At 71.5% G+C, this 114,112-nt stretch carries 101 protein-coding genes and 1 riboswitch (1 of these 102 cut by a window edge); of the genes, 42 read left to right on the top strand and 59 right to left on the bottom strand.

Going from position 1 to position 114,112, the window contains the following annotated elements; all coding sequences use genetic code 11:
- The first annotated feature begins 53 nt into the window (after positions 1-53).
- A complete protein-coding gene (locus OG867_RS23785) occupies positions 54-404 on the top strand; it encodes a 5-carboxymethyl-2-hydroxymuconate Delta-isomerase (protein WP_328899875.1) in 351 nt (116 codons plus the stop codon).
- 75 nt (positions 405-479) lie between these two features.
- Positions 480-1,712 carry a hypothetical protein gene (locus tag OG867_RS23790; RefSeq protein ID WP_406288261.1) on the top strand — a complete coding sequence of 411 codons (1,233 nt, stop codon included), beginning with the start codon at positions 480-482 and terminating at the stop codon, positions 1,710-1,712.
- A gap of 26 nt (positions 1,713-1,738) precedes the next feature.
- Here the strand turns inward: OG867_RS23790 and OG867_RS23795 are convergent, their stop codons facing one another.
- The 5 genes from OG867_RS23795 to OG867_RS23815 all read right to left on the bottom strand — a co-directional run bounded on the left by OG867_RS23795 (position 1,739) and on the right by OG867_RS23815 (position 7,113).
- Positions 1,739-2,461, bottom strand: coding sequence for a TetR/AcrR family transcriptional regulator (locus OG867_RS23795; RefSeq protein WP_406288263.1), 723 nt, complete (start codon positions 2,459-2,461; stop codon positions 1,739-1,741).
- A gap of 36 nt (positions 2,462-2,497) precedes the next feature.
- Positions 2,498-3,589, bottom strand: coding sequence for a PDR/VanB family oxidoreductase (locus tag OG867_RS23800; protein ID WP_406288265.1), 1,092 nt, complete (start codon positions 3,587-3,589; stop codon positions 2,498-2,500).
- 2 nt (positions 3,590-3,591) lie between these two features.
- On the bottom strand, positions 3,592-4,497 hold the full coding sequence (locus OG867_RS23805; RefSeq protein WP_328899871.1) for a metal-dependent hydrolase: 906 nt from the start codon (positions 4,495-4,497) through the stop codon (positions 3,592-3,594).
- A gap of 81 nt (positions 4,498-4,578) precedes the next feature.
- Positions 4,579-6,501, bottom strand: coding sequence for a hypothetical protein (locus OG867_RS23810; RefSeq protein WP_406288267.1), 1,923 nt, complete (start codon positions 6,499-6,501; stop codon positions 4,579-4,581).
- 66 nt (positions 6,502-6,567) lie between these two features.
- Positions 6,568-7,113 (bottom strand): carboxymuconolactone decarboxylase family protein, encoded by a 546-nt coding sequence (locus OG867_RS23815; RefSeq protein WP_406288269.1) that lies wholly within the window; start codon positions 7,111-7,113, stop codon positions 6,568-6,570.
- Positions 7,114-7,185: 72 nt separating this feature from the next.
- Here OG867_RS23815 and OG867_RS23820 point away from each other — a divergent pair, with 72 nt between their 5' ends.
- On the top strand, positions 7,186-7,689 hold the full coding sequence (locus OG867_RS23820; protein WP_406288271.1) for a MarR family winged helix-turn-helix transcriptional regulator: 504 nt from the start codon (positions 7,186-7,188) through the stop codon (positions 7,687-7,689).
- 146 nt (positions 7,690-7,835) lie between these two features.
- The gene (locus OG867_RS23825; RefSeq protein ID WP_406288274.1) at positions 7,836-9,494 is read left to right on the top strand and encodes an alpha-L-fucosidase; all 1,659 of its coding nucleotides are present in this window, start codon (positions 7,836-7,838) and stop codon (positions 9,492-9,494) included.
- Here the strand turns inward: OG867_RS23825 and OG867_RS23830 are convergent.
- Positions 9,491-10,138, bottom strand: a complete 648-nt coding sequence (locus OG867_RS23830; protein WP_132902110.1) for a response regulator transcription factor — start codon at positions 10,136-10,138, stop codon at positions 9,491-9,493. The genes OG867_RS23825 and OG867_RS23830 overlap by 4 nt on opposite strands.
- Positions 10,123-11,394: a sensor histidine kinase gene (locus OG867_RS23835; RefSeq protein WP_406288277.1), complete on the bottom strand. Its 1,272-nt coding sequence runs from the start codon at positions 11,392-11,394 to the stop codon at positions 10,123-10,125. Before OG867_RS23835 ends, OG867_RS23830 begins: the two co-directional genes overlap by 16 nt.
- Positions 11,395-11,633: 239 nt before the next feature.
- Here OG867_RS23835 and OG867_RS23840 point away from each other — a divergent pair, with 239 nt between their 5' ends.
- Positions 11,634-13,766, top strand: a complete 2,133-nt coding sequence (locus tag OG867_RS23840; protein WP_406288279.1) for an MMPL family transporter — start codon at positions 11,634-11,636, stop codon at positions 13,764-13,766.
- Positions 13,767-13,839: 73 nt separating this feature from the next.
- Here OG867_RS23840 and OG867_RS23845 read toward each other — a convergent pair whose 3' ends face one another.
- From OG867_RS23845 to OG867_RS23860, 4 genes are all read right to left on the bottom strand, one after another.
- On the bottom strand, positions 13,840-14,430 hold the full coding sequence (locus OG867_RS23845) for a winged helix-turn-helix domain-containing protein (RefSeq protein WP_406288281.1): 591 nt from the start codon (positions 14,428-14,430) through the stop codon (positions 13,840-13,842).
- Between the two features lie 311 nt (positions 14,431-14,741).
- Complete coding sequence (locus OG867_RS23850) at positions 14,742-15,653, bottom strand: DUF6891 domain-containing protein (protein WP_406288283.1); 912 nt, start codon at positions 15,651-15,653, stop codon at positions 14,742-14,744.
- Positions 15,654-15,735: 82 nt separating this feature from the next.
- Positions 15,736-16,770 (bottom strand): glutamine synthetase, encoded by a 1,035-nt coding sequence (glnII, locus tag OG867_RS23855; protein WP_406288285.1) that lies wholly within the window; start codon positions 16,768-16,770, stop codon positions 15,736-15,738.
- A 126-nt stretch (positions 16,771-16,896) separates the two neighbouring features.
- A complete protein-coding gene (locus OG867_RS23860) occupies positions 16,897-17,319 on the bottom strand; it encodes a hypothetical protein (RefSeq protein WP_406288287.1) in 423 nt (140 codons plus the stop codon).
- Positions 17,320-17,439: 120 nt separating this feature from the next.
- Between OG867_RS23860 and OG867_RS23865 the strand changes: the two genes are divergently transcribed.
- Together OG867_RS23865 and OG867_RS23870 are read left to right on the top strand one after the other, a co-directional pair.
- Complete coding sequence (locus OG867_RS23865; RefSeq protein WP_406288289.1) at positions 17,440-18,318, top strand: helix-turn-helix domain-containing protein; 879 nt, start codon at positions 17,440-17,442, stop codon at positions 18,316-18,318.
- A complete protein-coding gene (locus OG867_RS23870) occupies positions 18,315-19,226 on the top strand; it encodes a Gfo/Idh/MocA family protein (protein WP_406288291.1) in 912 nt (303 codons plus the stop codon). The genes OG867_RS23865 and OG867_RS23870 overlap by 4 nt, the downstream gene beginning before the upstream one ends.
- Before the next feature lie 30 nt (positions 19,227-19,256).
- On the opposite strand, the gene OG867_RS23875 is transcribed toward OG867_RS23870, so the two are convergent.
- On the bottom strand, positions 19,257-19,628 hold the full coding sequence (locus tag OG867_RS23875; RefSeq protein ID WP_406288294.1) for an arsenate reductase family protein: 372 nt from the start codon (positions 19,626-19,628) through the stop codon (positions 19,257-19,259).
- 142 nt (positions 19,629-19,770) lie between these two features.
- On the opposite strand from OG867_RS23875, the gene OG867_RS23880 reads away from it, so the two are divergent.
- Positions 19,771-20,052, top strand: coding sequence for a hypothetical protein (locus OG867_RS23880; protein ID WP_405936455.1), 282 nt, complete (start codon positions 19,771-19,773; stop codon positions 20,050-20,052).
- A 43-nt stretch (positions 20,053-20,095) separates the two neighbouring features.
- Here the strand turns inward: OG867_RS23880 and OG867_RS23885 are convergent, their stop codons facing one another.
- Both OG867_RS23885 and OG867_RS23890 read right to left on the bottom strand, forming a co-directional pair.
- Entirely contained in the window at positions 20,096-20,533 is a 438-nt protein-coding gene (locus tag OG867_RS23885) for a hypothetical protein (RefSeq protein ID WP_406288297.1), read from the bottom strand.
- Between the two features lie 53 nt (positions 20,534-20,586).
- Positions 20,587-20,961, bottom strand: coding sequence for a VOC family protein (locus tag OG867_RS23890; protein WP_406288300.1), 375 nt, complete (start codon positions 20,959-20,961; stop codon positions 20,587-20,589).
- 311 nt (positions 20,962-21,272) lie between these two features.
- On the opposite strand from OG867_RS23890, the gene OG867_RS23895 reads away from it, so the two are divergent.
- Positions 21,273-22,790 carry a SulP family inorganic anion transporter gene (locus tag OG867_RS23895; protein WP_406288302.1) on the top strand — a complete coding sequence of 506 codons (1,518 nt, stop codon included), beginning with the start codon at positions 21,273-21,275 and terminating at the stop codon, positions 22,788-22,790.
- A 1-nt stretch (position 22,791) separates the two neighbouring features.
- Here OG867_RS23895 and OG867_RS23900 read toward each other — a convergent pair whose 3' ends face one another.
- From OG867_RS23900 to OG867_RS23925, 6 genes are all read right to left on the bottom strand, one after another.
- The gene (locus tag OG867_RS23900) at positions 22,792-24,060 is read right to left on the bottom strand and encodes an MFS transporter (protein ID WP_406288305.1); all 1,269 of its coding nucleotides are present in this window, start codon (positions 24,058-24,060) and stop codon (positions 22,792-22,794) included.
- A 118-nt stretch (positions 24,061-24,178) separates the two neighbouring features.
- Entirely contained in the window at positions 24,179-24,751 is a 573-nt protein-coding gene (locus OG867_RS23905) for a GNAT family N-acetyltransferase (protein ID WP_406288307.1), read from the bottom strand.
- Positions 24,748-25,302 carry a lasso peptide biosynthesis B2 protein gene (locus OG867_RS23910; protein WP_406288310.1) on the bottom strand — a complete coding sequence of 185 codons (555 nt, stop codon included), beginning with the start codon at positions 25,300-25,302 and terminating at the stop codon, positions 24,748-24,750. The genes OG867_RS23905 and OG867_RS23910 overlap by 4 nt, the downstream gene beginning before the upstream one ends.
- Positions 25,302-27,161 (bottom strand): albusnodin/ikarugamycin family macrolactam cyclase, encoded by a 1,860-nt coding sequence (locus OG867_RS23915; protein ID WP_406288312.1) that lies wholly within the window; start codon positions 27,159-27,161, stop codon positions 25,302-25,304. Before OG867_RS23915 ends, OG867_RS23910 begins: the two co-directional genes overlap by 1 nt.
- 14 nt (positions 27,162-27,175) lie before the next feature.
- Positions 27,176-27,316, bottom strand: coding sequence for an albusnodin family lasso peptide (locus tag OG867_RS23920; RefSeq protein WP_406288315.1), 141 nt, complete (start codon positions 27,314-27,316; stop codon positions 27,176-27,178).
- A gap of 373 nt (positions 27,317-27,689) precedes the next feature.
- Positions 27,690-27,833 (bottom strand): hypothetical protein, encoded by a 144-nt coding sequence (locus OG867_RS23925; RefSeq protein WP_406288318.1) that lies wholly within the window; start codon positions 27,831-27,833, stop codon positions 27,690-27,692.
- Between the two features lie 241 nt (positions 27,834-28,074).
- Between OG867_RS23925 and OG867_RS23930 the strand changes: the two genes are divergently transcribed.
- Positions 28,075-29,316 carry a helix-turn-helix domain-containing protein gene (locus tag OG867_RS23930; protein WP_406288321.1) on the top strand — a complete coding sequence of 414 codons (1,242 nt, stop codon included), beginning with the start codon at positions 28,075-28,077 and terminating at the stop codon, positions 29,314-29,316.
- Positions 29,307-29,819: a GNAT family N-acetyltransferase gene (locus OG867_RS23935; protein ID WP_406288324.1), complete on the top strand. Its 513-nt coding sequence runs from the start codon at positions 29,307-29,309 to the stop codon at positions 29,817-29,819. Before OG867_RS23930 ends, OG867_RS23935 begins: the two co-directional genes overlap by 10 nt.
- Before the next feature lie 304 nt (positions 29,820-30,123).
- Here the strand turns inward: OG867_RS23935 and OG867_RS23940 are convergent.
- The 3 genes from OG867_RS23940 to OG867_RS23950 all read right to left on the bottom strand — a co-directional run bounded on the left by OG867_RS23940 (position 30,124) and on the right by OG867_RS23950 (position 33,083).
- A protein-coding gene (locus tag OG867_RS23940) for an IS3 family transposase (RefSeq protein WP_406288327.1) occupies positions 30,124-31,286 on the bottom strand; the annotation gives its coding sequence in 2 pieces (ribosomal slippage) (positions 30,124-30,999 and positions 31,002-31,286; 1,161 coding nt in all).
- Between the two features lie 277 nt (positions 31,287-31,563).
- Positions 31,564-32,715: a caspase domain-containing protein gene (locus tag OG867_RS23945; protein WP_406291150.1), complete on the bottom strand. Its 1,152-nt coding sequence runs from the start codon at positions 32,713-32,715 to the stop codon at positions 31,564-31,566.
- A gap of 2 nt (positions 32,716-32,717) precedes the next feature.
- The gene (locus OG867_RS23950) at positions 32,718-33,083 is read right to left on the bottom strand and encodes a hypothetical protein (protein ID WP_406288330.1); all 366 of its coding nucleotides are present in this window, start codon (positions 33,081-33,083) and stop codon (positions 32,718-32,720) included.
- Positions 33,084-33,408: 325 nt separating this feature from the next.
- On the opposite strand from OG867_RS23950, the gene OG867_RS23955 reads away from it, so the two are divergent.
- Both OG867_RS23955 and OG867_RS23960 read left to right on the top strand, forming a co-directional pair.
- Positions 33,409-34,014 (top strand): ArsR/SmtB family transcription factor, encoded by a 606-nt coding sequence (locus OG867_RS23955; protein ID WP_406288332.1) that lies wholly within the window; start codon positions 33,409-33,411, stop codon positions 34,012-34,014.
- Positions 34,011-35,297 carry an MFS transporter gene (locus tag OG867_RS23960; protein WP_406288335.1) on the top strand — a complete coding sequence of 429 codons (1,287 nt, stop codon included), beginning with the start codon at positions 34,011-34,013 and terminating at the stop codon, positions 35,295-35,297. Before OG867_RS23955 ends, OG867_RS23960 begins: the two co-directional genes overlap by 4 nt.
- Positions 35,298-35,371: 74 nt before the next feature.
- Here OG867_RS23960 and glnA read toward each other — a convergent pair whose 3' ends face one another.
- Positions 35,372-36,781, bottom strand: coding sequence for a type I glutamate--ammonia ligase (gene glnA, locus OG867_RS23965; protein ID WP_328899850.1), 1,410 nt, complete (start codon positions 36,779-36,781; stop codon positions 35,372-35,374).
- Between the two features lie 297 nt (positions 36,782-37,078).
- On the opposite strand from glnA, the gene OG867_RS23970 reads away from it, so the two are divergent.
- Entirely contained in the window at positions 37,079-37,546 is a 468-nt protein-coding gene (locus tag OG867_RS23970) for an RDD family protein (RefSeq protein WP_406288339.1), read from the top strand.
- Positions 37,547-37,632: 86 nt separating this feature from the next.
- Here OG867_RS23970 and OG867_RS23975 read toward each other — a convergent pair whose 3' ends face one another.
- From OG867_RS23975 to lipB, 6 genes are all read right to left on the bottom strand, one after another.
- Positions 37,633-38,865, bottom strand: a complete 1,233-nt coding sequence (locus OG867_RS23975) for an MFS transporter (protein WP_406288342.1) — start codon at positions 38,863-38,865, stop codon at positions 37,633-37,635.
- 289 nt (positions 38,866-39,154) lie between these two features.
- A complete protein-coding gene (locus OG867_RS23980) occupies positions 39,155-40,108 on the bottom strand; it encodes an IS481 family transposase (protein WP_328900760.1) in 954 nt (317 codons plus the stop codon).
- 117 nt (positions 40,109-40,225) lie between these two features.
- Entirely contained in the window at positions 40,226-40,936 is a 711-nt protein-coding gene (locus OG867_RS23985; protein ID WP_328899848.1) for a DUF4191 domain-containing protein, read from the bottom strand.
- A gap of 10 nt (positions 40,937-40,946) precedes the next feature.
- Positions 40,947-41,162 carry a hypothetical protein gene (locus OG867_RS23990; protein WP_265544713.1) on the bottom strand — a complete coding sequence of 72 codons (216 nt, stop codon included), beginning with the start codon at positions 41,160-41,162 and terminating at the stop codon, positions 40,947-40,949.
- A gap of 258 nt (positions 41,163-41,420) precedes the next feature.
- Complete coding sequence (lipA, locus tag OG867_RS23995; protein WP_328904299.1) at positions 41,421-42,356, bottom strand: lipoyl synthase; 936 nt, start codon at positions 42,354-42,356, stop codon at positions 41,421-41,423.
- A gap of 159 nt (positions 42,357-42,515) precedes the next feature.
- A complete protein-coding gene (gene lipB / locus OG867_RS24000) occupies positions 42,516-43,328 on the bottom strand; it encodes a lipoyl(octanoyl) transferase LipB (protein WP_328899847.1) in 813 nt (270 codons plus the stop codon).
- 259 nt (positions 43,329-43,587) lie between these two features.
- Between lipB and OG867_RS24005 the strand changes: the two genes are divergently transcribed.
- Positions 43,588-45,159, top strand: a complete 1,572-nt coding sequence (locus OG867_RS24005) for a regulator (RefSeq protein WP_406288345.1) — start codon at positions 43,588-43,590, stop codon at positions 45,157-45,159.
- A gap of 11 nt (positions 45,160-45,170) precedes the next feature.
- Here the strand turns inward: OG867_RS24005 and OG867_RS24010 are convergent, their stop codons facing one another.
- Positions 45,171-46,514: an NAD(P)/FAD-dependent oxidoreductase gene (locus OG867_RS24010; RefSeq protein ID WP_406288347.1), complete on the bottom strand. Its 1,344-nt coding sequence runs from the start codon at positions 46,512-46,514 to the stop codon at positions 45,171-45,173.
- Positions 46,515-46,696: 182 nt separating this feature from the next.
- Positions 46,697-47,596, bottom strand: coding sequence for a TIGR01777 family oxidoreductase (locus OG867_RS24015; protein WP_406288350.1), 900 nt, complete (start codon positions 47,594-47,596; stop codon positions 46,697-46,699).
- 56 nt (positions 47,597-47,652) lie between these two features.
- Here OG867_RS24015 and OG867_RS24020 point away from each other — a divergent pair, with 56 nt between their 5' ends.
- Positions 47,653-48,180: a GNAT family N-acetyltransferase gene (locus OG867_RS24020; protein ID WP_406288353.1), complete on the top strand. Its 528-nt coding sequence runs from the start codon at positions 47,653-47,655 to the stop codon at positions 48,178-48,180.
- A 9-nt stretch (positions 48,181-48,189) separates the two neighbouring features.
- Here OG867_RS24020 and OG867_RS24025 read toward each other — a convergent pair whose 3' ends face one another.
- The 7 genes from OG867_RS24025 to OG867_RS24055 form a co-directional block, all read right to left on the bottom strand.
- Positions 48,190-48,708, bottom strand: coding sequence for a DUF4240 domain-containing protein (locus OG867_RS24025; RefSeq protein WP_406291152.1), 519 nt, complete (start codon positions 48,706-48,708; stop codon positions 48,190-48,192).
- Positions 48,709-48,769: 61 nt separating this feature from the next.
- Positions 48,770-49,750 (bottom strand): WYL domain-containing protein, encoded by a 981-nt coding sequence (locus tag OG867_RS24030; protein WP_328899841.1) that lies wholly within the window; start codon positions 49,748-49,750, stop codon positions 48,770-48,772.
- A gap of 76 nt (positions 49,751-49,826) precedes the next feature.
- Positions 49,827-52,496 (bottom strand): pyruvate dehydrogenase (acetyl-transferring), homodimeric type, encoded by a 2,670-nt coding sequence (gene aceE, locus OG867_RS24035; protein ID WP_406288357.1) that lies wholly within the window; start codon positions 52,494-52,496, stop codon positions 49,827-49,829.
- Between the two features lie 256 nt (positions 52,497-52,752).
- Entirely contained in the window at positions 52,753-53,376 is a 624-nt protein-coding gene (locus OG867_RS24040; RefSeq protein ID WP_406288360.1) for a GntR family transcriptional regulator, read from the bottom strand.
- A 131-nt stretch (positions 53,377-53,507) separates the two neighbouring features.
- On the bottom strand, positions 53,508-55,277 hold the full coding sequence (sucB, locus tag OG867_RS24045) for a 2-oxoglutarate dehydrogenase, E2 component, dihydrolipoamide succinyltransferase (protein WP_406288362.1): 1,770 nt from the start codon (positions 55,275-55,277) through the stop codon (positions 53,508-53,510).
- A gap of 61 nt (positions 55,278-55,338) precedes the next feature.
- The gene (gene lpdA / locus OG867_RS24050) at positions 55,339-56,727 is read right to left on the bottom strand and encodes a dihydrolipoyl dehydrogenase (RefSeq protein ID WP_406288365.1); all 1,389 of its coding nucleotides are present in this window, start codon (positions 56,725-56,727) and stop codon (positions 55,339-55,341) included.
- Positions 56,728-56,983: 256 nt separating this feature from the next.
- The gene (locus tag OG867_RS24055; protein ID WP_406288368.1) at positions 56,984-58,537 is read right to left on the bottom strand and encodes a leucyl aminopeptidase; all 1,554 of its coding nucleotides are present in this window, start codon (positions 58,535-58,537) and stop codon (positions 56,984-56,986) included.
- 220 nt (positions 58,538-58,757) lie between these two features.
- Between OG867_RS24055 and OG867_RS24060 the strand changes: the two genes are divergently transcribed.
- Positions 58,758-59,615 (top strand): endo alpha-1,4 polygalactosaminidase, encoded by an 858-nt coding sequence (locus OG867_RS24060; protein ID WP_406288370.1) that lies wholly within the window; start codon positions 58,758-58,760, stop codon positions 59,613-59,615.
- Between the two features lie 8 nt (positions 59,616-59,623).
- Here the strand turns inward: OG867_RS24060 and OG867_RS24065 are convergent, their stop codons facing one another.
- Entirely contained in the window at positions 59,624-60,403 is a 780-nt protein-coding gene (locus OG867_RS24065; RefSeq protein WP_406288372.1) for an adenosylcobinamide-GDP ribazoletransferase, read from the bottom strand.
- Between the two features lie 87 nt (positions 60,404-60,490).
- Here OG867_RS24065 and OG867_RS24070 point away from each other — a divergent pair, with 87 nt between their 5' ends.
- Positions 60,491-61,252 carry a hypothetical protein gene (locus OG867_RS24070; protein WP_406288374.1) on the top strand — a complete coding sequence of 254 codons (762 nt, stop codon included), beginning with the start codon at positions 60,491-60,493 and terminating at the stop codon, positions 61,250-61,252.
- On the opposite strand, the gene OG867_RS24075 is transcribed toward OG867_RS24070, so the two are convergent.
- The 4 genes from OG867_RS24075 to OG867_RS24090 all read right to left on the bottom strand — a co-directional run bounded on the left by OG867_RS24075 (position 61,153) and on the right by OG867_RS24090 (position 66,257).
- Entirely contained in the window at positions 61,153-61,920 is a 768-nt protein-coding gene (locus OG867_RS24075) for a hypothetical protein (protein WP_406288376.1), read from the bottom strand. The two genes, OG867_RS24070 and OG867_RS24075, sit on opposite strands and share 100 nt — an antisense overlap.
- Positions 61,917-63,728 (bottom strand): phosphatidylglycerol lysyltransferase domain-containing protein, encoded by a 1,812-nt coding sequence (locus tag OG867_RS24080; RefSeq protein ID WP_406291154.1) that lies wholly within the window; start codon positions 63,726-63,728, stop codon positions 61,917-61,919. Before OG867_RS24080 ends, OG867_RS24075 begins: the two co-directional genes overlap by 4 nt.
- 97 nt (positions 63,729-63,825) lie before the next feature.
- A complete protein-coding gene (gene cobT / locus OG867_RS24085) occupies positions 63,826-64,914 on the bottom strand; it encodes a nicotinate-nucleotide--dimethylbenzimidazole phosphoribosyltransferase (protein WP_406288378.1) in 1,089 nt (362 codons plus the stop codon).
- Between the two features lie 137 nt (positions 64,915-65,051).
- A complete protein-coding gene (locus tag OG867_RS24090) occupies positions 65,052-66,257 on the bottom strand; it encodes a bifunctional adenosylcobinamide kinase/adenosylcobinamide-phosphate guanylyltransferase (RefSeq protein ID WP_328899830.1) in 1,206 nt (401 codons plus the stop codon).
- A 167-nt stretch (positions 66,258-66,424) separates the two neighbouring features.
- On the opposite strand from OG867_RS24090, the gene OG867_RS24095 reads away from it, so the two are divergent.
- On the top strand, positions 66,425-66,637 hold the full coding sequence (locus tag OG867_RS24095; RefSeq protein WP_073863269.1) for a hypothetical protein: 213 nt from the start codon (positions 66,425-66,427) through the stop codon (positions 66,635-66,637).
- Between the two features lie 64 nt (positions 66,638-66,701).
- On the opposite strand, the gene OG867_RS24100 is transcribed toward OG867_RS24095, so the two are convergent.
- From OG867_RS24100 to OG867_RS24110, 3 genes are all read right to left on the bottom strand, one after another.
- A complete protein-coding gene (locus OG867_RS24100; RefSeq protein ID WP_406288380.1) occupies positions 66,702-67,793 on the bottom strand; it encodes a S1C family serine protease in 1,092 nt (363 codons plus the stop codon).
- Positions 67,794-67,935: 142 nt separating this feature from the next.
- On the bottom strand, positions 67,936-68,670 hold the full coding sequence (locus OG867_RS24105) for a methyltransferase domain-containing protein (protein ID WP_328904297.1): 735 nt from the start codon (positions 68,668-68,670) through the stop codon (positions 67,936-67,938).
- Between the two features lie 107 nt (positions 68,671-68,777).
- Positions 68,778-69,377, bottom strand: coding sequence for a DUF3043 domain-containing protein (locus OG867_RS24110; RefSeq protein ID WP_328899828.1), 600 nt, complete (start codon positions 69,375-69,377; stop codon positions 68,778-68,780).
- Between the two features lie 273 nt (positions 69,378-69,650).
- Here OG867_RS24110 and OG867_RS24115 point away from each other — a divergent pair, with 273 nt between their 5' ends.
- From OG867_RS24115 to OG867_RS24135, 5 genes are all read left to right on the top strand, one after another.
- Positions 69,651-70,427, top strand: a complete 777-nt coding sequence (locus tag OG867_RS24115) for a PspA/IM30 family protein (protein WP_328899827.1) — start codon at positions 69,651-69,653, stop codon at positions 70,425-70,427.
- A gap of 9 nt (positions 70,428-70,436) precedes the next feature.
- Positions 70,437-70,715 (top strand): PspA-associated protein PspAA, encoded by a 279-nt coding sequence (locus OG867_RS24120; protein ID WP_328899826.1) that lies wholly within the window; start codon positions 70,437-70,439, stop codon positions 70,713-70,715.
- A 131-nt stretch (positions 70,716-70,846) separates the two neighbouring features.
- Positions 70,847-72,115, top strand: a complete 1,269-nt coding sequence (locus tag OG867_RS24125) for a sensor histidine kinase (protein ID WP_406288384.1) — start codon at positions 70,847-70,849, stop codon at positions 72,113-72,115.
- Complete coding sequence (locus tag OG867_RS24130) at positions 72,112-72,807, top strand: response regulator transcription factor (RefSeq protein ID WP_328899824.1); 696 nt, start codon at positions 72,112-72,114, stop codon at positions 72,805-72,807. Before OG867_RS24125 ends, OG867_RS24130 begins: the two co-directional genes overlap by 4 nt.
- A 174-nt stretch (positions 72,808-72,981) precedes the next feature.
- The gene (locus OG867_RS24135; RefSeq protein ID WP_406288387.1) at positions 72,982-76,131 is read left to right on the top strand and encodes an efflux RND transporter permease subunit; all 3,150 of its coding nucleotides are present in this window, start codon (positions 72,982-72,984) and stop codon (positions 76,129-76,131) included.
- Between the two features lie 76 nt (positions 76,132-76,207).
- Here OG867_RS24135 and OG867_RS24140 read toward each other — a convergent pair whose 3' ends face one another.
- The 3 genes from OG867_RS24140 to OG867_RS24150 all read right to left on the bottom strand — a co-directional run bounded on the left by OG867_RS24140 (position 76,208) and on the right by OG867_RS24150 (position 82,423).
- Positions 76,208-81,238, bottom strand: coding sequence for a tetratricopeptide repeat protein (locus OG867_RS24140; protein ID WP_406288389.1), 5,031 nt, complete (start codon positions 81,236-81,238; stop codon positions 76,208-76,210).
- 166 nt (positions 81,239-81,404) lie between these two features.
- Positions 81,405-81,599 (bottom strand): DUF397 domain-containing protein, encoded by a 195-nt coding sequence (locus OG867_RS24145; RefSeq protein ID WP_406288391.1) that lies wholly within the window; start codon positions 81,597-81,599, stop codon positions 81,405-81,407.
- Complete coding sequence (locus tag OG867_RS24150) at positions 81,596-82,423, bottom strand: helix-turn-helix domain-containing protein (protein ID WP_406288393.1); 828 nt, start codon at positions 82,421-82,423, stop codon at positions 81,596-81,598. Before OG867_RS24150 ends, OG867_RS24145 begins: the two co-directional genes overlap by 4 nt.
- Before the next feature lie 150 nt (positions 82,424-82,573).
- Here OG867_RS24150 and OG867_RS24155 point away from each other — a divergent pair, with 150 nt between their 5' ends.
- Positions 82,574-82,897, top strand: a complete 324-nt coding sequence (locus tag OG867_RS24155) for a hypothetical protein (protein WP_406288396.1) — start codon at positions 82,574-82,576, stop codon at positions 82,895-82,897.
- On the opposite strand, the gene OG867_RS24160 is transcribed toward OG867_RS24155, so the two are convergent.
- From OG867_RS24160 to nadA, 3 genes are all read right to left on the bottom strand, one after another.
- A complete protein-coding gene (locus OG867_RS24160; RefSeq protein ID WP_406288399.1) occupies positions 82,869-87,890 on the bottom strand; it encodes a tetratricopeptide repeat protein in 5,022 nt (1,673 codons plus the stop codon). The genes OG867_RS24155 and OG867_RS24160 overlap by 29 nt on opposite strands.
- 2 nt (positions 87,891-87,892) lie before the next feature.
- A complete protein-coding gene (locus tag OG867_RS24165) occupies positions 87,893-89,296 on the bottom strand; it encodes a lipase/acyltransferase domain-containing protein (RefSeq protein WP_406288402.1) in 1,404 nt (467 codons plus the stop codon).
- A gap of 118 nt (positions 89,297-89,414) precedes the next feature.
- A complete protein-coding gene (gene nadA / locus OG867_RS24170; protein ID WP_328899817.1) occupies positions 89,415-90,611 on the bottom strand; it encodes a quinolinate synthase NadA in 1,197 nt (398 codons plus the stop codon).
- 234 nt (positions 90,612-90,845) lie between these two features.
- Here nadA and OG867_RS24175 point away from each other — a divergent pair, with 234 nt between their 5' ends.
- Entirely contained in the window at positions 90,846-91,202 is a 357-nt protein-coding gene (locus tag OG867_RS24175; protein ID WP_018555456.1) for an iron-sulfur cluster assembly accessory protein, read from the top strand.
- A gap of 72 nt (positions 91,203-91,274) precedes the next feature.
- On the opposite strand, the gene OG867_RS24180 is transcribed toward OG867_RS24175, so the two are convergent.
- Together OG867_RS24180 and OG867_RS24185 are read right to left on the bottom strand one after the other, a co-directional pair.
- Positions 91,275-92,693, bottom strand: a complete 1,419-nt coding sequence (locus tag OG867_RS24180) for a hypothetical protein (RefSeq protein WP_406288406.1) — start codon at positions 92,691-92,693, stop codon at positions 91,275-91,277.
- Between the two features lie 104 nt (positions 92,694-92,797).
- On the bottom strand, positions 92,798-92,992 hold the full coding sequence (locus tag OG867_RS24185; RefSeq protein WP_328899815.1) for a hypothetical protein: 195 nt from the start codon (positions 92,990-92,992) through the stop codon (positions 92,798-92,800).
- Positions 92,993-93,148: 156 nt separating this feature from the next.
- Here OG867_RS24185 and OG867_RS24190 point away from each other — a divergent pair, with 156 nt between their 5' ends.
- Positions 93,149-94,123 (top strand): carbohydrate kinase family protein, encoded by a 975-nt coding sequence (locus OG867_RS24190; protein WP_406288408.1) that lies wholly within the window; start codon positions 93,149-93,151, stop codon positions 94,121-94,123.
- A gap of 8 nt (positions 94,124-94,131) precedes the next feature.
- Here the strand turns inward: OG867_RS24190 and OG867_RS24195 are convergent, their stop codons facing one another.
- Complete coding sequence (locus OG867_RS24195) at positions 94,132-95,514, bottom strand: cysteine desulfurase/sulfurtransferase TusA family protein (RefSeq protein ID WP_406288410.1); 1,383 nt, start codon at positions 95,512-95,514, stop codon at positions 94,132-94,134.
- Between the two features lie 443 nt (positions 95,515-95,957).
- On the opposite strand from OG867_RS24195, the gene coxB reads away from it, so the two are divergent.
- From coxB to OG867_RS24215, 4 genes are all read left to right on the top strand, one after another.
- A complete protein-coding gene (gene coxB / locus OG867_RS24200) occupies positions 95,958-96,920 on the top strand; it encodes a cytochrome c oxidase subunit II (RefSeq protein ID WP_406288413.1) in 963 nt (320 codons plus the stop codon).
- On the top strand, positions 96,917-98,653 hold the full coding sequence (ctaD, locus tag OG867_RS24205; protein ID WP_328899811.1) for a cytochrome c oxidase subunit I: 1,737 nt from the start codon (positions 96,917-96,919) through the stop codon (positions 98,651-98,653). Before coxB ends, ctaD begins: the two co-directional genes overlap by 4 nt.
- Complete coding sequence (locus tag OG867_RS24210; protein WP_328899810.1) at positions 98,650-99,048, top strand: cytochrome c oxidase subunit 4; 399 nt, start codon at positions 98,650-98,652, stop codon at positions 99,046-99,048. The genes ctaD and OG867_RS24210 overlap by 4 nt, the downstream gene beginning before the upstream one ends.
- A gap of 124 nt (positions 99,049-99,172) precedes the next feature.
- Positions 99,173-100,429: an Ig-like domain-containing protein gene (locus tag OG867_RS24215; protein WP_406288416.1), complete on the top strand. Its 1,257-nt coding sequence runs from the start codon at positions 99,173-99,175 to the stop codon at positions 100,427-100,429.
- Positions 100,430-100,452: 23 nt separating this feature from the next.
- Here the strand turns inward: OG867_RS24215 and OG867_RS24220 are convergent, their stop codons facing one another.
- Positions 100,453-100,854, bottom strand: a complete 402-nt coding sequence (locus tag OG867_RS24220; RefSeq protein ID WP_018104389.1) for a hypothetical protein — start codon at positions 100,852-100,854, stop codon at positions 100,453-100,455.
- A gap of 202 nt (positions 100,855-101,056) precedes the next feature.
- On the opposite strand from OG867_RS24220, the gene OG867_RS24225 reads away from it, so the two are divergent.
- The 6 genes from OG867_RS24225 (at position 101,057) to OG867_RS24250 (ending at position 108,181) form a co-directional block, all read left to right on the top strand.
- The gene (locus OG867_RS24225) at positions 101,057-101,677 is read left to right on the top strand and encodes a heme-copper oxidase subunit III (protein WP_026171689.1); all 621 of its coding nucleotides are present in this window, start codon (positions 101,057-101,059) and stop codon (positions 101,675-101,677) included.
- Between the two features lie 62 nt (positions 101,678-101,739).
- Positions 101,740-102,549: a c-type cytochrome gene (locus OG867_RS24230; RefSeq protein WP_026171690.1), complete on the top strand. Its 810-nt coding sequence runs from the start codon at positions 101,740-101,742 to the stop codon at positions 102,547-102,549.
- Entirely contained in the window at positions 102,546-103,601 is a 1,056-nt protein-coding gene (locus OG867_RS24235) for a Rieske 2Fe-2S domain-containing protein (protein WP_328899808.1), read from the top strand. Before OG867_RS24230 ends, OG867_RS24235 begins: the two co-directional genes overlap by 4 nt.
- Complete coding sequence (locus OG867_RS24240) at positions 103,598-105,244, top strand: ubiquinol-cytochrome c reductase cytochrome b subunit (protein ID WP_328899807.1); 1,647 nt, start codon at positions 103,598-103,600, stop codon at positions 105,242-105,244. Before OG867_RS24235 ends, OG867_RS24240 begins: the two co-directional genes overlap by 4 nt.
- 122 nt (positions 105,245-105,366) lie before the next feature.
- Entirely contained in the window at positions 105,367-106,431 is a 1,065-nt protein-coding gene (gene trpD / locus OG867_RS24245; RefSeq protein ID WP_328899806.1) for an anthranilate phosphoribosyltransferase, read from the top strand.
- A gap of 82 nt (positions 106,432-106,513) precedes the next feature.
- A riboswitch (SAM riboswitch) is annotated at positions 106,514-106,631 on the top strand.
- A 173-nt stretch (positions 106,632-106,804) separates the two neighbouring features.
- Positions 106,805-108,181, top strand: a complete 1,377-nt coding sequence (locus tag OG867_RS24250; RefSeq protein WP_406288420.1) for an aminotransferase class V-fold PLP-dependent enzyme — start codon at positions 106,805-106,807, stop codon at positions 108,179-108,181.
- 21 nt (positions 108,182-108,202) lie between these two features.
- Here the strand turns inward: OG867_RS24250 and OG867_RS24255 are convergent, their stop codons facing one another.
- Positions 108,203-108,484 (bottom strand): Lrp/AsnC family transcriptional regulator, encoded by a 282-nt coding sequence (locus tag OG867_RS24255; protein ID WP_143622607.1) that lies wholly within the window; start codon positions 108,482-108,484, stop codon positions 108,203-108,205.
- The gene (locus tag OG867_RS24260; RefSeq protein ID WP_406288423.1) at positions 108,481-109,227 is read right to left on the bottom strand and encodes a rhomboid family intramembrane serine protease; all 747 of its coding nucleotides are present in this window, start codon (positions 109,225-109,227) and stop codon (positions 108,481-108,483) included. Before OG867_RS24260 ends, OG867_RS24255 begins: the two co-directional genes overlap by 4 nt.
- Before the next feature lie 159 nt (positions 109,228-109,386).
- Between OG867_RS24260 and OG867_RS24265 the strand changes: the two genes are divergently transcribed.
- The 5 genes from OG867_RS24265 to OG867_RS24285 form a co-directional block, all read left to right on the top strand.
- Complete coding sequence (locus OG867_RS24265) at positions 109,387-109,629, top strand: hypothetical protein (RefSeq protein WP_018104398.1); 243 nt, start codon at positions 109,387-109,389, stop codon at positions 109,627-109,629.
- Between the two features lie 38 nt (positions 109,630-109,667).
- On the top strand, positions 109,668-111,029 hold the full coding sequence (locus OG867_RS24270; protein ID WP_406291157.1) for an NYN domain-containing protein: 1,362 nt from the start codon (positions 109,668-109,670) through the stop codon (positions 111,027-111,029).
- Between the two features lie 285 nt (positions 111,030-111,314).
- Positions 111,315-112,340 (top strand): NlpC/P60 family protein, encoded by a 1,026-nt coding sequence (locus OG867_RS24275; protein ID WP_406288425.1) that lies wholly within the window; start codon positions 111,315-111,317, stop codon positions 112,338-112,340.
- 237 nt (positions 112,341-112,577) lie between these two features.
- Positions 112,578-113,609: an NlpC/P60 family protein gene (locus OG867_RS24280; protein ID WP_328899802.1), complete on the top strand. Its 1,032-nt coding sequence runs from the start codon at positions 112,578-112,580 to the stop codon at positions 113,607-113,609.
- A gap of 28 nt (positions 113,610-113,637) precedes the next feature.
- Positions 113,638-114,112: the beginning of a hypothetical protein gene (locus OG867_RS24285; RefSeq protein ID WP_406288428.1), read on the top strand. It continues 767 nt past the right edge of the window; only the first 475 of its 1,242 coding nucleotides appear in the window; it begins with the start codon at positions 113,638-113,640; the stop codon falls past the right edge of the window.

Raw genomic sequence — 114,112 nt, forward strand, 5'->3', positions numbered from 1 at the left:
TACGGGAAGGCTGGGCGGCGTCCGTCCACGCCCCGACCGCCCCGGAGACCGCCATGCCGCAGATCACCGTCGACTACTCCGCCGAGCTCGGCGACGCCTTCGACCGCCCCGCGTTCGCACTCGCCCTGCACCCGGTCGTCGCCGAGACCGTCGACACCAGGATCGCCGCCTGCAAGACCCGCTTCCGGCGGGCCGAGGAGACCGTGGTCGCGGACGCGCCGGACGGCGACGCGCTCGTCCACGTGGACATCTCGCTGCTGCCCGGCCGCACCCCGGAGACCAAGGCCCGGCTCACCGAGGCCGTCCTGGAGCTGCTGCGCGCGCACCTCGGCACGGGCACCGGCCCGGCGCTGCACCTCTCGGTGGAGGCCCGGGACCTCGACCCGTCGTACCGGAAGGTCTGACCGGGCCCGGGTGCAACCCGGCGGGCGGTCCAAGGCACTTACCGGGTGAGACCGTCTCCGGAAGGAACCACCCCTGTGCTGAAGTACAGCCGCCGCTCACTGCTCCACGTTGCCGTGGCCACGGCCGCCCTGACCGTCGCCCTGTCCGCACCCGTGCCCGCCTCCGCGCTGGACGGGGCCGGGCGCACCTGGGCGGCCGAGGCCGCACCGTACGGCGACGCCACACTCCTCGACGTCGCGGATGTGGGGCGGGGGAGGACCTGGGCGGCCGGGTTCACCATCCACAACGAGGGCCAGGTGACGCGCTTCCGGCCCGTCGTCGCCGAACGCGCCGAGCCCGGCGCGGCGTGGACACCCGTGTCCTCGGCGACCGCGGCCGCCGGTGAGGTCAGCAGCAGGGTCAACGCCATGGACGCGAACGGCGGCCGTGACGTGTGGCTCGTCGGCGACGACTCCGCCGCCCTGGACGGAAAGGTGTACACCCAGCACTTCGACGGCAAGCGCTGGCAGGTCGTGCCGATGGACCTGCCGGAGAAGGCGGAGTACGGCTCCCTGCTGGACGTGGACGCGCGTCCGGGAGGCGCCTGGGCCGCCGGTATCGCGCAGATCGAGGTCTCCCGCACCTGGAACGAGGCGAAGGGGACCTGGAGCATCCAGTACCGGAGCGCCGGGATCGTCCGCCACTTCGACGGAACGACCTGGCGTGACGTGCCGATCCCCGAACTCCCGGGCGATTACTGGTACTTGAATGGTGTGCAGGCGGTCGCCGACGACGAGGTCTGGGCGACCGGTTACGACGGGGACAGCGGCAGCCCGCTGCTGATGCACTACGACGGCGCCTCCTGGCAGCGGGTGGACGCCCCCGGCGTCACGGACATCCCCGGCCAGGCCCAGAAGCTCGCCGTGTCCGGGGACGGCACGGTGTGGCTGGTCGGCGAGGACTGGTCGCCCGAGGACGGATCGACGCGCGCCCTGGTCGCCCGCCACGACGCCACCGGCTGGCACAAGCTCGCCGTGCCGGACGTACCCGCACGGCTCTTCGGCGTCACCGCACGCCCCGGAGGCGGCATCGCCGTCGTGGGCCAGAGCCTCGGCGAGCGGCGGGACGCGCTGGCGTGGGTCTGGGCGCCCGGGAGCCGGGGCCACTGGAAGGACCTCGGGCTTCCGCGGCCCGCTGCCACGGACCCCTCGGTTCCGGCGGAGAACGCCGCGAACGCGGTGACCGGTGGCCCGGCGGGGCTCACGGTGGTCGGCACCTCGACCGCCGGGGGCGCGGAGCCCCAGCCGTTCGTGTCCGTACGACGCTGACCTCCGGGGCGGCGTCCGCGCCGCCCCTACGGCAGCCGCTGCGTGGGCACCGTCGGAACGGCCGGAGCCAGCGCGGAGAGCCGGGTCAGCAGGTCCCCGAACGGCCCGTCCGCCGGCTCCTGCGCCAGCACCCGCAGCACGACCCCCGCCATCTCCTCGTCGTACGCCGCGCTCACGGCGGCCAGCGCGGCGAAGTCGTGCACGAGCTGCAACTCCAGCTCCGCCCGGGGCACCCGCCGCCCGTCCAGCCAGAGCAGCGCCGTCGACTCGGCGAGCGACACCCAGGACCGTACGACCAACTCCAGCCGGGCCGGGGGCTCCCCGACGTCCAGATGGGCCAGGATCTGTGCGCAGGCGGCCTGGCGCACCCCGTCGATCATGGCGTTCGCCGTGGACGAGCCCACCGCCGGACCGCCCCGCATCAGCGCGGCGAACCCGGGCCCGTGCCCGTCCACGAAGTCGAAGAACCGGCCCATCACCCGCAGCAGCCGGGCGCCGAGCGGCCCTTCACGCGGCTCCATGAACCGGGCCGCCAACTCGTCGGCCGCCCGGCGCAACGCCGCCTCGTACAGGCTCTGTTTGCCCGGGAAGTAGTGGTAGACCAGGGGCCGCGAAATCCCGGCCGCCGACGCGATCTCATCGATCGACACCTCGTCCGGCGTCCGGTGGCTGAACAACTCCAGCGCGACGCCGATCAGCTGCTGCCTGCGCTCCTCGACGCCCATCCTGCGCCGCACCCCGGTCGTCATGCCCTCCAGCGTACCGACCGGTGGGTCCGGGCCGGATCAGAGGTCCAGCACCAGCCGCTCCCCGCCCCGGCACCGGGATACGCAGATCAGCATGGAGTCCGCGCGCTCCGCGTCCGTGAGCAGGTCGTCGTGGTGCTCCACCTCGCCTGCCAGGACGCGCTGTTGGCACGTACCGCAGAAGCCCTGCTCGCAGGAGTACGCGACATGCGGCAGTTCGGCGCGCACGGCGGCCAGCACCGACTGGTCCGCCGCGACCGGGACCGTACGCCCCGAGCGGCGCAGCTCCACCTCGAACGGGGCCGCGCCGGCCGGGTCCGGGCCCGCCGCCGTGAAACGTTCCAGGTGCAGGGTGCGGCCGGGCGGCAGAGCGGCGGCGACCGCGTCCATCAGGGGCTCCGGGCCGCAGCAGTGGACCGCCGTGCCCTCGGCCGTGTCCGCGAGGGTGGCGGCGAGATCCGGGTGGCCCGCCTCGTCCTGCGGCACGACCGTGACCCGGCCCCCGTCGGCGCCCAGCTTCTCGACCTCCTCCAGGAACGGCATCGTGTCCCGGCTCCGGCCCCCGTACAGCAGCCGCCAGTCGGCGCCCTCGGAGGCCAGTCGGCGCACCATCGGCAGGACCGGGGTGATGCCGATGCCGCCGGCGATCAGGAGATGGGCGGGGGCGTCGGCGAGCGGGAAGCGGTTGCGCGGGCCGCGCACCTCGACCTCGGCGCCCTCGTGGAGCACGGTGTGCAGCTCGCGGGAGCCGCCGCGCCCGTCCTCGACGAACCGCGCGGCCACGGTGTACGAGCCGGTGTCGGCGGGGTCCCCGCACAGCGAGTACTGCCGGACCAGGCCGGAGGGCAGCACCAGGTCCAGGTGGGCGCCGGGCTCCCAGGCGGGCAGATCCGGCCCTTCCAGGCGGAGTTGGACGACGCCCTCGGCTGGGCTGGTCCGCCCGGTGACCAGCAGCCGCCGTCCGGTGGTCGAACGGCGCGTGTTCCGGCCGGATAGGGGTTCGTCCAGCGCGGGCATCGGCCACAGCGGGGACTTCTGTATGCGCCGGCGCACCGCCCGCCGGGCGAGCAGCACGGCTCCGGCCACCACAGCGACCGTGAGCGGGCGGGGGAGTGGCAGGGAACGCGGCATGGTCAGCGGGCTTCCGTCGTACGGGCCTCGGCCGCGACGGCGGCGGGCGAGCGGGTGAGGTAGTCGACGGCCTGGGCCGTGCTGCCCTCCTGCGAAGGATGGTACGTACGGCTCAGATAGCGCGGGATCGACCGCAGCATGGACGGGGTGCTGGGCAGGGTGCCGTGCCGGCCGCTGCGGTAGAACTGCCCGAAGGACGCCTTGCCGTCCAGCAGGCTCGGGTCGTTCTCCATGAAGAACCGGGTGCCGCGCTGCCAGAGGAAGAGCAGCGCGGAGAAGGCCGTCGCCCAGGTCCGCACCCGCCGCCGGTACCCGCCGTCGACATGCATGAACACGTCGAAGGCGACCGAGCGGTGCTCGACCTCCTCGGCGCCGTGCCAGCGCAGCAGATCCAGCATGGTCGGGTCGGCCCCGCGCCGGTCCAGCTCATCGGCGTTGAGTATCCAGTCGCCGAGGAAGGCGGTGTAGTGCTCGATCGCCGCGATCGTCGCCACCCGCTCCTTCAGCCACCAGGCGCGCGCCCGGCCCGGCGGCAGCGTGCGGTCGCCGAGCAGCCTCTCGAAGAGCCAGTCGACCTGCGCGGTGTACGGCGTCGGGTCGAGCCCCAGCTCCTTGAGGTGCGGGAGGACGTCGTCGTGGGCCTGGGAGTGCATCGCCTCCTGGCCGATGAAGCCGATGACGTCCTGGCGCAGCTCCTCGTCGTGGATGTACGGGAGCACCTGGCGGTACACGTGGATGAACCAGCGCTCCCCGGCGGGCAGCAGGAGGTGGAGCACGTTGATGGTGTGTGTGGTGAACGGGTCGCCCGGCACCCAGTGCAAGGGGGTCCGGTCCCAGGCGAAGCTGACCCGGCGGGCCTTGAGGGCGGTCCGCTCCGCCGCGACCGCCGCTGGCTGCGTGTGAGACATGGTGTCAACATACTGAGGGGTAAGCCCAGGGGACAGGGGCGTGCGCCGAATTCCCGGGCCCACCCGCGCCGGTCCGGCCGCTCAGTGCAGCGCGCCCACCCGGCTCCCGTCCCTCAGCCGTCCGCCGAGCCGGGGCCGGACCCCCTCGGAGGCGGGCACCGCGAGCAGCCGCCCCGGGGCGCTCCCCGTCACCCCGCCCGACGTGGACAGCGACGCGAACTGCTCGCTGCCCGCCGCCAGGACGTACCACCGCCCGCCCGGCGACTGCCACAGCACGCCCGCCAGCACCCTGGGCGTCCGCGCCCCGCACTCCGGCGCGTCCTCGCCCCGCGCCGCGACCGCGCCGGGCGTCGCCGGACGGGCGGAGGGGGCCTGGAACTGCGCGATGACCCTGCTCCCCGCCCCGCGCCAGGTCTCCGCCCGGGTGCACAGCCAGCGCGCCGTGCCCCCGTCCTCGGGCAGCGGTTGCCGGGCGTACGCCCAGGAGTTGACCGACCGCACCCCGTGCGAGCGGACCGCCCGCAGCAGACACGCGGTGCGCGCCCAGCTCTCCCGCTCGGCCCGCCCCGTGACGTCGTGCGGGCGGCCCGGGACGCCCGAGGTCAGCCGGGCCGGGGCGAGCTCGCCCAGGTCCGTTACCAGCCGCACCGAGGAGCCCCCGGTCAGCTCGACGGCCTCCCAGGACCGGCAGCCGGACCCCGCCGCCGGATCGGCCAGCGGGCCGGTCACCCCGTCCGGGGAGCGGTCCAGCGGGCGGGGCGCCCGGTCCGGCGCGAGCAGGTTCCGCACCCGGGCCTCCCGCACCCAGGGCGCCGTCAGATACCGCACCCCGTGCCCGGTCCTGGCCACCACCAGCGCGCCCGACGACCCCTCGTCCGCCCCGTCCACCCGGGCGAAGTCGAGGGCGGCGCCCAGTGCGGGGTCGGCGTTGCGCGGCTCTGCGTACCGCACGACGCGCAGCCCGTCGTGGAACAGCACCACCGCGGAGTCCCCCACCTCACCCGCGTACAGCAGCTGCGGAGCCCCCATCGGCGGGCCCGTGGGCGTGCCGGGTGTCGCCGACGTCCGGACCCCGGCGCCGGGCCGGGCCCACACCTCAAGGGCGCGCCGCAGCAGCCGGGTGTCCTGGGTGCGGTCGCCGCGGGTGGGCCAGGAGGTGAAGTCCGTACGCGCCGAGTGGAGCCAGTACGTCGCGGGCACCCGGCGCAACGCCCCCGGGTCCAGGGCCGCTTCGGACGCCGGATTGCGCGCGTACGGCGGGGCGGTCAGCCCGCCGTGCCCCCAGCCGCCGCCGGGCAGCCCGAGCAGCGCCCCGCACACCAGGAGCGCGGCGACGGCCGCGAGTGCGGTGCGGACGCGTCTGCGGCGGCCCGGCAGATCGGGCGGCCGGGCCTGGAGCGAGCAGGGGTCGAACTCCGGGGAGCCCAGGAGCGCGGGGCTCGCCCGCACCCCGTCCGCCTCGGTCAGGGCCGCGTGCGGATCGGTGACCCCGGCGGCGGCCAGCTCCCGCCGGACCTCCCCGTCCGCGAGCCCTTCCAGGCCGCGCAGGACGAACGCGGCCCGGGCGGGGGCGGTGAGCGCCGCCAGCTCGCGTTCCAGGGCGAGTTCACCGGCGCCGCCCGGGTGCGGGAGCAGTCGCAGGCCCCACGCCGACGGCAGGACGGGCGGCAACGCGGCGGGGCGCGGCCGCCACCGGAGGCGCCGGGCGCGCCCCGCCGCCAGCGCCCGGCGCAGCACCTGGCGCCGCACGTAGCTGTACGCGGGGTCGGCGTCGCCGGTGCGGCGGGGGAGCGGGACCGCGGCGGGTCCGGCGCGGTGGGCGGCCTGCAGGGAGCGCTGGGCGAGGGCGTGGGCGGCGAACACCCGCCGGGCGCGGCCCGGCGAGGGCGGCAGCAGGAGGTAGCCGATCCGCACCAGCCGCGGGTAGTGCTCGACCAGCGCGGCCTCGGCCTGTTCCGCGTCGGCCGGGGCGACGGCCTGCGGTAGCTCTGACGGTGGGCGCACATTCAGCTGAACGAGCGAATGGTGCGATGGTCACTCCGGAGCCCGTCCGCCGGGGCCCCGGCGGGGTCAGGCGAACCGGGCGAGCGGGCCGTCGACCGGTGCGCCGGTCATCCGGTTGGCGAAGGTGGACAGGGTGTAGGTGGCGATGCCGAGGGTCACCTCCAACGCGTTGCGCGCGGTGTAGCCGTGGGCCGTGAACGCCTCGATCGCCGCGTCGTCCACGGCCCCGTTGGCGGCGAGGACGGCCAGGATGAACCGCCGCATGGCTTCGAGGCGTTCGTCGGGGAGCGGGGTGCCCTCGCGGAGGGCGGCGAGGAGGGCGGGCTCCGCCTCCAGGGCGGTGAGGATCCCGGTGTGCATCGCCACGCAGACGTGACAGCCGTTCCGGGTGGCCATGGTCATGCTCAGGACCTCGCGCGAGAGCCGGTCCAGGGTGGTGGCCTCGAAGAGCGCGTTCATCCGGAGGAAGCCGGTCAGCACCTCGGGGGAGGTCGCCATGCGGGCGGCGGCGGACGGCAGGAAGCCCTGCTTCTGCGCGATGGCGGTCAGACCGGACCGGGCGTCGGCGGGGGCGGATTCGAGGGTGTGGTCGGGGAAGGCGGTCGCGGGCATGGTGGGACCTCTCGACTAAACTCGACAACGTGATTGACGGTAAAAACGTAAACCAAGTTGTCGAGTTTCGCAATGGCTGAGCGTGCGGGCGGGCGCGGAGAAGCGCGCCCCGAAGAGGTCGGCCGGGGCTTCGAGCTGCCCCTTCTGCTGTTCGCCGGCTTCCGTACGGTCATCGACGCACTCCACCGTGAGCTGGCCGAGCAGGGGCACCCGGACATGCGGCCCGCGTACGGCTACGCCCTCCAGGCCGTGGGCATCGAGGGGGCGACGGCCAGCGAGATCGGCCGCCGCCTCGGCGTCTCCAAGCAGGCCGCGGGCAAGACCGTCGACCGGCTGGAGAGCCTCGGTTACGTGGAGCGCGCCGACGATCCGGCCGACGGGCGCCGCAAGCTGGTCCTGCTGACCGCACGGGGCGTCGACGTGCTCCGGCGGTCCGCCGAGGGCTTCGACCGGCTGCGCGCCGAGTGGGTCCGGGTCCTCGGCGCCGAACGTGTCCGCGCCCTGGAGGACGACCTGCGCACCATGGCCCCGGACGGCGCCTTCCGGCTCGATGTGGCGGCCTGGTTCAACGGCTGAGCGCAGTCCCGGAGACTTGGACTTCTCTCACCAGACATAGGACGTATGGAGTCCGCACCCTTTCCGTGGGCCTCTCTCTACGGCAGCATGCACGTGTCGGCACCCGAGAGATCCGACCACTCGCTGGTCGTGAAGGAGAGGGAACCATGGCACGACGCACCCATGTGCTCAGCGCGCTCGCGCTGGCGGCGGCCGCCGCGCTCATCCCCGTAACCGCCACCGCGCAGCAGGCCGCGCCCGGGCCGTCCGCCGCGGCGGGTGCGTGCCGGGGGCCCGTCAAACCGGCCTCGCAGATGACGGTGGAGGGCTGCGACAGCCCCGAGCGGATCATCGAGAAGGCGGCGAACGTCGTCCCCACCGCCGGGCAACTCGCCTGGCAGCAAAGGGAGGTCACCGCCTTCACGCACTTCGGCATGAACACCTTCACCGGCCGCGAGTGGGGCTCGGGCACCGAGGACGAGAAACTCTTCGCGCCGGCCGCCATCGACGCCGACCAGTGGATGCGCGCCTACCAGGCCGCCGGCGCCGAACAGGTCATGCTCACCGTCAAGCACCACGACGGCTTCGTCCTCTACCCCAGCCGCTACACCGACCACTCGGTCGCCCTCAGCCCCGGCAGCCCCGATGTCGTCGCCGCCTATGTGAAGGCCGCCCGCAAGGCCGGGCTGAAGGTCGGCTTCTACCTCTCGCCATCCGACGGCGCCGAACTCCCGCACGCCTGGCACGCCGACTGGGTCGAGCAGATCCGCGCCAAGGAGGCCGCCGGACAGTCGCTCTCCCTGCCCGAGCGGATGGCGCTGGAGGACGGCGACCGCGCCCCGGCCGGCCAGGGCCGCTTCGGCAACGGCAGCCCCGTCACCGCGCGCACCATCCCCACCCTCGTCCCCGGCGACGACCGCGCCTCCCGGGTGAAGAGCGGCAAGCTGCCCAGCTTCCAGGTGCGGGCCGACGACTACGACGCGTACTACCTCAACCAGCTGTACGAGATCTTCACCCAGTACGGCCCCGTCGAGGAGCTGTGGCTCGACGGCGCCAACCCCTGGTCCGGCTCCGGCATCACCCAGAAGTACGACGTCAAGCAGTGGTTCGACATGGTCAAGGCGCTCTCGCCGGACACCGTCGTCTTCCAGGGCCCCCAGGGGGTGCGCTGGGTCGGCAACGAGAACGGCACCGCCCGCGAAACGGAGTGGAGCGTCACTCCGCACACCACCGACCCGTGGACCGGGCTCGGCTCGCTGCCCAACGACTCCACCGACCCCGACATCGGCTCCCGCGCCCGGCTCCTCGAACCGGAGATCAACTACCTCCAGTGGTACCCGGCCGAGGCGGACGTCTCCAACCGGCCCGGCTGGTTCTACCACGAGGACGAACAGCCCAAGACAGCGGCGCAGTTGATGGACCTGTACGAGAAGAGCGTCGGCCGCAACGCCTCGCTCCTGCTCAACGTCCCGCCCGCCCCCGACGGCCGCATCGCCGCCGAGGACGTCACCCGGCTGACCGCCTTCGGTGCCGACGTGCGCCGGGTCTACGGCACCGACGTACGCAAGCGGCACCCGGGCCCGTACACCTTCGACCGCGTCGCCGTCCGTGAGGACATCCGGCGCGGGCAGCGGGTGGAGAAGTTCGCCGTCGAGGCCAGGGTGAACGGCGCCTGGCAGCGGATCGCCGAGGGCACCACCATCGGCCACGAACGCATCCTGCCGCTGCCCGAGGCCGTCACCGCCACGGCGGTCCGCGTCAAGGTGCTGGAATCCCGCGCGAAGCCGCACCTGGGCGCCACCACCCTGCACCTCAGCAGCCGCTAACCCCGGTCCAGATACGCCAGTACGGCCAGAACGCGGCGGTTGTCGTCGTCGGACGGCGGCAGGCTCAGCTTCCCGAAGATGTTCGAGGTGTGCTTGGCCACCGCCCGCTCCGTGATCACCATCTGCGAGGCGATCGCCGCGTTCGACCGGCCCTGGGCCATCAGTTCCATGACCTCCCGCTCGCGCGGCGTGAGGCCGCCCATCGGCTTGTCCTGCGAACGCCGCGTCAGCAGCTGCGAGATGACCTGCGGGTCCATCGCCGTGCCGCCCGCCGCGACCCGGCGCACCGCGTCGATGAACTGGTCCGCGTCGAACACCCGGTCCTTCAGCAGATAGCCGATCCCGCCGTTGCCGTCCGCCAGCAGCTCGCGCGCGTACAACTGCTCCACGTGCTGGGAGAGTACGAGGACGGGCAGCCCCGGCCGGGCCCGCCGGGCCGCCAGCGCGCACTGAAGGCCCTCGTCCGTGTGGGACGGCGGGAGCCGGACGTCGACCACGGCGACGTCCGGCTCCAACTCGGCGAGAGCCTTGGTGAGTTCGGGCCCGGTCTCGACGGCGGCCGCGATCTCGAAGTCGTACGCCTCCAGCATCCGCACCAGGCCGTCGCGCAGCAGGAAGAGATCTTCGGCTAGGACAACTCGCAAGGAATCTCCATGGTCACCATGGTGGGACCGCCCGCGGGGCTGCTGACGGCCATGATGCCATCGAATGTACCGAGCCGGCGTTCGATACCGCTCAGGCCCGAGCCCGCCCCGACCGAGGCGCCGCCCCTTCCGTTGTCCGTGACCGAGAACCGGAGCGCCCCGTCGCTGTGGCGCAGGTCCACCCAGATCCGGTCGGCCCCCGAGTGCTTCGCCGCGTTCGTCAGCGCCTCGCTGACCGCGAAGTACGCCGCCGACTCCACCGGCGCCTCCGCCCGGCCGTCGCCCAGCTCCACGTCCACGTCGCAGGGGATCGGCAGCCGCAGCGCCAGCGCCTTCACCGCGTCCCCGAGCCCCCGCTCGGCCAGCACCGGCGGGTGGATGCCGCGGACCAGGTCGCGCAGCTCCGTCAGCGCCTCGGCGGAGGACTCCCGGGCCATCGCCAGGAGCCGCTTCGCCTGCGCCGGGTCCTTCTCGATCAGCGCCTCCACGGTGCCGAGGTTCATCCCCATCGCGACCAGCCGGGCCTGCGCCCCGTCGTGCAGATCCCGCTCGATGCGGCGCAGCTCGGAGGCGGCCGTGTCCACCGCCTCGTGCCGGGTCTCGGTCAACCGCTCGATGCGCAGAGCGAGTTCCTGCTCCTGGGTGGGGGCGAGCACCGACCGGGCGAGCACGAAGTGCGCGCGCAGCAGCCGCTCGCTCACCAGCACCCCGAAGGCGAGGAGCACCACACCGAGCGCCGCGGCCAGCAGCCCCGTCGCCTGGCTGTCGACCGGGACGAACGCGTACCAGTACCGGTCGTCCGTGAAGACCCGCCACAGGCCCGCCGCCAGCACGAACCCCTCCACCGGGTACACCATCAGCGCCGCCGCCAGGATCGCCACCGTGTAGCCGGCCGTCATATCGACCACCAGCCACCGCATGTCCCGCCAGGTCGCCGGGTCCTTCAGCATCAGCGTGGTGCGCTCCACCTGCCCGGTGAACCCGCTCCGCACATCCTTCGGGAACGGCCGGTACGGGACGGGGATGCGCACGTCCGACCAGGTGATCGCGAGCAGCCGGCGCTGGTTGGCGTGCTTGCGGACCACCTCCAGGATGTACGGCGTGGTCACCAGGCCGATACCCAGCGGGATCATGGCGAGGGAGACCAGCGCCAGTACGAACAGCGTGCACGACCCCGCGAGGGCGGCGAACGACACCACCAGCCCGCGCCACGCGGCCAGCAGCGCCGCCCCGATCCGTCCCCGCTTCGCGTCCATCCCGGTCCCTCGTTCCCTCGCCGGGCCCTCTGCCGGCCCCGTGTCGCACCCAGTCTGACCCGGCGCACCCCGTACACGTCAGCCGGTTCCCCACCCGGTGGGGGTGTACCCAGCACCACCCCCGCCACCTCGCCCTATGTGCCGCGCGACCGGGTGTTTCACCGGCTGGGGCGACCGGCTCGGCGTTCCTAGATTCGAGGGGCATCGTCGGACTTCCACCAACAGGGGGCGAACCCGCCATGAGGCGTAACCTCGCGGCACGTATCGGTGTGTGGAGCGCACACCACCGCAAGACGGCCGTTCTCGGCTGGCTGCTCTTCGTCGTACTCGCCGCGGGCATCGGCGGCGCCTCGGGCATGGTCGAGATGACCGACGCCGAGAACGGCGCGGGCGACTCGGCCCGCGCCGAGCAGATCCTCTCCGACGCGGGGCTGAGCCACCGGGCCGGCGAACTCGTCATGGTGTCCGCCGCCGAGCCCGACGGCTGGCGCACCGCCGCCCGCGAGCTGACCGCCGCCATCCAGGACACCGGCGAGGTCACCGGCCTCGCGGACCCGGTCGCCTCCAAGGACCGCAAGGACGCGCTGATCACCTTCGAGATGAAGGGCGACCCGGACACCGCCCCCGACCGGGTACAGCCTGTGCTGGACGCCGTCGCCGGGGTCGAGAAGAGCCAACCCGGCGTCACCGTGAGTCAGTTCGGGGACGCCAGCGCCGGCAAGTGGCTCGGCGACCTGCTCGCGGACGACTTCAAGAAGGCCGAGTTCACCGCCGTACCGCTGGCCCTCGGCATCCTGCTGGTCGCCTTCGGCGCCGTCGTCGCCGCCCTGCTGCCCGTCGGGCTCGCGCTCACCGCGTGCATGGCCGCCTTCGGCCTGCTCTCGCTCGCCAGCCACCAGCTCCACCTGTTCCAGACCACGTACTCCGTGATGTTCCTGATGGGCTTCGCCGTCGGCGTCGACTACTGCCTGTTCTACCTGCGCCGCGAACGCGACGAGCGGGCCGCCGGACGCGACGCCGAGACCGCCCTGCGCATCGCCGCCGCCACCAGCGGCCGGGCCGTCCTGGTCTCCGGGCTCACCGTGATGGTCGCCATGGCCGGCATGTTCCTGTCCGGGCTGATGCTCTTCAAGGGCTTCGCCCTCGCCACCATCACCGTCGTGTGCATCGCCATGCTCGGCTCCGTCACCGTGCTGCCCGCCCTGCTGTCCTGGCTCGGCGACCGCATCGACGCCGGCCGGGTGCCGCTGCTGAACCGGCGCGGCAAGCGGGGGAAGGGGGAGAGCGGCCGCATCGCGGGCCGGGTGCTGCGCCCCGTCCTGAACCACCCGAAGTTCTCCGCCGCCGCCTCCGTCGCCCTCCTCCTGGCGCTCGCCGCGCCCGCGATCGGCATGAAGACCGAATCCCTGGGCCTGGAAAAGCAGTTCGGCTCCGACTCCACGCTGTCCGTCGCCTACCGCCACATCAGCGAGACCTTCCCCGGCGGCCCCGCCCCGGCCCAGGTCGTCGTGGAGGCCGACGACATCACCGCCCCGGCCGTCCGCAAGGCCCTCGCCGGCTTCGACCACGTCACCGTGCACCGGGCGCAGGACATCGCCGAGTTCGAGGTCCCGCTGCCCGGCGGCGAGAAGGACCTCAGCACCCTGCGCGACGACCGCCTGCCCGCCGCCTTCGACTCCACCGGAGCCCACGCCTACGTCACCGGCGAGGTCGCCGGGTCCGTCGACTTCAACGACCAGCTGAAGCGCGGGATCGCCCCCGTCTTCCTCTTCATCACCGCGGTGACGTTCCTGCTGATGCTGTTCTGCTTCCGGTCGTACGTGATCGCCGTGACGTCCATCGTCCTCAACCTGCTCTCCGTGGCCGCGGCGTACGGGGTGATGACCGCCGTCTTCCAGCACGGCTGGGGCGCCGGGCTGATCGGCTCGGAGGGCGTCGGCGCGGTCGAGTCCTGGATGCCGCTGTTCGTCCTCGTCGTCCTGTTCGGCCTCTCGATGGACTACCACGTCTTCGTGGTCTCCCGGATCCGCGAGGCGCACGGCCGGGGGATCGGCAACCGGGCCGCGATCGACGAGGGCATCCGCCGCACGGCCGGCGCGGTGACCGGCGCGGCCGTGATCATGGTGGCGGTGTTCTCGGTCTTCGCGACCCTGTCCATGCAGGACATGCAGCAGATGGGCGTCGGCCTCGCGGTCGCGGTCCTGCTGGACGCCACGCTCGTGCGGATGGTGCTGCTGCCCTCCGCGATGGCGCTGCTCGGCGAGCGCAACTGGCGCACCCCGCGCGGCCTCGGCCGGCTCCCGGGCCTGGACCACGGCGAGCCCGCGGAGACCCCGGCTGCCCCGGCCCCGGCCGGGTCGGGACCGCGCTGAGCAGGGCGTACGAAGGCGGGCCCCGGTTCCGGTCGTGCTGACCGGAACCGGGGCCCGCCCCATGCGCCGCGTGTCAGGGCGTGTACTTGTACCCGACCCGGCGCACCGTCTGGATCGAGCGGCGGTGCTCGGCGCCCAGCTTGCGGCGCAGCCGGGCCACATGGACGTCGACGGTGCGGCCGTCGCCCACATGCCCGTAACCCCAGACCGTCGTCACCAGCTGGTCGCGGGTGTGGACGCGGTGGGGGTGGGCCACCAGATGGGCCAGGAGCTCGAATTCCAGGTAGGTGAGGTCCAGCGGGCGCCCGTTGACGGAGGCGGAGCGCTGCACGGAGTCGATGGTCACCGGGCCCGTCGCCCCCGGCTCGGCCTCCGCCTCCGCCGTCCCCGGCACCGCGTACCGCGCGGCGGCCGCGGCGAAGGCCGGCTGCTGGTCGGCGGGCACGAGCACCAGGTAGCCGACCATCGGCGGGCGGCCCGGCAGGCTGGGCAGGGTGTGCTGGGGTGCGGGCAGCCAGGTGGCGCCCGGCGTCAGGAGCGCCGAGACATCGGCCTGCTGAACGGTCTCGTCGGGGGCGACGGCGCGCAGCCGGTGCCTGTTGGGGGAGGAGGGCGGGACGGAGGCGGTCGCAGCGGCAGCGGAGAAGGTACGGGTGTTCGCCATGAGGGGTCAGCTCTTTCGCGCGAGGGAGTCGTCGGTGGACGGACTTGCTGCGTGCGCGCGGACCGAAGGCCGGGTGAGGGCGTTAGAGGGCCGGCGCGTTCAGCGCGCGGCAACACACCCGGTCGAAGTCGTGATGCTGACGGGAGGGCCAGAACGGTTCGAGGTCGCTGCGACCGGTCGAGGTGTGCGGGAAACTGGCCATACCCCCATTGAAGCAGAGAACGCGGCCGGGGAGCAGACCTCTCCCACCCGTCGATACGGACCCTTTGCGTTGCGTTCCTCACTCCGGGGCGGACGGGACCGCAACCGCCCTACCCCACCAGCCGTTTCCGCCAGTCCAGGCCCGTCAGCCGGATCGCCTTGTCCGGCGAACCGTCCCACTCCACCGTCAGCCCGGCCTCGCCCAGCGCGGCCACCACCTCGCGGCCCACCGCTGCGGTCCGCTCCGGGGAATCATGGAAGCCGCCGTAGTACAGCGCGAGGCCGTGCCCGGCCGCCGCGCTCTCCGTACCCTGGCCGTGGAAGAAGACGAAGCCCCGGGCGTCCTCGCGCCCGGCCGCCCCGATCTCGCTCATCCCGCACGAGCGGCAGCAGGTGAAGTTCTCCCGGGCCGTGATGCCGCCCCAGTCGAGCCGGGCGAACGTCCGCTCCAGCCGGTCCGCGTCCGTCACATCGGCCCAGCCCCGCTGCTCCTCGACCCGCTCCAGCCAGAGCCGCTCGACCAACTCCCGCGCCTGGGACCGGGAGACCGGCCGCACCCCGTCCTTCACCAGGTAGTCCTCGGCCGTCTCGGTGAGCGTCTGCACGGTCCCGTAACCGCCGCGCAGCAGCTCCCGTACCCGGGGCTCCAGTTGCTTCCGGACCTCCTCGGCGAGCTCCGGTACGGGCTCCGGCTCCGGTATCCCGGCGCTCTCCCAGCGGGTGCCCGCGTCCCAGCCGGGTTCCTCGCGCGCCCAGCGCGTCATCAGCGCGAGGACCTGCCCGGGGTCGCCGATGACGGTACGGACATGGCTTGTCGCCGTCCCCGTACGGTGCTCCAACTCGTAGCCCCCACCGGCCTCGTGCCACACCTGGATGAAGGTGCCGGGGATGTCCGGTATCCGCTGGACGACCAGGAAGTTGTCCCCGCGCGCGCCGATGCGGTGCACGAGGTCCGCGAGTTTCTCGGCGGAAACACGGGTGTGGGTCTGCTGGTTCTCGGTCTCGACCTTGACGCTGAGCATGTGATCAGCCTGGCACACGGCACTGACGACGAGAGGCGCCCACCGCGACGTGCGGTGGGCGCCTCTCGTACGCGGGGGCGGATCAGATCTGGCCGGCCTTCTCCAGGGCCGAGCAGCAGGTGTCCACGATCAGCCGCGTGACGACGTACGGGTCGACGTTGGCGTTCGGGCGGCGGTCCTCGATGTAGCCCTTGCGGTCCTGCCCGACCTGCCACGGGATGCGCACCGAAGCACCGCGGTCGGAGACGCCGTAGCTGTACTCGTTCCACGGGGCGGTCTCGTGCAGACCGGTCAGGCGGTCGTCGATGCCCGCGCCGTAGTTCTTGACGTGGTCCATCGGCTTCGAGCCCTCGCCCAGCGACTCGCAGGCCGTGATGATCGCGTCGTAGCCCTCGCGCATCGCCTTCGTGGAGAAGTTGGTGTGCGCGCCCGCGCCGTTCCAGTCGCCCTTGACCGGCTTCGGGTCGAGGGTCGCGGACACGTTGAAGTCCTCGGCGGTGCGGTAGAGCAGCCAGCGGGCGATCCACAGCTGGTCGGAGACCTCCAGCGGGGCCAGCGGGCCCACCTGGAACTCCCACTGCCCCGGCATGACCTCGGCGTTGATGCCGGAGATGCCCAGGCCCGCCTTCAGGCAGTTGTCGAGGTGCTTCTCCACGATGTCCCGGCCGAAGATCTCGTCCGAGCCGACGCCGCAGTAGTAGCCGCCCTGCGCGGCCGGGAAGCCGCCCTCGGGGAAGCCGAGCGGCCGGTGGCCGTCGAAGAAGGTGTACTCCTGCTCGATGCCGAAGATCGCCTCCTGCCCGGCGAACCGCTCGGCGACCGGGCGCAGCAGCGCCCGGGTGTTCGACGCGTGCGGGGTCATGTCGATGTCGAAGACCTCGCACAGGACCAGGATGTCGTCGCCGCCGCGGATCGGGTCCGGGCAGCTGAAGACCGGCTTCAGCACCCGGTCCGAGGCGTGGCCCTCGGCCTGGTTGGTGCTCGACCCGTCGAAGCCCCAGATCGGCAGCGAGGCCACGTCGGTCGACGGGCTGCCGGACATGATCTTCGTCTTGGAGCGGAGCTTGGCGGTCGGCTCGGTGCCGTCGATCCAGATGTACTCAGCCTTGAACGTCACGGACGCCATCCTTTGCGGGTGCTGCGGTCTATGCGCCGCAGCTTCGCAAGCCGCGATTTCCCGACCGTTGCCCTCATGTGAACCCCGTGTTACCGAGGTTTCCCCCGGCGCCCCGGGGGGTCGCGGTCACCCCTCGATGAACTGGTAGTCGCTCACGATGCGGCCGTCGGGGCCCAGCACGAGGACCTCCAGCCCCACACCGGCGGCCTCGCCCCCGTCCCGGGGCGCCATCTCCCAGGTGAACTTGACGACGTCGTGGAGCCGGTCGGCGTTGCCGCGCGACCGGAAGACGAAGGTGCCCGGCGCGACGAACTCCTCGTGGGCGCGCGTCACCCGGAAGTCCAGCGCCTCGTACCCGCGCGCCTCCAGCAGCAGACGGCCGAAGCCCAGCCCTTCGGCGGCCTCCCGGATCTCCTGCGGAGGCCGCAGTACGTGGACCGCGTCGGCGGACCACAGGGCGCGGACCGCGGCCCGGCGGCGCTCCGCGTCGGGCTCGTTCCACACGGCGACGTAACGGTCGGTGAGGTCGTGGATGTCGATGTCGGCCATGGCTGATCCCCTGGTTCGCGAAGGTCCGGTGTGCGGCAACGACCTTCCTGCGCCAGGTGACGCGCGGCAATTCCCCGCAGGGAATGGCGGATCAGCAGACGATCGGGATACACAAGGGGGGTGATCGGCGAATCGGCCGGAGGCGGTCTCGCCCCCGCGTTACGTGAGTGGCGCACCCGGCGGCGTGTCAGCCAGCTGGAACTGGCCACACGCGCGGGAACGACGCAGCGGCACGTCAGCTTCATCGAGAGCGGGCGGTCGAGCCCAGGCCGGTCGATGATCATCCGGCTGGCGGAATCCCTGGAGGTGCCGATCCGCGAGCGCAACGACCTGCTCCTCGCGGCCGGATTCGCACCGGTCTACCCGCAGACCCGCCTGGACGACCCCAGGCTCGCACCGATCCGCACCGCCCTCGAACGCATCCTGTACGGCCACCTGCCGTACCCGGCCGTCGTCGTGGACCGGCACGGCGACCTCACCGCGGCCAACACCGCCTTCCACACCCTCACCGCCGGGGTGGCCCCGCACCTGCTCGAACCGCCCGTGAGCGTTCCCCGGGTCCTGCTGCACCCGCAGGGCCTCGCGCCACGCATCGCCAACCTCGACGTATGGGCCTGGCACGTCATCGACCGCGTCCACGCCGAGAGCGTGCGCAACCCGGACGACCGGCTCCGCCGCCTCGGCCACGAACTCACCGGCCTCGCCCCACCGCGTCCGCGCGACGCACCGGACCACCTCGGCTTCGCCGTACCGCTGCGCCTGCGCGCACCCGATCCGGCCGACGGCAGAGAGCTGACGCTCATCACCACCCTCACCCACTTCGGCACCGCCACCGACGTCACCGTCGCCGAACTACGCCTGGAGGCGTTCCTGCCGGCCGACCGGGAGACCGGCGACCTGCTGGCCGAACTGCACCGGACCGGAAGCCCCCGATCCCCGGAAACCGGTGGTTCAGGCGTTGCGGCCTCCGGGGCGCCACCCGGCACACTGGACCCATGACGACACCCGAGACCCCCCTGCGCATCGGCCTGGCCGGCACCGGACCCTGGGCCCGCAACACCCAGGCACCCGCCCTCGCCGCACACCCCGGCGTCGTGCTCAGCGGTGTGTGGGGCCGCCGAGCGGAGGCCGCCGGGGAGCTGGCCGCCGCGCACGGTGCCCCGGCGTTCTCCGGTGACGCGGGGCTCGACGAGCTGTTCGCCACGAGCGACGCCGTCGCCTTCGCGCTGCCGCCCGACGTGCAGGCCCCGCTGGCCGCCCGCGCCGCAGCCGCCGGCTGCCACCTGATCCTGGACAAGCCGGTCGCCACCACGGTCGCCGGAGCCCGCGAGGTCGCCGAGGCCGTCGAGCAGGCCCGGGTCGCGTCCGTCGTGTTCTGCACGCTCAGGTTCGCCCCGCGCCCCGCCGCCTGGATCGCCGAACAGGCCGCTGCGGGCGACTGGTTCACCGCCCGCGCCGAGTGGATCGCCGCGCTCTGGGCCCCCGGCACCGACAACGACTACGCCGCGTCCCCCTGGCGCCGCGAGCGGGGCGGCCTCTGGGACGTCGGCCCGCACGCCCTCTCGGTCCTGCTCCCGGTCCTGGGCGACGTCACCGAGCTGACCGCCGCCCGTGGCCCCGCCGACGCCCACCACCTCGTCCTGCGCCACACCTCGGGAGCGTCCAGCACGGTCACCCTGGCCCTCGGCGCGCCGGTGGCCGCCGCCGGGGTCGAGGTCGTCCTCCGGGGCGGGCACGGCGTCGCCGAGCTGCCGAGGTGGGACGGAGCGGTGGACGCCTTCGCGGCGGCGGTCGACGCGCTGATCACCTCGGTACGCACGGGCGAGCCCCACCCCTGCGACGTACGCTTCGGCCTCCGCCTGACGGAACTCCTGGCAGAGGCGGAAGCCCAGGCCCACGGGGAGTAGGGGCCGGGTCGGCCGCGTCCCGAGCGCGTCCTAGGACGCGCCCCCGCGCCCCAGCGCGTCCCGGACCGCCTCCTCCGACCGGCCCACGACCGCCGTGCCGTCCTCCGCCGTGATGATCGGCCGCTGGATCAGCTTCGGGTGCCCGGCGAGCGCGGTGATCCAGCGCTCCCGGGCCTCCGCCTCGCGCGGCCAGTCCCTCAGGCCCAGCTCCTTCGCGTCCGCCTCCTGGGTCCGCGTGATGTCCCACGGTTCGAGGCCGAGCCGGTCGAGCACCGCCCGGATCTCGTCCGGCGACGGCACGTCCTCCAGGTACCGGCGGACCGTGTAATCGGCCCCCTCCGCGTCGAGCAGCCCTACCGCGCTGCGGCACTTGGAACACGCGGGATTGATCCAGATCTCCATGGGGCCCACGGTACGGGACGGAGCTCGCCGGAAGGGCCGAAAACCCCTCTGGCCAGGGGCGATTGTCAGTGGGGGCCGGTAGAATGGGAGTCAGTTCGTGAGGGTTTCCGAAGAGTTCCGCCACCGTGCCAGGAGGTAGCCCATGGCCGTTGCCGCAGTCACGACCAAGCCGCTCGACAAGCCCCTGCACCAGCCCCTGACCAAGAAGCCGCTCCCCGCCGGCCGCCCCCGCGAGTGGTACGTCTCGCACAACCGCCGCCTGAAGGCGATGCGCCTCGCGATCGCCCTGCTCGACACCGGCGTCTACCTCCCGTCCAGCGCGAACAACGCCCGGATACGCGCGACCGCCGCGCGTCTCGGCATCCACCCGCCGTCCGACATCACCTGCCGCATGGTCCGCGCGCTCATCCGCTACGGCCGCTGACCGAGGCAGGGCGGGCCCCGGAATCCTTCCGGGGCCCGCCCCCTCAATAACCGTCGCAGGTCGCCGTCGCGTACGCGCCCGAGGCCGAGTCCGTACGCCGCGTGCCGTCGTCCACGGTCACCGAGCACGCCACATCGCCGCCGCCCCGGCCCACGCTCACCACGAACGAGCCGCCGCTCATGAAGCCCTTCGAGTCCAGCTCCCCGGCCCACGGCAGCGACCGCAGCGCCACCCGCCCGGTCGACAGCTCCTCACCCCGCCACGTGCTGTACGTCAGCACCACGTCGCGGGCGGTCCCCGTCACCTCGTACCGGATGTGCACCTTCCGCGAGCCCTCCGAGTGGAGGACGTCCGACAGCACCGCCATGACCGCCCCCGCGGCGAGCGCCAGCAGCACGGTGACCAGCAGCAGCACCCACGGCCACATCCGCCGCCGGGGCGGCGGCGGGACCGGACCGCCGGGCGGAGCCTGCTCACTCATCCCCCCACCCTCCGCGCTCCGGCCCCGCACCGCGACCCCTCGGGGCCGTCCGGCTACAGATACGGCTGGGTGATCAGCTCGATCGCGTGCCCGGCCGGGTCCTTGAAATAGACCCCCCGCCCGCCGTGCTCGGTGTTGGTCTCCCCGGGCCGCTTCATCTGCGGATCGGCCCAGTGCTCGACCCCGCCCTCGACCAGCCGCCCGTAGGCCCGGTCGAACAGCTCCTCGTCCAGGAGGAACGCGTAATGCTGCATCTGGATCTCCACCGGCGGCTCCGCGAACTGGAGCAGCACGCCGCCCTCCAGCTGGACATTGACGAACGGTCCCCAGGACGGGGCCTCGTCCAGCTCCAGCAGCTCCCGGAAGAACCGCGCGGACGCGTGGCGGTCCACGGCGGCGACGATGGTGTGGTTGAACGAAACGGACATGCTTGACGACCTCGTGATCTCTTCGGCTCGACACAGTGGATTCGTACGGTGTACGAGCCGGGGGAGGCCCCCGCGCCAGGGATGCGGAACACCCGGCGGGGCACGTCCGGCGGGGGCTCAGCCCACCACCGGATAGCCGTTCCGTGTATGGCGTATCGCCGGTCCGGTGTTCACGGGCACGACCTTACGGGCGATCGTCGGCCAGGTACAGTTGTTTGTCGCCCGAGGACGTGCGCGTACGCGTGTGCAGCTTCCACGCCCGGCCACCGCGGACTCCGGTGGACGCCCCTCCGACCGACAGGTACGCCTCCTTGTCCTCCGCATCGCCCTCCACCGCGCCCGCGTCCCCGTTCCGCCTGCGCGCCCTCAAGCCCGACTGGATCTCCGACCCCAAGGTGTGGCGTACGGAGGTCCTCGCCGGACTCGTTGTCGCGCTGGCCCTCATCCCCGAGGCGATCTCGTTCTCGATCATCGCCGGGGTGGACCCCGCGATCGGGCTCTTCGCCTCCTTCACGATGGCGGTCACGATCTCGGTCGTCGGCGGACGCCGCGCGATGATCTCCGCCGCGACCGGCGCGGTCGCCCTGGTGATCGCCCCGGTCAACCGGGAACACGGCTTCGGCTACCTGGTCGCCACCGTCATCCTGGCGGGCGTCTTCCAGATCGCGCTGGGGGCCTTGGGCGTCGCGAAGCTGATGCGGTTCGTGCCGCGCTCCGTGATGACCGGCTTCGTCAACGCCCTGGCGATCCTGATCTTCATGGCCCAGGTGCCCGAGATGCACGACGTGCCGTGGGCGGTCTACCCGCTGATCGCCGGGGGCCTGCTGCTGATGGTGTTCTTCCCGAAGGTCACCCGGGTGATCCCGGCACCCCTGGTCTCCATCGTCGTGCTCACCACGATCACCCTGGCGGCGGGGATCGCGGTCCCGGCCGTCGGCGACAAGGGCGCGCTGCCCTCCTCGCTCCCCGTGCCCGGCCTGCCCGACGTGCCGTTCACCCTGGACACCCTGACCACCATCGCCCCGTACGCCCTGGCGATGGCGCTGGTCGGCCTCATGGAGTCCCTGATGACCGCGCAGCTGGTCGACGACATCACGGACACCCGCTCCGACAAGACCCGCGAATCGGTCGGCCAGGGCATCGCCAACATCGTCACCGGCTTCTTCGGCGGCATGGGCGGCTGCGCCATGATCGGCCAGACGATGATCAACGTTCGCGTCTCCGGTGCCCGCACCCGCCTCTCCACGTTCCTCGCGGGCTCTTTCCTGATGGTCCTCTGCATCGTCTTCGGCCCGGTCGTCTCCGACATCCCGATGGCGGCGCTGGTCGCGGTGATGGTGATGGTCTCCTTCGCCACGTTCGACTGGCACTCCATCGCCCCGAAGACCCTGCGCCGCATGCCGGTGGGGGAGACCGCGGTCATGGTCATCACCGTCGCCATCGTCGTCGCCACGTCCAACCTGGCGATCGGCGTCGTCGTCGGCTCGGTCACCGCGATGGTGATCTTCGCCCGCCGCGTCGCGCACCTGGCCGACGTCACCGCGGTCGTGGACCCGGACGGCAGCCAGGTCGTCTACTCCGTCACCGGCGAGCTCTTCTTCGCCTCCTCCAACGACCTGGTCACCCGCTTCGCGTACGCCACCGACCCCGACAGGATCGTCATCGACCTCACGGCCACCCACATCTGGGACGCCTCATCGGTCGCGGCCCTGGACGCGATCGAGACGAAGTACGCCCAACGCGGCAAGACGGTCGAGATCGTGGGCCTCAACCAGCCGAGCGCGACCCTGCACCGCACACTGAGCGGCGAGCTGACGGGCGGGCACTGAGCTACCCGGCGCGTGCCGCGCCCTCCCTGGCCACCTGCGTGAAGGCAAGCACCAGGCTCGGGAGGGCGACGGCGGCCGAGATCAGGAAGATCGCCTGCGGGTTCCACCACAGCACGATCACCGAGGCCGCCACGAACCCGCAGACGCTGATGAAGTTGTCGATCATCGTGTCGATGCCCTCGACCCGGCCGAGATACGCGGCCGGAATCCTGCTCATGTACAGGGACGTCACCGACACGTTGTACGGGGCGTTGGCGAGCGCGCTGATGGCGACACCCACCCCCAGCACGTAGACGTTCGGCGCCACCCCCATGACCACCTGGGCCACGCACAGCCCCAGCATCGACACCGCCATGAGCCGCCCCAGGAACGCCTGCTTCGCCAGCGCGGTGGCCAGCACGGCGGCGATCACCGCGACCGCCCCGTTCAGCGAGTAGATGTACCCGAGAGCCGAGGCGTGCAGCGCGAAGGTGCGCGCGACGACGAAGATCAGCCCGTAGCTCGTGCACGCGGTGAGGAACGCGATTCCGTACGAGGCGAGCAGCAGCGCACGGATGTCCTTGCTGCGCCAGACGACCCTGACGCCGTCGGTGAAGTCCGCCCAGTGACCGCCGCTCCTCCCGTCCTCGCCCGGTTCGGCGTCCACCGGCAGGGGCTCGGGCGCCTTCAGCACCCGGCGCAGGCTCCGGAGGATCACAGCGGACACGACGAACGACGCGCTGTCGACGACGAAGGCGAGGCTCGCGGAGCCGGTCGCCAGGGTGATCGCGGCGAGGGACGGCCCGACGATCTGCACGACCCACTGCCCGGTCTCCATGAACCCGTTGGCACGCGGCAGCCGTTTCGCGCTCACCAGCCGCGGCAGCAGCGAGAACGACGAGCTGGTGAAGAAGACACCGACGCCGTTGCCCACCGCGATCAGGACGAGCGCGGGGACCGTACGCGAATCGAGCGCACACCACGCGAGCCCGAGGCCCACCCCCGTACGGACCAGATCGGAAACGATGAGCACGCTGTACTTGTCGTAACGGTCCGCGATGACCCCCGAGAGGCCACCGAGCAGCATCCCGGGCAGATTCGCCAGCAACACCACGAGCAGCCGGGCCCCGGTCGAGCCCGAGGTGGCGTTGAAGATCCACACGTTGACGGCCAGAAGCCGGAAGGCGTCGCCCAGGCCGGACACGAGGAACGACGTGTAGAACAACCCGAAGGCGGCACGGCTCTCCCGCTTCCCGGCACGGTCCGCGCCGGGTCCGGCTCGTACGGTCATCGAGTCCCCGCCCCCAGGCGACAGCCGGCATCCTGACGACGCACAGCATGTCCATGGCGGGAATCCACCGCAATCGAATAAGGCGGGCGCCCCTCCGCGAGCCGTCCCGGCCCCTCGGTCAGGCACGGCCCAGGAGCGCCCGTACCACCGAAGGCCCGGTGAAGTCCTGTGCCAGGGCATCCATCAGCACCTCGTCGCAGATCTGGCCGAGCCAGTATCCGGCCTCGCGCAGCCTCCCTGCGTGCCGGAACCCGGCATGCTCGTACGCCTTGATCCCGGCCGCGTTCGGGGCCAGCACCTTGAGCCACACCATGCGCAGACTGGCCACGTGGAACGCGTAGTCGAGCGTCAGACGAGTCGCTTCGGCGCCGAGACCGCGTCCACGGGCCTCGCGCGCCAGCATGACGACGAACTCGGCGGTACGTACGGAATCGTCGGGCAGCAGAGTGGTGACGCCGACCGGGACGGGCTCGGCGCCGGCCAGGTCGTAAACGGTGAAGCGGATGTTGGCCCCCCGGAGCTGGTGCTGCATCCCTTCGGCACGCGCCTCCAAGGACTCGGGGGCCTGGCGGCCGTAACCGATCATCAGGGTGGGGTCCTGCTCCCACTTCCAGTACGTCTCGACCAGGTCCGCGCGGTAGGGCCCGAGGCCGCACGCCTTGGCGGTCAGCCACAGAGTCGGCTCAGTCACGGGGTGTCTCCGATCGTCAGGAGGGGCGTGTAGAGGAGCGTGGACGCCGGTTCGGCTGCGGGGGCTCCGTCGCCAGTCTGGACCCACGCGTGCAGGCGTACGGGGTCCGGCGCGACGCCGTGGCACCAGACGACGGACCGGCGCCGCAGGGCGAGGAGGAGCACGGCGGCGGCCGACTCCTCCAGACAGGCGGTGCGGGCAGGTGAATACCAGGCGGCCCGGCGCACGGCGAGGACGGCACGCTCGGCCTGCTCGGGGGTGGCGGGGTGGGTGGTTGTCGACGTGGCCGCGCGTATGGCGTCGGTGATACGTCGCATGGCGGATTCCTTCCTCCCCGCTGCTTTCACCGCCACGACACCGGAGAGGGCGGCGGCTGCGGTGAAGCTCCACGTATCGCGGGGGACGGTGAGGCCGGCGGGATGCTCCGCGCTGCCCCAGCTCGCCTTCGGCGCGGTCGACGGGGCGGGCTCTGGCGGAATCAGGCAGCGCACGCCACCGGTGTCGTAGTCGATCACGACCTGCACATGGCCGAAGTCGACGGACCGCTCCATTACTCCACCTTTCCGGGGACAAGGGCGACCCACACGGGATCAGGGGTGTGGGTGATGGTGTGCAACCAGGCATCGGCAGCCAGGGCCTGCTCGATGTGCGCGAGCGGCATCGGGACCCCGGCGGCGGCGTGGCGGATCTGCTCACGGAATCGCTTCGCGTCGATCAGGCCGAGCGCCGCCAGGTTCATGCCTCCGGTGTCGAGGAGTTGGGGAAGGGCGGCGCGCAGTCCGCCGTAGTGGTCTGCCTCGAAGGCACCCTTCGTGGTGCGAGCCACCAGTTCGGCGGGGAGGAGATCGGCGAACGCCCGCTTCAGCACCGGCTTGTAGGCGTAGAGAGGGGGACGCAGACCGACTGGGGTCCTTAGCACCGCGTCGACCACGGAGGCATCCAGGAATGGATTGTGCAGATCGATTCCGCAGGCGTCTGCCAGCTCGGCGTCGGCCACCGCCGTACGTGCCACCTCGCGGATCTCGTCAACGAGGATGCGTACCGAGGCGTCCAGGCCCGGTAGAGGGTCGGGCGCGGCAGCGTAGTCCTCGGCGGCCTCGGTGAGGAGACGTACGGCGGATGGGTCCGCCCATGCCGGTACGGGCAGGGTGGAGAACCACCTGACATCACCCCGAGTCGGCTTGACCCCTCTGGTCAGCTCGGTGGTGAGTGCTGCCGAGGAGCCCTCGCGGGTGGTGGCCGTCATCATTGATGCGGAGCGAAGCAGTGGGACGACGGCGATGTGCCGAAGCCGAGCCCACCCGAATGCCTCGCGGACCGCGCGGGTGTAGCGACGATGGCGCAGGAGATCGGCGAGCTGGGCCGGCGGCTGGAAGAGGACGCTGTCCCCGCCGTCGCCGGTCAGATGAGTACGGGTACCGAGTTCGCGGCGCATCCAGCGGAATTGAGCCACAAGCCGGGTCTGCGTAAGCGTGGAAGGCGCGGGTTCGTCGGTCACGGGGACGTTGGTGAGGTCGGTGTACGGCCGGTGTTCATTGCCGAGGGGGAGGAGGCGGTGGCGGAGCCGGCCGTCGGAGGCCGTAGCGGTGAGCCGGGCGTAATGGAGGTCGGCGCCGTCGAGGACACCACGGGGGTGGATGGTGACAGCGTTCACCGGATCCGGCGCGCTGCGGGAAGCGAGGACGGCGACCGTGGAGGAGTCGAGACCACCGGAAAGGTCGCTCGACAGTGCCGGGTCGGTGTCGGCGCGGAGACGTACGGCGGCAGTGAGGGCGTTACGCAGGCGCAGGTGCGGTGGCGGCCCGTTGAGGGGGTCGGGGCACCACGTGGTGCTGTACGTGTACCGGTCTCCGGTGGCGGGCAGTTCGATGCGGCTGCCGGGCGGGAGCTGTTGGACTCCGGCGAAATACGTACGGCCAGAGGCCAATACGGGCACGGATGGAGCGAGGAACGCGCATGCCAGACGCTTGGTGTCGACGTGAGCGCCCGCCAGGGCGCCGAGGTAGCGGGCCGATGTCGACCACGCCCAGGCCCCTTGCCAGGCGACTGCGTACAGGGGCAGTGCGGCGGCCGGGTCGGTGTGGAGGACCAGCCCGTGTGCCAGCTCCTCCAGGACCGCGTAGGTGCCCGGCCACTGCCACGTCGCGCGGGTGGGCACGGGGCAATCGGCGAGGGTCTGTACCTCCTCGGCGGTGGCTCCGCACAAGCCGATGACATGGACACGGCGGCCGTGCCGCCGCGCTGTGCGGATGGGTATGTTGCCGAGCCGCCACAGAGATGACGTGGTGAAACTCTCCGCGCCGAGTGGGCGAGGAAGGCCGGGTCGGATGGTGCTGAATCCGCCGATGGGCAACGTGTCCTCCCGATCCTTCGAAGGGGGTGCGGCCCCACCCGAAGGCTGGGGCCGCACCCGTGCGACAGGGGTCAGCAGTTGTACGCGCGGCGCTTGTCCTCCGACTGTCCGCCGCCTTGGCCCTCGGTCAGCTCGGCGACGTCGCCGAGGTCGACCGCCACCGGCTTCCTCTCGGGAGTGGTGACGCCGTTCTCGTTGCGGGTGTCGATCATGGAGATGCTCCTTCGGTGGATGCGCGAGTGCTGCCTGGTGGCGCCTCCGCCCGGGGCCGGTGATCCGGCGGGGCGGAAGTTGGCGGGCTGTCCGCCGGGTGTACCGGTGACGGCCGGAATGAGCACGGCGACAACGGTGTGCGCGAGGCCGTCGCCCTCGCTGTCTCATGGGATGAGCTGAAGGTTGTCCGCCGACGTCGTCCACTCGACCCCGGATGCGGGCCGCACATGCGCGACGCGGACAGTCCTTCCGTTGGTCCTCTCGTGGACGATCGCGGTGAGTTCGCCTTCGCCCCGGCTCGCGATGTCGCGGACCTGCCGGCGCAGCCAGGGGTGGTCGTCCTCGTGGAGGAATGATTCGAGGCCGAGGCGGTCATCGTGTGGCCTCCTCGTCGAGCAGGTCGTTGTCCTCGAACCGAGCGAGGAACGCCGCGAACCCTTCCTGGGCACGGGCCGTCAGGTCTGAGCTCGGAACGCCGTACTCCGGCTGCTCGTCGGAGGGGAGGGGCGTGGTCATCGCGCACTCCTACGGGTGGGGTCGGTACAGCGGGCCGCACTACGGACAGGGCGTGGTCGCTGCTGAGGGGGAGCGGCCCGGAGCGTTCTTCGGCTTCCGGGGCGTGTGATCAGTCAACGACCGTCAGGCGGCTGCGGACAGGAAAGGTCGCGGTCGATTCGCCCAAGACCAAGCGGAAAACTTTACGTTCGCATGACCCGGCGGCTGTTCCGGACGTACCGGCCCGGCTACGTTCTGTCGCATGGGAGCGAACGTCATTCTGAGAGGTCGAATGGATGAACTCGGCCTGACACAGGACGAATTAGCACGTCAGATGAATGTCGCGCTCGAAGAAATCGGGAGGAGGCCGGGGGATGTGTCCGCGCGGACGGTGCGCAATCTTCTCAACGGCAGCACCCGCAGGCCGATCGGCCGCACATGCGCCGCACTCGAAGCGGTATTCGGGTGCCCCGCAGCGGATCTAGGGTTCGTCCCACCACGCACCGCCGTACGAGCGGAGGACCCAGTGCACCGCCGCACCTTCCTTGTCGCGGCGACCGGAACCGCCGTCGCTGCCGCTGCCCCGCCACGCCTCACGCGGCTGGGGCAGGCCGACGCCGACCGGTTTCATCTGGAGTACACCGAGCTCCTGCGCGATGACGCGCGGCTCGGCGGGGCGGGGAAGATCGAGAACAAGGCCATCGAGCTCGCGTCGCGCATCCAGTCGTCGCTCGCCGGCGACGGGGCCTCGGACCGCGTGCGGCGCCAGATGTACCGACTGGCCTCCGAGGCCACGTGTCTGGCGGCCTTCGCCGCCATCGACGCAAGTGCTCCTCGGCGTGCCCGCTCCCACCTCGACAAGGCCCTCCCCCTCGCGGGTTTGGCGCGTGACGGGGAAGCCATGTACCGCGTTTGGGACCACCTGATGCTCACCTCCAGCCAGCGCGAGAACCACGCCGAGGCGGCGGCCGGTGCCGAGGTCATGAAACGGTCCTCGACCGCCCGGCGCGACCCGCTGTACGCGTCGCTGGGACACATGCGGTACGCGAACGCCTTGGCGAGGTTGCATCAGCCCACCGAATCCCTGCGGGCCATGAGTGCCGCGGAGAAGGCGTTCGGACGAGCCGACGGGGAACAGCCCTCCGCGTGGATCTCGTTCTACAACCGAGCCGAATTCGACGCCCTGTCGTCGTACGTCTGGACCGCACTGGGAGAACACGAGCGGGCCGAGTCCTGCCTCCACCGCACTCTTGTGGCGATCCCCGACGACATGGTCCGCAACAAGGCCCTTTACACGGCGCACCTGTCGCTCGCCCAGGCGAGGCAGGGAGAGGCGGAGCTTGCCGCCGGAACAGGACGCCGCGCGTACGAGATGCTGCTGCCGGCGTCCGGATCGCGGCGCACGACGAGGACGATTGCCGTCACTCGCCAAGTCATCGAGGCCACGGGCACGAAGGCGCCCGAGGTCGTGAGCTGGATCGAGGAGTCACGCCGATGGATCTGAAAACGTACACGCACGCCGACGCCCCGGACGTGCGCTCCCTGCTCCTGGACATACACGACGAGGTCTACGCGGACGAGCCCGACCCGTTCCACTCGCGCGAGCGGTTCTCGTACTACGTCGACCTGTGGTCCGGGCGCGAGGACTGGCTGTGCGTCTCGGGCTGGGAGGACGGCGGAGCGGTCGGGTACGCGTACGGTTCGAGGTTCAAGCCGGGCGGCTGGTGGAAGGGCGCGGACCGGCCCAGGGGTGTGCGAGGCCGCATCCTCGCTCTGTCCGAGCTGATGGTGGTGCCCCGGTGGCAGGGGACCGGCCGGGCGCAGCAGATCCACGACGCGCTGATCCGATCGGTCGAGGTCGACTTCGTGACGCTCCTGGTCGACTCCACCCACCCGAGAGTGCAAGCCCTGTACGAGAAGTGGGGCTACGAAAAGCGAGACGAGGCCAAGCCCTCCGACGACTCCCCGCTGTACGCGGTCATGGTCAGGACGCTGCGAGAGAGTTAGCAAGGAGCTCTGCCGCTCTCCGCGGAGAGTGGCAGAGCCCGGTCGAAGTGCAGCTGGACGAATCCTCTGACCTGGGTAGACGGCTATGGCCGGATGGTTCGGTGCACAACGGATGGACGAGAGGGTCGTCCTGCCAGAAGGTGGGTCGTTGCGATGCTGGCAAGGGCGGACGAGCGCCAGGCATCGACTGGATCCAGCCGTCCTGCAGGGTCTGCCCATTACCTGGAAGGGGCCTCTGCCACACTCCACACCTGACGTACCAGGCAACGAATGGGTCTGATGCAGCGTTGGGTGACAGGTTCAGTCACGCGGCCTGGAGGGCCTGTGTGGTCATGACGGTTTCGTATTCGACGGGTGTGAGCCGGCCGAGGGCGGCTTGTCTGCGGCGTCGGTGGTAGGTCCGCTCGATCCAGGTCACGATGGCGATGCGGAGTTCTTCGCGGGTGGTCCAGGTGCGGCGGTCGAGGACGTTCTTTTGCAGCAGGCTGAAGAAGGACTCCATGGCCGCGTTGTCGCCTGCCGCTCCGACTCTTCCTATCGAGCCGGCCATCTGGTGGCGGCTGAGCGCTTGTACGAGTTTCCTTGATCGAAATTGCGATCCTCTGTCGCTGTGCAGGATGCATCCGGCGACGTCCTGGCGCCGGGCGACTGCGTTGTCCAGGGCGGTCACGGCCAGCCGGGACTTCATCCGTGCGTCGATGGAGTAGCCCACGATCCGGTTGCTGAAGACGTCCTTGACCGCGCAGAGATAGAGCTTGCCCTCGCCGGTGGGGTGTTCGGTGATGTCGGTGAGCCAGAGCTGGTTCGGGCCGGTCGCGGTGAAGGCCCGGTTGACCAGGTCGTCGTGGACGGGCGGGCCCGCCTTCTTTGTCCGGCCGCGTTTCTTGCCGAACACGCTCCACCATTGGTTGTTCCTGCAGATCCGCCACGCGGTGCGGTCGGCCATGTCGGTGCCGGCGTCGCGGGCCTCGTCGGCCAGGAAGCGGTAGCCGAACTCCGGGTCGTCGCGGTGGGCGGAGAACAGCGCGTGTGCGCGATGCGCCTCGGCGAGCTCGGCTGGGGTCACCGGGTCTTCGAGCCAGCGATAGTAGGGCTGTCTGGCGAGCTTCAGCACCCGGCACGCGACCGTGACGGGCACTCCGCCTGCGGCCAGCTCTTTCACGAGCGGGTAGATCCTTTTCCCGGCAGGTTCGCCTGCGACAGATAGGCCGCCGCCCGCCGCAGAACCTCGTTCTCCTGCTCCAGCAGCTTGATCCGCCGACGGGCTTCCCGCAGTTCCACGCTCTCCTGACTGGTCGCCCCGGGCTTCGTGCCGTCGTCGATGTCGGCGCGGCGCATCCACTTCCACAACGTCATCGCGTGGACGCCGAAGTCGGCGGCCACCTGCTCGACAGTGACGCCCGGGCCGCGGTTCCTCGCGACCCGCACGACGTCCTCGCGGAACTCCTGGGGATAAGGCTTGGGCACAGCAACATCCTTCCCACCTGCCCTACACGGCAAGCCAGTTCAGATGTCACCCGTTCGTGCGGCAGACCCAATCGGGGGTATGCACGCCATGGCGCAGACGAGAAAGGGATACTACCGGGCAGCGCACTACGTGAAGCCGTCGACGGTATCCAGAAAAGCCAAGAAGCCGGCGTTCTGGGTTGTCGCGGTGGGTGTGCTCTTGCTGATCGCCGCTTGGAATACCGTCTTCGGTGACGACGGCGACAAGACGATGCCAGAACCTCAGAAGACGGTCCAGTCAGTCACGGAGTCGCCGTCGCGTTAGTTGTCGGAGCGCTCGTCCCCAAGCAGTCGCGGTGCGGGTGTCCTGGCTCCGGGGCCGCTGCTCCTCGGAATCAGGTGCCGCTGTAGTGGGGTGATCAGATCGCAGCTGATGCCAGCGCAGTTGCCAGTCGCTCAGCCGCTCGTCCGGCAGTCCGCAGGCGGTCAAGTAGACGCTGGTTGTCTGCCAGGTTCTGGGAAGATCCTTGCGGTTGAGGAGGGTACTGATCGTTCCGGTCGAGATCTGGCCGCCGGAACGGTGGCTGATTGCTGAGTGGGTAAGGCCGCTGGTGACGCGCACTTGCCCCAATGCGTTGATGAACCCTTCGACGCTGCGGATGGCTGCCGGATCTGGCCATGCGCGGAGGTCGGCGGAGCCCGCTCGGTGGCTGACGGACACTGGTGCTCGGCTGAAGGCGGGGTTCCAGCCCAGTGCGAGCTGGCCGTTGCTGTTGCGTTCTCGTCCTTGAGGGACGGGATGCCCCTTCGCGGAGAGGGATTTCCTCAACTGTAGGAAGACATTGTCGAGATCGAGCTGTTCCGGGCCTCCGGCGATACCAGTGGTGAGGATCGTGAGAAGCTCACCGGTGAATGCAGTGTGAGGCTCCCCGGGCGGGGCGAGTGCCTGACGGGTCTCCGAAGCTGCGGCGAGAAGGTAGGTCCCCTCGACATCCGCTTGGGCGGCCAGATCTGAGGGCCCCATTGTTCCCAGGGCCAGGCCCGCGTAGCAGCAGTCAAGTATGACGACAGTCCGCTCCGCTCTTCCCTCCAACAACGCGCCTCGCAGCCAGCTGTATTGAAGTCCCGTCTCCACTCGCTGCTGCCTGGATTGGGGTAGCCCCAGATAGAGTTCGCCCTCTGGCGTGACCAGCCCATGCCCCGCGTAGTACACCAGCAGCGTGTCCCTGGCCGCATCTGCGGCGTCACGCAGGGTATCCATCACGGCAATCGCATTCGTCGGCTCGGAGAGCACGTGGCAGTCGTCTCGGTTGAGATTCCAGGACGTGGGCCCAGTGAGCAGATCGGCCAAGGAGTTGAGGTTGTTGGAGACAGCCGGCAGGTCTTCGAGGAAGGTGTAAGTGCTAGTTCCTATCAGGACCGCCTTCGTAGCGCCGGCGTCCGGAAACACGCTCAACTCGTAGAGCCTCTCTGATCGTCTCCCCGGTCCTCCCGAAGCAGCCGGGTGATCCGCTCGATCTGTTCATCGCTGCAGTCCGTCAAGGTGTCGATGAGATCGTGATGCCGGACGGTGACACGAGAGGCCCGCGGCCGTGTCTGCTTCCACGCAGCAAGCGCCAGAGTGAAGTTCGCGGCGTTCCATCCGTTCTCGGTGATCAACTGCAGAACGTCGGCCGCTGCCCCCATCTCGCCCTCGCGCGGCGGCTGCTCGCGCATCTCCAAGGTCGCGGTCCGACGGATATCAGGATCCTGACGAAGCCAGGCGAGCAGCGAACGGAGTTCGTCGTTCGACGGCTCGACGCGAACCTCAACGCGCATGCGATCCCCCTGTTGCTGTGCTCCGAGTCTTGGCGGTCTTCACCATGGTCGCGGATGAGCGGGTGCGCGGGGCTGTCTTCACTGAACCTCGCTGAAAGAGGTTGGCCTCCGCATGATCCTCGCAGCCGACGGGATCGACGTCGTCCTTCCAGCACGCCTCGACCAGATCCGCGCAGTAGGGCCCCAGGCCGCAGGTCTCGGTGGTCAGCCACAGAGTCGGCTCAGTCACGGGTGTCTCCGATCATCAGGACGGGCGTGGGCACTGGCAGAGTCTTCTCTGCAAAGAATCCTATGCAGAGAAGGCTCTGCAACCTACGCTGCTGGCATGCCCGACGAACCGGAACGCACAGCACAGCCGGCCAAGCCCACCCGGCGCCTCGATGCGCGCAGCCTGCGGGGACTGGCCCATCCGCTGCGGATAAGCATCTTCGAACTGATCAGCCTGGACGGCCCAGCCAACGCCACCGGGCTCGCCGAACGCCTCGGGGAGAACACCGGGACCATCAGCTGGCACTTGCGGCACCTCGCCGAACACGGCTTTATCGAGGAGGAAACCGGACGGGGCACGAAACGCGAGCGCTGGTGGAGAAGGGTCGACGTCTCCAATGAGCTGAACACTGCCGATTTCCGCGACGATCCCGACACCCGGGGCGCGTTGTCGGTCTACCTGCACGAACTGCTTCAGCAGCACTTCAACCGGGTCGTGAACTACATCGGCGAGGACTGGGACGACACGTGGCGGAGCGCCGGCACCGTCTCGGACTGGAGTGACCTGCGGATGACCCCGAAACAGTTGGAGGCACTCAACGCGGAGCTGATGGCTGTCATCACCCGCCATACCCCTGCTCCGGACGCCGAGCCCGCCCCGGACGCGCTCCCCGTCGTCGTGCAGCTCCAGTCCTTCCCGCGCAAGGAGCGTGGCTCCGCATGAGCCACGGCATACGCGGTGGCCTCCTGCGCCGGCACCGCGATTTCCGTCTGCTGTGGTGCGGCGAGACCACCGGCAAGTTCGGTGCGTCGGTCACCGGGGTGGCGATGCCACTCGTCGCCGTCTCCACCTTGCACGCCAGTACGTTCGAGGTCGGCCTGCTGAGCGCCGCCGCCTGGGTCCCCTGGCTGATCATCGGTCTCCCGGTCGGTGTCTGGGTGGACCGGCTGCGCCGCAGGCCGATCATGCTGGCCGCCGCGGCGGTCTCCCTCGTGCTCTTCGCCGCCGTCCCTGTCGCCGCGTGGTCCGGCCGGCTGGGTATCGGACTACTGCTGGCCGTTGCCCTGCTGGCAGGCACGGCAACGGTGTTCTTCCAAACCGCCTACACCGCCTATCTCCCCACCCTCCTGGACCCCGATGACCAGCCCGAGGGCAACGCCAAACTACACGGCAGCGCATCCGCCGCGCAGATTGCCGGGCTCGGCTCCGGCGGCCTGATCGCACAGTTGGCAGGTGCGGTGAACGGCATGTTCGCCAACGCCGCGACCTTCCTCGTCTCCCTCCTGTGCCTCGCAGGGATCCGGCATCGCGAGCCGCGCGTCACCCGGACCCAAAACCGCCCCACCTCACTGGTCGGTGAAGTCCACGAAGGACTGCGGTTGATCGCCTACGACCCCTGGTTTCGCACGTTCGCACTCTTCGGAGCCGCATCCAACCTGGCCCTCATGGGATACCAGTCGATCCAAGTGGTCTTCCTGGTCCGGAGCGTGGGCCTGGCCCCGGGGGCGGTCGGCGCACTCATCGCGGCGACCAGCGCCGGAGGCGTAGCCGGGGCATTCGCCGCACGCCGGGTCGCCCACCGGATCGGCACCGCCCGCGCGACCCTGCTCTTCGAACTGGGACTTCCCTCACTCGGTCTGCTCATTTCGTTGACCACCGGCGGAGCCGGGATCCTGCTCTTTGTGACAGGTGGCTTCAGCGTCTGCGCGGGGGTTGTCGCCGGCAACATCATCAAGGCGAGCTTCCAGCAACGCTACTGCCCGCCGGATCTCCTCGGCCGTCTCACCGCAAGCTCTGCGTTCCTCAGCTACGGAGCGATCCCTGTCGGAGCGCTGCTCGGCGGCCTGCTCGGAACCGCAGTCGGCCTCCGCACCGCCATGGCCATCGCGACAGCGGGAGTCCCACTTGCCGCGCTGATCCTGCTCTTCTCCCCGATCCGGCGCTCCCGCGACCTGCCGACGTCGCGCCGGACAAGGAGCAATCCCGAGGAGGTGGTGAAGCTGTAGCGGCCGGGCACGGCAGAGAGCCCTGCCGCTCTCCGTGGAGAGTGACAGGGCTCTTGCTCTGGCGCAGCCGCGATTTACAGGTCGAAGTACAGCTCGAACTCGTGCGGGTGCGGGCGCAGCTGGATCGGGGCGATCTCGTGGGTGCGCTTGTAGTCGATCCACGTCTCGATCAGGTCGGACGTGAAGACGCCGCCGGCCTGGAGGTACTCGTTGTCGGCCTCAAGGGCGTCCAGGACGGCCGGGAGGGACGTCGGGACCTGCTGGACGTTGGCGTGCTCCTCGGGAGCCAGCTCGTACAGGTCCTTGTCGATCGGCTCGGCCGGCTCGATCTTGTTCTTGATGCCGTCCAGGCCGGCCATCAGGAGCGCCGAGAAGGCCAGGTACGGGTTGGACGACGGGTCCGGGGCGCGGAACTCGACGCGCTTGGCCTTCGGGTTGGAGCCCGTGATCGGGATGCGCATCGCGGCGGAGCGGTTGCGCTGCGAGTACACCATGTTGACCGGGGCCTCGAAGCCGGGCACCAGGCGGTGGTAGGAGTTCACCGTCGGGTTGGTGAAGGCCAGCAGCGACGGGGCGTGCTTGAGGATGCCGCCGATGTAGTAGCGCGCCATGTCCGACAGGCCCGCGTAGCCCTGCTCGTCGTAGAACAGCGGGTCGCCGCCGGCCCACAGGGACTGGTGGACGTGCATGCCCGAGCCGTTGTCGCCGAAGATCGGCTTCGGCATGAAGGTCGCGGTCTTGCCGTTGCGCCAGGCGACGTTCTTCACGATGTACTTGAAGAGCATCAGGTCGTCGGCCGCGGCGAGCAGCGTGTTGAACTTGTAGTTGATCTCCGCCTGGCCGCCGGTGCCGACCTCGTGGTGCTGGCGCTCGATCTCCAGGCCGCTCTTCTGCAGCTCCAGGGACATCTCGGCGCGCAGGTCCGCGTGGTGGTCGACCGGTGAGACCGGGAAGTAGCCGCCCTTGTAGCGGACCTTGTAACCGCGGTTGTTCTCGACCGCACCGGTGTTCCAGGCGGCGGCCTCGGAGTCGATGTGGTAGAAGCTCTCGTTCGCCGACGTCTGGAAGCGGACGTTGTCGAAGACGTAGAACTCGGCCTCGGGACCGAAGTACGCGGTGTCGGCGAAGCCGGTGGAGGCGAGGTACGCCTCGGCCTTCTTGGCCACGTTCCGCGGGTCACGGCTGTACTGCTCGCCGGTGATCGGGTCGTGGATGAAGAAGTTGATGTTGACGGTCTTGTCGCGGCGGAAGGGGTCGACCCGGGCGGTCGACAGGTCCGCGCGGAGCGCCATGTCGGACTCGTGGATGGCCTGGAAGCCGCGGATCGACGAGCCGTCGAAGGCAAGCTCGTCGGCCGGGTTGAAGGTCGCCGCCGGCACGGTGACGTGCTGCATCACGCCGGGCAGGTCGCAGAACCGGACATCGATGAACTTGACGTCGTTGTCGGCGATGAACTTCTTCGCGTCGTCGGCGTTCTGGAACATCCAACTCCTCCTACTCCCGGCCCGGGAGGGACGGGGTTGCAGCTCGTTGTGTGACCAGTGCGGTGGCACACGCTGGACCCGACCATAGGCAGACCGGATTTCTCAAGCATGACCCATTTGTTTCGCCGAAGTTAACCGGCGCGGCTGCGAGGAGCGGTCGTACGAGCCCCGTACCGCCTCTGTGGCGTGGCCTTACGGGCCTGCCGGCCGTTCCAAAAGGGCGTCCGAGGAGTGGGACGGCCCAGGGGACGCCACCCGCGCGGCAAGGCGTGCGGCAGGGCGCAGTACCGTGGTCGGGTGGACAATAGGCAAGCAATCGGATCGTGGCTCTCCGGGCCGCGCGCGGCCGCCGAGGACATGGGAGCCGACTTCGGCTACCGGGGCAAGCGGCTCGGCCTCCCCGAGCAGGGCCCGGGGGCCGTCGCCCCGCTCGGCCGGCGCTTCGGGGCCCTCTTCATCGACTGGGCCCTGTGCATGCTGATCGCATACGGGCTGTTCGCTCGCGGTGACCAGCAGGCGTCCGGGAACTGGGCGCTCGGCATCTTCCTGGTCATGAGCGTGCTCACCGTCGGCACGATCGGCTGCACTCCCGGCAAGCGCCTCATGGGCACCCGGGTCGTCGCCGAGGAGGGCGGCCGCCTCGGCCTCGTCCGGGTCCTCATCCGCAGCGTCCTGCTCTGCCTGGCGATCCCGGCCCTCGTCTGGGACCGCGACGGCCGCGGCCTCCACGACCGCCTGGCCCGCGCGGTCCAGGTCCGCGTCTGAGGCGTACGCCACGTGACGGGGGCGGGCCGTGAACCACCAGGTTCACGGCCCGCCCCCGTCACGTGGCGACACCGGCGCGACGGCCGTCAACCCGCCTGCCGGACTTGGCGGCTGGAGGCGGTGAGCACGGCGACCACGGCAAGCCAGCACCCCAGAGTGAACGTGGCGGTCCGCGCCCCGTACGCGGCGATCAGCACACCACCCAACATCGTCCCTAGTGACAGTGCTCCGGTGACCAGGGTCTGTGCCGCTGCGGCGACCCGGCCACGCGCGGCGTCCGGGGTGACCCGCATCCGGTACGCGTTCACCGCGACCGAGTACACCGGAACCACGACTGATTCGGCGGCCGCGACGGCGGCAAGCACCATCCAGGACGGGGCGACCGCGTACAGCGGGAATACCGCGGCCTCCACCATGAGCATCACCACCGCGATCCGGCCGAGTCGGTACCGTGCCGCCAACCGGTCCGCGGCCGCGGCTCCGACCAGCGCGCCCACCGCGGCACCGGTGAAGACGTACGCCGTCTGCGTGGCAGACGCACCCACAGCCTGAGCCAGGGCAACGATCACCAGGTAGCCGGCACCGTAGCGCAGGCTGTCCCCGGCCTGGGCCAGTGTCAGGCGCCGTAGCACCGGGTCGTTCCAGAGCCGTCCGAGGCCCTCGCGGATCTCAGCAGACAGTCGCCGGGACGACTGGGCAGGTACCTGGCGCGGATCCTGGCCGCGCAACGGGCCCTTGATCAGTCCCAGCGACACGGCCGAAAGCAGGAACGAGACCGCGTCCACGGCAAACGGCACCGCTCGTCCCACCCCCCAGGCCAAGGCGCCGAGCGAGGCCCCCGTCACCCGCACCGTGCTGGACAGCCCCTGTCCCACCGCCAGTGCGCGCGGCAGCAGCACCGACCCGACGATACTGGGCAGCGCGGCAGTGTTCGCGGCCTGGAAGAGCGTTGACAAGATGCCAGTGACGAGCGCGAAGCCGTAGAGCATCGGAAGGGTCAGCCGCTCCAGAGCCATCGCCAGGGCCACCGCGCCCGCGGCGACGCCCCGGCCGACCTCGCACCAGAGCATCGTGCGTCGTCGGTCCCAGCGGTCGGCGAGCGCGCCGGAGACCAGTCCGAACAGCAAGTACGCGGCGGTGTTGACGCCCAGGACCAGCCCGGCCTGCCCGGATGGCCCTGCTAGTGCCGTGACGACCAGCAGCAGGGCGAAGCCCTGTATCTGGTCGCCGATCGAGGAGACGGCCTGACCGGAGGTCAGGATCAGAAAGGGGCGGTTGCGGCGTAGTGGACGGCGAGCGACATCGCCGAAGGTAGACACAGTGTTACGCTCCGTTATGACTAGGGGCTGCAAGGGTCCGGGGAACCTCATCGAGCCGCTAGACATCGGAGACGGAGCGCATCGGGCGACCGTAACAAGCCGGTCCGGAGCCCCGCACCAGGTTTGTGAGTCGTGTCCCGTGGAGGGCGATGCGGGCAAGGCCGCTGGGAGCGCGTCATGGAGATCATGAAGCCTGTGACGGGGCGCCGGTGGCGCCCCGTCACAGGCTTCCCAAGATGCAGATGACAGGCGAGGTACGGCCTGGAGTGGTTCTCGCTGAGAGCGGGGACTAGTTGTACTGACCCGTGAGGTTAGGGACGCGGCTGGCGGGTGGTTGGCCCTTGAGCGCGGTGTGTCCGCGGTGGTGATTGTAGGTGTGGAGCCATCGCGAGTAGGCGTCACGCCGTTCGGTCTCGGTCCGATATGCCTTGGCGTAGGCCCACTCGTCCAGCAGGGTCCGGTTGAACCGCTCGACCTTCCCGTTTGTCTGGGGCCGGTAGGGGCGGGTGCGCTTGTGTGAAATGCCCTGTGAAACAAGTGAGTTGCGCCAGAGGTACGACGTGTAGCAGGAACCGTTGTCGGTCAGGACGCGCTGGACGGTGATCCCGGCGGCGGCGAAGTAGGCGTGGGCGCGCTGCCAGAATCCGACGGCGGTTTCCTTCTTCTCATCGGTGAGGATCTCGCTGTAGGCGAGACGGGAATGATCATCGACTGCGTTGTGCAGGAAACTCATGCCGGCGCCCGCCCGGTTCTTGCGGCCTGCTTGCCGGCCGAGGGCCTTGTGGCCGCCGCCGTCGGGAATGTTGCCGAGCTTTTTGATGTCGACGTGCACGAGGTCACCGGGGGCGGCATGCTCGTAGCGGCGGATCACCCGGCCGGTCGCTCGGTCCAGATGGGCCAGGCGGGCGAGTTTGTAGCGAGTCAGGACGCGGTGCACGGTCGCCGGGTTCAGCCCGAGCAGATAGGCGATGCGGGCTGGTCCCCAGCGCCGCAGGACACGGACCTTGATGATCCGCCGCTCGGTACGGGTCGGTGTCCGGCGCGGGCTGTAGTGGGGCCGGGAGGAGCGGTCGGTCATCCCGGCCTCGCCCCGCTCGCGGTAGCGCCCCGCCCACCGCTGAGCCGTGGTGGGCGAGACCTGGAAGCGCTCGGCGGCCCGGCGCAGAGGCCAGCCGTCCTCGACGACGCAGCGGGCCAGACGCAGACGCCCGGTCTCGGTCAGGGGTGCATTACGGTGGGGCATGAGGGCCTTCTGATCGTTCCGTGTAGATGTCGCAATCCACACCGAACCCGGAAGGCCCTCACTCGTTCAAGATCCCCAAGCCGTGGGATCCGTCACCAACCTCCATGGACAGAACAACTAGCGCGCGCGGGGCGGGCGGCCGGCGCCGCCGCGGCCGGGGAGGGGGCCCTTCGGGAGCGGCATGTTGCTCATCAGGTCGCCCATCGCGCGGAGCCGGTCGTTGGCGGCCGTCACCTGGGGGCCGGTCAGGACGCGGGGGAGCTTCAGCATCTTGGTGCGGACCTTCTTCAGGGGCACCTGGCCCTCGCCGTTGCCGACGATGATGTCGTGGACGGGGACGTCCACCACGATGCGGGCCATCTTCTTCTTCTCGGCCGCGAGCAGGCTCTTCACCCGGTTCGGGTTGCCCTCGGCGACCAGCACGATGCCCGCCTTGCCGACGGCGCGGTGTACGACGTCCTGGCTGCGGTTCATCGCGACCGCTGGAGTCGTCGTCCAGCCGCGGCCCACGCGGTCCAGGACCGCCGCCGCAGCGCCCGGCTGGCCCTCCATCTGCCCGAAGGCGGCCCGCTCGGCGCGGCGTCCGAAGACGATCGCCATCGCGAGGAGCGCGAGCACGAAGCCCAGGATGCCCAGGTAGATCGGGTGATCGATCAGAAAACCGATCGCGAGGATGACACCGAAGGTGACGATTCCCACACCCGCGACCACAAGACCGATCTTGGAGTCGGTCCGCTTGGTCATCTTGTAGGTCAGAGCGATCTGCTTGAGCCGCCCCGCGTTCTCGGCGCTGTCCGCGCCTTCAGTGGTGTTTGCCTTCCTCGCCATGCAATGAAGTTTACGTGGCCTTCGAACGACGGGCGGCCACGGCCTCCCGTTCCGGCACGTAGCCGGACGCGGCCCGGTCCTTCGCCCGGCGGCGGTCCTCCAGGACGGCCGTCCAGGCGTTGCGCCGGGCGGTGCGCTGGCCGCCGCTGAGCAGCAGCGACTCCACGGCGCGGAGGGTGTTGGTGACGGTCGGGATGACGGTGGCGCGTACCGGCGCGGCCTGCATCGTGGCAAGTCCCCTCGGAAACGGTGTACGTGTGCTGCGCGGACTGGAGACGGAGCGCGGGAAGGGCGGTGGCGGTGTGCGTCACCGCGCCGCGCCTGCGTCCAGGGTCACCGTTCGGTGTTACCAGCGCGTGACCGGTCGGTCAAACACCAATGAAACCTCGATGCGGGCCCCGCGCACGCCGACGCGGTCCGTCCGCGCCCCGCGGGCCTCTCGGACCTGCGGGGCACGGACGGACCGCGCCGGGCTGAGCATGGGTTACGCGGACGGCACCGGGGCCTCGGCCTCGCGCCGGTCCATCGCCTGCTGGAAGAGGCGGCCCGCGCGGTACGAGGAGCGGACGAGCGGTCCGGACATGACGCCGGAGTACCCGATCGCGTCGGCCTCGTCCTTCAGCTCCACGAACTCGTGCGGCTTCACCCAGCGCTCGACCGGGTGGTGGCGCACCGACGGCCGCAGGTACTGCGTGATCGTGATGAGCTCGCAGCCCGCGTCGTACAGGTCCTGAAGCGCCTCGCTGACCTCTTCGCGGGTCTCGCCCATGCCGAGGATCAGGTTCGACTTGGTCACCAGGCCGGCCTCACGGGCGCGGGTGATGACCTCCAGGGACCGCTCGTAGCGGAAACCCGGCCGGATGCGCTTGAAGATGCGCGGGACCGTCTCCACGTTGTGCGCGAGCACCTCGGGGCGCGAGGAGAAGACCTCCGCGAGCTGGGCGGGCTCGGCGTTGAAGTCGGGGATCAGCAGCTCGACCTTGGTGCGGCCGGCCTCCCGGTCCGCCGTCTGCGCGTGGATCTGGCGCACGGTCTCCGCGTACAGCCAGGCACCGCCGTCCTCCAGGTCGTCGCGGGCGACGCCGGTGATGGTGGCGTAGTTCAGGTCCATCGTGACGACGGACTCGCCGACGCGCCGGGGCTCGTCCCGGTCCAGCGCCTGCGGCTTGCCCGTGTCGATCTGGCAGAAGTCACAGCGCCGGGTGCACTGGTCGCCGCCGATGAGGAACGTGGCCTCGCGGTCCTCCCAGCACTCGAAGATGTTGGGGCAGCCGGCCTCCTGGCACACCGTGTGCAGACCCTCGCTCTTGACGAGTTTCTGCAGCCGGTTGTACTCGGGGCCCATCTTCGCCCGGGTTTTGATCCACTCGGGCTTGCGCTCGATGGGGGTCTGGCTGTTCCGGACCTCAAGGCGCAGCATCTTGCGCCCGTCGGGTGCGACAGACACTCCGGCACTCCCCTTTGCTTTCACTGCATTGGATTCTTCGGCGAACACCAGGGTACGCCCGTGGTTCATTCGGTTGTACGTCCACCCAACCTGGGGCAGGCAGGGCCTATTCCCGGAAGCGCGTTCTGTGGGTCACGCCCTGGCCATGGCGTCGCCGGCGCGCTCGATCGTACGGGGGGCGAGCTCGGCGTTCTCCAGGATGTCCCGGAGGTGCTTCTCGGCGACCGGGAGGACCTCGGCGATGGTGAGGTCGCGGCCCAGCTCGTAGCTGAGCGAGGTGACACCGGCGTCCCGGATGCCGCAGGGCACGATGCGGTCGAACCAGGTGTTGTCGGGGTTCACGTTGAACGAGAAGCCGTGCATCGTGACGCCCTTGGCGACGCGGATGCCGATCGCGGCGAGCTTGCGGTCCTCCCGGCGCTGCCCGGCGTTGGACGGGGCGTACTCCGGACCGTTGAGCCGGGGATCGAACTCCTCGTCCGCCAGCCGCGGGTCGAAGTCGAGCGTGAGGCCGCCGAGCGCGGGGCGCTGCTCGACCGGGTCGCCCAGGACCCAGACGCCGCTGCGGCCCTCCACCCGGCTGGTCTCGACGCCGAACTCGGCGGCGGTGCGGATCAGCGCATCCTCCAGGCGGCGCACATGGGCGACGACGTCCACGGGGCGCGGGAGCTTCTGGATCGGGTAGCCGACGAGCTGACCGGGGCCGTGCCAGGTGATCTTGCCGCCGCGGTCCACGTCGATGACGGGGGTGCCGTCGAGGGGGCGCTCGCTGTCCGCCGTGCGCCTGCCCGCGGTGTAGACGGGCGGGTGTTCCAGGAGCAGGCAGGTGTCCGGGACGGTGTCCTCGAACCGTGCCGCGTGCACCTCGCGCTGCTTCTGCCACGCCTCCTGGTAGTCGACGGCGTCCTCGCCGAATCCCATGCGGACGAACCGGAGCTCACTCACGGCAGCAGCCTCTCTCCTCGCGGTGCCGGGGCCCGGGGGTTTCCCGGAACCGCGTCACCCTGCACGAATCGTGCCCCGGCCACTGTACGACCGGCTCCGGCGCCCGAGCCGGGCAGGTCTTCCCGTCAGCGCCGCCCACAATCCTCACACGATCGGATGAATGTGGAGCGAAGGGTGCTGAGGCCGCCCCGCAGACAGTTAAATTCGCGCCGTTCGTCAGAGGGCTGCCCGGCCCCGAAGGCAGGAGACCCTAGAGCTGATGTCGGAACGACCTCCGCAGCGCACGCCCAACCGCCGGCTCGCCTCGCTCATCACCGAGGCCGGGTTCTCCAACGCCGGCCTCGCCCGCCGGGTGGACCAGCTCGGCCTCGAACACGGACTCGACCTCCGGTACGACAAGACCTCCGTGACCCGCTGGCTGCGCGGCCAGCAGCCCCGGGGGACCACCCCCGCGCTGATCGCCGAGGTCTTCACCCGGCGCCTCGGCCGCCGGCTCTCCGCGCAGGACCTCGGGCTCGACGCCTGCGCCCCGGTCTACGCGGGCCTGGAGTTCGCCGCCACGCCCGCCGAGGCCGTCGACATCGTCAGCGGGCTCTGGCGCAAGGACTCCGGCAGCCACGCCGAGCTGCGGAAGATCGCGTTCACCCCGGCCGGTCTCGTCGTGCCCAGCCGGGACTGGCTGATCGGCCGGGCCGACGAGTGGGTGGGCCGCCCCGCGCCCGGCGGGGCCGCCAGGGCCGGCGCCGCACGGGCGGCCGGCGCCCAGCTCCCCGCCGCCGGGGCGCTGACCGCCGTGCCCGAGCAGGGCGGGCGGCACGGCGTGCGCGGGCCGGTGCCCTCGCGCCCCGGCGGGGTCCCCGCACCGCCCGGCGGCGCGACGGGCAGCCCCGGGGTACCCCGGCAGCGGCAGACCGAGCGGGGCTCGGGGCTCCGGGTCGGCGAGGGGGACGTGGCCGCGCTGCGCTCGGTGGCCGAGCTCTTCCGTACGCTCGACCACGCCTACGGCGGCGGGCACGCCCGGCAGGCCCTCGTGCGGTACCTGGAGCACGAGACGGAGCCGATGCTGCGCGGCACGTACGGGGAGGCGACCGGCCGGCGGCTGTTCGCGGCCGCCGCCGACCTGACCAGGCTGGCCGGCTGGACCTCGTACGACATCGCGGCGCACGGGCTCGCGCAGCGCTACTTCGTGCAGGCGCTCCGCCTCTCCCAGGCGGCGGGCGACCGGGCCTACGGCAGCTATGTGCTGATCACCATGAGCCGCCAGGCGGTCTATCTCGCCCACGGCAGGGAAGCGGTGCAGCTGGCCCGGGTGGCGCAGCAGGGCATCGGCTCGGCCGCGCCCCACACCGTCATGGCCCTGCTGCACGCGGTGGAGGCGCGCGGGCACGCGGTGCTCGCGGACTCCAAGGCGTGCACGGCCTCCCTCGCCCGGGCGGAACGCGCGCTGGAGGCGGCCCGCCCCGGCGACGAGGTCCCGCACTGGGCGCGTCACTTCGACGAGGCTCAGCTCGCCGACGAGTTCGGGCACTGCCACCGCGACCTCCAGCAGTACCGGTCCGCCGCGCAGTACGCGGAGCGCGCGCTCCAGCTGCGCGCCCCCGCGTACGCCCGGAGCAGGCTGTTCTGCCGGGTGGTGCTGGCGTCCGCCCGGCTCGGGCTCGGCGAGCTGGACCAGGCGTGCCGGCTGGGCGCGGAGGCCGCCCAGCAGGCGGCCGAGATGCGCTCGGCGCGGGCCACGGAGTACGTACGGGACTTCGAACGGCGGCTGGAGCCCTACCGGGACGCCGCCGCCGTGCGCGGCTACCGGGAGCGGGTCGCCGCGCTGGGCTGAGCGCCCGGGCCTCAGGCGGCCTCGGGAAGTGCGGTGTCCCCGGCGGCCGGGCGGATGCCGAGGTCGTGGAGGATCGAGGCGGCGGCGCGGGCGCCCGAGGCCAGGGCGCCCTGGACGGTGCCGGTGTCGCGGTGGTCGCCGCACACATAGAGGCCCGCGAGGAGCCGGACCGGGCGGTGCGGGTCGTGCGGGGCGGGCATCGCGGGGACGGCCTCCGGGTCATGGTGGGCGGCCAGCAGCTCCCAGTCCTCGGTGGGCACGCCGTGGAGCCTGGCGAGGTGGGCGCGGACCGTGCGGTCCAGGTCGTCGGGCGGGGTGCCGAGGACCGTCGAGCTGATCAGGGCCCGGCCGTGCGGGGCGCGGGCCGGGTCGACCGCGCTCATCACGGCGGTATGGGAGACGGGGCCCGACCGGTCGGCGTCCAGGAGGAGCGAGGCGCCGGTGGGCGGGGGCGTGGGCGCGGTGTGGTGGAGCACCGTGACGGGGTGGAAGGACGGCAGGCGCAGGCCCGGCAGCAGCTCGGCGGCGGCGCTCGCTCCGGTGGCCACGAGCAGCGAGCGGCAGCCCAGTTCGCCGTGCTCCTTGGTGCGTACGGAGGTGATGTCGGCGGACGTGACGTGCACCCCGGTGCGTACGGTGCCCGGCGGCAGGGAAGCGGCCAGGAGTGCCGGCAGCGTACCCGCCCCGCCCTCCGGTACACACAGCCGTCCGCTCGCGTACGTCCGCAGGGCGAGGTCGGCGCACCTGCTGGACGTGGTGAGGTCCGGGTCGCTGAGCAGTGCGGTGAGCAGCGGGCGTACGAAGCCGTTCAGCGTACGGGAGGAGAGCCGGCCGGCCAGGGCGTCGAGCGCGGCGCGTTCGGGCCGGGCGAGGATGCGGGCCGGCGGGGTGGCGGCGAGGCGGGCCAGGGCCGCGCCGAGCCGGGCGTGGTCGATCGCGCCGCCCATCGCCCCGCCGAGGGCGCCCGCGCGCGGCGGCCGGGGGGCGTGCGCGAGGGCGCGCGCCGCCTTGAGCGCGCCCCGTGCGCTGCGTGCGCCCGGCACGCGGCGGGTCTCGCCGGTCCGGTGGCGGCGGCCCTCGCTGTGCACGAGGACCCCGGGATCGAAGGTGCGCAGGACGAGTCCGTCGAGCCCCGGTGTGGTACGGAGCTCCGGATACGCGGTGTTGAGCAGCGGGCCGACCCGGTCGAGGAGGAACCCGTCCACCTCGTCGGTGGCCATCCGGCCGCCGACGCCGGGGCCGGCCTCCAGGACGCTGACACTGACCCCGGCGCTGGTCAGTCGGTGGGCCGCCGACAGGCCGGCGATCCCGGCCCCGATGATGACGACGTCCGCGTGGTGTGCCGTGCTGAGCACGTGCCCTCCCCGGTTCGGCGCGAATGGTGGGGGGCTCATGCCCTCAACCGCCCACCGGAATGCGTGAGTTCGTCAGGAGGCTAGGAGAGTGACCCGATCGTGCGCAGTCGCGCGCGGACCGGAGCACCGATGCACGGGGTCGCACGCCCGTCCGAACAAAACCGGGCTACCCGGACGGTCCGTCAGCGCAGGGCGGCGCGGATGGCGGCGTCGACGGACGGGAAGGCGAACGAGAAGCCGGAGCCCAGCAGCCGCGCCGGCACGACCCGCTGACTGCCCAGCACATCCCCGGCGAACTCGCCGAGCGCGAGCCGCAGGGCCGGCGCGGGCGCCGTGAAGAGGGTCGGCCGCCGCAGCACCCGGCCCATCGCGGCGGTCACCTCGGCGTTGGTGACGGGCGTCGGGGCGGTCAGGTTCACCGGACCGGACAGCTCCGGCGTGTCCAGGATGTGCCGCAGCGCCGCGATGTGGTCGTGCAGCGCGATGAAGCTCCAGTACTGCCGGCCGTCGCCCATCCGGCCGCCGAGCCCCGCCCGGAACAGCGGGAAGAGCCGCCCCCAGGCACCGCCCTCCCGGGCGACCACCAGGCCGGTGCGGGCGTGCACCGTACGCACCCCCGCCTCCTCGGCCGCCGCCGCGGCCTCCTCCCACTCCACGCAGACCGAGGGCAGGAACCCGTCCCCGGGCGGCGCCTCCTCGTCCACCGGGCGGTCGCCGGTGTCCCCGTAGAAGCCGATCGCGGAGCCGGACAGCAGCACGGTGGGCGGGGTGTCGAGCGAGGCGACGGCGTCCGCGATCGCGGCGGTGCCCAGCACCCGGCTGTCCCGGATCTCCTTCTTGTACGCCTCGGTCCAGCGGTGGTCGCCGACCCCCGCCCCGGCGAGATGGACGACCGCGTCGCAGCCCACCAGACCGGCCACGTCCACGTGACCCCGCTTCGGGTCCCACTCCACCTCGTCACCGGCCCGGGCCGGGCGGCGCACCAGGCGCACCACCTCGTGCCCGTCAGCCCGCAGCGAGCGCACCAGCGCCGCTCCGATGAGTCCGGTCGATCCGCTGACGGCGATACGGGAGTGCGGCATGGCGTCCATCCTGCCCCACCGGGGCCCCCGTACACGGCCGTGGCACAGTGGCGGCCATGACCGAATCCGCCGCATCCGCCGCGCCCCTGGTCCGCCGCGCCGCTCTCGCGGACGAGCCCGCGCTCGGCGAGCTGGACCGCGCCACCTGGTCGACGCTGCACGCGGTGCAGCCGCGCCCGCAGCCGCCGTACGCGCCGTTCTTCGACGTGCGGCACACGCCCCGGGACATCCTGGTGGCGGAGGCGGTGGACGAGGCGGGGGAGCGGGCACCGGCCGGTTACATACGCGTCGTGCCGCCGACCCCGCTGGCCTGCAACGCGCACGTCCGGCAGATCCAGGGCCTCGCCGTGGCCCACTGGGCGCGCGGCCGGGGCGTCGGGCGCGCCCTGATCCGCGCGGCCTGCGCGGTGGCACGCGGCGAGGGGGCGAACCGGATCACCCTGCGGGTCCTCGGCCACAACGCGCCCGCCCGCGCGCTCTACGAGGCGGAGGGCTTCACCGTCGAGGGCGTGCTGCCGGGCGAGTTCTTCCTGAACGGGCGGTACGTGGACGACGTGATGATGGGCCGCCCGCTCGCCCCGTGACCGGCGCGCTCAGCCGCCGAACCGCTCCCAGAGCGCGGGCAGCCGGGCCGCCAGGGCCGCGTCGTCGTCCGGGTCCAGCTCGGTGCCCTCCGGCTCGTCGGGCTGCGGGGGGAGGCCGAGGTCGGGCGCGACGACGCCGGTGAGCTGTTCGTACGCCTCGTCGGCCGCGTAGCCCAGCTCCTCGCCGTCGCCGTCCAGCTCCTCGTCGAAGGAGTCGAGCAGCTCGGCCAGGGCGTCCGGGTCGTGCACCGCGCCCTCGAAGACCTCCCGGCCCCGGCCGATCAGCCAGCAGCGGAAGTAGTCGAAGGCGTCGTCGCCCGCGCCGCCGAGCAGGAGGGCGGCGGCACCCCACAGGTCCCAGCGGTAGGCGCGGTTGAATCGGGCCTCGAAGTGCCGGGCGAAGTCCAGCACCGCTTCGGGGTCGAGCAGCACCAGCTTGTCGATCAGCAGATCGGCGTGGTCCTCGGGGTCGCCGTCGGCGGCCTCGCGCGTGCTGTCGATCAGCTCCCAGAACCCGGTCTCGTCCATCACTGGTACAGCATCTGCCCTGAGAGCCGCGGATGCACGCCCAGACATCTGAACGAAGCCGTCAGGGCGCGCCCCCGTAGAGCGCGTGCAGGCGCGCCGCGGCCGTCGCGAACCTCTCCCGCAGGGCGGCCGGCCCCAGCACCTCCAACTCCGGTCCGAGGCCCAGCAGCTGGCCGTAGGCGACGTCCAGGGACTCCACCGGCAGGGTGACCGTGACCCGGCCGTCCTCAGAGGGCGGCCCCGCCGCCTCCAGCGACTCCGTGGCGGCGGCCCGGTCCACGAGGTGCGGCAGCCGGTGCGCGGCCGTCTCCGAGAGCCGCAGCGTCACCTCCGTACGCAGCAGGGAGCGGGCGAACGCGGCGGACCGCTCTTCCCAGAAGGCGGGCAGGTCGAAACCCTCGTCCCTGACGAAAGGGGTGCCGGAAACGGTGGCGGCGGTGAACCGGTCGATGCGGTACACCCGCGTGTCGTCGCCCGCGCGGGCGCACAGGTACCAGGCGCCCGCCTTCAGGACGAGCCCGTACGGGGCCAGCTCCCGTTCCACGTCGGAGTCCCGGCCGGCCCCCCGGTACCGGGCCAGGAGCAGCCGGTCGCGCCACACGGCCTCGGCCACGGCGGGCAGCAGCTCCGGCGTGACCGGCTCCTGGTACCAGCCGGGCGCGTCCAGATGGAAGCGTCGGCCCGCCCCCGCCGGGGCGTCCCGCAGCGCGGGCGTCAGGGCCGCCGACACCTTCAGCCGGGCGGCCGACGCGGCGTCCGCGAGCCCCATCTCGCGCAGGGCCGAGGGCAGCCCGGACAGGAACAGCGCCTCCGCCTCGTCGCGGGCGAGGCCGGTCAGCCCGGTGCGGTACCCGCCGACGAGCCGGTAGCCGCCGGCCCGGCCGCGCTCCGCGTACACCGGGACACCGGCCTCGGAGAGGGCCTGCGCGTCCCGGGTGACGGTCCGCTCGGACACCTCCAGCTCCCGGGACAGCTCGGCGGCGGTCATGCCGGGGCGGGCCTGGAGGAGCAGCACCATACGGATCAGCCGGGCAGCACGCATGCGGCCATTGTGGACAGAAAACAAGCCCGTCCGGCGATTGAGGACAAAGCCTCAAGCCGGACGGGCCTGATCACGCTCAGAGACCGTAGCGGTCCCGCGCCTCCTTGACGGCCGTCGCCGGCACCTCGCCGCGCCGGGCCAGCTGGGCCAGCGTGGCGACCACGACGGACTGGGCGTCGACGCCGAAGTGGCGGCGGGCCGCGTCACGCGTGTCGGAGAGACCGAAGCCGTCCGTGCCGAGGGAGGTGTAGTCCTGCTCGACCCACTGGCTGATCTGGTCCGGGACCCCGCGCATCCAGTCGCTGACCGCGACGACCGGGCCCGGAGCGCCCTCCAGCACCTGCGTCACGTACGGCACCCGCTGCTCACCGTGGAGCAGCGCCTCGTCGCACTCCAGCGCTTCGCGGCGCAGCTCGCCCCAGGAGGTCGCGGACCAGACGTCGGCCGTGACACCCCAGTCGGCGGCCAGCAGCTCCTGGGCCTCCAGGGCCCAGTGGATCGCCGTACCGGAGGCCAGCAGCTGGGCGCGCGGCGCGTCCGCCGTGGCGGGCGTGCCCTCCTTGAAGCGGTACAGGCCCTTGACGATGCCCTCCTCGACGCCTTCCGGCATCGCGGGCTGCGGCTTCGGCTCGTTGTAGACCGTCAGGTAGTAGAAGACGTCCTCGGCATCGGGGCCGTACATCCTCCGCAGACCGTCCTTGACGATCACCGCGATCTCGTACGCGAACGCCGGGTCGTAGTTGAGCGACGCCGGGTTCGTGGCGGCGATCAGGTGCGAGTGGCCGTCCGCGTGCTGGAGGCCCTCGCCCGTCAGGGTCGTACGGCCGGCGGTGGCGCCGACGATGAAGCCCTTGCCGAGCTGGTCGGCGAGCTGCCAGAACTGGTCGCCCGTCCGCTGCCAGCCGAACATCGAGTAGAAGATGTAGAACGGGATCATCGTCTCGCCGTGCGTCGCGTACGACGTGGCGGCGGCGATGAAGTCGGCCATGGCGCCGGCCTCGGTGATCCCCTCGTTGAGGATCTGGCCGTCCTTGGCCTCCTTGTAGTACATCAGCTGGTCGCGGTCGACCGGGTCGTACGTCTGGCCCAGCGGCGAGTAGATGCCGGCGGAGGGGAACAGCGACTCCATGCCGAAGGTGCGGGCCTCGTCCGGGACGATCGGCACCCAGCGCCTGCCGGTCTGCTTGTCCCGCATCAGGTCCTTGACCAGGCGGACGAAGGCCATGGTGGTGGCCATCTCCTGCTTGCCGGAGCCCTTCTTGAGCGCCGCGAACGCGCGCTCCTCGGGCTGCGGCAGCGTCACCGCGTGCACCCGGCGGGCCGGGGCGGGGCCGCCGAGGGCGGCGCGGCGCTCCTGGAGGTAGCGGACCTCGGGGGAGTCGGCGCCCGGGTGGCCGTAGGGCACCAGGCCGTCGGCGAAGGCGCTGTCCGGGATCGGGAGGCCGAGCAGCTCGCGCATGCCCTTGAACTCGTCGATCGACAGCTTCTTCATCTGGTGGTTGGCGTTCTTGGACTCGAAGCCCTTGCCGAGCGTGTAGCCCTTCACCGTCTGGGCGAGGATCACGGTCGGCGCGCCCTTGTGCTCGACGGCCGCGCGGTAGGCCGCGTACACCTTGCGGGCCTCGTGGCCGCCGCGCGAGGTGTAGAAACACTCGGCGATCTTCGCGTCGGTGAGCAGTTTCGCCAGCTCGGCGAGGGCGGGCTCGGCGCCGAAGAAGTGCTCGCGGATGTACGCGACGTCGCGGGTGGCGTAGGTCTGGAACTGCGCGTCCGGGACCTCGCGGAGGCGGCGCACCAGCGCGCCCGTGGTGTCGAGCTGGAACAGCTCGTCCCAGGCGTTGCCCCAGAGCGTCTTGATGACGTTCCAGCCGGCGCCCCGGAAAGCGCCCTCCAGCTCCTGCACGACGCGGAAGTTGGCGCGGACCGGACCGTCGAGGCGCTGCAGGTTGCAGTTGATGACGAAGGTCAGGTTGTCGAGCTGCTCGCGGGCCGCGAGGGCGAGGGCGGCGGTCGACTCGGGCTCGTCCATCTCGCCGTCGCCCAGGAAGGCCCAGACGTGCGAGTTCGACGTGTCCTTGATGTTGCGGTTGGCGAGGTAGCGGTTGAAGCGCGCCTGGTAGATCGCCGAGAGCGGGCCGAGGCCCATGGAGACCGTGGGGAACTCCCACAGCCAGGGCAGCCGCCGCGGGTGCGGGTAGGAGGGCAGGCCGTTGCCGCCCGACTCCTGGCGGAAGTTGTCGAGCTGCTGCTCGCTGAGCCGGCCGTCGAGGAAGGCGCGGGCGTAGATGCCGGGGGAGGCATGGCCCTGCACGTACAGCTGGTCGCCGGAGCCGTCCCCCTCCTTGCCGCGGAAGAAGTGGTTGAAGCCGGTCTCGTACAGCCAGGCCGCCGAGGCGAAGGTGGCGATGTGGCCGCCGACGCCGAAGCGCGCGCCACGGGTGACCATCGCGGCCGCGTTCCAGCGGTTCCACGCGGTGATCTTGGACTCCATCTCCAGGTCACCGTCGAAGTCGGGCTCCGCGGCGGTCGGGATGGAGTTGACGTAATCGGTCTCCAGCAGCTTGGGCAGCGCGAGACCGGCGCCCTCGGCATGCTGGAGCGAGCGCCGCATCAGGTACGCGGCACGGTGCGGGCCCGCGGCCTTGGTGACGGCATCCAGGGAGGCCGCCCATTCAGCGGTCTCCTCCGGGTCGCGGTCCGGGAGCTGGTCGAGCTCGCTCGGAAGCTTTCCTACGGGGTCGGTCATGATCGCCGCCTTCCGGTGAGGAGGGGGGTGGAGAAGTCCCTGACTGGCAGGACAGGGCGATGGGGCCGGTGGGCCCGCGGAGTGAACTGTAAGTCGCCGATCGATGATCGATCAAAGGATGAACGGCAAAACTTCTCGATATGAAGAAAAGTGGCATGCGGTGCCATGAAACGGGGCACCGAGTGACGGGATTTACCCGCCAAAACGGGCGCTGACCTGCACGGAAGAGCGGCGGGGGCGACACATGCGCGGAGCCTCAGGCGCGCGGCGCGCACCCCAGGACGTGGGCCTTGACCAGAGTCCCGATGTCCGGGTCCTTGTGCAGGAACGCGTCGATGAGGGCCTCGTGCTCCTCCGCGTACGACTTCTGGACCGTCCCCAGCCAGCGGATCGACAGGGCCGTGAACACCTCGATGCCCAGCCCCTCCCAGGTGTGCAGCAGCACCGCGTTCCCCGCAGCCCGCACCATCTCGCGGTGGAAGCCGACCGTGTGCCGGACCTGGGCCTCGCCGTCCGCCAGTCGGTCCGCCTCGTACAGCGCCGTCACATGCGGGGCCAGCAGCGAGCAGTCCTCGCCGAGCCCGGGGGCCGCCAGCTCGGCCGCGATCTGCTCCAGGCCCGCCCGTACGGGGTAGCTCTCCTCCAGGTCCGCGGCGGTGAGGTTGCGGACCCGGACGCCCTTGTTGGGCGCCGACTCGATCAGCCGCAGCGTCTCCAGCTCCCGCAGCGCCTCGCGCACGGGCGTCTGGCTGACCTCCAGCTCGGTCGCGATGCGCCGCTCCACGATCCGCTCGCCCGGCTTCCAGCGCCCGCTGACGATCCCCTCCACGATGTGCTCGCGGATCTGTTCGCGCAGCGAGTGGACGACGGGCGGGGTCATGACGGGCTCCTTCGGACAGACCGGTACGCCTGCACCGGGCTCGGTGGCCGGGGCGACCGGTGGTGTCTAGACAATACGGCGGCGCCCCCGCCCGGAAGTGTTCCGGACGGGGGCGCCGATCGTGAGGCTGGTTACAGGCCGAGCTCGACCTCGAACTCGCCGGCCTCCAGGATCGCCTTGACCGCGGTCAGGTAGCGGGCGGCGTCCGCGCCGTCCACCAGACGGTGGTCGTAGGAGAGCGACAGGTACGTCATGTCGCGGACACCGATCACGGTGCCCTCCTCGGTCTCGATGACCGCGGGACGCTTCACGGTGGCGCCGATGCCCAGGATGGCTGCCTGGTTCGGCGGCACGATGACGGTGTCGAACAGCGCGCCGCGCGAGCCGGTGTTGCTGATGGTGAAGGTGGCACCGGACATGTCGTCCGGGGTCAGGCCGCCACCGCGGGCCTTGCCGGCCAGCTCGGCGGTCTTCTTCGAGATACCGGCGATGTTGAGGTCGCCCGCGCCCTTGATGACCGGGGTCATCAGGCCCTTCTCGGCGTCCACGGCGATGCCGATGTTCTCCGAGTCGAAGTACGTGATGGTGCCTTCGTCCTCGTTGATCCGGGCGTTGACGACCGGGTGGGCCTTCAGCGCCTGGGCGGCGGCCTTCACGTAGAACGGCATCGGGGAGAGCTTGACGCCCTCACGGGCCGCGAAGCCGTCCTTCGCCTTGGCGCGCAGCTTCATCAGCTTCGTGACGTCGACCTCGACGACCGAGGTCAGCTGGGCCTGCGAGTGCAGCGCCTTCATCATGTTGTCGCCGATGACCTTGCGCATGCGGGTCATCTTGACGGTCTGGCCGCGCAGCGGGGACGCCTCCAGCTTCGGCGCCTTGGCGGCGGCCGGAGCGGCGGCGGGCGCCGGGGCAGCGGCGGCGGCCTTGGCGGCCTCCGCGGCGGCCACTACGTCCTGCTTGCGGATGCGGCCACCGACGCCGGTGCCCTTGACCGAGCCCAGGTCGACGCCGTTCTCGGCGGCGAGCTTGCGGACCAGCGGCGTGACGTACGCGCCGTCGTCACCGGAGGTCGCGGCCGGGGCGGCGGCCGGAGCCTGCGCCGGGGCGGCCGGGGCCGGGGCGGGAGCCGCCGGAGCCGGGGCCGGGGCGGCGGGCGCCGGGGCCGGGGCGGCTGGGGCCGGGGCGGCGGGCGCTGCGGGGGCCGGAGCCGGAGTCGGCGCGGGGGCCGGAGCCTCCTGGGCCGGGGCGGGCTGAGCCGGGGCCGGGGCCTGGGCCGGAGCGGCACCGGGCGCGCCGATGACGGCGAGCTTGGCGCCGACCTCGGCGGTCTCGTCCTCGCCGACCACGATCTCCAGCAGCACACCGGCGACCGGGGCGGGGATCTCGGTGTCGACCTTGTCCGTGGAGACCTCGAGCAGCGGCTCGTCCTCCGCGACCTCCTCGCCGACCTCCTTCAGCCAGCGGGTGACGGTGCCCTCGGTGACGCTCTCGCCGAGCGCGGGGAGGGTGACGTCGGTGCCGGAGGCACCACCGGCCGGGGCGGCGGCCGGAGCCTCGGCCGCGGGGGCCGGGGCAGCCGGAGCCTCGGCGGCCGGAGCCGGGGCCGGGGCGGCCTCGGGCTCGGGCTCGGCGGCCGGGGCCTCGGCGGCGGCCGGGGCGCCCGAGCCGTCGTCGATGATGGCCAGCTCGGCGCCGACCTCGACGGTCTCGTCCTCGGCGACCTTGATGGACGACAGGACGCCGGAGGCGGGGGCGGGGATCTCGGTGTCGACCTTGTCGGTCGAGACCTCGAGCAGCGGCTCGTCGGCCTCGACGCGCTCGCCCTCGGCCTTCAGCCAGCGGGTGACAGTGCCCTCGGTGACGCTCTCGCCGAGCGCCGGAAGGGTTACGGAAACCGACATGGTTTCAGTTGCTCCTTACGAAAATGCGGAAGTGGTCGGTCGTCGCGCCCGGTCGACTGGATCAGTCGTGGGAGTGCAGGGGCTTGCCGGCCAGGGCCAGGTGGGCCTCGCCGAGCGCCTCGCTCTGGGTCGGGTGGGCGTGGATGAGCTGGGCGACCTCGGCCGGCAGCGCTTCCCAGTTGTAGATCAGCTGGGCTTCGCCGACCTGCTCGCCCATACGGTCACCGACCATGTGGACGCCGACCACGGCACCGTCCTTGACCTGGACGAGCTTGATCTCGCCCGCGGTCTTGAGGATCTTGCTCTTGCCGTTGCCCGCGAGGTTGTACTTCAGCGCGACGACCTTGTCCGCGCCGTAGAGCTCCTTGGCCTTGGCCTCGGTGATGCCGACGGAGGCGACCTCGGGGTGGCAGTACGTGACCCGGGGGACACCGTCGTAGTCGATCGGGACGGTCTTGAGGCCGGCCAGCCGCTCCGCGACGAGGATGCCCTCGGCGAAGCCGACGTGCGCCAGCTGGAGCGTCGGGACCAGGTCGCCCACGGCCGAGATCGTCGGCACGTTGGTGCGCATGTACTCGTCCACCAGGACGTAGCCGCGGTCCATGGTGACCCCGGCCTCCTCGTAACCGAGGCCCTGCGAGACCGGGCCGCGGCCGATCGCGACCAGCAGCACCTCCGCCTCGAAGGTCTTGCCGTCGGCGAGGGTCACGCGGACGCCGTCCTGCGTGTACTCGGCGCCCTGGAAGAACGTGCCGAGGTTGAACTTGATGCCGCGCTTGCGGAAGGCGCGCTCAAGAAGCTTCGAGCTGTTCTCGTCCTCGACCGGGACGAGGTGCTTCAGGCCCTCGATGATCGTCACGTCGGTGCCGAAGGAGGTCCACGCCGAGGCGAACTCGACGCCGATGACGCCGCCGCCCAGCACGATCGCGGACTTCGGGACGCGGTCCAGCTTCAGCGCGTGGTCCGAGGAGATGATGCGGTTGCCGTCGATCTCCAGGCCCGGCAGCGACTTCGGCACGGAGCCGGTCGCGAGGAGCACGTGGCGGCCCTGGACGCGCTGGCCGTTCACGTCCACCGAGGTGGGGGAGGAGAGCCGGCCCTCACCCTCGATGTAGTGCACCTTGCGGGAGGCGACGAGACCCTGGAGACCCTTGTACAGGCCGGAGATCACGTCGTCCTTGTACTTGTGGACGGCCGCCATGTCGATGCCCTCGAAGGTGGCCTTGACGCCGAACTGGGCGGACTCGCGGGCCTGGTCCGCGATCTCGCCGGCGTGCAGCAGGGCCTTCGTGGGGATGCAGCCGTTGTGCAGGCAGGTGCCGCCGACCTTGCCCTTCTCGATCAGAGCGACGTCCAGGCCCAGCTGCGCTCCGCGCAGGGCCGCGGCGTACCCGCCGCTGCCACCGCCGAGGATCACTAGGTCGAAAACGGTGCTGGCGTCGTTCGCCACGTCACGTCCTCCATGCATGTGCGCCGTACGCCGGGCCCCGTCCTCGGGGTGCTACCGGCCGGTCGGCTGGGGTGCGGCCGCTTTGTCTTCGGCCCTGTGGTGGGGGCCCTGTCCTGCCGAGAACCCATCTTCGCACTTGTTGACGGTGGGCGGGACGCGGGGCCCGTGTCCGGGACGGACGATCGTCCGTCCCGGTGGGGAACACCTACGGCCCCGGACGTATGCCCGGGGCCGTACGGGGGGTGCCGCGGCCCGGTCAGCCGAGGTCGCCGGCGGCGGTGCGCTCCGCCAGCTTCACCAGCGTGCGGACGGCCGAGCCGGTGCCGCCCTTGGGCGTGTAGCCGTACGGGGCGCCCTCGTGGAAGGCGGGGCCCGCGATGTCCAGGTGCGCCCAGGCGATGCCCTCGCCCACGAACTCCTTCAGGAACAGGCCGGCCACCAGGCCGCCGCCCATCCGCTCGCCCATGTTGGCGATGTCGGCGGTCGAGGAGTCCATGCCCTTGCGCAGGTCGGCCGGGAGCGGCATCGGCCACGACGCCTCGCCGACCTCGTCCGCGATCTCGTGGATCGAGGTACGGAAGGCGTCGTCGTTGGACATGATGCCGAAGGTGCGGTTGCCCAGGGCCAGCACCATCGCGCCGGTCAGGGTCGCCACGTCCACGATCGCGTCCGGGTTCTCCTCCGAGGCGCGGGTCAGCGCGTCGGCCATGACGAGCCGGCCCTCGGCGTCGGTGTTCAGGACCTCGACGGTCTTGCCGCTGTACATGCGCAGGACGTCACCGGGGCGGGTGGCGTTGCCCGACGGCATGTTCTCGGCGAGCGCCAGCCAGGCGGTGACGTTGACGCGCAGGCCCAGACGGGCGGCCGAGACGACGGTCGCGAACACGGCGGCGGCGCCGGCCATGTCGCACTTCATCGTCTCGTTGTGACCGGCCGGCTTCAGCGAGATGCCGCCCGAGTCGTAGGTGATGCCCTTGCCGACGAGGGCCAGGGTCTTCTCCGCCTTCGGGTGCGTGTAGGCGAGCTTCACCAGGCGCGGGCCGCGCTCCGCGCCCTGGCCGACGCCCATGATGCCGCCGTAGCCGCCCTTGACGAGCGCCTTCTCGTCCAGCACCTGCACCTTGATGCCGTGCTCCTTGCCGGCGGCGGTGGCCACGGCGGCGAAGGACTCGGGGTACAGGTCGTTGGGCGGGGTGTTGACCAGGTCGCGGGCGCGGTTGATCTCCTCGGCGAGGGCGATCGCGCGCTCGGCGGCGGCCTTGAACGCTTTGTCGCGGGGCTTGGCACCGAGGACGGCGACCTCGGCCAGCGCCTGCTTGGCGCCGGCGGGCTTCGCGTCCTTGGGGGCCAGCTTGTTCTCACCGGCCTGGTAGGCGGTGAAGGCGTACGCGCCGAGCAGGGCGCCCTCCGCGATGGCCTCGGCGTCCTCGACGGAGCCGACGGGCAGCGCGAAGCCGGCCTTCTTCGAACCGGCCAGCGAGCGCGCGGCGGCACCGGAGGCCCGGCGCAGCGTCTCGGCGTCGTACGAGCCGTCCTTCTCCGGGGCCTTGCCGAGACCGGCCGCGATGACGACGGGGACCTTCAGGCCCTCGGGGGCGGGGACCTTCGTCAGCTCGCCCTCGGCACCCGAGGCGCCCAGGGTCGCCAGGACGGCGGCGAGCTTCCCGCCGAACGCCTTGTCCACGGCCTCGGCGCCCGGTGCGAGGACCAGGTCCCCAGGCTTGGATCCAGCGCCCTTGGCGACGCCCACGACGAGGGCGTCGGCGCGCAGCGTCGCCGCACCGGCAGTGCTGAGAGTGAGAGCAGTCACGGTGGTGAAATCTCGCTTCCGTTGAGTTCTTTTCGGTCGAGTGGGTGGGCCGACCGTGCCCGGCGCATCGTAGACGCGGCCGCAATGTGCCGGGAATGAGCCTACGCGCGCCTTTGCTGCCCGCTCACGGCGGCGGGCCGTAGGCGGTGCGTGCGAGGTGCGCGGCCGTCGTTACGGTGGTGGTTTCCGGGAAGATCGTCCCGGCGGACCTGGGGGAACGATGCGCGACCGGACGGCCGCACGGGTGGGCGGGGCGCGCGGCGCCCTGGCCGTCACCGCACTGGTGGTGCTCACGACGCTCACGGGCTGCTCCACGGAGCGTGAACAGGCCCCGGCGGGGAAGGAACCCGCCTCCGCGCGGCCCTCGCCGACCCGCTGGCAGCCGCAGCCCGGCACCGACTGGCAGTGGCAGCTCTCGGGCAAGCTCGACACCTCGGTGGACGCCCCGGTGTACGACGTCGACGGCTTCGACCGTACGGCGGCCCAGGTCGCCGGGCTTCACCGCAAGGGCCGCAAGGTCATCTGCTACCTGTCCACCGGCGCCTGGGAGGACTTCCGACCGGACGCGGCCCGTTTCCCCACCGCCGTCCTCGGGAAGGGCAACGGCTGGAAGGGCGAGCGCTGGCTCGACATCCGGCGCACCGAGGTCCTGGAACCGCTGATGGAGACCCGGATCGCGAGGTGCGCGAAGAAGGGTTTCGACGCGGTCGAACCGGACAACATGGACGGCTACCGCAACAAGAGCGGCTTCCCGCTGACCGCCGCCGACCAGCTGCGCTACAACCGCCTGATCGCCCGCATGGTCCACCGCCACGGCATGTCCGTCGGCCTCAAGAACGACCTCCCGCAGATCCCGGAGCTCGTCGGGGACTTCGACTTCGCGGTCAACGAGCAGTGCGCGCAGTACGAGGAGTGCGAGGAGCTGACCCCGTTCGTGAAGGCGGGCAAGGCGGTCTTCCACGTGGAGTACGAGCTGCCGGCGGCGAAGTTCTGCGCACAGTCCAGGAAGCTGCGCCTCAGCTCGCTGCGCAAGGAGTACGAGCTGGACGCCGGACGGGAAACCTGCGCGGAGGGCTGACGGTCGCCTCAGCCCAGCGCCAGGATCACTAGCGCCGCCGTCGCCGCCGTCTCCGCCAGCGCCCCGAACACGTCCCCGGTCACCCCGCCGAACCGCCGCACGCAGTGGCGCAGGAGCAGCCCGGCCGCCACCGGCGCGGCCACGGCGGCCAGGGCGTACCGCAGCGCTCCGTACCCGCCCAGCGGGGCCCCCGCCCCCGCGCACCCCGCCACCACCACGAGCGCCACCGCCCAGGCACCGGCCGCCGGGACCGTACCGGCGACGGCCGCGCCCAGGCCCTCCGGGCGGGCGGCCGGGACGCCGCGCCGGGAGGCCAGGGTGAGCGCGAGCCGGGCGACGACGGCGGAGGCGACGGCCGCCACCGCGCCCTGCGTCCAGTCGTCCGCGTACAGCCGCTGGAGGGCCGCCACCTGGGCCAGCAGCACGAAGAGCAGGGTGATCACGCCGAACGGGCCGATGTCCGACTGCTTCATGATCCGCAGCGCGTCGTCGGCCGGCTTGCCGCTGCCCAGGCCGTCGGCGGTGTCCGCGAGACCGTCCAGGTGGAGGCCCCGGGTGAGTGCCGCGGGCACGGCGGCCGAGGCGACCGCGGCGAGCAGCGGGCCCGCTCCGCCCCGGAGCAGCAGGCTGCCGGGCACCGCCGCGAGGACGCCGACGACCAGCCCGGCCAGGGGAGCGCACAGCATCCCGGCCCGGGCTGTCTCCCGGTCCCAGCGGGTGACGCGGACGGGGAGCACGGTCAGGGTGCCGAAGGCGAAACGCAGGCCGTGGCTGTTCAGGGAGGTCACGGCGCGCAGGCTAATCGGTGAGGACGGCCGCTAGATTGTCCGAATGCCGCATAACGGGGCACAGGCGGACGATCGGGAGTGGGTGGCATGGGTCACTGGTTCGACCGGAACTTCGTGGAGCCGGGCAAGCTGCCTCTGCTCCTGGCCCTGACCGCCTTCGTGCTGACGTTCGCGATCACCCGGCTCATCACCCGGATGATCCGGGCCGGGAAGGGGCCGTTCCGCAACATCACGCCCGGCGGCGTCCACATCCACCACGTGGTGCCCGGGGTGGTGCTGAGCGTCGTCGGCGGATTCGGTGCGGTGGCGAGCGGGCGGCACGGGGTCACCGCCGGGGTCTGCGCGGTCGTCTTCGGTGCCGGAGCGGGCCTGGTGCTGGACGAGTTCGCTCTGATCCTCTACCTGGACGACGTGTACTGGACCGAGGAGGGGCGCCGGAGCGTGGAGGTCGTCGTGCTCACGGCGGCCCTGGTGCTGCTGGTGCTCGGCGGCTTCTCCCCGCTGGGCGTGGACGACCTGAGCGACGATCAGGAGCAGGGCCGGCTCGGGGCCGTGCTCACCGTCGTCGTCAACTTCTGCTTCGTGCTGATCACCCTCTTCAAGGGCAAGACGCGGATGGCGGTGGTCGGCGCACTGGTGCCATTCGTGGCCCTGATCGGCGCGATCCGGCTGGCCCGGCCGACCTCGCTGTGGGCGCGTCGGTTCTACCGCAACCGGCACCGGGCCCGTTCCCGTGCGGTGCTGCGGGCCTACCACCACGACGTGCGGTGGGTCGGCCCGCGCCGCAGGTTCCAGGACCTGATCGGCGGGGCACCGGACCGGGTCCCGCTCCCGCCCTCCAAGCCCTGACCGCCCCGCCGTCGCCGCCCGCGCAGCGCCGGGACCGCGCACAGGGCGAGCGCCGCCGCGATGGCCGCCAGGTGTTCCCGGCCCGCGAGGTTGTCCTTCAGCACGGCCTCGGCCACCATCGCCACGATCACCACCGCCCCGGTGACCCGCGCCCGGTACGCGCAGCAGACGCAGACCGCCAGCGCGACGACCGCCGCCGAGGGCCCGGTGTCCACGAGCCGCGCGTCGGACGCGGGCAGCCCGAGGAAGGCGTCCGGGCCGGCCGCGATGCCGATCCGCGCGTACAGGGTCCCGGCCAGGGTCGCCGCGTACGCGATCAGCAGCGTCCGCCACCTGCCGAGGCAGACCTCCGCGGCCCCGAACACGACCAGCATCTGCACCAGCGCGCCCCACACCGGCAGGTCCAGCGCGGGTACGAACAGCGACAACGGGGTACGCAGCAGGGCCGACCAGAGCGGACTGTCGGCCCGGACCGCGCCCAGCGTCTGGACCGGGCCGTAACCCCAGGACCGGTTCTGCACCACCTGGAGCAGTCCTGTCAGGGCCACCGAAGCCAGGGTCAGGGGCACGGCCCGCAGGCCGTGGGCGGCGAGCGGTGCCCGTACGGCCGACCAGAGCGGTCCCCATTCCCGGCGGGCCGCCCGGCGCAGGGCGCGTACGGCTCTCATCCACGCGGCCCGGGCGGTACGCCGCGGCCCCGGGCCAGCCGTGAGCGGTGCAGCCACTTGGGCAGCCCCGGCGCCTCCAGGAATCCTTCCGCGCGGCCGGCCGCGACCCCGATGCGCAGCAGGTCCGCGCTCTTCTCGAAGAGCAGGAACCGGGGCTCCCAGATCGGGCGGTACTTCGCGTTGGCCCGGTACAGCGACTCGATCTGCCACCACCGCGAGAAGAAGCTGAGCAGCGACCGCCACATCCGGAGCACCGGACCGGCGCCCAGCCGCGACCCGCGCTCGAAGACCGAGCGGAACATCGCGAAGTTCAGCGACACCTGCGTCACGCCCAGCTTCCCGGCTCGTTGCAGGAGTTCGATGACCATGAACTCCATCAGCCCGTTCTCGGAGTCCCGGTCACGCCGCATCAGGTCCAGCGAGAGGCCGTTCGGCCCCCACGGCACGAAGCTCAGCAGGGCCCGCAGCTCGCCCGGGGCGCCGTCACCGGACGGGGCGTCACGGCACTCCAGCATCACGCACTGCCCGTCGGCCGGGTCGCCGAGCCGGCCCAGCGCCATCGAGAAACCGCGCTCCGTCGCCCCGTCGCGCCAGTCGTCCGCCCGGCGCACCAGGCCGGCCATCTCGGGCTCCGGGATCTCCGCGTGCCGACGCGCCGTCACCTCGTAACCCGCCCGCCGCACCCGGTTGTACGCCTGGCGGACGGTGCGCATCGCGCGGCCCTCCAGGGTGAAGTCGGCCGTTTCCACGATCGCCTCGTCGCCCAGTTCCAGCGCGTCCAGGCCGTGCCGCGCGTAGACCGTGCCGGCTTCCTCGCCCGCGCCCATCACCGCCGGGATCCAGCCGTGTTCGCGGGCCTCGGCCAGCCACGGCACGATCGCACCCGGCCAGGCTTCCGGATCGCCGATCGGGTCGCCGGACGCCAGCGACACCCCGCCGACCACCCGGTAGACGACGGCCGCCTTCCGGGTCGGCGACCACACCGCGCTCTTCTCGCGGCGCAGCGCGAAGTAGCCCAGCGAGTCCTGCTCGCCCTGCTTGTCGAGCAGCGCCCGCAGCCCTTCCTCGTCCTCCGGGGTGATCGGGTCGACCGCCCGGCGGGAGCGGAAGGCCGCCCAGACGACCGCGACGAGCAGCAGTGTGGACAGGATGTTGACGGCGACGTTGACCCAGCCCGGCGCGGTGATCCCGGGGAACCGCGAATCGGACGCGGCGACGGACACCAGCCGCAGCGCCCCGTACGCCCAGCGGTCCAGGAACGTCGAGCGGTACTCGTCGTGCGCGGTGTTGGTGACCGTGACCAGGCCCGCCGCGATCAGCGAGGTGACCAGCAGCCCGCCGGCCGCCACCAGCGCGGCCAGCTTCGGATTGGACCGGTCGCCCTTCGCGTAGAACTCGCGCCTGCCGAGCACCAGCGCGAGCACGAAGCCCGCGGACAGCGCCAGCGAGATCCAGTTCTGCGGATAGCGGCGGACCTCCGGGAAGCCGATCAGGGCGGCGGACAGCAGCAACGTCAGCCCGCTGAGCGCCAGGTTGACGATCCACGCGGCCCGCTTGCGCCGGCGCATCGTCACGGCCAGGAAGAGCGCCACCACCCCCGAGGAGAAGCCCGCCGTGAGCAGATAGGGGGTGAAGTAGTCGTCCGTGTTGTGGCGGCGCAGGTCCTGGCCGAAGGTGACCCAGACCGCGCTGAGGAAGTTGAGGAACGACACCACGCGCAGGTACCAGATCGCGAACGCGGCGCCGCGCCGTGAGCGCGGTGTGCCGGCCTTGCGGACGGTACCCCGTCCGGACTCCTCGACGGTCATACCGACCTCTCCCATGAAAAGCGATCATATGGGGCATCGCGCTGCATGAGGGGGCGCTCCGCGGCCGGTGTCGGCCGGGCGCGGAGCGGGGCCGGCGTCAGTCCGTCGGCTCGTCCTTCTCCTCGTCCGCGCCGCCCTCCGCCGGCTCCGGCTCCCGCTCGGGCAGCTCGGCGGCCAGCGCGGCGGCGGCCTGGACGAAGGGAAGGGCGAGCAGCGCCCCGCATCCCTCGCCCACGATGACGCCGTGATCCAGCAGCGGGTTGAGCGCCATCCGGTCGAGGGCCTTCGCCTGCGCCGGCTCACCGCTCAGCTGGCCCGCCAGCCACCAGTCCGGCGCCCGGAACGCGGCCCGCTGGCCGACCAGCGCCGCCGCCGCGCCGACCACCCCGTCCAGGACCACGGGCAGCCGCCGCACCGCGCACTGGAGCAGGAAGCCGGTCATCGCCGCCAGGTCCGCCCCGCCCACGGTGGCCAGCAGCGCCAGCTGGTCGCCCAGGACCGGCCGGGCCCGGCGCAGCGCGTCACGGATCACCGCGCACTTGCGCATCCACGCCAGATCATCGATCCCGGCACCGCCGCGCCCGGTCACCACCGAGGCGTCCGTGCCGCACAGCGCCGCGATCAGCGTGGCCGCCGCCGTCGTACCGCCCACGCTGAGGTCGCCGAGCACCACCAGATCGGTGCCCGAGTCGGCCTCCTCGTCGGCCACCGCGATCCCGAGCCGCACCGCGGCCTCGGCCTCCTCGGCCGTCAGCGCGTCCTCGACGTCGATACGCCCGCTGCCGCGCCGCACCCGGGTCCGTACGACGGCCTCCGGCAGCAGTTCCGGGTCGCAGTTCAGACCGGCGTCCACGATCCGCACCGGCACCGAGAACCGGCGGGCCAGGACCGCCAGCGGGGTCGAACCGTCCAGCGTGGCCCGGACCAGCTCGTGCGCGGTGGAGGCCGCGCGGCCGGACACATCGAGCTCGGCGACCCCGTGGTCACCCGCGAACAGCACCACGCGCGGCTGCTCGACCGGCCGCACCGGCGCGGCCTGCTGCGCGGTCGACAGCCACTCGCCCAGCTCGTCCAGACGGCCGAGGGCGCCCGGGGGCACGATCAACCGCTCCCGGCGTTCCTCGGCATCGCGCCGTACGCCCCCGTCGGGGCGTTCGATCAGGTCGGAGAAGTCGTCCAGATTCACGGGGGTCTGCCTCGCGGGTCGATACGGGGAGTGGTCCGGGGAGCCCGGCGGCGGGCTCCCCGCGGAACAGTACCCGCCGTGTTTTCCGGGCCCGCCCGGTACGGCCCCGAGCCCCGGGGCTCCCGGCGTCGCGCCTGTCAGCCGCGCAGCGCCAGCACCTGGCCCGCCACCACCAGCAGCACCTGCTCGCACTCCTCGGCCACCGCCGCGTTCAGCCGGCCCAGCTCGTCCCGGAAGCGCCGCCCGGCCGCCGTCGCCGGCACCACTCCGGAGCCGGTCTCGTTGGTCACCAGGACCACCGTGCGCCGGGTCCCGCGCACAGCCGCGACCAGCTCCGCCGTCCTGGCCCGCAGCGCCCGCTCGCCGCCCTCCGCCCACGCCGCGTCGTCCCAGGCGCCCACCCGGTCCATCGCGTCCGTCAGCCACAGGGACAGGCAGTCGATGAGCAGGGGCGGCCCGTCCGACGACAGCAGCTCCGCCAGCTCGCAGGTCTCCTCGGTGCGCCAGGCGGCCGGCCGGCGCTCCCGGTGCAGCCCGACCCGGGCCGCCCAGTCCGCGTCCCCGTCCCGGGCGCCTCCCGTCGCCACGTACACGACCTCCGGGTACGTCTCCAGGCGCCGTTCCGCCTCGACGGACTTGCCCGAGCGGGCGCCACCGGTGACCAGGGTGCGCCGGGGGACCGCCGATGCGGGGGCGCGGAGGCCGCCGACCGTCAGCGTCGTGCCGTCCGGAACCGCCCGGGCCCCGGCGGCGGCGAGCCGGCGTTCCAGCTCGGGGGCGGGCGGCGCGTCGTGGTCCAGGTGGACGGCGATCAGCTCGGTGGCGGGCCCGATCGCCTCGACGGCCCGCAGCCGCGCCACCGCGTCGGGCCGCCCGACGACGTCCCCGGCGACCAGGTCGTACGGCTGCGCCACCGGGTCCGTCAGCCCGGCCGGTGCGCCGCCCGGCGGGAGGTACAGCAGCCGGGCACCCTCCGGCGAGGTCACCTCGTATCCCGTACCGGGCGCGTCCATCGGCACGGCCCGCACCCGGTGCCCGCTGATCAGCGTCAGCACCCGCCCGTCCGGGACCCGGCCCGCCGGAGGGAGCCCGGCGGGCAGCTCGACGGCGGGGCCGTCGTGGGGGTGGGTCAGGAGGACCTGGCGTACACCGGTGAGCGAGCGGCCGGCGCGGGCGGCGGCGAACACCGCCCCGGGCGTGAGGTCGAGCAGCAGCGCGTCATCGACCAGGAGGGCGGTCGCGGCCCGGCTGCCGGCTCCGCGGGCGAGGGCGCAGGCCGCGCAGGGGCAGTCGGGCCGCGGCAGCCCCTCGGGGGCTCCGGTGCCGAGCAGAGTCAGTTCCACGTTCCGATCCTCCCGCGTCGCCGCGCACGCTGCGCGACGTGGGCCCTCGAAGATCCGCCGCACAGGCCCGAGGGCCTCTCGTTCGGATCATGCCGGGCTCGCGGGCTCTGGCATCCGAACGAAAGGCCCTAAGCTGCCGACGGGAACGACCTACCCGGGAGGCGCACATGGCGTGGACGTGGCGGTTCGAGAAGTCCGACGGTACGGAGACGGAGCCGGCCCTGCGGCCGGAGGAGTTCACGACCCAGGGCGACGCGGAGTCCTGGATCGGTGAGTACTGGAAGGAACTCCTGGACGGCGGGGCGGACCAGGTCACGCTCTTCGACGACGGGACGAAGATCTACGGCCCGATGAGCCTTCAGGCGGACGCGGCGGGCTGACGGCGTACGGCTGCCGCCGGGCGGGCCCTCACGGACCCACCCGGCGGCAGCCGTCCTCGTACGCTCAGATCTCGCCGAGGGTGACCTCGGCCGTCTTCTGCGAGCTCCCGCGCGTGTACGTCACCTTCGCCTTCTGGCCCGGCTTGTGACCGGCCAGCGCCTCGGAGAGCGAGGTGATCGTGGTGACCTTCGTGTCGTCCACCTTCACGATGATGTCGCCGGCCCGCAGCCCCGCCTTCTCGGCCGAGCCGCCGTTCTGCACGCTGACGATCGCGACGCCCGCCGGACGGTAGTCGTCGTTGACCACCGTGCGGCCGGTGATGTCGAGCGCCGCCCGGCCCGAGTCGGTGACCTTGCCGTTCTTGATGATCTGGTCCGCGACCGTCCGCACCATCGAGGCCGGGATGGCGAAGCCGATCCCGGGCGCCGCGCTGTCGCCCATCTGGGGATCGGACGCGGCGAGCGTCGGGATGCCGACGACCTGGCTGTCCAGGTTCACCAGGGCGCCGCCGCTGTTGCCCGGGTTGATCGCCGCCGAGGTCTGCACCATGTTGGCGATGGTCGCCCCGGTGCCGCCGCCCGAGCGGCTCTCGCTCACGGTCCGGCCGAGGGCCGAGACGATGCCCTGGGTGACGCTGCTGGACAGGCCCAGCGGTGAGCCCATCGCCAGCACGATCTGCCCGACCGCGACCTTCTCCGAGTCCCCGAACTTCGCGGGCCGCAGCCCGTCGGGCACGTCGTCCAGCTTGATGACGGCCAGATCCTGTTCGGGGTAGGCGGCGACCAGCGACGCCTTCATCACCTTCTCGCCGGTCGCCACGGTGACCTTGAACGTCTTCTCGTCGCCCACGACGTGCGCGTTGGTGACGATGTGGCCCTTGGTGTCGTAGACGACACCGGAACCCAGGCTCTCGGAGGCGTCGATCTGCACGACCGACGGCAGCACGTCGTTGATGGCGGACTGGTACGCGCTCTGCAGATCACCGTCGGCCTTCGCGGCCGGACCGGGCTGCGCCGAGCCGGACGCCGTCGCATCCGGCCCCGCGGCGGGAGCGTTCGAACCGGAGCAACCGCTCACCAGCGCGATCGCGCAGACACCGGCGGACAGGGGCAGCAACAGCCGCCGCGCACGGCGGCGGGAGTGAATGGCATCCATGTCCGGATTATTGCTTTTGCCCCCAGGGGTGGCCCGTTGAGCGCATCCAGAGGGGGCGTATCAAGCCGGCCCGGCGATTGAGGGCAATCTTTTCAGCCCGTCCGGCGATTGAGGACAGAACGCCCGCCCGGGCGCCCCGGGCTCATCCCCGTACGCCACACAGATGCAGCAGCGCCGCGACCCCGCGATACGGGTCCGTCCGACCCGCCCGGTCCTCCGCGGCGAGCACCGTTTCCAACTCCGCGGCCGGCGGCAGCTCGACCTCGTTGCTCACGTTGTCCGTGAAGAGCCGCACCCCGTACCAGGCGTGCAGCGGCGCCGCGATCGAGGCCAGCGTCGCCGTCAGCGCGTCCAGCCGGTCCGCGCGCACGGACAGGCCGAGCCGGTTGGTGTACCGGTCGGAGTCGAACGCGGCCAGCGCCCCGGCGAAGTCCCCGGCCGTCCCCGGCCGCATCGCCAACGCGTCGGCGTTCCGCACGAGCAGGGACAGCAGCCCGCCCGGCGCCAGCATCCGGGCCAGGCCCGCCACCATGGCGTCCGGCTCCTGGACGTACATCAGCACACCGTGGCAGAGGACCACGTCGAAGCTGCCGGGCAGGAAGTGGACCCCGGTGTCCTGGCCGTTGCCCTCGATGAGCCGCACCCGCTCGCGGATGCCGGCCGGCTCGCCGCCCAGCGCCTCACGGGCGAGCCGCAGCATCTCCGCGTCGGACTCCAGACCGGTCACGGTGTGCCCGGCCCGGGCCAGCCGCAGCGCCTGCGTGCCCTGGCCCATGCCGACGTCCAGGACGCGCAGCCGCTGCCCGACCGGGAAGCGGGCCGCGATCTGCTCGTCCAGCTGCCGGGCGACCAGCTCCTGGCGCACGGTGTTGCGCAGGCCGGTCAGGCCCTTGGTCCAGGCCGCCGAGGCTCCGGCGAAGCCGGAGACGGCACCGGCCGGCCGGTCGGCGGACACAGCGTCGACCGGACCGGACGGCTGGGTGCTCAGGGCCGCTCTCCGCGCTTCACCTGCGGCTTCGGCAGGCGCAGCCGGCGCATCTGGAGCGTACGCATCAGCCCGTAGGCGACCGCGCCGCGCTTCGGCGTGTCCGGGAACCGCGTGTTCAGCTGCTTGCGCAGGCGGAACGCGAGCCCGACCGAGTCGATCACGATCAGCACGATCACGATCAGCCAGAGCAGCAGCGAGATGTTCTGGATGCCCTGCACCTGGATCACGCTGAGGATCAGGATGACCACGGCGAGCGGCAGGAAGTACTCCGCGATGCAGAAGCGGGAGTCCACGAAGTCGCGAACGAAGCGGCGCACCGGCCCCTTGTCGCGCGCGGGCAGGTAGCGCTCGTCACCACTGGCGAGCGCCTCGCGCTGCTTGGCCATGTCCACACGCCGGGATTCGCGCTGGCGCTTCGCTGCCTCCTTGCGGTCGAGCGGCGCACCACTGGAGGCACGACGGCGCTGCGTCTGGGCCTCGCTGCGCTTGGGGGTGGGGCGACCCTTGGGGGCCTGCGGGTCGCGGGGCGTCTTGGAGAGGTCCGCCGTCACCTTGTCGGTGGGGGCCTTCTCTTCCTTGGAGCGGCTACGGAACACAAGGCCCAAGGGTACGGGGTCGCTCGCGGATCCCCGCAGGCCGCCCGGGAACGATCCGGCAACGGCCTGCGTCCTTGCCCATGTGAGAGCGCCGATACGGGCCTCACCTACTCCCTGGGCCGGAGCGGAGCCGGGACACAGTCGTCCTTGGGGAGGAGCCCATCCATGCTCGAACAGTGCGGTAATAGAGACAGGGCCCGTACTGTGGGTTCTGTTGGAGTGCTGGAGCCCAGTTGAGTCAGAAGGGGGCGCGCGAAGCCCATGAGCGGTGTCATGAAGCGTATGGGGATGATCTTCCGCGCGAAGGCAAACAAGGCCCTTGACCGGGCCGAGGATCCGCGCGAGACCCTTGATTACTCGTACCAGAAGCAGCTGGAGCTGCTTCAGAAGGTGCGCCGCGGAGTCGCCGACGTGGCGACCTCGCGCAAGCGGCTGGAGCTGCAGCTGAACCAGCTGCAGGGCCAGTCCTCGAAGCTGGAGGACCAGGGCCGCAAGGCGCTCGCGCTCGGCCGCGAGGACCTGGCCCGCGAGGCGCTGTCGCGCCGCGCCGCCCTCCAGCAGCAGGTCACCGACCTGGAGACGCAGCACACCACGCTGCAGGGCGAGGAGGAGAAGCTCACTCTCGCGGCCCAGCGGCTTCAGGCCAAGGTGGACGCCTTCCGGACGAAGAAGGAGACCATCAAGGCCACCTACACGGCGGCCCAGGCGCAGACCCGGATCGGGGAGGCGTTCTCCGGCATCTCCGAGGAGATGGGCGACGTCGGCCTGGCGATCCAGCGGGCCGAGGACAAGACGCAGCAGCTCCAGGCCCGCGCCGGTGCCATCGACGAGCTGCTGGCCTCCGGCGCCCTGGACGACCCGACCGGCACGGCGAAGGACGACATCGCCGCCGAGCTGGACCGGATCTCCGGTGGTACGGATGTGGAGCTGGAGCTTCAGCGCATGAAGGCCGAGCTGGCCGGCGGCTCCTCCTCGCAGCAGGCGATCGAGGGCGGCCCGCAGGACACCCAGCAGCAGAACGGCCAGTCGCACAAATTCGACAAGAACTGAGGCGGCGTCATGATCGTACGGATCATGGGGGAGGGCCAGGCGGTCCTGGCCGACAGCCATCTCGCCGAGCTCGACAAGCTCGACGACGCCCTGCTGGCCGAGATGGAGCGCGGTGACGGACCCGGCTTCCGCACCACGCTCCACGCGCTCCTGGCCCGGGTGCGCGAGCTCGGCTCACCCTTGCCGGACGACTCCCTGGAGCCGTCCGAGCTGATCCTGCCGTCGCCGGAAGCGACCCTCGAAGAGGTACGCGCCATGCTCAGCGACGACGGCCTGATCCCCGGCTGACGCCGACCGCTCTCCAGCACCCGCACCCCGTGCCCCGCGCCCGCCCGACGGACGCGGGGCACGGGCGCGTCCGGGCCCGCCGCTTCCCGGCCGGACCGGGCCGCGAGCGGCACGCCGTAACGTAGCCCGACGTGACCACCCTCGGAACCGGGGTGCTGCGCGTCCGCCACTGGCTGCGCGCCCACCCCCTCGCGCTGGACGGCGCACTCGCCCTGGGCGTGCTCGTGGCCATGGTCTTCGCCTCGTTCGTGGACCCCGGCGGGCACGACGGGCCCACCTTCGGCGCCCGCACCCCCGCCGCGGGCAGCCTGCTGCTGATGCTGCTCAGCGCGCTGGCCCTGATCCGGCGGCGCCGCGAACCGATGGCGGTGCTCGCCGCCACCGGGGCGCTGACCGTCGTGGAGCTGGTCACCGCGGACCCGCCGGCCCCCGTCGTGATGAGCGCCGTCATCGCGCTCTACACCGTCGCCGCCCGCACCGACCGGCCCACCACCTGGCGGGTCGGGCTGCTCACCATGGCCGCGCTCACCGCCGCCGCGATGCTCTTCGGCTCGCCGCCCTGGTACAGCCAGGAGAACCTGGGCGTCTTCGCCTGGACCGGGATGGCCGCGGCCGCGGGCGACGCGGTCCGCTCCCGGCGCGCGTTCGTCGGCGCGATCCGGGAGCGCGCCGAACGCGCCGAACGGACCCGCGAGGAGGAGGCCCGCCGCCGGGTCGCCGAGGAACGGCTGCGCATCGCCCGCGACCTGCACGACGTCGTCGCCCACCACATCGCCCTGGTCAACGTCCAGGCCGGGGTCGCCGCCCACGTCATGGACAAGCGCCCCGACCAGGCGAAACAGGCTCTCGCCCACGTCCGCGAGGCGAGCCGGTCCGCGCTCAACGAGCTCCGGGCCACCGTCGGCCTGCTCCGCCAGTCCGGCGACCCGGAGGCGCCCACCGAACCGGCCCCCGGCCTCGCGGTCCTCGGCCAGCTCGTGGAGAGCGTGCGCCAGGCGGGGCTGCCCGTCGAGGTGGCCTGCGCCGCCGAGGGCGAACCGCCGCTGCCCTCGGCCGTCGACCTGGCCGCCTACCGGGTGATCCAGGAGGCGCTGACCAACGTCCGCAAGCACGCGGGCCCGGGCGCCAAGGCCGAGGTCAGCGTCGTACGGGTCGGGGCCACGGCCGAGGTCATGGTCCTGGACAACGGCCGCGGGAACGCCACGGGCGCCGACTCCGCGTCCGGCGGCGGCCACGGCCTCCTGGGGATGCGCGAACGCGTCACCGCCCTGGGCGGCACCCTCACCGCGGGTCCCCGCTACGGGGGCGGGTTCCGCGTCCATGCGATCCTGCCCGTCGAGGCCCGCGCGCAGGAGCCCGGTCGTCCGGGCGCGGCGGGCCGGACGGGGGAGAACGCATGACACCGGCCATCAAGGTCCTGCTCGCCGACGACCAGGCGCTGCTGCGCAGCGCGTTCCGGGTGCTGGTCGACTCGGAGCCCGACATGCGGGTGGTGGGCGAGGCGGCGGACGGCGCGCAGGCCGTGGAGGTGGCCCGCGCCGAGCGGCCCGACGTGGTGCTGATGGACATCCGGATGCCCGGCACCGACGGACTCACCGCCACCCGCATGATCAGCGCCGACCCGGATCTCGCGGACGTCCGCGTGGTCATGCTCACCACCTTCGAGGTGGACGAGTACGTGGTGCAGTCGCTGCGCGCCGGGGCCTCGGGCTTCCTCGGCAAGGGCGCCGAGCCGGACGAACTCCTCAACGCGATCCGGATCGCCGCGGGCGGCGAGGCGCTGCTCTCGCCGGCCGCGACCAAGGGCCTGATCGCCACGTTCCTCGCGCAGGGCGGCAGGGGGGTGGAGGACGGGCCGGGGGCGGCCGCGTACGCGGAGCGGCTGGCGGCCCTCACCACGAGGGAGCGCGAGGTGCTGGTCCTGGTCGCGGGCGGGCTGTCCAACGACGAGATCGCGGAGCGCCTGGTCGTCAGCCCACTCACCGTCAAGACCCATGTGAACCGGGCGATGGCGAAGCTGGGCGCCCGGGACCGCGCACAACTCGTGGTAATCGCGTACGAATCGGGCCTGGTGCGCCCACGGGTGGAGTGAGGGTGCAGGCGGGACGTACTCCACCTGCGGTATGCGAGGCGTAAGAAAGCGACCCTGGGGCCGAGGACTTTCGTCCCGGGGATCAGCGATCGTATAGGTGGGCTGGATCTGTCCCCCGGGCACGCCCCGGCATCCCGCCCACCTGCCGCGTAAGCCACAGAAAGAGACCCACCCATGTCCTGGCTGTCCAGATTCAGCCTCGCGCAAAGGGCCCTGATCGGTCTGATCTCGATCGTCGCGCTCGTCTTCGGAGCGATTGCGATCCCGCAGCTCAAGCAGCAACTGCTGCCCACCATCGAACTGCCGATGGTGTCGGTGCTCGCCCCCTACCAGGGTGCGTCCCCCGATGTGGTCGAGAAGCAGGTCGTCGAACCGCTCGAGAACTCCATCAAGGCCGTCGACGGCGTCACCGGCGTCACGTCGACCGCCAGCGAGGGCAACGCCGTCATCATGGCGTCCTTCGACTTCGGTGACGAGGGCACCAAGCAGCTCGTCGCCGACATCCAGCAGGCCGTGAACCGGGCCCGCGTCCAACTGCCCGAGGACGTCGACCCGCAGGTCATCGCCGGCTCGACGGACGACATCCCGACCGTCGTCCTCGCCGTCACCTCGGACAAGGACCAGCAGGCGCTCGCCGACCAGCTGGACCGCACCGTCGTCCCCGCCCTGGAGGACATCGACGGTGTCGGCCAGGTCTCCGTCGACGGTGTGCGCGACCTCCAGGTCTCCGTCACCCCGGACGACAAGAAGCTCGCCGCCGCCGGACTCAACGCCGCCGCGCTCTCCCAGGCCCTCCAGTCGGGCGGCGCGACCGTCCCGGCCGGTGCCTTCTCGGAGTCCGGCAAGAGCCGCACGATCCAGGTCGGCGGCGCCTTCACCTCGCTGAAGCAGATCGAGGACCTGCGGGTCACCGGTCAGAACCCGGCCTCGGGCAAGCCCGGCAAGCCGGTCCGCCTCGGTGACATCGCGACCGTGAAGCAGGAGGCCGCCACCGCGGACTCCCTCACCCGCACCAACGGCCGCCCGAGCCTCGCCGTCATGGCCACGATGGACAAGGACGGCAGCGCCGTCGCCATCTCGGACGCCGTCAAGGACAAGCTCCCGGACCTGCGCAAGGACCTCGGCTCCGGCGCCGAGCTGACCGTCGTCTCGGACCAGGGCCCGGCCGTCTCCAAGGCGATCTCCGGCCTGACGACCGAGGGCGCGCTCGGCCTGCTCTTCGCGGTCATCGTGATCCTGGTCTTCCTGGCCTCGCTGCGCTCCACCCTGGTCACCGCGGTCTCCATCCCGCTCTCCGTGGTCCTCGCGCTGATCGTGCTCTGGACCCGTGACCTGTCGCTCAACATGCTGACGCTGGGCGCGCTCACCATCGCGATCGGCCGGGTCGTGGACGACTCGATCGTCGTCCTGGAGAACATCAAGCGCCACCTCGGCTACGGCGAGGAGCGCCAGTCGGCGATCATCACCGCGGTCAGGGAGGTGGCCGGCGCGGTCACCTCGTCGACGCTTACCACCGTCGCCGTCTTCCTGCCGATCGGTCTCGTCGGCGGCATGGTCGGCGAGCTGTTCGGCTCGTTCTCGCTGACCGTCACCGCGGCTCTGCTGGCCTCGCTGCTGGTCTCGCTGACCGTGGTCCCCGTCCTGTCGTACTGGTTCCTGCGCGCGCCCAAGGGCACCGCCGAGGACCCGGACAAGGCGCGCCGCGAGGCCGAGGAGAAGGAGGCGCGCAGCCGCCTCCAGCGGATCTACGTCCCGGTACTGCGGTTCGCCACCCGGCGCCGTATCACCAGTGTCGTCATCGCCGTCGCCGTCCTCTTCGGCACCTTCGGCATGGTGCCCCTGCTGAAGACCAACTTCTTCGACCAGGGCGAGCAGGAAGTCCTGTCCATCAAGCAGAAGATGGACCCGGGCACCAGCCTCGCGGCCTCCGACGAGGCGGCGAAGAAGGTCGAGAAGCTCCTCGCCGACGACGACGGCGTCAAGGACTACCAGGTCACCGTCGGCTCGTCCGGCTTCATGGCCGCCTTCGGTGGCGGTACGGGAGCCAACCAGGCGTCCTACCAGGTCACCCTGAAGGACTCCGCCGAGTTCGAGGCCACCCAGGACCGCATCGAGAAGGGTCTCGCCAAGCTCGACGGCATCGGCGACACCACCATCAGCGCGGGCGACGGCTTCGGCAGCCAGGACCTGAGCGTCGTGGTGAAGGCCGCCGACGCGGACACCCTGAAGAAGGCGTCCGAGCAGGTCCGCGCCGAGGTCGCCAAGCTCAAGGACGTCACCGACGTTCAGAGCGACCTGGCGCAGAGCGTCCCGCGGATCTCGGTGAAGGCCAACGAGAAGGCCGCCGACGCCGGTTACACCCAGGCCACGCTCGGCGCGGCCGTCGCCGGAGCGGTGCGGGGCACCCCGTCCGGCAAGGCGCTCATGGACGACGCCGAGCGTGACGTCGTCGTGAAGTCGGCCCACCCGGCCACCACCATGCAGGAGCTGAAGGACCTTCCGCTCGGCAAGGTGAAGCTCGGCACCATCGCCGATGTGAAGCTGGTCCCCGGACCGGTCTCCATGACCCGGATCGACGGCCAGCGCGCCGCGACCATCACCGCCCGGCCCACCGGCGACAACACCGGCGCGGTCAGCACCACGCTCCAGAACAAGATCAAGGCCCTGGACCTCCCGGACGGCGCCACCGCCACCATCGGCGGTGTCTCCTCGGACCAGGACGACGCCTTCAAGAACCTGGGCCTGGCCATGCTGGCGGCCATCGCGATCGTCTTCATGCTGCTGGTCGCCACCTTCCGGTCGCTGATCCAGCCGCTGATCCTGCTGGTCTCCATCCCGTTCGCCGCCACCGGCGCGATCGGCCTGCTCCTCGCCACCGGCACCCCGATGGGTGTCCCGGCGATGATCGGCATGCTGATGCTGATCGGCATCGTGGTGACCAACGCGATCGTGCTGATCGACCTCATCAACCAGTACCGGGCCCAGGGCCTGGGCGTGGTCGAAGCGGTCGTGGAGGGCGGGCGCCACCGTCTGCGCCCGATCCTCATGACGGCCCTGGCGACGATCTTCGCCCTGCTCCCGATGGCGCTCGGCGTCACCGGCGAGGGCGGCTTCATCTCGCAGCCGCTGGCCGTCGTCGTCATCGGTGGTCTGATCACCTCGACGCTGCTGACGCTCCTCCTGGTGCCGACGCTGTACGCGATGGTGGAGCTCCGCAAGGAACGCCGCCGGGACAAGAAGGCCGCCAAGCGGGCCGCGAAGGCCGGCGTCCCGGCCCCGGCAGAGGCGCAGGAGTCCGGCGAACCGGAGCCGACGCGGGCCTGATTCACCCGGTAACCAACACAAGGGGCCCGGCCCGCACGCTCGTGCGGACCGGGCCCCTTCGCGTGTGCGGGTGTGGTCAGGCCGCCCCGCTGAGCGCCTTGATCATGCGGAGCCACAGCTCCCCGTACGGCTCGGCGTACCGGACACTGAGGCCCGCGATCTCCCGCACCAGCCGGCCGCGGATCTCCTCCGGGGCACGCGGGATCAGGTCGGCCAGCTCCTCCGGTTCGATGCCCTGGACGGCTCCCGAGAGGACCATGCTCACCTGGGCGTGGGTGAAGGAGGACAACCGGTCCTCGAAGACCTGCCCCTCGATGGCGGCCGCGTGCATCAGGGAGGTGCCGTCACCGGCCTCCAACGCCCTGTCCACATACGCCTGGAGCGCGTTCCGGTCCTCCACCAGCGCGTAGGCGGCGTCCATCCCCTCCGCACGGGAGACGTCGAGGACGGCGACATGCGAGAGCGGGGTGTCCGGGGACGGCCGGACCTGGAGGAGGCGCGGGTGGTCTTCGAGGTAGGCCCGCGACTCGGCCCAGGACGCGCAGCCCACCCACTCGGTCAGCTGCCCCGAGAGGATCAGCGGATCGTAGGCGGAGGTCACCCCGTGGTCGAGCACGAACTCGCGGAGCGCGGCGTGCTGCTGTGCGGTGGCCGGATCCAGGAGCGCCAGCTCTTCGAGCGCCGTCGCGGCCTCCTCGCTGCCGAGCGTGTCGGCGTACCGGGACCAGAGGTCGCGTGACGCGGGCCAGTCGGGCGCGAACATCCAGGTGCCCACCGCTTCCAGCGTCGAGGCCGACAGCGAGAGCCAGTCGGGCGCGGGGCCATGGGTCTCCGCCTCCCAGGCGGCGCGCACCGCCTCCCGGTCGCCGTGGGCGCGCAGGGCCCGCCGTGCCCGTACGGTCACCAGGTCCGGGCCGTCCTCCGGTTCGAGACCGGCGTCCCGCCCGAGGAACGACGCGAGGGCGCGTACACCTTCCGAGGGCAGCGGATCGGGGCAGCCCAGCAGGAAGATGCTCCGCTCGACGCCGAGACGCCGGGCGGTCACGGGATGGGCCCCGGCGAACTCGGCCGCGCAGTTCGCGTACGCCTCGGCCGCCGAGGCGTGGTCGCCGGTACGGGCGAGCGCGCGGGCCAGGTCCCCGACCGCGTGCGCCCCGTCGTCCGCGAAGGTGCGGGGGCTCTCCGCGGTCAGCGCCCGGTAGGCGGCGACGGCTTCCCGTGCCGTGTCCACGGCGCCTTCGGCGTCCCCGCTCATCCCGCGCAGCTTGCCGAGGTTCCGCAGGGCGCGGGCCACGTCGGGGAGGTGGGCGCCGCTGTGCTCCTCCGCGAGCAGGCGCCAGAGGTCCAGCCCCTCCCGGGCCACCGGCAGCGCCTCCTGCGGGCTGCCGGTGTCGGCGAGATTCAGGGCCAGGGCGCCGAGGGCTCCCGCGAGGGTGGGGCGCAGGACGGGTGTGTCGGGGACGAGTTCACGCAGGAGCGCGACGGCCTCCGCGGCGGCCTGAAGCCCTTCCTCCGGTTCCCCGGCCTGGTTGAGGTGGGCGGCGAGGTTGGCGAGGGCCGTGGCCAGTTCCGGGCGGGAGACGGCGGGCCGCAGCACAGCGAGTTCCCGGCGGAGGGCGACCGCCTTCAGGCCCGCCGAGAGCGCCCCCGACAGATCGCCCAGGGACGCGCGGTGGTTGCCGATGTTGTTGAGGGCCGTCGCGTAGTCCGGGAGGAACGCCTCCCGGTCCTCGGCGGCGAGGCGTTCGTAGAGCCCGGCGGCCTCCTCGGCATGCGACAGGGCCTCCGCGAGCTCGCCGTCGGCTACCAGGTGCATCGCGAGGTTGTGGAGCATCGCGGCCAGCCCGGGGAAGCCGGCCAGGGGCGTGCTCCTGACCACTTCGCGCTGGAGCTGCACGGCCTGGCGCGCGAACAGCACCGCCGTGGTGCGGTCCCCGGTGGCGGCGGTCTTGTTGGCCATGGACGTCAGGGACCGGGCGAGCTCCGGACGGAAGACCTCCGGGTGCTCCTGGGAGAGCGCGGCGAACGTGCGCGCGGCCTCACGCACGGTGGCGAGCGCGTCCTCGTGGTCCCCGGCGGCGGAGAGCCGGTCCGCCAGGTTGTGGAGTGCCGTGGCCAGGTCCTGCCGGAACACGTCCGGGTGACGCGCGACGAGCCCCCGGCAGATCTCCACGGACTCCCGAGCGGACGCCAGTGCCCCCGCGCGGTCGCCCACGTCCTGCCGGTGTACGGACAGATTGGTGAGGGACCCCGCAAGGTCGGCCCGCAGGGCGGTGGGATGGCGCTCGGCCAGCTTGCGGTTGGCCGCGACCGCAGCCTCCCCGTGCGGCAGGGCGTCCTCATGGCGTCCGACGGTCTTGAGGGCGTGGGCGAGGTTGCTCAGGGAAGAGGCGAGCGGGCCCCGGAACTCGTCCGGGCGCGCGGCGGCCAGCTCCGTGTGGATCTCGACCGCCTCCTGTGCGGGGGAGACGGCGGCCCGGCGCTCCCCGACCACCCTCAGATCCACCGACAGGTTGTTCAGCGCGGCGGCGAGTTGCGGGCGGAAGGCCGCAGGCTCCTTCTCGGCCAGCTGCCTGAAGACGGCGACGGCGTCCTGGGTGAGCGTGAGCGCGCCCTGACCGTCACCGGTTTCGGCGAGCCGGTGCGCGAGCGTGGCGAGGGCCGTGGCGAGGTCGCCCACGGCCGCGTCGCCCCCCGCCGCGGAGACGGTCCGCTGGAGCGCGACCGCCTCCCGGGCCGGGGGCAGCGCCGCCTCCCGGTCCCCGAGGTCGGCGTACCGCTTGGCCAGGTTGATGAGGGTGTGGACCAGCGCCGACGTGCAGGAGCCGGGCGCGGCCTCCTCCAAAGTCCGGAAGAGGCCGACCGCCTCCTGCGCCGCACGCAAAGCCTCCTCCAGGTCCCCTTCCGCCGCCAGGCGCTCCGAGAAGCCGTGCAACGCCTGGGCCAGGGCCGGGGCCGCGTGGGGCCCGATCCGCTTGGCGAGCTCCCGCAGCGCCTCGATCCCCGGCCCGCCCGCCCTTGCCGCGTGCCACGCGAGCGCCCGGGCCACGTACGGGTCGACCGCCCCCCAGCCGCCGTCCGGCACCTTCCGCTCCGCGTGCGCGACGAGCGCGGCGAGCACCACCTCGGCGGTCTCGGCCCCGCCCGCCACCGGCCGGGACGCGAGATGCGAGACGAACTCCCGGTGGTACAGCCGGTACACCGCCTGCCCGCCCTCCGCGTCCTCCACGATGTAACGCCCGTACGCGGACAGCACCCAGTCCACGTCACTCTCGTCGTACGGCGTCCCCCGGCCGCCCAGCGCCCCGGCGACCTCCTCCCAGACGCCCCCGGCGGGCATGCCGCGCCCGGCCGTCCAGGCCAGCGCGGTCAGCAGGTCCCGTGCGGCGGACGGGAATTCGGCGCCGTCCGCCAGGACCCGGACCGGGCCCGCCCGCAGGTCGTCCTCGAACGCGGCCTCGATGGACTCCGGCAGACCGGCGTGCCACGCGTCACCGGCGGGCCGCCCCTGCGACAGCAGCGAGCCCGTCACCAGCCGGGCGAACAGGAACCCGCCGCCCACCGCCGTGGCGCGCGCGGCGACCGCCTCGCCCGTCTCCCGCGCCCGGTCCGCCGGGAAGCCGCCCACCTCGCACCGGCGGGCCACGTACGCGGCGATGTCCTCCTGGGTGTCCGGCTCCTCCTCCAGGTCCGCGGTGGTGACGGCCGCCCCGATCAGCCGGGCCAGCGCGTCCGGCAGGGTCTCGTCCCGGTGCCCGTCGTCCGCCAGGCGGCCGCGGAACGCCCGCTCGCGCGAGCCCAGCAGGACCGGGACCGCCCGGCTGAGCGGGAACACCAGCTCCTCGGTCATGGCTTGCAGATGCTCGACGGGCACCTCGTCCAGGCCGTCCAGGACCAGCACCGGACGCCGGTCCAGCTCGCGCAGCTCGCCCCGGAAGTCGTCCGTGTTGCGCGGCTCCGGCAGCCCGAGCCGCGCGGCCAGCTCCGAAGCCGCCTGCAGCGGACTCAGGCCCCGCAGATGCACCGCCGCGAGCGGGTGCCCGGGGCCGGGGCCGGGATCGCCCTCACGCAGGCCGCCCTGCGCCTCGGTCTCCGCGCGCCGCTCCGGATCGGTGAGCGTCGCGATCCGGCCCAGCACCGCCGACTTGCCGCAGCCCGCCGGGCCGGTCACCAGGAAGAGCCCCGCCTCATCCGCCTCGATCCAGTCGGTGATCCGGCCCAGGACTTGCTTCCGGCCCGTGAAGAACGAGCCCTCCTCGCGGAACCCGACGCCCCGGGCCGCGAGCACCAGGTGCTCCACCAGCCGTGCGGGCGCCCCGGGCACGTGGCGCGGATTCGGGAAGACCGGCCGCCCGGTGCCGAGGGCGGCCGGGACCGGCGTCTGCCCCTCGCCGCGCCACCGCTCACCGAGCGCGGCGAGCACGTCCGGGCCGCTGACCCACGCGTTGTGGGCGCTCCACGCCGACCGGTACTCGCTGGTGGCCGGGCCCTCCCTCAGCACCTCGGCCAGCGCGTCGAGCAACGGCCCGGCGCCGTCCGAGGTCTCGCCGCGCCGACAGCTCGTCATGATCCCGAACCACTGCACCCGGCCGGGCGGCGCGGAGGTGGTCTCCCAGCGCCGCAACGCCTTCTCCAGGCCCCGGCCCACGGCGTCCCCGGCATGGCAGGCGTCGATGATCACCAGGATCTGGTCGGCGCCGGACGCCACCGCCTCGTTGACCAGCGTCTCGGGCGAGACCCCGTGCCGCAGGGCGCGCGCGTCCCGGGCCACCTGCTCGACGTCGAGGTCCAAGTCGCAGAGTGCCAGCCGTAGTTCGTCGTCCACCAGCACGCCGTGCCCGGACCACACGATGATCGCGGGCTTCCCCGCGCCGGACGCGCTCCAGGCGGTGAGGTCCCGGTCGAAGTCCGCCCAGGACGGGTTGCCGCCGCCGGCCATACGGGTCGCGATCCCCAGCGCCTCAAGGCGGTTGACGATCCCCTCCATCTGGGCCGTCGCACCGGTCAGCCGTGGAAAGGTCCGCTCGTCGGCGTACGTCTCACACACCACGCACAACGCCGACCCCACGCGCTCCTCGCCGCCCACCACATCCGCCTCGTCCGCCATCGGGCGCTCCGCCTTCCGTACACAAGCCGTCGAAATGGACAGCAGCGTATGCACGGATGGGACGCCGGGGGGCCGGTCCGGACAAACTCGACTCTTTCCGGTCCATGGGTGGTAAGGAAACGGCCCGTCCCACGCGCGTGTGTGGGACGGGCCGTTGCGCTGCGCGCTACTTAAGGGACGAGACGAACTCGCCCCAGGCGGCGGAGTTGACGACGAGCGACGGACCGGTCGGGTTCTTGCTGTCGCGTACGGGGACGAGGCCGGGGAAGTCGTCGGCGATCTCGACGCATTCGCCCCCGTCGGTGTTGCTGTAGCTGCTGCTGCGCCAGCGGGCGGAACTCAGCTCGGGGGAGTGGTTCATGGTCGGTAGTCCTCCATCGCGGTACGGATCAGTTCCGCCGACTCGTCCAGGGAGCGCGAGTTGGCGCGCAGTACGTCGTACCGCCGCCGCCAATTCTTTACCGCGTCCGGGTCCTCGTAGAGGTGACCGGTCTGGATGCTCTCCTCGTACGCCACCGAGGTGCCGTCGGGCAGGGTCAGCAGAGTCAGTGCGCCACCCAGTAGCGAGTGCGGCCCCGCACTGAACGGCATCACCTGAACCTTACTGTTCGGAGTATCCACCTGCTCCAACAGCGAGGCCAGTTGCTGGTGCATGCAGGACCGGCTGCCCACCTGCCGCCGCAGTACGGCCTCGTCGATGATCGCCCACCGGAACGGCGGATTCGCCGAATGCTGCCGCTCCTGCCGGGACATGCGGGCGGTGACGCGCTCATCGACCATTTCGGCGGTCAGGTGCTCCTGGCAACGGAGCAACTCCCGGGCGTACTGCTCGGTCTGGAACAGGCCGGGCAGCGCCTGCGCGCCGTACTGCTCTATGACCTCGGCCCGGGCCTCGAAGTTCATGTACCGCTTGTACTTGTCGGGATGGATGTCCTGCTTGGCGAGTTCGTAGAGGCCCGTGAAGTACTGATCCGTCCCGAAGGCGATGTCCAGGCAACTGGGCATGTCCGGCGGAGGCATCAGTTCGGCCGTCTCCACCCGGGCGAGCGTGCTCTTGCTGGAGTTGACGATGTCCGCCAGCTGTACGAGGGAGAGGTTGGCCCGCTCGCGATGGCGGCGTAACTCCGAGCCGAAGTAGTGGCGTGTGGAGGCGAAGGGCGAAAGCGGCTGCGGCCTGAACGTCATGGAGCGGGCCTTCCGTGTGTCCCGTGTGGAACGTCGGGACGCGGCGGCCCTGTTGGGAAGACCCGCCACAGCGCGACGATGGGGGCACACACCGTAACCAGCGAGTGCGACCGGGGACCAGAGCGCTCCCCGAACGGAGGCGGAGGCGACATGATGTTCGACGCGCAAGGGAACGCGATGCGGCTGCTCCCCTGGGTCGGCGAGAGCGGGACCCCGTGCTACCTGAGCAGCGACGACCCGGGAGGCCGGATGTCACGGCTGGCCGACGAGGTCGAGACGGACCTGCTCGACTCGGCCCAGTACGTATTGCGCGAGGCGCGGGCGCTGCTGGCGGAAACGGGCTTGGGCACGCGCGAGTTGAGGTTCACCGGGGTCCGCCTGGCGGAGTCGTTGCAGGATGCCCTGCGGATCGCGGAGAGCCGGGGATACCGGATCGCTCCGGCGCTCACCCAGGTGACGCCAGTACCTGAATGACACGCGCCCACTGCGCGGCGTGCTGCGGTGCGTGGGCCGCGCTGAGGGCGGCGGCCTCGGAGATCAGCCGGTTCCGTACGTCGGGCGAGGCGTCGGCGACGAGGGGAGCGAGGGCGTCGGGGTCGGCTTCGTCGGGGGTGCCCCCGAGGAGCAGCGCGGCCTGGTGGTGGGTGCGGGCGGAGAGCTGGTCGGCGTACACGTCGTCCTCGATGGCGGCCGCGTGGCGGAGGGCTTGGGCGTCGCCGGTGGTGAGGGCGTTGTCGACGTACTGCTGGAGCGCGGTGCGGTCGCGTACGAGGGCGTAGGCGGTGGGGATGTCGTGCGTACTGGCGATACGGAGCAGGGCGACGGGGAGAGGAGGAGTGTCGGAGGGGAGTTCTCCGTCCAGGAGATCAGGGTGGGTTCGCAGGAACTGCTCGGACTCCTCCCAGGTCCCGCATTCCGCCCACTCGGTGATCCGCTCGCGCGACAGGCGGGGCTCGTAGGCTCTGGCCGCACCCTGGGCGTGGATCGATGCTCGCAACACCTGGTGATCAGCCGCCCCGTCGGGGAAGGCGAGCGCGTACTCGGCCACAGCCACCCCGGCTTCCGGGCTGCTCAGCACCTCGTGGTGCTCCGCCCAGTAGTCGCGCGAAGCCGACCATGTCGAGGTAGCCAGCCAGGCCGCAACCGTGTCCAGGACCCCAGGAATCAGCGCCAGCCAGGCCGGGGGCGGGGTGCTGGTCCTCTCCTGCCAGACCGTCGTCACCTCCGCCAGGTCCCCGGCGCCTCTGCCGGCGTAGGCGCGAAGCATGTGGCGAGCACGGAGGGCTATGGGGTCGGGGCCTTCGGTGGGCGGCCCGTTGACCACATCGACGAGACAGCACAGCCCTGCCGTGGGCCAGGCTTCCACGGCTTCCGGCCTGTGGATCAGGAACATGCTGTGTTCCAGGGTGAGCGCGCGGCCGGCCGTTGGCTGCTGACTGGAGAGGTCCCTGATCACTTGCTCGTAAGCGCGGGTCGCGGCCGTGATGTCGCCGGTGTCGGCGAGGTGGTTGGCGAGGTCGTTGAGGGTGCCGGCGAGGCCGGGAAGGAAAGCGGCGGGATGTTGTTCGGCGAGGGCGCGGTACAGGTTGGTGGCTTCGCTGGCGGGAGCGACGGCGCCTTGCCGATCGCCGTTGTTGGCGAGGTGGTTGGCGAGGTTGCGGAGGGACAGGGCGAGTTGGGGAAGGTCGGCGCCTGGGTGCTGTTGTGCGAGGGCCCGGCGGATGCGTAGGGCTTCGTGCGCGTGGCTCAGTGCGCCCCGGTGGTCCCCGGCGGCGGCGAGGTGGCTGGCGAGGTTGTTGAGGGTGCCGGCGAGGTCGGGGAGGAAAGCGGCGGGGTCTTGTTCGGCGAGGGCGCGGTACAGGGTGGTGGCTTCGCCGGCGGGAGCGACGGCGCCTTGCTGGTCGCCGCTGATGGCGAGGTGGTTGGCGAGGTTGTTGAGGGTGCCTGCGAGCTCGGGGAGGAACGCGGCGGGGTGTTGTCCGGCGAGGTCACGGCGGATGGTCAGGGCTTCGCGGGTAGCAGTGAGTGCGTCCTCGTTCTCGCCGGTGGCCGCGAGGTGGATGGCGAGTGTGTTGAGGGAGGTGCCGAGGTCGGAGAGGAAGGCGGCGGGGTGTTGTTCGGAGAGGGCGCGGTAAAGGGCGGTCGCTTCCCGCGCGGTGGAGACCGCGCCTTGGCGGTCTCCGGTGGCGGCGAGGCGGTTGGCGAGGTTGTGTACGGCGCCCGCCAAGTCGGGCAGGAACGCCGCAGGATCCTGTTCGGCGAGGTCGCGGCGGATACTCAAGGCTTCGCGAGCCCGGCTGAGTGCGGCTCGGTGGTCCCCGGCTTTGGCGAGGTGGGAGGCCAGGTTGCTGCGGGAGGTGGCGAGGTCGGGGAGGAACGCGGCGGGGTGTTGTTCGGCGAGGGTCTGGTAGAGGTCGGTGGCTTCCCGGGCGGTGGTGACCGCGCCCTGGCGGTCCCCGGCGTGAGCGAGGTGGTTGGCGAGGTTGTTGAGGGTGCCCGCGAGGTCGGGGAGGAACGCGGCGGGGTGTTGTTCGGCGAGGGTCTGGTAGAGGTCGGTGGCTTCCCGGGCGATGGCGACCGCGCGCTGACGGTCGCCGGTCTCGGCGAGGCGGTTGGCGAGGTTGTTCAAGGCGCCCGCCAGGTCGGGGAGGTAGGCCGCAGGGTGCTGTGCGGCCAGGTCGCGGCGAATGAGCACCGACTCGTGGGCAGCGGTGAGTGCGTCCCTGACGTCCCCATTGCTTGCGAGGTGGTTGGCGAGGTTGTTGAGGGCGCCGGCGAAGTGCGTGCGAAAGGCAGCAGGATGCTGTTCGGAAAGGGCTTGGTAGAGGTGGGTGGCTTCGCGCGCGGTGGAGACCGCGCCCTGGCGGTCTCCGGTGGCGGCGAGGCGGTTGGCGAGGTTATGGAGGGAAGCGGCGAGGTCGGGAAGGAAGGCGGCGGGGTCCTGAGCGGCGAGATCGCGGCGGATGCGCACGGCCTCACGTGCATGGCCGAGAGCCCCTTGGCGGTCTCCGGTGCCGGCCATGTGGTTGGCCAGATTGTTGAGGACGCCTGCGAGATCGGGGAGGTACGCCGCAGGGTGCTGTTCGGCGAGATCGCGGCGGATACGTAGTGCCTTTCTGGCGATCGCAAGAGCCCTCGCGCGGTCACCCGCATCGGCGAGGCGGTTGGCAAGGCTGTTGAAAGCGCCTGCCAGTTCCGAAAGATGCGTGTGCGGACTTCTCTCCTCGAGTTCCTGGTAGAGCCCGACCGCCTCATCGGCGTAGTTCAGCGCCACCTCGCGCTCTCCTGACCGCGCCAGTATCAGGGACCGCTGGTGAACAGCCCGGGCGAGATACGGGAGCCCAATCCCCTCGTCCCAGGCCACCACCCCCCGCAGCACCTCAACCCCCGACCCACCACACCGCACCGCATGCCGCACCAGCCCCCGCGTCACATACGGATCCACCCCCGACCAGTCACCCACCCGCCCCTGCTGCTTCACCAGGTCCACCAGAGTCCGCAACACCACCTCGCCCGCCGCCGCCCCGCCCGGCCCTTCCCGCCGCCTGAGGTGGGACACGAACTCCCGGTGATACAGGCGATACACCGCCTGCCCCTCCTCCGCGTCCTCCACGATGTACCGGCCGAAGGCCGACAGCGCCCAGTCCACGTCGGTCTCGTCGTAGACCACACCCCCGCCCAGCGCCCCGGCCACCGCCTCCCACACGCCGCCCGCAGGCATCCCCTGGCCCACCGTCCAGGCCAGCGCGGTCAGCAGGTCCCAGGCCGCCGAGGGGAGCACCGTGCCGTCGTCCCGCACCCGCGCGGGCACCGCGCGCAGCTCGTTCTCGAACGCGGCGTCGATGGAGTCGGGCAGCTCCGTCAGCGGAGACCCGTCCTCCCCTGAGGCCACCCGCGCCAGGACCGTACTCGTGACCAGGCGGGCGAACAGGAAGCCGCCCCCGACATCCGTGGCCCGCTCCGAGATCGCCGCGCCGACCTCCCGGGCCGGGCCTTCCGCCATCTCGGCCTGCTCGCACCGGCGCCGCACGTACTCGCCGATGTCCTCCCGCGTATGCGGCTCCTCTTCGAGGTCGACGGCCTCGACGCCCGCGCCGATGTGCCGGGCCAGCGCCTGCACCAGCGACTCGTTGTCCTCCAGCTTGTTGCGGAACGGGCGCTCCCGGGAGCCGAGCAGCACCGGGACCGTCCGGCTCAACGGGAAGACCAGGTCCTCGATCATGCTCTGCGTGTGCTCGGCCGGCACCTCGTCCAGGCCGTCGATGACCAGGACCGGCTGCGGCGACAACTCCCGCACCTCGGCCCGGAAATCGTCCGTGTTACGGGGCCGGGGGAGGTCCAGGGCGCGGGCCAGCCGCTCCGATGCCTGCAACGGGGTCAGGTCGCGCAGGTGCACCGTCGCGAGGGTGCGTTCCGCCCGGACACCCGGGTCCGGGTCACCGTCGCGCAGTGCGCCGCTCGCGACGGCCCGCTCCCGCTGCTCCGGGTCCGCGAGCGTGGCGATACGGCCCAGCACGGCGGACTTCCCGCAACCGGCGGGCCCGGTCACCAGGAACAGGCCAGGCGCGTCCTCGTCCAGCCACTCCACGATCCGGCCCAGCACCCTCGTACGGCCGGTGAAGAACCAGCCCTCTTCCAGGTGGCCGACCCCGCGTGCCGCCTGCACCAGGTGTTCTACGAGCCGGGCCGGGGCCTCGGGGACGTAGCGCGGGTTGGGGAAGGCGGGGCGCCACTCGCCGAGGGTCGCGGGGACCGGTGTCTGCCCCTCGCCCTCCCACCGCGTGGCGATGGCATCCAGCAGGTCCGGGCCGCTGACGAGAGCGTTGTGGGCACTCCACGCGGATCGGTACTCGTCGCCCGCCGGACCTTCCTTCAGTACCTCCGTCAACGCGGCCAGCAGCGGCCCGCTGCCGTCCGAGGTCTCAAGGCTCTGGCAACTCGCGAGGAAACCCAACCACTTGGCGTGCCCGGGTGGTGCGGACTCCTCCTCCCAGCGACTGAGAGCCAGCCCCAGGGCCGGAACCGCGCCGCCACCCGCGTAACACGTGTCGATGATCAGGAGTACGTGTTCGGCCCCGGAGTCGAGGGCAACGCTGACCAGATCGTCGGCGGTGACCCCTTGCCGTCTCGCGCGTGTCTTCCACTGTCCGGACCCGGCGACACGCTTCAGGTCCGAGAGCACAAGCCGTGTCTCACCGTCGACCCGCACCCCGTGCCCCGACCAGATGATCAGAGCCGGTTTGGAGTCACCCGTGGCGAGCCAGCCCGAGGACCACTCTTCGCTCTCGTCATCGAACGCCTTCGCCGAAGGATTCCCACCCCCCACCTTCCGCGCCTCGTACCCCAACCCCTCCAGCAACCCCACAATCCGGTCCATCTGGGCCTTCGCCCCCACGAGCGGGGGAAACCCATCGCCGTCGTACTCCTCGCACACCACACACAGCGCCGTCCCCGCCGCACCCGTCATCGTCAGCCCCGCTCCAGAACCAGCACCAACGCGGTCATCACGACATTGGCCGAAACACGCGTCCCGATCCGCACCCGATGCCCGCCCGCCGGAAGGCCGTTGATCCGGAGGCTGTACACCCCGCCGCCCCGGTTCGTCATCGTCCGCATCGGACCGCCCTCCACCCCCGCGAAGACCGCGACCCGGTCGTGCCCCGGCACATCGGCGGGAACCGTGGCCCGGATCTCGTACACCTCGCCCTCCACCAGGATCTCCGACGCCTCCACCGAAAGCGGCACATCCTCGTCCTCCGAGCCCCGGTGCACCGGCGGCTCCGGGGTGAGCCAGTTGTAGAGGGCCTGGCGGACGGCCTTGTTGTTCTGGAGGGAGCCGTGCTTCTCCCACGGGGTGTACGCATGCCGCCCCGCCCCCACCGCGCGGCTGGAGAGATCGGGCACCCGCCCGTCGCCCCCCTCGTCCACCCCGTCGATGGTGAGCAACGCGCGCAGGCCATCCCCCTCCGCCTCGGCCGTCGTAGGCGTCGGCTGCCGCACCCCGCCGACCGGCACGTACTCCACCCCGTACCGCGCCCCCGCGCCGGACTCCCGCAGCTCCGCATGGAACAGGCCCGCCTGGCGCAGCAGCTCCCCGTCCACCCCAGGCAGCCCCGTCACCTCCCGCGCGTACCGCAGCGGCGCACCCCCGGCCGTCGTCAGGCACGCGTAGTCCGGCGTGAGCTGGTGCAACGACGGGAGGCTCCGGGCGAACGGCGTGAGGTCGAGGCCGACCGGGCCGATCCCGTACCGCATCCCGTTGACCAGGTACAGCAGCGCGTCCAGCGACCCCCGGTACGGCGTTCCGAGCGTGACCACCCGGCGTGTGACCTCCGCGCCCCCGCACTGCTCGACGTAGCTCCGGGTGACCAGGCCGCCCATGGAGTGGCAGAGGAAGACCACCTTCGCGTCCCGCCGGTCGGCCCGTGAGGCGCGCCAGCGGCCCAGCTCCTCGTCCACGCGCTCGGCCAGCCGCTCCGCGTTGTAGCGGCAGGAGAGCCGCCAGTCGTACGCGAAGCCGACGAGATTGGCCGGGACGTCGGCCGCCTCGCCCGGCAGGCGGCGCTGGACGGTGAAGTGGGCTTCCAGCCAGTTCAGCAGACCGCTGTACCCGTCCACGGGGTTCCACACACCCGGCAGCGCGTGCACATCGGACATGAGCCCGGTCGGCCGTACGCCGTCGCCGGGATGCTCGTCGCCCAGGCCGGCCGGGAGCGTCAGGCGCTTGACCGAGTTCCCGAAGGTGAGGATGCCCCGCACCAGGGCCTTCCCGGAGGCGGCCCAGACGTCGTGGCCGTCCGCGTCCGCCAGCGTGCTGCCGAGAATCCCCGGTACGACGACCACCAGGTCCTCGGCCCTGCTGCGCTGCGTCATAAGACTGTCCCCCGTATCCACACCGCCGAATGAGGACAGCAGCGTAGGTACGGGGGACAGGGTTCCGGGCCGGTCCGGACAAAATCGGCCGCGTCCGGACCTTCCGCACAGACAGGGCCTACGGCAGTGCCAGCATCCGCTCCAGCGCCAGCTTCGCGTACTTCTCCGTCTCCGGGTCCACCACGATCCGGTTGACCTCCTTGCCCTCGGCGAGGGATTCCAGGGTCCAGACCAGGTGCGGGAGGTCGATGCGGTTCATCGTGGAGCAGAAGCAGACCGTCTTGTCGAGGAAGGCGATCTCCTTGCCCTCGGGGGCGAAACGGTTTGCCAGGCGGCGGACGAGGTTCAGCTCGGTGCCGATCGCCCACTTCGAGCCGGCCGGGGCCGCCTCCAGGGCCTTGATGATGTACTCCGTCGAGCCGACGTAGTCCGCGGCGGCCACGACCTCGTGCTTGCACTCGGGGTGGACCAGCACGTTGACGCCGGGGATGCGCTCGCGCACGTCGTTGACGGAGTCGACCGAGAAGCGGCCGTGCACCGAGCAGTGGCCGCGCCACAGGATCATCTTCGCGTTCCGCAGCTCCTCGGCGGTCAGGCCGCCGTTCGGCTTGTGCGGGTTGTAGAGGACGCAGTCCTCCAGGGACATGCCCATGTCCCGCACGGCGGTGTTGCGGCCCAGGTGCTGGTCGGGCAGGAAGAGCACCTTCTCGCCCTGCTCGAAGGCCCACTCCAGGGCGCGCTCGGCGTTGGACGAGGTGCAGATCGTGCCGCCGTGGCGACCGGTGAACGCCTTGATGTCGGCGGACGAGTTCATGTACGAGACGGGCACGACCTGCTCGGCGACACCCGCCTCGGTCAGCACGTCCCAGCACTCGGCGACCTGCTCGGCGGTGGCCATGTCCGCCATCGAGCAGCCCGCCGCCAGGTCCGGCAGCACGACCTTCTGGTCGTCGGTGGTGAGGATGTCCGCCGACTCGGCCATGAAGTGCACACCGCAGAAGACGATGTACTCCGCCTCCGGGCGGGCCGCGGCGTCTCGGGCGAGCTTGAACGAGTCGCCGGTCACGTCGGCGAACTGGATGACCTCGTCGCGCTGGTAGTGGTGACCCAGGACGAAGACCTTCTCGCCCAGCTTCTCCTTGGCCGCGCGGGCGCGGGCCACCAGGTCCGGGTCGGACGGGGAGGGCAGGTCGCCGGGGCACTCGACACCGCGCTCGCTCCGGGGGTCGGCGTCGCGGCCCAGGAGGAGCAGGGCGAGCGGCGTCGGCTGGACATCGAGATCCTGGACGGGGTGGGCCGTGGTCACGTCACGCACCCTTTCTTCTGCGGACTTCTCTGCGGAGAAAGCCTTTTCGTCTAATTGACGCTATCTATCATAGCCGCTTCACGTCACTTTGACGATGCTGAAAGCGTCAATGTGACGCATCCGCCCACAGGACGGGTGTGCGAGCATGAAGGGAACAGGCAAGCGCTCGGCCCGGAATGAATCCGCGGCCCCGACGGTTGCAACGTCGGCAAGCAGTCTCCGTACAACCCGGGAGAGAAGCAGATGTCCGTATCGGACGAGACCACCACCGTGAGCGACGGCATCCTCCTGTCCGACGCCGCCGCAGCCAAGGTCAAGGCCCTGCTGGAGCAGGAGGGCCGCGAGGACCTGGCGCTTCGCGTCGCTGTCCAGCCCGGCGGCTGCTCGGGCCTGCGCTACCAGCTCTTCTTCGACGAGCGCTCCCTCGACGGGGACGTCGTCAAGGACTTCGACGGTGTGAAGGTCGTCACCGACCGCATGAGCGCCCCGTACCTGGGCGGCGCCTCGGTCGACTTCGTCGACACCATCGAGAAGCAGGGCTTCACCATCGACAACCCGAACGCCACGGGTTCCTGCGCCTGCGGCGACTCCTTCAGCTGAGCCGCGCCACAGCGTCGAGGCGGCGGCCCCGGGACTTCGGTCCCGGGGCCGCCGCCGTCGTTCGGAAAGTGCTCAGGCGCGCGGCACCACGGAGCCCGACGCCTCGTCCACGACCTTCCGACCGTCCAGCGGCCGTTCCAGCGTGACCGTACGGGTCAGCTCCTTCGCGATCATCACGCAGACCTTGCCCGGGTCCTTCTTCTCCGCCACGGCCACCCGGACCGTGTCCCCGTCCTCACGCGCGCTCGCCGTGTACGTGCTGCACACCCCGCCCCAGAACGTCACCGCGAGCGTCCGCCCGTCCGCGCTGTACGACTGGACCGCCCGGGGCTTCGCCGTACCGTCACCGCCCGGGGACGTGCCCGGCACCGGCTCCCGCTTCAGGTAGTCCGGGTCCACCGCCACCTGCGTGACCGTGTCACCGATGCCACCGGCCGGCTGCACCGAGAAGATCCAGGACGGTACGAGCAACTGCTCGCCGCCCGCCGTGTGCACCGCCAGGCCGAAGACCGCCTTCCTCACCGTCACCGTCGTGGCGGGCCGCTCCGCGCCGTTCTTCGGCCCGCAGCTGACGCCGTCCGACAGCGGGGCCGGTGAGGCGCACCCGCCGATCTCCCCGGAGGGCGGCTGCGCCGCGTTGAGCTGCTTCAGCGCCTCGGCCGCGCCGATCACCGGATAGGCGTCGCCCTTCTCCAGGGCCTTCAGCTTTCCGCTGCCCCCGGTCACCTGGCCGTCCGGGCCCACCTGGATGCCGGTCGCCCAGCCGTACGTGGGCAGCCCGTCCACCACCGGATCGGCGTTGACCACCCGGGCCGAGCCCATGAGCTGGTGCGCGTCGAGCGCCGCGTCGTCCTGGCCCGCCGCCTTCAGCACCGGCGCGGCGGCGGTCTTCGCGGTCTTCTCGTCCACCGGCTGCCCGGAGCCGCCCGGGGCCACCGAGCAGACGGCCCCCTTCTTGCAGTTGTCCGTGCCGCCGGAGCCGTACCGGGTGAAGGTCCAGCTCCCCGGCGCCTGCTTGTTCACCCGCAGCACCGGCCCCGAGCCGTCCCCGTCGGAGCCGACCTTCCAGGAGGTGGCCTCGGACTGCGGGGTGCCCGAAAGCCCGAGCGCCTTCGCCAGCCGGGTGACCTCGGCGGCCGTGACCGTGCCCCCGGCGCGCTGGACGGCGGCCGTCTCCGGCCCGTCCGGCAGCTTCCCGGACGCGCGGTAGACGAGCCGCCCGCCGTGCGGATCGGGCTCGCCGGGGGCGATGCCCTCGCGTGACGGGGCGGTCGGCGTACCGGTGTCGTCCAGGGCCAGGGGCGGGGGAGCGGCCGGATCGCTGGCCGCCGAGGTCTTCCTCGGGCCGCCGTCGCCGCCGTCCGCCGCGGTCGCTACCCAGTACGCTCCGCCGCCACCGGCCAGCAGGACGGCGGCCGCCACCGAGGCCGCGACCAGCGGGGAACGCCGCCGGGTGGTGGTCACGTCGTTGTCGGGTCGCTCGGTGCTCACCGGATCGCTCCTTCGCCTGCATCGCCGTCGTACGCCCGGCCGGCGCACGGCCCGCCGTGTGAGGCGGACAGGGCTGGGACGGATCAGCGAGGCACGTGGTTCCCCTAGGGCCGGTCCTCCATGGAGTCGAGCAGCCGGGCGGAGGCGGGCGGCACGGTGACCCCGTGGATCAGGGCGGGTGCGACGCGGGTAGGAGTGCTCCTCGTGGGGACCACCCAGTGCGGAGCCATCCGTGCGCAGTCTCCGCGCAGCTCGGCCAGACCGGTCTCGGACTCGCGCGGTGCGATGTGATTCGGCATACCGGCACCGTAGGCACCGCGGAGCCCGCGAAGAAAGCCCTACTATCGGGTAGTTTTTCCGCTTCGGGCCCGGCGGGAGCGGGTAGCGTGAACTGTCACGTCACCCCCGGGATGCGGACATCCGTTCCCCTCGACCTCCGCAGGAGACGTCTCCCCGTGCGTATCGCAGTCACCGGCTCCATCGCCACCGACCACCTCATGACCTTCCCCGGCCGCTTCGCCGACCAGCTGGTCGCCGACCAGCTGCACACGGTCTCGCTCTCCTTCCTGGTCGACAACCTCGACGTACGCCGGGGAGGGGTCGCCGCGAACATCTGCTTCGGCATGGGCCTGCTCGGCACCGAGCCGATCCTGGTCGGCGCGGCCGGCTCCGACTTCGACGAGTACCGCGCCTGGCTCGACCGGCACGGCGTCGACACCAGCGGCGTGCGGATCTCCGAGGTCCTGCACACCGCCCGCTTCGTCTGCACGACGGACGCCGACCACAACCAGATCGGCTCCTTCTACACCGGCGCCATGAGCGAGGCCCGCCTCATCGAGCTCAAGGCCGTCGCCGACCGCGTGGGCGGCTTCGACCTCGTCTCCATCGGCGCCGACGACCCGGAGGGCATGCTCCGCCACACGGAGGAGTGCCGTACGCGCGGCATCCCGTTCGCCGCCGACTTCTCGCAGCAGATCGCCCGCATGGAGGGCGACGAGATCCGCATCCTCCTCGAAGGCGCCACGTACCTCTTCTCCAACGAGTACGAGAAGGGGCTCATCGAGTCCAAGACCGGCTGGACCGACGAGGAGATCCTCGGCAAGGTCGGCCACCGGGTCACCACGCTCGGCGCCCAGGGTGTGCGCATCGAGCGGGCCGGCGAGGCGACCATCGAGGTCGGCTGCCCCGAGGAGAACGTCAAGGCCGACCCGACCGGCGTCGGCGACGCCTTCCGCGCCGGATTCCTCTCCGGTCTCGCCTGGGGCGTCGGCCTGGAGCGCGCCGCCCAGATCGGCTGCATGCTCGCCACGCTCGTCATCGAGACCGTGGGCACCCAGGAGTACACCCTGCACCGCACCCACTTCATGGACCGCTTCACCAAGGCGTACGGCCACGAGGCCGCCGCCGAGGTCCACGCGCACCTCGCCTGAGCACTCCGTCAGGAGAGCCGGCGGACCACATAGGCCGCGCCCCGGTCCGCCGGCTCCTCGCCCACGTACTCCTGCTCGCGCATCGCGCACCAGGCCGGGATGTCCAGCCGGGCCGCCTCGTCGTCGGAGAGCACCGTCACCGTGGCGCCCACCGGCACCCCTCCGATCATCTTTGCGAGCTCGATCACCGGAATCGGGCACCGCTTGCCCAGCGCGTCGACCACCAGCGAGTCGTCCGGGGCGGGGGAGGAGGCCGGGGCCACCGGCGCGCCGAGCTTCTCGCGGACCCCGGCGACCAGGCCCGGCAGCACCTCCAGGAAGCGGTCGACGTCCTCCTCCGTGGTGCCCCGGGGCAGCGACACACGGACGTTCCCCTCCGACAGGACGCCCATCGCCTTGAGCACATGGCTCGGCGTCAGCGTGCTGCTCGTGCAGGACGAACCGGACGACACGGAGAAACCGGCCCGGTCCAGCTCCCCGAGCAGAGTCTCCCCGTCGACATAGAGACAGGAGAAGGTCACCAGATGCGGCAGCCGCCGCACCGGATCGCCGACCACCTCCACATCGGGCACCAGTGCGGGCACCCGGGCCCGGATCCGGTCCACCAGCGCCCGCAGCCGGACCGCCTCCGCGTCCGCCTCCGCCCGCACCGCGCGCAGGGACGCCGCCGCCGCGACGATCGCCGGCAGGTTCTCGAACCCCGGCGCCCGCCCCGACTCCCGCTCGTCCACGGGCCCCTGGGGCGCGAACCGGACGCCCTTGCGCACCGCGAGCAGCCCGACCCCGGCAGGGCCGCCCCACTTGTGCGCGCTGCCCGCCAGCAGCGACCAGCCCTCCGGCACCGGGCCCCAGGCCAGCGACTGCGCGGCGTCCACCAGCAGCGGCACCCCGGCCGCCCGGCAGAGCCCGGCCGCCTCGGCCACCGGCTGCTCGGTGCCCACCTCATGGCTGGCGGACTGGAGGCAGGCCAGCGCGGTGTCCTCGGTGAGCGCCCGCCCGAAGGTCCCCGCGTCCACCGCGCCGGTCCGTTCCACCGGGACCCGGGCGACCGTGCCGCCCCGGTCCTCGTGGTCCGCCGCCGCGTGGAGGACCGACGAGTGTTCGACCGCCGACACCACCAGACGGCCTCCGACACGCCGACGTCCGGCGAGCGCGCCGGAAATTCCGGAATACACCGCCCGGGTGCCCGACGAGGTGAAGGTGAGCTCGTCGGGGCGGCATCCGACGCCCTCGGCCGCCGCCTCCCGGGCCGCGTCCAGCAGCAGCCGGGCGCGCCGTCCCTCGCGGTACAGCCGGGCCGGATCGGCCCAGCCCTCGTCCAGCGCGGCAAGCAGCGCCTGGCGGGCGACGGGGTGCAGGGGGGCGGCGGACGCCGCGTCGAAGTAGGGCACCCGGTCACGCTAGGCCCTGTCGTCACATTCCCGTCTGCCGGGCGACGCCATGCACGCACTCTCGCCGCACCGGCCCCAGACCCCAGTACATCCAGTACAGGGGTCTGGGGCCGACACGCCGAGAGCACGCACCTGACGCCGCCCGGCCCGCCCACCGGGCGGACGACGGGAATGTGACGACAGGGCCTAGCCCGGAGCACCCCCGCAGCCCGCCACCGGCCGCTCCTCCTGGTGGAGGGGGCGTCAGATGGCGGCCGGAGGCGCGAATTCCACCCCTTCGGGGAGTCGGGCGGCGCGTTGGGCACCCTCCCCGCGCGACCCCAAATAGCGTCCAGTAGGGTTTGGTCCGCATAAACATCCAAACCCCTGCCCGTACAGGGCGGCGACCGACCAGCGAGACGGCCGCGCCGACCGTGCGGGCGAGACTCTCGGGAAGGCGCTACGTGAGTCCCAACGGCTCCGACCGCTCGTCGCGGCGCCCGATGCGGCGGAAGCTGCCGCAGGTGCTGACTGCGGGCCTGATCCTGGCGACCGCCACCGGTTGCACGTACAAGGACTTCCCCCGCCTTGGTATGCCTACGCCGGTAACGGAAGAGGCCCCTCGGATCCTTTCCCTCTGGCAGGGCTCGTGGGCGGCAGCGCTCGCCACGGGCGTCCTGGTCTGGGGCCTGATCCTGTGGAGCGTCATCTTCCACCGGCGCAGCCGCACCAAGGTGGAGGTACCTCCGCAGACCCGGTACAACATGCCCATCGAGGCGCTGTACACCGTGGTCCCCCTGATCATCGTCTCGGTGCTGTTCTACTTCACCGCCCGGGACGAGACGAAGCTCCTCACGCTCTCCCCGAAGCCCGCCCACACCATCAACGTGGTCGGCTACCAGTGGAGCTGGGGCTTCAACTACATCGAGAACGTGGACGGCTCCGCCACCACGGGCAACGAGGTCCCCAAGGAGCTCGACGCCATCCCGGACAGGTTCCGCAAGGAATTCCCCAAGGGTGCGGACGGCGTCTACGACGTCGGCATCCCGGGCGACCAGAACCCGGACACCGGTAACCCGGGTCCCACCCTGTGGCTGCCCAAGGGGGAGAAGGTCCGTTTCATCCTGACTTCCCGTGACGTCATCCACTCCTTCTGGGTGGTGCCGTTCCTCATGAAGCAGGACGTCATTCCGGGGCACACCAATGCCTTCGAGGTGACTCCCACCGAGGAGGGCACCTTCCTCGGCAAGTGCGCCGAGCTCTGCGGCGTCGACCACTCCCGCATGCTCTTCAACGTCAAGGTCGTCTCCCCGGCGCAGTACCAGGCGCACCTCAAGGAGCTGGCGAAGAAGGGCCAGACGGGCTACGTGCCGGCCGGCATCGAGCAGACTGACCCGGCCAGGAATGCGGAGACGAACAAACTGTGAGCATCCTCAACGAACCTCAGGGTGCCGCGGCAGCAGACGACTCGTACGAGGACGAGCTGCCGGTCCGGCGCAAGCAGCCGGGAAACGTCGTCATCAAGTGGCTGACCACCACTGACCACAAGACGATCGGCACGATGTACCTGGTCACATCGTTCGCCTTCTTCTGCATCGGCGGCCTGATGGCGCTCTTCATGCGCGCCGAGCTGGCCCGGCCGGGCACGCAGATCATGTCGAACGAGCAGTTCAACCAGGCGTTCACGATGCACGGCACGATCATGCTGCTGATGTTCGCGACGCCCCTGTTCGCCGGCTTCGCGAACTGGATCATGCCGCTGCAGATCGGCGCGCCCGACGTGGCGTTCCCGCGGCTGAACATGTTCGCGTACTGGCTGTACCTCTTCGGCTCGATCCTCGCGGTGGCCGGCTTCCTCACCCCGCAGGGTGCGGCCGACTTCGGGTGGTTCGCCTACTCCCCGCTCTCGGACGCCGTCCGTTCGCCGGGTGTCGGCGCCGACATGTGGATCATGGGTCTGGCCTTCTCCGGCTTCGGCACGATCCTCGGTTCGGTCAACTTCATCACCACGATCATCTGCATGCGCGCGCCCGGCATGACGATGTTCCGCATGCCGATCTTCGTCTGGAACGTCCTGCTGACCGGTGTGCTGGTCCTGCTGGCCTTCCCGGTCCTGGCGGCCGCGCTGTTCGCCCTGGAGGCGGACCGCAAATTCGGTGCCCATGTGTTCGACGCGTCCAACGGCGGCGCCTTGCTGTGGCAACACCTCTTCTGGTTCTTCGGGCATCCAGAGGTGTACATCATCGCCTTGCCGTTCTTCGGGATCATCTCCGAAGTGATCCCGGTCTTCAGCCGCAAGCCGATGTTCGGTTACATCGGCCTGGTGGCCGCGACGATCTCCATCGCCGGCCTCTCGGTGACCGTGTGGGCCCACCACATGTACGTCACCGGTGGGGTGCTGCTGCCGTTCTTCTCCTTCATGACGTTCCTCATCGCGGTGCCCACCGGGGTGAAGTTCTTCAACTGGATCGGCACGATGTGGAAGGGCTCGCTGTCCTTCGAGACACCGATGCTCTGGGCGATCGGCTTCCTGATCACCTTCACCTTCGGTGGTCTGACCGGCGTCATCCTGGCCTCGCCGCCGATGGACTTCCACGTCTCCGACTCGTACTTCGTGGTCGCGCACTTCCACTACGTCGTCTTCGGCACCGTGGTGTTCGCGATGTTCTCCGGATTCCACTTCTGGTGGCCGAAGTTCACCGGCAAGATGCTGGACGAGCGGCTTGGGAAGATCACCTTCTGGACGCTGTTCATCGGCTTCCACGGCACGTTCCTGGTGCAGCACTGGCTGGGCGCGGAGGGCATGCCGCGGCGTTACGCGGACTACCTCGCCGCGGACGGCTTCACCGCGCTGAACACCATCTCGACCATCTCGTCGTTCCTGCTCGGCCTGTCGATCCTGCCGTTCTTCTACAACGTCTGGAAGACCGCCAAGTACGGCAAGAAGGTCGAGGTGGACGACCCGTGGGGCTACGGCCGTTCGCTGGAGTGGGCGACCTCCTGCCCGCCGCCGCGGCACAACTTCCTCACGCTGCCCCGTATCCGCTCCGAATCCCCGGCGTTCGACCTGCACCACCCGGAGATCACCGCGCTGGAGCAGCTGGACCACGCCTCCGAGGGTGACAAGGCCCTCGCGGGCGGCAAGGAGGCGGGCAAGTGAAGATCCAGGGCAAGATGTTCCTCGGTCTGGCGCTGTTCATCCTCGTCATGGCCATCACGTACGGCGTGTGGTCGAAGGAGCCCGTCGGCACCACCGCGCTGGTCCTGGCGTTCGGGCTGAGCCTCATGATCGGCTTCTACCTGGCCTTCACGGCCCGGCGGGTCGACGCGATGGCGCAGGACAACAAGGAGGCCGACGTCGCGGACGAGGCCGGCGAGGTGGGGTTCTTCTCCCCGCACAGCTGGCAGCCGCTCTCGCTGGCGATCGGCGGTGCCTTCGCCTTCATGGGCGTCGTCTTCGGCTGGTGGCTGCTGTTCTTCTCGGCGCCGCTCCTCCTGGTCGGCCTCTTCGGCTGGGTCTTCGAGTACTACCGCGGTGAGAACCGCACCCAGTGAGACCGGTCCGCCGGTAGCACACCGCTCCACCTGACGGGGGGCCGACACTTCGAAACGAAGTGGCGGCCCCCCGTTTGCAGTCGTCCCGCGCGCTGAAACGGACGAATGTTCTTAGCGTGAGTCCATGAACCACACGCTGCGCATCCGTCCCGTAGTGAGCTGCACTCTGCTGGCCGCGACCTTGGTCGCCGGGGCGGCAGCCTGCGGGGATTCCGATGGTCACCCCCTGTCGTCCCAGCCGTTCGACGCGGCGGACGAGGTCTCCTTCAACACGCCCGACGGCGGCAAGAAGGTGAACCCGGACAAGCCCCTGGAGATCCGGGTCGACGCCGACGACGGCCGGATCACCGACGTCACGGCCGTGGACGCCGCAGGACGCCATCTGGCGGGCGAACTCGACGCCGACGGACACCGGTGGCACTCCACCGCTCCGCTGGCCGCAGGGACCCGTTACGCCGTCAAGGTCCGTATGGAGGACGACGACGGGGCCCCCGGCTCCCGCACGATGTCCTTCGACACCGCCAAGGCCACCAAGTTCCTCAAGGTCGCCTTCGGCCCCCAGGCGGGCACCTACGGCGTCGGCCAGCCCCTCGTCGCCACGCTCAGCGCCCCCGTCACGGACAACGCCTCACGCGCCACCGTCGAGCGCGGCCTGCGGGTCCGCTCCACGCCCTCGGTCGCCGGCTCCTGGTACTGGGTGGACGACAAGACGCTGCACTACCGGCCCAAGGAGTACTGGCCGGCGAAGGCCGACATCGAAGTCAGCTCCAACCTGACCGGCATAAAGGTCACCAACTCGCTCTACGGGGCGCCCACCAAGGCGCTGAAGATCACCACGGGGGACCGCATCGAGGCCATCACGGACGCCTCGGAGCACTCCATGACGGTGCTCCGCAACGGCGAAGTGATCAACACCATCCCAGTCACCACGGGCAAACCCGGGTTCGACACGCGCAACGGCGTCAAGGTGGTGCTCGGAAAAGAGCAGTACGTACGTATGCGCGGGGAATCCATCGGGATCGCCGCCGGGTCCTCCGACTCGTACGACCTCGACGTCTACTGGGCCACCCGGGTGACATGGAGCGGCGAATACGTGCACGCGGCGCCCTGGTCCACCGGCTCGCAGGGGTACGCCAACGTCAGCCACGGCTGCACCGGCATGAGCACCAGCGAGGCCGAATGGTTCTTCAACACCGTGCGCGAGGGCGACATCGTCAGCGTCGTCGGCAGCGACGGCGAGACGATGACGCCCTTCGACAACGGCTACGGCGACTGGAACCTGTCCTGGGCCAAGTGGCAGAAGGGCAGCGCGCTGAACAACGACACCACCGCACCGAAGGTCGACAAGGTCAGCGCGGCGCGACTGCGCCCCCAGGTCTGACCGTGGGAACCGTCCGTGGGGGCTCAGGCCCCCACGGACAGCCGTGTACGCAGCAGGGCGGCCAGGGAGTCCGCGAACTCCACCGGCTCCACCGGCAGCGTCACCGCGGCGTCCGCACGGCTCCAGGTGGCCAGCCAGGCGTCCTGCGGGCGCCCGATGAGGACCAGGACCGGCGGGCAGCGGAAGATCTCGTCCTTGATCTGCCGGCAGACGCCCATGCCGCCCGCCGGAGCGGTCTCGCCGTCCAGCACGCAGACGTCGACGCCTCCGTGCTCCAGGGCGTCCAGGACGGCGGGCAGGGTGGCGCACTCCAGGAACTCCACCGGCGGTACGTCCGCCGCGGGCCTGCGCCCTGCTGCCAGCCTCACCTGCTCACGGGTGTGCGCGTTGTCGCTGTAGACCAGGACCGTGGCGGTCGGCTGCATGGTTCCTCCGTGACATCCGTGTCTTCGGGGCACTCGGGGCCCCCGGGGAACGAGAGCCGTCCGATGCGCGGATCGTACTCCGCCCGACAGCGTGTCAGTACCGGTTCGCACCGGCCTTCCCTGGGCCGTTCGGGCAGGACACACCCCTCTGACACACCGAACGGCACCCCCCGGAGTGAGGGCGGGATAAGCGACCGACATAATGTCGGTCGTGGCGACAGCAACGACAGTAGAAACCGGGCACGCGCACCCGTCGGTCAATCGGCCGAACCTCACCAGCGTCGGAACCATCATCTGGTTGAGTTCCGAGCTGATGTTCTTCGCGGCCCTCTTCGCGATGTACTTCACCCTGCGATCGGTGACCGGACCGGAACACTGGAAGGAAATGGCGTCCGCCCTGAACTTCCCGTTCTCGGCGACGAACACCACGATCCTGGTGCTCTCCTCACTCACCTGCCAGCTCGGCGTCTTCGCCGCGGAGCGGGGCGATGTGAAGAAGCTCCGTGCCTGGTTCGTGATCACTTTCGTGATGGGTTCGATCTTCATCGGAGGCCAGGTCTTCGAGTACACCGAGCTGGTGAAGAAGGACGGCCTCTCGCTGTCCTCCGACCCGTACGGCTCGGTGTTCTACCTGACCACCGGCTTCCACGGTCTGCATGTGACGGGCGGTCTCATCGCCTTCCTGCTCGTTCTGGGCAGGACATACGCGGCCAAGAGGTTCACCCATGAACAGGCGACCGCCGCCATCGTCGTGTCCTATTACTGGCACTTCGTCGATGTCGTGTGGATCGGCCTCTTCGCCACGATCTACATGATCAAGTAACCGGGCCCGAGCCCGAACCACATCCAGCATCGACGCAGAAGATCCTGACACCGGGGTAATCCGTGAAAAAGCTCTCCGCACGACGACGCCATCCGTTGGCGGCAGTCGTCGTACTACTCCTCGCGCTGGCGGCCACCGGGGGGCTGTACGCCGCGTTCGCGCCCGCGAGTAAGGCGCAGGCCGACGACACCGCCCAGTCCCTCGCCATCGACGAGGGCAAGAAGCTGTACTCCGTCGGTTGCGCCAGCTGCCACGGAACCGGCGGTCAGGGCACCTCCGACGGGCCGCAGCTTGTCGGCGTGGGCTCCGCCGCCGTGGACTTCCAGGTCGGTACGGGCCGTATGCCCGCGCAGCAGCCGGGCGCCCAGGTACCGAAGAAGAAGGTCATCTACAGCCAGGCCGAGATCGACCAGCTCGCGGCCTACGTCGCGTCGCTCGGCGCCGGTCCGGTCGTCCCGACCAAGAGCCAGGTCAGCCCTGAGGGTGCGGACATCGCCAAGGGTGGCGACCTGTTCCGTACCAACTGCGCGCAGTGCCACAACTTCACCGGCAAGGGTGGCGCACTGACGAATGGCAAGTACGCGCCGGACCTGGACGGCGTGGACCCGAAGCACATCTACGAGGCCATGCTGACCGGCCCGCAGAGCATGCCGTCCTTCCCGGACTCGACCATGCCCGAGCAGCAGAAGCGGGACATCATCGCCTACGTCAAGACCGTGAACGGCTCCGAAGCCGAGTCCCCCGGCGGCCTCGCACTCGGTGGCCTGGGTCCGGTCAGCGAGGGCCTGTTCGGCTGGATCTTCGGTCTGGGCGGTCTGATCGCAGTTGCCATTTGGGTCGCGGCCCACACCGCTAAGGCCAAGAAGTCATGAGTAGCCAAGAGATTCCAGAAGAGAACCTGCCCGACGCGCAGGGCGCCGCGCACGACGCGGTGGACAAGGCGCACGACGAGCCGTTCGCCGACCCGGGGCTGCCGGCCCACAGGCCGCGCATCCAGGACATCGACGAGCGGGCCGCGAAGCGCTCCGAGCGCACCGTCGCGACCATGTTCCTGTTGTCCATGCTGGCGACGGTGGGCTTCATCGCCTCCTACGTCATCTTCCCGGTCGACAAGATCGTCTTCATCTTCCCGTTCGGTCATGTCAGCGCGCTCAACTTCTCCCTGGGTCTGACCCTGGGCCTGGCGCTCTTCCTGATCGGCGCGGGCGCCGTCCACTGGGCGCGCACCCTGATGTCCGACGTCGAGGTCGCCGACGACCGGCACGCCATCGAGGCGACGCCCGAGGTCAAGGCGAAGGTGCTGTCCGACTTCGCGGACGGCGCCCGGGAGTCCGCGCTCGGCCGGCGCAAGCTGATCCGCAACACCATGTTCGGCGCGCTGGCCCTGGTGCCGCTCTCCGGCGTGATGCTGCTGCGCGACCTGGGTCCGCTGCCGGAGAAGAAGCTCCGCAAGACCCTGTGGGCCGAGGGCAAGCAGCTCGTCAACATGAACACGATGGAGCCGCTGCGTCCCGAGGACGTGGTCGTCGGTTCGCTGACCTTCGCCATGCCCGAGGGCCTGGAGGAGCACGACGAGGACTTCCAGACGCAGATCGCCAAGGCCGCCCTGATGATCATCCGCATCGAGCCGGACGACATCAAGGACAAGCGCGAGCGCGAGTGGGCGCACGAGGGCATCGTGGCCTTCTCGAAGATCTGCACGCACGTCGGCTGCCCGATCAGCCTGTACGAGCAGCAGACGCACCACGTGCTCTGCCCGTGCCACCAGTCCACCTTCGACCTCTCCGACGGCGCCCGCGTCATCTTCGGTCCGGCCGGCCACGCCCTCCCGCAGCTGCGGATCGGCGTGAACAGCGAGGGCAACCTCCAGGCGCTCGGTGACTTCGAAGAGCCCGTCGGTCCTGCATTCTGGGAGCGCGGATGAGTACTGCGACGAACACTCCCGGCGCCGCAGCGCCGGGCAACCGCAAGGCACCCGCCGGTGAGCGGGTGGCCGACTGGGCCGACGGCCGGCTGGGGATCTACTCCCTCGCCAAGTCCAACATGCGCAAGATCTTCCCGGACCACTGGTCCTTCATGCTCGGTGAGATCTGCCTCTACAGCTTCATCATCATCATCCTCACGGGTGTGTACCTGACGCTGTTCTTCCACCCGAGCATGAACGAGGTCGTGTACCACGGCCCGTACGAGCCCATGCAGGGCATCCGGATGTCGGAGGCGTACGCCTCGACGCTGAACATCAGCTTCGACGTCCGCGGTGGTCTGCTGGTCCGGCAGATCCACCACTGGGCCGCGGTCATCTTCCTGGCCGGCATGTTCGTGCACATGATGCGCGTCTTCTTCACCGGCGCGTACCGCAAGCCGCGCGAGATCAACTGGCTGTTCGGCTTCCTGCTGTTCGTCCTCGGCATGTTCACCGGGTTCACCGGTTACTCGCTGCCGGACGACCTGCTCTCCGGTACGGGTGTCCGCTTCACCCAGGGCGCGATCCTGGCGACACCGGTCGTGGGTACGTACCTGTCGATGTTCCTGTTCGGCGGGGAGTTCCCCGGCGGCGACATCATCGCGAGGTTCTACTCGATCCACATCCTGCTGCTGCCGGGCATCATGCTCGGGCTCGTGGTCGGCCACCTGATCCTGGTCTTCTACCACAAGCACACCCAGTTCGCGGGTCCCGGCAAGACGAACAAGAACGTCGTCGGCATGCCCCTGCTGCCGGTGTACATGGCGAAGGCCGGCGGGTTCTTCTTCCTCGTCTTCGGCTTCATCGCGATCATCGCGGCGATCGCCTCGATCAACCCGATCTGGGCCATCGGCCCGTACCGTCCCGACCAGGTGTCCACGGGCGCCCAGCCGGACTGGTACATGGGCTTCGCCGAGGGCTTCGTCCGTGTGATGCCTGGCTGGGAGATCAACCTCTGGGGCCACACGCTGGTCCTGGGTGTCTTCATCCCGCTCGTCCTGTTCGGTGTGGTGCTCGGTGCGCTGGCCATGTGGCCGTTCATCGAGTCCTGGATCACCGGGGACAAGCGCGAGCACCACATCCTGGACAAGCCGCGCAACGCGCCGACCCGGACGGCCCTCGGTGTCGCCTGGGTGACGATCTACTTCGTCATGCTGATCGGCGGCGGCAACGACATCTGGGCGACGCACTTCAGCCTCTCGCTCAACTCGATCAGCTGGTTCGTCCGTATCGCCTTCTTCGTCGGCCCGGTCATCGCGTTCGTCGCGACCCGGCGGATCTGCCTCGGCCTTCAGCGCCGCGACAAGGAGAAGGTGCTGCACGGCCGCGAGTCCGGGCTCATCAAGCGCCTGCCGCACGGTGAGTTCGTGGAGGTCCACGAGCCGCTCTCGCCGGAGGCGCGATACGCGCTCACCGCGCACGAGCAGTACCAGCCGCTCGAAATCGGCCCGACGGTCGACGAGAACGGTGTGGAGCGCAAGGTCTCCAGGATCACCAAGGTCCGGGCGCGGCTCAGCAAGAGCCTGTACGGCGAGGACAGCCAGATCGCCAAGCCCACCGCCGAGGAGTACAAGGAGATCACCAGCGGCCACGGCCACCACTGATCACCCGTTCTGAACGCCACGGCGAGAGCCCCGTCCATTCGATGGACGGGGCTCTTTGCCGTCCCCGGGGCTCGATAGGGTGGAGCCGACCCCTTATCGGCTGTGGACCCCAGGAGCGGACCATGAACGTTGTGACCCCGGACGGCGGCGACAGCGTGGCGGCCTTCTCCTGGCCCGGCGTGCTGACCCCCCTGCTGCGCGGCGAGGACCTGGGTTCCGACGCCACCGCCTGGGCCATGGACCGCATCATGAGCGGCGAGGCGACCGACGTGCAGATCGCCGGATTCGCGGTCGCCCTGCGTGCCAAGGGCGAGACGGTCACCGAGGTCTCCGGCCTGGTCCGCGCGATGTACGAGCACGCCACGACCATCGAGGTGCCCGGCCGCACCGTCGACATCGTCGGCACCGGCGGCGACATGGCGAAGACCGTCAACATCTCCACGATGTCCGCGATCGTCGTGGCCGGCACCGGCGCGAAGGTCGTCAAGCACGGCAGCCGCGCCTCCTCGTCGGCCAGCGGCTCGTCGGACGTGCTCGGGAAGCTCGGCGTCAACCTGGAGCTGGCTCCCCGCCGCGTCGTGGAGGTGGCCGAGGAGGCGGGCATCACCTTCTGCTTCGCGGTGAAGTTCCACCCCGCCCTGCGCCACGCGGCCAAGGCGCGTGCGGAGCTGGGCGCGCCGACCACGTTCAACATCCTGGGCCCGCTCACCAACCCGGCCAAGGTGCGCTCCCAGGCGATCGGGGTGGCCGATCTGCGCATGGCCCCCATCGTCGCGGGCGTCCTCGCCGAGCGCGGCAACTCCGCCCTGGTCTTCCGGGGCGACGACGGCCTGGACGAGCTGACCACCACGGCGACCTCGCGGGTCTGGGTGGCCCGGGACGGCGTGGTCCGCGAGGAGACCTTCGACCCGCGCCACGTGGGCGTCGAGCTGGTCCCGGTGGAGGCGCTGCGTGGCGCCGACGCCTCGTACAACGCGGATGTGGCGCGCCGGCTGCTAGCCGGGGAGACCGGTCCGGTACGGGACGCGGTGCTGCTCAACTCGGCGGCGGCGCTGGTCGCGCTGGACCCGGGCGAGGGGCCGCTCACCGAGCAGATCCGGGCCGGTATGGCGAAGGCCGCCGAGTCGATCGACTCGGGTGCGGCCGGGCGGGCGCTGGAGAGATGGGTCGTCGCCAGCAACGCGTGAGCGCATCGATGTGCGGCAGGGCGCAGTCCGGATCGCGGACTGCGCCTTGCGCGTTCCCGTACGTATGGCAAGATGCTGCGCAGGTCATGAGTGACAGCGACTACGGCCCCGGCCCGCTGTCCGGCAACCCTCCGTCCGTGGCGGGGTGCCCCGGGTGAAGACCAGGCCGCAGGCAGCGAGGTCTGCGGCAAGCGCGGACCCCTCGACGTCGCAGACGTCCACCCGTGGGGTCCTTGGTCCTCAGGGAGCCTCTTGTGAGCAAGCGAATGCGTTAGGGCCCGAGGCCCTTCTCCGCACACCCCCTTCTCTTCACTCCGTGCTGCCGCGTCTGTGCCGGCACGCGGAATTCGCCTGCCTGTTACGGGAGTTCGCCATGTCTGTCTTCACCGCTGCCGCCGACCAGTCGCTTTGTGCCCCGCTGCCGGTTCTGGGCGAGGACGTCCGCGTCCCGCTGGTCACCGGTGGAGAGGTCGGCTACGCCGCGCTGGACTACGCGGCGAGCGCCCCGGCGCTGAAGCGGGTCTGGGACGACGTGGCCGCGTACGCCCCGTACTACGGCAGCGTGCACCGGGGCGCCGGGTACCTCTCGCAGCTCTCCACGGACCTCTTCGAGTCGAGCCGGGCCACCGTGGCGGAGTTCCTGGGCTGCCGCCCCGAGGACCAGGTGGTCTTCACCCGGTCCACCACGGACTCGCTGAACCTGCTGGCCGCCGCGCTGCCCGCCGACTGCCAGGTCTTCGTCTTCGAGACCGAGCACCACGCCTCGCTGCTGCCCTGGCGCGACGCCCGCGTCACCTACCTGAATGCCCCGCGCACCCCCGCCCAGGCCGTCGCCACCCTGGAGCGGGCCCTCGCCGAGCGTGAGCCCCACGGCCCCGCGCTGGTCTGCGTCACCGGCGCCTCCAACGTCACCGGCGAGCTGTGGCCCGTACGGGAGCTGGCCGCCGCCGCGCACTCCCACGGCGCCCGGATCGTCCTGGACGCCGCCCAGCTCGCCCCGCACCACCCCGTGGACATCGCCGAGCTGGACGTGGACTGGGTCGCCTTCTCCGGGCACAAGCTGTACGCCCCGTTCGGCTCGGGCGTCCTGGCCGGCCGGGCCGACTGGCTGCGCGACGCCGAGCCGTACCTGGCCGGCGGCGGCGCCTCCCGCACGGTGGCCCGGCGTACGGACGGCGGCGTGGACGTCGAGTGGCACACCACAGCCGCCCGCCACGAGGCCGGCTCGCCCAACGTCATCGGCGTCTACTCCATCGCCTCCGCCTGCAAGGCGCTCACCGAGGCCGGATTCGACCGGCTGGTCGCCCGCGAGCAGCACCTCGTCGGCGAGGTGCTGACGGGGCTCGCCGGGGTCCCCGAGGTGAAGGTGCTCTCGCTGTTCGGCGACGACGCACCGCGGGTCGGCGTGATCTCGTTCGTGGTGGAGGGCTGGAACAGCTCGCACTTCGCCGCCGCCCTCTCCGCCGAGTACGGCATCGGGGTGCGCGACGGCCTCTTCTGCGCCCACCCGCTCGTGCGCACCCTGCTCGGCAGCGACCCGGGCGAGGCGGGGGAGTGCGGTGCGCCGGAGGCGGAGCCGGGCGAGCGGTCTCTGAACGCGATCCGGGTCAGCTTCGGCGCCGGGACCCCGGACGAGCACGTCGAGCGCTTCCTGCGCGCGGTCCGGGAGCTGGTGAGCGACGGGGCACGCTGGAAGTACCGCACCGAGGACGGCCGTTGCGTGCCGGACCGGGGCGCCGCCCAGGTCTGAGGGCCGGGCGGCGCGGGCCGCCTACGCGTCCAGGCCGATGGAGAACGCGGCCTCCAGGTCGTGCTGCGAGTACGTGCGGAAGGCCACGTGGGTGTCGGTCGCCTCGACACCCTGGATCTTGCTGATCCGGCCGGGGATGACCTCGGCCAGGTCGTCGTGCTTGGCCACCCGGACCATGGCGATCAGGTCGTAGGTGCCGGTGACCGAGAAGACCTCGCTGACGCTGTCCAGCGCGGCGATGGCCTCGGCGATCTCGGGAATCCGGTCCACGCTGGTTTTGATGAGCACGATCGCGGTGATCACGGCTGTGTTTCTCCCTCGGTGGCCGTGGCTGAAGACTTCACTCTAGGGCCTCCGGTGTCGCGCCTGTAGCGGCCCCAGGCGTAGAGGAACCCGGTGGCGAAGCCGACGACGTGGGCCAGGTACGCCACCCCCGGGCCGCTTCCCGCGCCCTCGGCGGCCAGCCACTGGAGCACGAACCAGAAGATCAGCACCACCCACGCGGGGAAGCGCAGCGGCAGGAACAGCAGGAACGGGAAGACGCTGGTCACCCGGGCCCGGGGGAAGAGGTAGAGGAAGGCGCCGAGCACCGCCGAGATCGCCCCCGACGCGCCGACGAGCGTCTGGTCGGACGTGGCGTGCGCGGCGGCGTACGCGAGCAGCGCCAGATAGCCGCAGCCCAGGTAGAACAGGGCGAACTCGGTGTGGCCCATGCGTTCCTCGGCCATCGCGCCGAACACGTACAGGAACAGCACGTTGCCCAGCAGGTGCAGCCAGCTGCCGTGCACGAACAGCGCGGTGAACGGGGTGATCAGGGCGTGCGCCGAGCCGTCCCACAGCTCGCTCGGGATCACGCCCCACCGCTCGAAGTAGCCCGCCTGCGCGGCGAGCAGCGCGTCGGCCCCGCCGCGCACCGGGACGAAGCCGGAGAGCGGGCTGATCACGAAGACCGCGCAGCACAGGGCGATGAGGGCGTACGTCACCGGTGGCCCGCCCGAAGTCGCCGCGCGCAGGAGCCTGCCCGCCGCGGCCCGCCGATCGATCATGGACAGAGCATGGCGCAAACGGAGCGAACGGGACAGACCGCCTCGCCGTGCCGGCGGGAAGCGCCGAGGCCGTAGGCTGACGGGTGGGCATCCGCAGTTCGACGGCGCACCGCGAGATCCTTGTCCGGCAGCTCACGGCTCGACGAAAGAGGACGCACGATGACGACCGTTCCCCAGCCGACCGACACGACCCGTTGGCGCTGCACGCTCTGCGGGAACCTCACGCGCTTCGACGTGACGCGGTCCTCGAAGGTCGTGGAGTACGTGCACCTCGACCTGGCCGGTGAGTCGAGCGTCGAGGAACGCGAGGTGGTCAGTGAGACCATCGAGTCGGTCCGTTGTCGTTGGTGCAACGCGGTGGACCAGATCGAGCTTGTCGACAGGCCGGGTGCCGACTCCTGACGGGGCCGTGCGGAGACAACACAATGGGGTGACGGATGGTGGAGCAGCCCGAGGGCGGCGCCGCGTCGGCCGACGGGGCCGACGACGCCGTGGAGGCGCTCGACCGCCCGCTGCCCGAAGGGGTACGGCGCCGGGTCGTCGCGCTGGTATCCGACGCGTTCGGCGGTCTCACGGTCGCCGAACTGCCCGCCCAGCTGAGGCAGTACGCCCGCTTCACGGCGTCGCGGCGCGCCAAGTTCGCCGGGAACGCCATGGCCGCTGCCGTGGCGAACGACGAACGGTTCCGCCGCCGGATCGGTGAGCGGCTCCGGGAGGCCCAGCCGGAGCTGGCGGGCGCCCTGGAGTCCGGGGCTCCGCCCGCCGCCGCCGACCCGGTGGACGTGGCGGCTGCGGCGTATGTGCTGCGTCCGGACGGCTGGGTGAAGCTGGTCGCGGCGGCCGGCGAGGAGGTCCAGCGCGCGGACGCCGAGCGGGTCGGCGAGGAGAGCCGGCGCGAAGTGGCGCGGCTGCGCGAGGAGCTGGCCGAGGCCCGGGCCCACACGAAGAGCGAGACGGAACGGCTCCGCGCCGAACTGGACGCCGCCCGCAAGGAGACGGACTCCCTCCAGCGCAAACTGCGCAGCGCGGTCAGCGAGGTCAAGCGCGGTGAGGCGGCGCTGCGCCGGGGCCGGGCCGAGACCGAGGCCGTACGCGCCGAGGCGGCCGCCCAGGTGTCCGCCGCCGAGAGCGAGACCCGGCGGCTGAGGGCGAGGCTCGGGGAGGCCGAGGCGTCCGTCGAGGCGAGTCGCAGGGCGGCCCGGGAGGGGCGCTCGGTCGAGGACATGCGGCTGCGGCTGCTGCTGGACACGGTGCTCGAAGCGGCAGGCGGGCTGCGGCGCGAACTGGCGCTGCCGCCCTCCTCGATCCGGCCGGCGGACAGTGTGGACGCGGTGGAGCCCGGCCGGATGTCGCCCAAGGACATCGCGGCCAGGGCCCTTTCGGAGACCGACCCGGCGCTGCTGGACCAGCTCCTGGCGCTGCCGCAGGCCCATCTGATCGTGGACGGCTACAACGTCACCAAGACGGGTTATCCGCAGATGCCGTTGGAGAAGCAGCGGCTGCGGCTGCTCGGCGGGCTCTCGGTCCTCGCGGCGCGCACGGGCGCGGAGATGACGTGTGTGTTCGACGGGGCGGAGCTGGCCGCCCCGGTGCTGCTGGCGCCACCGCGCGGGGTGCGGGTGCTGTTCAGCAAGCCGGGGGTCACCGCCGACGAGCTGATCCGTCAACTGGCGCGCGCGGAGCCGCCGGGCCGGCCGGTGGTGGTGGTCTCCACCGACCGCGAGGTGGCCGACGGTGTGGCGAAGGCGGGGGCCCGGCCCGTTGCGTCCGCCTTGCTCCTGAAGCGGCTTTCGCGGGTTTAGCGCTCCTTGTGGGGAGTTCGCCCGAGATCAGGGAACGGACCGTCAAGTCGCCGCTACACGCCGTGGGGTGTGGGTAAAGAAGTGCCGTGTGTGACGAGATTTTTCCTGTGAGGATTTGAACTGATCACAAGATGGTCACTAGGGTCGGGCCTCGAACCTTCGCGCGGTCGATCACCCATCCGGGGTGGCGGCGAAGGAACCGCCGAGTCCGTGACGTACACGGAGCCGGGGATCTCCTCCCCCACAGATCCGGTAGGCGGCTCGAGGAAGAAGGAGCTCGCCTTCGTGGCGTCCCACCGTCGTCCCAAGCAGCCGAGCCGCACTCGTGTGACCGTGCTCACCGCGACCGCAGCCGCGGCCGTCGCTCTCTCCTCCCAGGCCGCTCACGCCGACCCCAAGCCGACCAAGAACGAGGTCAAGGCGAAGGTCGACCGGCTCTACCACGAGGCCGGAGCCGCCACCGAGCAGTACAACGGGGCCAAGGAGAAGCAGGAGAAGCTCGAGAAGCAGATCAGCGCGATCCAGGACAAGGTGGCCCGCGGCCAGGAGGAGCTCAACCAGCTCCGGTCCGGCCTCGGTTCCCTCGCCGCCGCGCAGTACCGCTCCGGAGGCATCGACCCCTCCGTACAGCTCTTCCTCTCCTCCGACCCGGACAGCTTCCTGGACCAGGCGTCCGCGCTCGACCAGCTGACGGCCAAGCAGACCGAGTCGCTGTCGAAGGTCCAGGAGAAGCAGCGGGCCCTCGCGCAGCAGCGCAAGGAGGCCCAGGACAAGCTGAGCGACCTCGCCTCCGTCCGCAAGACGCTCGGTGAGAAGAAGAAGCAGCAGCAGACGAAGCTCGCCGAGGCGCGTCAGCTCCTCAACACTCTCACCGAGGCCGAGCGAGCCAAGATCCGCCAGGACGAGGACCGCGCCAGCCGCGCGGCCAACACCCGGGTCAGCCTCGGGAACGAGGTCCCCGCCTCCGGTCTCGGCGCCGCCGCCCTCAACGCCGCCGCCACCCGCATAGGCAAGCCGTACGTCTCCACGGCTACCGGCCCCAACTCCTTCGACTGCTCCGGCCTGACCATGTGGGCCTACGCGCAGGCCGGCGTCAACATCACCCGCACCACGTACACCCAGGTCAACCAGGGTCACCGGATCGGCGTCAGCCAGCTGGCCCCCGGCGACCTGGTCTTCTTCAACGGCAACGAGCACGTGGGCCTCTACGCCGGCAAGGGCACCGTCCTGCACGCTCCGTATCCCGGCGCGTACGTTCGCTACGAGTCGATGAGCACCATCGGCAGCATCTACGCCGCCGTGCGCATCTGAACCGCGCCCGAACGGGCGAATTCCCGCGCCCCGTACTGACGCCCGCCCCGCCGGAGACCACAGGTCACCGGCGGGGCGTCACTGTGTGTGGCCCCCGCCGGTCCGGCGCGTCTTTGTCCGCTCCGTGATCACGCGGCTACTGTCTGCCTGCTGTCACGGCACCCGTACGTCGGTCCGCCCGCCCGGGCGGCAGGGGCCGCGCGCGTCTGCGTACAGCGGAAGGGAGTGCGGCGACCTGTGGGATCCCATCGCCGTTCCACACAGCCCGGTACCGGTCGCGGTGCCCGGGCCACCGTCCTGACGGCGGCGGCCGCGACCGCGGCCGCGACGCTCGGCGCCGCCCCCGCGCACGCCGAGCCGCACGACACCCCGCAGTCCGCCGGGGCCCGCGTCGACCACCTCTACACCGAGGCCGAGCGCGCCACCGAGCAGTACAACAGGGCCGGCGAGGACGTGACCCGGCTGCGCGGCGAGTTCGGCCGGGCCCAGGACCGGGCCGCCCGGGGGCAGGAACGCATCAACCGGATGCGCGAGGAGCTGGGATCCGCGGCCCGGGCGGAGTACCGGGCGGGCGGCATCGACCCCTCGCTGGCCCTGCTGCTCACCTCGGATCCGGACAGCTACCTCGACCGGGCCTCCGCCGTCACCCTGGCCGACGCCCACCGGGCCACCGCCCTCGCCGAACTGCGCAAGGCCCAGCGGGCGCTCGCCCAGACCCGGGCCGAGGCCGCCCACTCGCTGGCCGGCCTGGAGCGCCGCCGGGAGGACGTGAGCCGCCACAAGCGGGCCGTCGAACGCAAGCTCGCCCGCGCCAGGCAGCTGCTGAAGTCGCTGCCGGCCTCCCAGCGGGCCGCCCTGGCCCGCGCCTCGCGCGACGGCCGCGACCCGGGCGCCGGGCTCCTGGCCGGGCTCCCCGCGAGCTCCTCCCGCGCCGCCGCGGCCGTCCTGGCCGCACAGCAGGCGCTCGGCCGGCCCTACGTGTGGGGCGCCAACGGGCCCTCCGGCTTCGACTGCTCCGGGCTGATGCAGTGGGCCTGGGCCCAGGCCGGGGTGAGCCTGCCCCGGACCTCGCAGGCCCAGCGGTACGCCGGCCACATGGTGCCGCTCTCCGAGGCCCGCCCCGGGGACCTCGTCGCCTACCGGGCGGACGCCGGCCACATCGCGATGTACGTCGGGAACGGCCAGGTCATCCACGCCCCGTACCCCGGCGCCCCGGTCCGCTACGACCCCGTCGGGATGATGCCCGTCTCCTCGGTCACCCGGGTCTGAGCCCGGCCACAGCCCGTACGCTCGTCATGTGGTCGAACGGGTGCGCATACGGGGCGGGCGGCGGCGGGCGGCGGGTGCCGTCCTCGCCGCGCTGCTCTGCGCCGCGGGCTGCTCCGCCCCGGCCGACCGGGCGCCCGACGGCACCGCCCGGGGCGTCCGTGCCACCCTGGACCGGCGCGCCGCCGCCGTGCTGCACCACGACCCGGCCGCCTACGCCGCCGCCGTCGCCCCGGACGCCTCCGCGCTGCGCACCGCCCAGCGCCGGGAGATCGCGCGGCTGGCGGACGTGCCGCTCGGCTCCTGGGCGTACCGGCTGACCCACCTCACCCCGCACGGGGCGGACCGGGTCACCGCCGACGTCACGCTCGGCTACCGGATCGCGGGCTACGACAGCGCCCCCGTCTCCGTCGACCGGGTCGTGGACCTGGCCCGGGACCCGGCGGACGGCCGCTGGTACGTCACCGCGGACCGGGCCGCCGACGGCAGCGCCGGGCAGCTGTGGG

The sequence above is a fragment of the Streptomyces sp. NBC_00209 genome (assembly GCF_045206345.1).
Classification (GTDB): Bacteria; Actinomycetota; Actinomycetes; order Streptomycetales; family Streptomycetaceae; genus Streptomyces.

Coding starts and splice junctions, on each gene's coding strand:
- OG867_RS23785 (WP_328899875.1), top strand. CDS start 54: ATGCCGCAGATCACCGTCGACTACTCCGCCGAGCTCGGCGACGCCTTC.
- OG867_RS23795 (WP_406288263.1), bottom strand. CDS start 2,461: ATGACGACCGGGGTGCGGCGCAGGATGGGCGTCGAGGAGCGCAGGCAG.
- OG867_RS23800 (WP_406288265.1), bottom strand. CDS start 3,589: ATGCCGCGTTCCCTGCCACTCCCCCGCCCGCTCACGGTCGCTGTGGTG.
- OG867_RS23805 (WP_328899871.1), bottom strand. CDS start 4,497: ATGTCTCACACGCAGCCAGCGGCGGTCGCGGCGGAGCGGACCGCCCTC.
- OG867_RS23815 (WP_406288269.1), bottom strand. CDS start 7,113: ATGCCCGCGACCGCCTTCCCCGACCACACCCTCGAATCCGCCCCCGCC.
- OG867_RS23820 (WP_406288271.1), top strand. CDS start 7,186: ATGGCTGAGCGTGCGGGCGGGCGCGGAGAAGCGCGCCCCGAAGAGGTC.
- OG867_RS23825 (WP_406288274.1), top strand. CDS start 7,836: ATGGCACGACGCACCCATGTGCTCAGCGCGCTCGCGCTGGCGGCGGCC.
- OG867_RS23835 (WP_406288277.1), bottom strand. CDS start 11,394: ATGGACGCGAAGCGGGGACGGATCGGGGCGGCGCTGCTGGCCGCGTGG.
- OG867_RS23840 (WP_406288279.1), top strand. CDS start 11,634: ATGAGGCGTAACCTCGCGGCACGTATCGGTGTGTGGAGCGCACACCAC.
- OG867_RS23845 (WP_406288281.1), bottom strand. CDS start 14,430: ATGGCGAACACCCGTACCTTCTCCGCTGCCGCTGCGACCGCCTCCGTC.
- OG867_RS23850 (WP_406288283.1), bottom strand. CDS start 15,653: ATGCTCAGCGTCAAGGTCGAGACCGAGAACCAGCAGACCCACACCCGT.
- OG867_RS23860 (WP_406288287.1), bottom strand. CDS start 17,319: ATGGCCGACATCGACATCCACGACCTCACCGACCGTTACGTCGCCGTG.
- OG867_RS23870 (WP_406288291.1), top strand. CDS start 18,315: ATGACGACACCCGAGACCCCCCTGCGCATCGGCCTGGCCGGCACCGGA.
- OG867_RS23875 (WP_406288294.1), bottom strand. CDS start 19,628: ATGGAGATCTGGATCAATCCCGCGTGTTCCAAGTGCCGCAGCGCGGTA.
- OG867_RS23880 (WP_405936455.1), top strand. CDS start 19,771: ATGGCCGTTGCCGCAGTCACGACCAAGCCGCTCGACAAGCCCCTGCAC.
- OG867_RS23885 (WP_406288297.1), bottom strand. CDS start 20,533: ATGAGTGAGCAGGCTCCGCCCGGCGGTCCGGTCCCGCCGCCGCCCCGG.
- OG867_RS23890 (WP_406288300.1), bottom strand. CDS start 20,961: ATGTCCGTTTCGTTCAACCACACCATCGTCGCCGCCGTGGACCGCCAC.
- OG867_RS23900 (WP_406288305.1), bottom strand. CDS start 24,060: ATGACCGTACGAGCCGGACCCGGCGCGGACCGTGCCGGGAAGCGGGAG.
- OG867_RS23910 (WP_406288310.1), bottom strand. CDS start 25,302: ATGGAGCGGTCCGTCGACTTCGGCCATGTGCAGGTCGTGATCGACTAC.
- OG867_RS23920 (WP_406288315.1), bottom strand. CDS start 27,316: ATGATCGACACCCGCAACGAGAACGGCGTCACCACTCCCGAGAGGAAG.
- OG867_RS23925 (WP_406288318.1), bottom strand. CDS start 27,833: ATGACCACGCCCCTCCCCTCCGACGAGCAGCCGGAGTACGGCGTTCCG.
- OG867_RS23930 (WP_406288321.1), top strand. CDS start 28,075: ATGGGAGCGAACGTCATTCTGAGAGGTCGAATGGATGAACTCGGCCTG.
- OG867_RS23935 (WP_406288324.1), top strand. CDS start 29,307: ATGGATCTGAAAACGTACACGCACGCCGACGCCCCGGACGTGCGCTCC.
- OG867_RS23950 (WP_406288330.1), bottom strand. CDS start 33,083: ATGCGCGTTGAGGTTCGCGTCGAGCCGTCGAACGACGAACTCCGTTCG.
- OG867_RS23955 (WP_406288332.1), top strand. CDS start 33,409: ATGCCCGACGAACCGGAACGCACAGCACAGCCGGCCAAGCCCACCCGG.
- OG867_RS23960 (WP_406288335.1), top strand. CDS start 34,011: ATGAGCCACGGCATACGCGGTGGCCTCCTGCGCCGGCACCGCGATTTC.
- glnA (WP_328899850.1), bottom strand. CDS start 36,781: ATGTTCCAGAACGCCGACGACGCGAAGAAGTTCATCGCCGACAACGAC.
- OG867_RS23980 (WP_328900760.1), bottom strand. CDS start 40,108: ATGCCCCACCGTAATGCACCCCTGACCGAGACCGGGCGTCTGCGTCTG.
- OG867_RS23985 (WP_328899848.1), bottom strand. CDS start 40,936: ATGGCGAGGAAGGCAAACACCACTGAAGGCGCGGACAGCGCCGAGAAC.
- OG867_RS23990 (WP_265544713.1), bottom strand. CDS start 41,162: ATGCAGGCCGCGCCGGTACGCGCCACCGTCATCCCGACCGTCACCAAC.
- lipA (WP_328904299.1), bottom strand. CDS start 42,356: ATGCTGCGCCTTGAGGTCCGGAACAGCCAGACCCCCATCGAGCGCAAG.
- OG867_RS24005 (WP_406288345.1), top strand. CDS start 43,588: ATGTCGGAACGACCTCCGCAGCGCACGCCCAACCGCCGGCTCGCCTCG.
- OG867_RS24015 (WP_406288350.1), bottom strand. CDS start 47,596: ATGCCGCACTCCCGTATCGCCGTCAGCGGATCGACCGGACTCATCGGA.
- OG867_RS24020 (WP_406288353.1), top strand. CDS start 47,653: ATGACCGAATCCGCCGCATCCGCCGCGCCCCTGGTCCGCCGCGCCGCT.
- OG867_RS24025 (WP_406291152.1), bottom strand. CDS start 48,708: ATGGACGAGACCGGGTTCTGGGAGCTGATCGACAGCACGCGCGAGGCC.
- OG867_RS24030 (WP_328899841.1), bottom strand. CDS start 49,750: ATGCGTGCTGCCCGGCTGATCCGTATGGTGCTGCTCCTCCAGGCCCGC.
- aceE (WP_406288357.1), bottom strand. CDS start 52,496: ATGACCGACCCCGTAGGAAAGCTTCCGAGCGAGCTCGACCAGCTCCCG.
- OG867_RS24040 (WP_406288360.1), bottom strand. CDS start 53,376: ATGACCCCGCCCGTCGTCCACTCGCTGCGCGAACAGATCCGCGAGCAC.
- sucB (WP_406288362.1), bottom strand. CDS start 55,277: ATGTCGGTTTCCGTAACCCTTCCGGCGCTCGGCGAGAGCGTCACCGAG.
- OG867_RS24060 (WP_406288370.1), top strand. CDS start 58,758: ATGCGCGACCGGACGGCCGCACGGGTGGGCGGGGCGCGCGGCGCCCTG.
- OG867_RS24070 (WP_406288374.1), top strand. CDS start 60,491: ATGGGTCACTGGTTCGACCGGAACTTCGTGGAGCCGGGCAAGCTGCCT.
- OG867_RS24075 (WP_406288376.1), bottom strand. CDS start 61,920: ATGAGAGCCGTACGCGCCCTGCGCCGGGCGGCCCGCCGGGAATGGGGA.
- OG867_RS24080 (WP_406291154.1), bottom strand. CDS start 63,728: ATGACCGTCGAGGAGTCCGGACGGGGTACCGTCCGCAAGGCCGGCACA.
- OG867_RS24095 (WP_073863269.1), top strand. CDS start 66,425: ATGGCGTGGACGTGGCGGTTCGAGAAGTCCGACGGTACGGAGACGGAG.
- OG867_RS24100 (WP_406288380.1), bottom strand. CDS start 67,793: ATGGATGCCATTCACTCCCGCCGCCGTGCGCGGCGGCTGTTGCTGCCC.
- OG867_RS24115 (WP_328899827.1), top strand. CDS start 69,651: ATGAAGCGTATGGGGATGATCTTCCGCGCGAAGGCAAACAAGGCCCTT.
- OG867_RS24120 (WP_328899826.1), top strand. CDS start 70,437: ATGATCGTACGGATCATGGGGGAGGGCCAGGCGGTCCTGGCCGACAGC.
- OG867_RS24130 (WP_328899824.1), top strand. CDS start 72,112: ATGACACCGGCCATCAAGGTCCTGCTCGCCGACGACCAGGCGCTGCTG.
- OG867_RS24135 (WP_406288387.1), top strand. CDS start 72,982: ATGTCCTGGCTGTCCAGATTCAGCCTCGCGCAAAGGGCCCTGATCGGT.
- OG867_RS24140 (WP_406288389.1), bottom strand. CDS start 81,238: ATGGCGGACGAGGCGGATGTGGTGGGCGGCGAGGAGCGCGTGGGGTCG.
- OG867_RS24145 (WP_406288391.1), bottom strand. CDS start 81,599: ATGAACCACTCCCCCGAGCTGAGTTCCGCCCGCTGGCGCAGCAGCAGC.
- OG867_RS24150 (WP_406288393.1), bottom strand. CDS start 82,423: ATGACGTTCAGGCCGCAGCCGCTTTCGCCCTTCGCCTCCACACGCCAC.
- OG867_RS24155 (WP_406288396.1), top strand. CDS start 82,574: ATGATGTTCGACGCGCAAGGGAACGCGATGCGGCTGCTCCCCTGGGTC.
- OG867_RS24160 (WP_406288399.1), bottom strand. CDS start 87,890: ATGACGGGTGCGGCGGGGACGGCGCTGTGTGTGGTGTGCGAGGAGTAC.
- OG867_RS24165 (WP_406288402.1), bottom strand. CDS start 89,296: ATGACGCAGCGCAGCAGGGCCGAGGACCTGGTGGTCGTCGTACCGGGG.
- OG867_RS24175 (WP_018555456.1), top strand. CDS start 90,846: ATGTCCGTATCGGACGAGACCACCACCGTGAGCGACGGCATCCTCCTG.
- OG867_RS24185 (WP_328899815.1), bottom strand. CDS start 92,992: ATGCCGAATCACATCGCACCGCGCGAGTCCGAGACCGGTCTGGCCGAG.
- OG867_RS24215 (WP_406288416.1), top strand. CDS start 99,173: ATGAACCACACGCTGCGCATCCGTCCCGTAGTGAGCTGCACTCTGCTG.
- OG867_RS24220 (WP_018104389.1), bottom strand. CDS start 100,854: ATGCAGCCGACCGCCACGGTCCTGGTCTACAGCGACAACGCGCACACC.
- OG867_RS24225 (WP_026171689.1), top strand. CDS start 101,057: ATGTCGGTCGTGGCGACAGCAACGACAGTAGAAACCGGGCACGCGCAC.
- OG867_RS24235 (WP_328899808.1), top strand. CDS start 102,546: ATGAGTAGCCAAGAGATTCCAGAAGAGAACCTGCCCGACGCGCAGGGC.
- OG867_RS24240 (WP_328899807.1), top strand. CDS start 103,598: ATGAGTACTGCGACGAACACTCCCGGCGCCGCAGCGCCGGGCAACCGC.
- trpD (WP_328899806.1), top strand. CDS start 105,367: ATGAACGTTGTGACCCCGGACGGCGGCGACAGCGTGGCGGCCTTCTCC.
- OG867_RS24250 (WP_406288420.1), top strand. CDS start 106,805: ATGTCTGTCTTCACCGCTGCCGCCGACCAGTCGCTTTGTGCCCCGCTG.
- OG867_RS24260 (WP_406288423.1), bottom strand. CDS start 109,227: ATGATCGATCGGCGGGCCGCGGCGGGCAGGCTCCTGCGCGCGGCGACT.
- OG867_RS24265 (WP_018104398.1), top strand. CDS start 109,387: ATGACGACCGTTCCCCAGCCGACCGACACGACCCGTTGGCGCTGCACG.